Origin of the sequence: Rhodanobacter denitrificans (assembly GCF_003335105.1) — a bacterium.
Taxonomy (GTDB): Bacteria; Pseudomonadota; Gammaproteobacteria; order Xanthomonadales; family Rhodanobacteraceae; genus Rhodanobacter; species Rhodanobacter denitrificans_A.
In genome coordinates, this window is sequence record NZ_QFWQ01000005.1 from 109,181 (window position 1) to 219,991 (window position 110,811).

The window sequence follows — 110,811 nt, forward strand, 5'->3', positions numbered from 1 at the left end:
CGGTCGCGCCCGCCCGCTGGTGATCCGCGGCCTTTGCCGCGACTGGCCGATGGTGGCCTGGGCGCGGCAGTCGGACGACGCCTTCGCCCGCGAGCTGGCGCGGCTGGACAACGGCAGCGAGGTCGATGCGCTGCTGTTGCCGCCGGGCGAGGGCGGGGTGGTCGGCTACAACGCGGCGTTCGACGGCTTCAACTACGAGCACCACCGCGTCTCGATCGGCCAGGGCCTGCAACGGCTGGCGCAGTACAGCCGCCAGCCGGAGGCGCCGGGGCTGGCGATGCAGAGCGCGCTGATCGCCGACTGCCTGCCGGGATTGCTGGACGATCACGCCATTCCCTTCCTCGACCGCAGCATCGAGCCCCGCATCTGGATCGGCAACCGGGTCACCACGCCGGCGCATTTCGACGAGTACCACAATGTCGCTTGCGTGGTGTGCGGGGTCAGGAGGTTCACCCTGTTCGCGCCGGAGCAGGCGCGCAACCTCTACGTCGGACCGCTGGATTTCGCGCCTACCGGCGCGGCGATCGGCATCGCCCGGCTCGACCACCCCGACGATCCGCGCTTTCCCCGGCTGAAGCTGGCGCTGGCCGAGGCGCAGGCAGCCGAGCTGCGGCCCGGCGACGCGATCTACATTCCGCCGATGTGGTGGCACCACGTGGAATCCTTGCAGCGGATCAACGCGCTGGTGAACTACTGGTGGCGGCCGGTGACCGCGGCCGGTCATGCGCCGGACACGGCGCTGGGCTGCCTGATGCACTGCATCCTCGCCTTCCGCTCGCTGCCGCCGGCGGAACGGACGGCGTGGAGGGAACTGCTGGACTACTACGTGTTCGGCGACGAGGATCCCGCCGCACACTTGCCCGCCGGCCGGCGCGGCATCCTCGGCCCGCTCACACCCGGGCAACTGGCCGAGGTCAGCGCCTCCATCCGCCGTTACCTGTGACCCCGTTCGGCCGGGCTTGCCGCTAAGATGACTGCTTGCCGCACTGCGGCATATCCTTCCCCGAGTGACGAGATGAGCAAGATCGTGGACTACAACGCTTACCCCGACGCGCACGGTCGCTTCGGCAACTACGGCGGCAGCTACGTCGCCGAGACCCTGATGGCGCCGCTGGCCGAACTTACCGAAGCCTACCTGCGCCTGCGCGAGGATCCAGCCTTCATCGCCGAACTCGACCGCGACCTGAAGCACTACGTTGGCCGTCCCAGCCCGATCTACCACGCCGAGCGGCTGTCGAAGCACGTCGGTGGCGCGCGCATCCTGTTCAAGCGCGAGGACCTCAACCATACCGGCGCGCACAAGATCAACAACACCGTGGGCCAGGCGCTGGTCGCACGCAACATGGGCAAGACCCGCATCATCGCCGAGACCGGCGCCGGCCAGCACGGCGTGGCCAGCGCCACGGTGGCCGCGCGGCTGGGCCTGAAGTGCGTGGTCTACATGGGCGCGGTGGACATCGAGCGGCAGAAGATCAACGTCTACCGCATGAAGCTGCTGGGCGCCGAGGTGGTGCCGGTGACCTCCGGCTCGAAGACCTTGAAGGATGCGTTGAACGAGGCGATGCGCGACTGGGTCACCAACGTGGCCGACACCTTCTACATCATCGGCACCGTCGCCGGGCCGCATCCGTATCCACTGATGGTGCGCGACTTCAACGCGATCGTCGGCCGCGAGGCGCGCGCGCAGATGCTCGAAGAGTATGGCCGCCTGCCCGACGTGCTGACCGCCTGCGTCGGCGGCGGCTCCAACGCGATCGGCCTGTTCCATGCCTTCCTCAACGACGCCGGCGTGCGCATCGTGGGCGCCGAGGCGGCGGGCGATGGCATCGCGACGGGCCATCACGCCGCCTCGCTGGCTGCCGGCCGTCCCGGCGTGCTGCACGGCAACCGCACCTACGTGCTGTGCGACGACAACGGCCAGATCACCGAGACGCACTCGGTCTCGGCCGGCCTCGATTACCCTGGCGTCGGCCCCGAGCATGCGTTCCTGAAGGACGCCGGCCGCGCCGACTACGTCGGCGTCACCGACAACGAGGCGCTGGAGGCATTCCACCTGCTGGCGCGCACCGAAGGCATCCTGGCCGCGCTGGAATCCAGCCACGCGGTGGCGCAGGCGATCAAGCTGGCGCGCGAGTATCCGCAGGACGGCATCGTGCTGTGCAATCTCTCCGGCCGCGGCGACAAGGACGTGCACACGATCGCCGCGCGCGAAGGAGTCGAGGTATGAGCCGCATCGACCGTCGCTTCGCCGCACTGAAGGCTGCCAATCGCACCGGCCTGATCCCGTTCGTCACCGCCGGCGACCCGTCGCCGCAGCACATGGTGGCGTTGATGCATGCATTGGTCGACGCCGGCGCCGACCTGATCGAGCTGGGCGTGCCGTTCTCCGATCCGATGGCGGACGGCCCGGTGATCCAGCACGCCAGTGAGCGGGCGATCGCGAAGGGCGTGGGCCTGGCCGATGTGCTGGGCTGGGTCGCCGCGTTCCGCCAGCGCGATGCGGATACGCCGATCGTGCTGATGGGTTATCTGAATCCGGTCGAGATCCACGGCTACGCGCGCTTCGCGCAGGAGGCCGTGCAGGCCGGCGTCGACGGCGTGCTGCTGGTCGATTGCCCGCTGGAGGAATCCGCCGTGCTGCAGCCGCTGCGCGACGCCGGGCTGCAGCAGATCCTGCTCGCCGCGCCCACCACCGAACCCTCGCGTATGGCGCAGCTGTGCGGTTCGGCCGAGGGTTTCCTGTACTATGTCTCGTTCGCCGGCATCACCGGTGCGGCACACTTGAGCACCGGCGACATCGCAGTGCGCGTGGCCGATATCCGCGCCCGTGCGAAGGCGCCGGTGGCGGTGGGCTTCGGCATCCGCGATGCAGCGAGCGCAAAGGCGATCGCCGGTTTTGCCGATGCGGTGGTGATCGGCAGCGCGCTGGTGGACAAGCTGGCCGGCGCGACGGGTGCCGATGAAATTGCTGGGCGGGTGCGCGCATTTCTCGCACCGATCCGCAGCGCGCTCGACGCGCACTGAACAACACGCTGCCCAGGGTGGCGCGTACGAACGGTAGGGTGATGCAATGAACTGGCTGCAGAAAATCATGAACCCGCGCACCCGCCCGCAGGCCTCGAATGGCGGTAAGGGTTCGGTGCCCGAAGGCGTGTGGGAGAAGTGCGGCGGTTGCGGCACCGTGCTGTACCGGCCGGAGCTGGAACGCAACCTGATGGTATGCCCCAAGTGCGGTCACCATCACTACATCAGCGCCCGGGTGCGACTCGGCGCGCTGCTCGACGAGGGTTCGGCGCAGGAACTGTGGGCGAGCCTGGAGCCCACCGATCCGCTGAAATTCCGCGACACCAAGAAATACCGCGACCGCATCGTCGCCACCCAGAAGAAGCTCGGCGAGAAGGATGCGATGGTCGCCATGAGTGGCCGGCTCAAGGGTCGTCCGTTGATGGCGGTGGCGTTCGAGTTCGCCTACATGGGCGGCTCGATGGGTTCGGTGGTCGGCGAGAAATTCGCCCGCGCCGCCGAGCGTGCGCTGGCCGACAGGAGCGCGCTGGTGTGCTTCTCCGCCACCGGCGGCGCACGCATGCAGGAGGCGCTGTTCTCGCTGATGCAGATGGCCAAGACTTCCGCCGCGCTGGCCCGCCTGCGCGACGCCGGCGTGCCGTACATCAGCGTGCTGACCAACCCGACCACCGGCGGCGTCTCGGCCAGCCTGGCGATGCTGGGCGACATCAACATCGGCGAGCCGAAGGCGCTGATCGGCTTCGCCGGCCCGCGCGTGATCGAGCAGACCGTGCGCGAGACCTTGCCGGAAGGCTTCCAGCGTTCGGAGTTCCTGCTCGAGCACGGCGCGATCGACCTGATCGTCGACCGCCGCGAGATGCGCGACAAGCTGGCCGACCTGCTCGGCATCCTGATGAAGGCGCCGCGCGCAGCCTGATCGGTCATGCTTGCCAGGTGCAATCCGATGCCGCCCGCGGGCGGCATCGTCGTTTGCGCGACCGGGTTTTCCACAGCCGCTGTGGAAGCGCGTTGGCAAAGCCTGTGGACAAGCGTCGCCCGGCGCTTTTCCATCAGACACTTGCTGCATCTTGCACAGGGATTGCGCAGCGCCGCCCGTCGCGTCGATTGTCGGCATGCGTGTTTTCCACAGCGATGGTGGGTGTCTTCTGTACAAGCCTGTGGACAAGCGGGGCGTGCGCCATTGTCGACAGGCACTTGGCACGCATTGCGGTTTTTTTGCGCAGCGGCGCGAAGTTCTCCACAGCGATTGTGGAACGCGCGTGGCAAAGCCTGTGGACAAGTAGGCTATCTGGCTGAGCGCAAAGGGAACGCCGACGGCATGCGCAGAAGCTGCGCAGCGGTGGGCTCAGAGCGGCGCCGCGATCAACCAGATCGAGGCGCCGCCGAGGCCGCTGCCGATCATGATGGCGGCCAGCACGTCGCTGGGGTAGTGCAGGCCGAGGATCACCCGCGACGCGGCGACCAGCGCGGTGAAGCCCAGCAGCAGCGGCGCCAGCGACGGATACCAGGCCAGCGCCACGATGCTGAAGCCCACCGCCTGCAGGGTGTGCCCGGACGGGAAGCTGAACTCGTCCAGCGGCGGCACGTGCGCGATCACGCCGGGGCAGGCGCGGTACGGGCGAGGACGGCGCGTCCAGCGCTTGAGCAGGCGGTACAGCAGCAGCGCGGCGAGTCCGGTGACCGCCATGTGCGCGGCAGCACTCAGTCCGCGTCGGCCGCCGAACGCGGCCAGCGCCGCCATCAGCGCATACCAGAACACGCCATCGCCGAGCCGGCTGATCATGCCGAAGAATGCTCCCACCACGCGGCGGGCGCCCCAGTGGTTGGCGATCACGCAGACACGTCGGTCCAGCGCGAAGCGCGGCCCGGGCAGCAGCTCAGATGTGGGCAGCGACGGAGGCGTGTTCATGCAGGTTCTCCTCGGCCATGTCGCGCAGCAGGTTTTCGAAATCGCGGATCACCGCTTCCGGCGAGAGTCCCGCCACGCCGGTATGCGCCGCGCGACCCATGTGCCGGATCAGCGCCGGGTTGCTGGCCAGCCTCACCGTGGCGTCGATGAAGGCCGCCTGGTCGCCCGAGGCGATGCAGCAGCCGTTGACGCCATCGACGAGATGCTCGCGCGCGGCGCCTTCGGCGTACGCCACTACCGGCAGGCCGGCGGCCAGGGCCTCGATGATCACGTTGCCGAAGGTCTCGCTGAGGCTGGGGAACGGGAACAGGTCGGCGCTGGCGACGTGCCGTGCCAGCGCCTCGTCGCGCTGCATCCCGGCGAAGATGAAATCCGGATGTGCTTCCTGCAGCGCGGCGCGGGCGGGGCCGTCGCCGACCCATACATAGCGCGCCTGCGGCACCTGCTGCCGTACCGCCTGGAACGCCTGCACCGCGAGTTCGAGGTTCTTTTCCGCGGCGATGCGACCCACGTAGAGCACCACCGGCGTGGCAGCGTCGACGCCCCAGCTCGCGCGCAGCGCCTCGTCGCGCCGTTCCGGATGGAACAGCTGCGTGTCGACCGCCCGACGCAGCAGGCGTGCGTTGGAAATGCCCATGGCATGCAACTCCAGTGCGAGTGCGCTGGTCGGTACCAGTGTGGCAACGGCGCGCATGTGGAAGCGGCGTAGATAGCCGCGCACCAGCGGCGTGAGCATGCCCACGCCGTAATGGCTGGCGTACTGGTCGAAACGGGTGTGGAAACCGCTGCTGATCGGAATGCCCATCCGCCTGGCGGTGCGTACGGCCGACCAGCCCAATGGGCCTTCGGTGGCGACGTAGACCGCGTCGGGGCGTTGCCGCGACCAGTGTTCGCGCAGCGTGCGCCCGGCGGGCAGGCCGAAGCGCAGCCCCGGGTAGCGGGGCAGGGCGCCACCGCGCACGTCGAGCGCGTTGATGCCGGGTTCGTCGCGATACGCAGGCGACTGGCGCGGGCGGATCAGGTCGATGCTGTGGCCACGGGCGGCGAGTCCGGCGGCGAGGCTGTGGACGGTCAGCGCGACGCCGTTGATTTCCGGTGGATAGGTTTCGCTGACGATGCCGATGCGCATGCGGATACCCGTGCTGGCTGGGCGCAGCTTCGCGAAATGGCGTTGCGCTGGCGTGGCGGGCGCATGACGCTGCGCTTACACTGGATCATGCTTCCCGCACCGGAGAACGAGATGAAACGCAGCCTGTTCGCCCTGGCCCTGACCGGACTGACCGCTGTCGCGATCGCCGCCGAGGCTCCCGCCGGCTTGCCGGTCACGCCGGCCCCCGCCGGTGCCGAGGTCTACCTCATCGCGCCCCTCGACGGCGCCACCGTGGGCCGGGAGTTCACCGTGCGTTTCGGCCTCAAGGGCATGGGCGTGGCGCCGGCGGGCGTGGCCAGGGAGCACACCGGCCACCATCACCTGCTGGTCGACGTGAAGGAGCTGCCGCCCGCCGGCCAGCCGATCCCGAAGGACGACCGGCACATCCACTTCGGCGGCGGCCAGACCGAGACCACGCTGAAGCTGAAGCCCGGTACGCACACCTTGCAACTGGAGCTGGGCGACGAGAATCACGTGCCGTTCGAGCCGGCCGTGGTGTCGAAGAAGATCACCATCCACGTGAAGTAGACGGGGAAACCGCTGGCGCCGGATCCTCCCGGGAGCGTTGCCATGAAGCTGCAGGCCCTCGTGTTCGCCCTGTCCATGTCGCTGGTCGCGGTGGCGCCCGCGACGCCCATGCTGCAGGAGCCACCGCCGCGCGAACCCGGCGTTGCGGTTGCTCCGGCCAGGCCCCACCAGCCGCTGTTCATCGTCAAGTATGTGCTGGTGGACGCGCCGCCTGAGGCGAAGGACATTCCCCGGCTCGATCCGGGCGACGGCCGGGCAGCGATCCATGCCGTGCCGCTTTCGGGCGGACCGTGGCCGACTGTGCCGCTGGGCAACGTTTTTCGCGATCCCAACATGTACGTATGCAGTGGCTGGGGATGCAGGGGCACCCACTGAGCCTGCCCGCCCGTGCCGCGGGCCCGGGCGGGTTCGGCTAAAATGCCGGGTTTGACGCCCGTCCGAAGAATCCCATGACTGTCCGCACCCGCTTCGCCCCCAGCCCTACCGGTTTCCTGCACATCGGTGGCGCGCGTACCGCGCTGTACTGCTGGCTGGAATCGCGCCGTCGCAGCGGCCAGTTCATCCTGCGCATCGAGGATACCGACCGGGAGCGCTCCACCGACGCGGCGGTGCAGGCGATCCTCGACGCGATGCACTGGCTCGACCTCGACGCCGATGAGGGCCCGTTCTACCAGACCCGGCGGCTTGAGCGGTACCGGCAGGTCGCCGCCGAACTGGTCGCCGCCGGCAACGCTTACTACGCCTACGAGAGCAAGGAGGAGATCGAGGCGATGCGCGAGGCTGCGATGGCAAAGGGCGAGAAGCCCCGCTACAACGGCCACTACCGCGACCGCAACGAACCGTACCGCGAGGACCCGAACCGGGTGATCCGCTTCAGGAATCCGACCGAAGGCTCGGTGGTGTTCGACGACAAGGTGAAAGGTCGCATCGAGTGGGCCAACAGCGAGCTGGACGACCTGGTGATCTTCCGCTCCGACGGCTGGCCGACCTACAATTTCGCCGTGGTGGTCGACGACATCGACATGGGCATCACCGAGGTGATCCGCGGCGACGACCACGTCAACAACACGCCGCGGCAGATCAACATCTACCACGCGCTCGGCGCCGCGGTGCCGGAGTTCGCGCACCTGCCGATGATCCTGGACAAGGAAGGCAAGAAGCTGTCCAAGCGCACCAACTCGGTCAGCGTGATGGAGTATCGCGCCGACGGCTTCCTGCCGCACGCGATCCTGAACTACCTGGTGCGGCTGGGCTGGTCGCATGGCGACCAGGAGATCTTCTCGCGTGAGGAGATGATCGCGCTGTTCGACATCGCCGACGTCAACAAGGCTGCCTCGCGCTTCGACACCGAGAAGCTGGCCTGGCTCAACCAGCACTACCTGAAGACCGACGATCCGCAGTCGCTGGCCGCCGAGTTCGAGTGGCACCTGCAACGCGCCGGCATCGACACGTCGCACGGCCCGGCGCCGGTCGACGTGATCGTGGCGCTGCGCGACCGCGTACACACGCTGAAGGAAATGGCCGAGCGCGCGAAGATCTGGTACGGCCCCATCGTCGAGTGGGACGACAAGGCGGTGGCCAAGCACCTGGGGAACGACAGCGCGCCGGCCGTGCTCGATGCGGCGAAGGCCCTGCTCGCCGAGGTCGAGTGGCAACCCGCTCCGATCCACCGGGTGATCGAGCAGGTCGCCGCGCAGCTGGCGCTCGGCATGGGCAAGGTCGCCCAGCCGCTGCGCGTGGCGATGACCGGCACCCAGGTCTCACCCTCGATCGAGCACACCATCTACCTGGCCGGCCGCGCCGAGGCGCTGCGGCGCCTCGACCACGCGAAGGCCCTGGCGCAGGGCTGAGCCCCCCGCGGCTCATCGCTTCGACGCGTCGTCCTGCCAGTCGCCGCCGAGGGCGAGGTATAGCGCCGCGGTGTCGGCGTAGCGTGCTGCCTGCATCTGCACCGCGGCGACCCGCGCCTGCCGCCAGGCCTGTTCCGCCGCGAGTACGGCCAGTCCGCCCACCTGACCCGCCTGCTGCTGCCGGCGGGTGAGTTCCAGCGTGCGCCGCGCCGCGGACTCCGCGCTGGCGGCGGCCTCGGCCGCGCGGGCGTCGGCTTCCAGTGCGTAGAGTGCGTCGGCGACGTTCTGGAATGCGACCAGCACGACGCCGCGATACTGCGCCACGGCCTGCTGCAGGGCAGCTTCGGCGGCGCGCTGGCGATGCTTCAATGCGCCGAGGTCGAGCACGGTCTGCGCCACGCTGCCGGTCAGGCTCCAGAACGTGTTGCCCGCGGCGAACATCCGGTCGAAGGCGGTGGCGCTGCCGCCGTACTGCGCGGACAGCGAGAACTGCGGGAAGCGGCTGGCCACGGCCACGCCGACCTGGGCGCTGGCGGCATGCACCTGGGCCTCGGCCGCGCGCACGTCAGGGCGCCGCTCGACCAAGGTGGCCGGCAGCGCCACCGGCAGCTCGCGCGGCAGCTGCAGCCCATCCAGCGCGAACGGCCGATCGTTGGCCTGCGTGGGCGGCTCCCCGGCCAGCACCGCGAGCAGGTCGCGGTTCTGCTCCCGCTGCTTCTGCAGCAGCGGCAGAGTAGCGCGGGCCTGCGCCAAGGCGGTTTCCTGCGCCGCCACGTCGAGGCCAGAGACATCGCCCAGTTCGGCCTGCCGGCGCACCATGGCGAGCGCGCGGGTGGCGTCCGCGACGATGCCCTCGGTGGCCTCGATCTGCGCGCGCAGCGAGGCTTCCTGCACCGCCGCCGCCACCACGTTCGCGGCCAGTGCCTGCCGCACGGCTTCCAGCTGCAAGCGCTGCGCCTGCGCCTGCGCCGCCAGCGACTCGACCGCGCGCCGGTTCAGCCCGAACACGTCCACTGCGTAGCCCACGGTGAGCTGCGCCGTATGCAGCGTGTAGATCGGCTGGCCGGAAGTCAGCGTGGGCGAGATGGTGCCGACGGCGTTCTGCTGGCGGCTGGCCGAGTAGCCGAGTTGCACGTTCGGCAGGAACGCCGCCCGCTGCGCGGCGAGGTTCTCCTGGGCTTCGCGCAGCGCGGCCTGGGCACCGTCGATCGACGGGTTGTGCGCCAGCGCGCGTGCCACCAGCTCATCGAGCTGCGGCGAGCCGAAGGCCTGCCACCATGCCGCGCTGGCTTGCGCTCCCGGCAGCAGGCGCTGGCTGTCGCCCGTCCCGCCCACCGTCGCCGGCAGCGGCCCGCGCAGGTAGGCATCCGTCGTCGGCAACGCCGGGCGCTGGTAGTCGGGGCCGACCGCGCAGCCGGCGATGAGCGGGATGGCGACGAAGCAGGCGAGCAGACGGATCCTGCGTGCGTTCATGGCGAAGCCTCCGCCGCGGCGCGGCGCCGGCTCCGTCGCTGCGACCACTCCACCACCAGCACCTGCAGCGCCGGCGCCACCACCAGCAGCATCACCGGACCGAGCAGCATGCCGCCCACCACCACGGTGGCCAGCGGACGCTGCACCTGGCTGCCGATGCCGCTGGAGAGCGCGGCGGGCAGCAGGCCGATGCAGGCCGAGAGCGCGGTCATCAGCATCGGGCGCATGCGCTGCTCGGCCGCCAGGCGCATCGCCTCCAGTGGCGGATGGCCCTCGAACAACAGGTGGTTGAAGTGGGTGATGACCAGGATCCCGTTCATGACCGACACACCGAACAGCGAGATGAAGCCGATCGCCGCCGACACGCTCAGGTTGAGTCCCGACAGGTACAGCGCGATCAGGCCGCCGGCGATCGAGAAGGGGATCGCGGCGAGCGTGAGCAGGCTGTCACGCAATGAGTTGAACAGCGTGTAGAGCAGGGCGAGGATCAGCCCGACGGCGATCGGCAGGACCACCGCCAGGCGCGCCTTGGCCTGCTGCATGTCCTCGAACTCGCCGGCCCATGCCAGGTGGTAGCCGGGCGGCAGTTCGACGTGCTCGGCGATGCGCCGCTGCGCCTCGGCCACGGTGCCGCCGAGGTCGCGGCCGCGCACGCTGAACTTCACCGGGATGAAGCGCTCGTTGCGCTCGTGGTAGATATAGGAGGCACCGGTATCGAGGGAGATGTCCGCCACGTCGCGCAGCGGCACGTAGGCCGTGGCGCCGTTCGGTCCGGCGTAGCCGACCTGGATGTCGCCGATCGCGCGCATGTCGGAACGGTACTGCGGCGCAAGCCGCACGGTCAGCGGGAACTGGCGATCGCCTTCCATCACCGTGGTGGCCTGCGTGCCGCCGGCAGCCGCCTGGATCACGCCGTTGATGTCGCCGGTGTTGAGGCCGTAGCGTGCGGCCCTGGCGCGGTCGACGGTGATGTCGAGGTTGGGCTGGCCGAGCACGTGGAACACGCCGAGGTCTTCCACGCCGCGCACCCGGCGCATCTGCTCCATCACCTGGTCGGCCAGTTTCTCGAGCACCGGCAGTTCCGGGCCGACGATCTTCACCGAGTTGGCGCCCTTCACGCCGGAGAGGCCTTCCTCGATGTTGTCCTGGATGTATTGCGAGAAGTTGACCTCCACCCCGGGAAACGCCTGCTCGAACTCGCGCTGCAGCGAGTCCACCAGCTTCTCCTTGGTGTGGCCCGCGGGCCACTCGTCCTGTGGTTTCAGCGGCACGAACAGCTCCACGTTGTAGAAGCCCGAGGCGTCGCTGCCGTCGTCCGGGCGGCCGTGCTGGGAGACCACGGTGACCACCTCCGGATGCGCCTTGATCAGGCGCCGCATGCGGCCCACCTGGGCCTCGCCGGCCTCCAGCGAGATGGTGGTGGGCATGGTGGCGCGGATCCACAGGTTGCCTTCCTCCAGCGTCGGCATGAACTCGGTGCCGATGCGGGTGACCAGCAGCGCGGCGACCAGCAGGAAGGCCATGCCGATCAGCACCGTCAGCCGGCGGCGGCGCAGCGCCCAGCACAGCACCGGCGTGTAGAGCCGGCGGATCGCGCGCACGAACCAGGTCTCCGTTTCCGCGACGTGGCGCGGCAGCAGCAGCGAGGCCAACACCGGCGTCACCGTGAAGGTGGCGATCAGCGCGCCGGACAGCGCATAGGCATAGGTGCGCGCCATCGGGTTGAAGATCTGGCCTTCCACGCCCTGCATGGTGAACAGCGGGATGAAGGCGGCCACCGTGATCGCGGAGGAGAACAGCACCGCGCGGTCGACCTGGATCGCGCTGATGAACAACAGGCGAAGCCGCTCCTTCCAGCTGTGCGCTGCGCCGCCGCGGGCGTACATGGCGAACTCGTTCTGCGCGTGCTCGTGCAGCAGTTCCTGCCGCTCGTCGGCGCTCTTCTGGAAGTTGCGGAAGATGTTCTCGATCAGGATCACCGCCGAATCGACGATGATGCCGAAGTCCACCGCGCCCACCGAGAGCAGGTTGGCCGACTCGCCCAGCGCCACCATCAGGATGATGCTGAAGAACAGCGCCACCGGAATATTGGCGCTGACGATCACCGCGCTGCGCAGGTCGCCGAGGAAGATCCACTGGATCAGGAACACCAGCAGGCAGCCGAACACCAGGTTGTGCAGCACCGTGTGGGTGGTGACCGCGACCAGGGTGGAGCGGTCGTAGATCGGCGCCAGGCGCACGCCGGCGGGCAGGGTGCCGTCGCCGTTGAGCTTGCTGACCTCGGCCTTGACGCGCGCCACCACGTCGCTGGTCTTCTCGGTGCGGTTCATCACCACGATGCCGGTCACCACGTCGTCCTGGTCGTCGCGGCCGGCCTGGCCCAGGCGCGGCACATGGCCGATCGAGACGCGGGCGACGTCCTTCACCAGCACCGGCATGCCGTGCGACTGCGCCAGCACGATGTCACCGATGTCCCTGGTGTCGCGGATCAGGCCGATGCCGCGGATGTTCACCGACTGCTGGCCGATGTTGATCGTGCGGCCGCCGACGTTGGTGTTGGCATTGCCGATCGCCGCGATCAGCTGGGGCAGGGTGATGCCGTAGCCCTGCAACCGGCGCAGGTCGGCATCCACGTCGTAGGCCTTGGTGGTGCCGCCCCAGGTGACCACCTGGGCCACGCCGGGCACCGACAGCAGGCGGTGGCTCACTACCCAGTCCTGCAGCGTGCGCAGCTGGGTCAGGCCGAAGTGCGGCGGCCCGACCAGCTGATAGCGGTAAATCTCGCCGACCAGGCTGGAGGCCTGGATCTGCGGCTGCACGCCGTTGGGCAGGCTCACGTTCTGTTGCAGGTTGAGCGCGGCCTGCGTGTATGCCTGGTAGTAGTCGATGCCGTACTTGAAGGTGACGCGCACGAAGGACAGGCCGTAGAACGAGGTCGAGCGGATCGTGTCCACCCCTGGCGTGGTCGCCAGGCCGAGTTCCATCGGGCGGGTGTAGGAACGCTCCATCTCCTCCGCCGACAGGCCTGGTGCCTGTGCGGTGATTTCCAGGATCACCGGGGCCGGGTTCGGATAGGCCTCGATGTTGAGCTTGGAATACGCCACCAGGCCGGCGATCAGGAACGCCAGCAGCGCCATCAGCACGATGGAGCGGCGGTTGAGCGCGAATGCGACGATGCCTCTGAGCACGATCCGTTTCCTTGCGGGTTGGCTGCCGGCGGTTACTGCGACTGCAGCGCCAGCGCATTGCTCAGGAACAGCGCGCCGGTACCGGCCACGCGCTCGCCGGCGGCGAGGCCGGCGACGATCTCGTCATGGCCGTCCTGCTGCCGGCCCAGTTCCACCGGGCGCCGCGTGAAGCGGCGCCCGTCGGTGGTGACGTACACCGTCATGGTGCCGTCGCCCTCGCGGACCACCGCGTCCGCCGGCACTGCGACGGCGCGCGCCGGCGGCGCGGTGCGCACCTCCATGCTGGCCAGCATTTGCGGGCGCAGCCGCGCATCGGCGCCGTGCAGCACCGTGCGCACCTGCACGCGGTGGGTGGACGGATCGACGCTGCTGCCGACCAGGTCGACCCGACCCTGCAGCACCAGCCCCGGCAGCGCATCCACCCGCACGCTGGCCGGATCGCCGGGATGGATATCGACGATCTCGTCCTCCGCTACGCCAGCCACCATCCACAAGGCATCGTCAGACGCCACGCTGACGGGCGCGGCGCCGCCCTGTTGCAGCCAGTCGCCCGGCGCCACCGCGCGTGCCGCCACCCGCCCGGCGATCGGGCTGGTCACGCGCAGTTCGCCGTCGATGGCGCGGTGGGCGGCGACGCGGTCGACCTGCGTGTCGGTCAGGCCGAGCAGGCGCAGAGCCGTGCGCGCCGAGCGGTAGTTGGCCTCGGCGGTCTGCCGGTCCGCGGTGGCCTGCTCCAGGTCCTTGCGGGCACTGGCCTGGATGTCGAGCAGCTGGCGCGCGCGTTCGAGGGTGTGGCCGGCCAGGGCACGCACGCCGGCGGCGGCCACCAGGTTCGACTCCGCTTGCACAAGGTCGGCGCTGTCGACGGTGAACAGCACCTGCCCCTTGGCCACGCGGTCGCCGACCTGCACCAGCACCTGTCGCACGCGGCCCTGGTAGGGCGAAGACACCTGGGCCAGGCGGTCCTGGTCGAAGTCGATGTAGCCGACGGCATCGAGGCGGCGGTCGAATGCGCGCCATTGGGACGGCAGCACCGCCACCTGCTGCGCCTGGCGTTCGGTCAGCGTGACGCTGTCGCCGGGCCGGGCCGCGGCCGCAGGCGGATCGGCCTGGCGGCCACAGGCGGCAAGCACGGCCAGCAGCGCCGCGAGCAGGCACGGTTGCAGCGCAAAGCGCACCGTTCGGATGAGGTCGTACATCACGCATTCCTTGGGGGCAGGTCATGCGCAGGTCGCGCGGCAAAGGGCGGCGTGCGGGGCGAGGCCGCCCGCCTCGGCGTGGATCGCCGGGGGCGGCCGCGTGCCAGGCGGCGCTAAGTTAATCGCGCGATCCGGGTGGGAACAGTTACCGTCCGGAAAGGTTGCCGTCGCTCCCGCGCGGCAGCCGGATGACCACGCGCAGGCCGGGGGCCGCATCCTCCAGCCGAAGCTGCCCGCGATGCAGGGCGACCACGGCCGCCGCGATGGACAGGCCAAGGCCGTTGCCGCGTTGATAGCGACTGGCATCGGCGCGGAAGAACGGCTCGGTCGCCCGGCCCAGCAACCCGGGCGGGATGCCGGGCCCGTTGTCGGCCACCTCGATGCGCACGTCTTCCGCCGTGGTGCGCACCTCGACCCGCACCGCGGCGCCGTGGCCGGCGTACTTGAGCGCGTTGTCAAGCAGATTGGCGAGCACGCCCGCCAGCAGGTCGCGGTCGGCCTCCACTTGCGGCTCGTCCTCGACCGCCAGCGCGAGCGACATGCCCTCGCTTTCGGCCGCCGGCTGGTACAGCTCGACGATGTCGCCGACCAGTGCGCGCAAGGCGACCGACTCGAAGTTCTGGCGGCGTACGCCGGCCTCGGCCTCGGCGATCTGCAGCAGCTTGTCCACCAGCTGGGTGACCGCGTCGATTTCGTCGATCGCGCTCGCCGCACCTTCGCGCAGGGCCTGTGGCGGCTGCTGCGGATGCAGCGCGTCTTCCAGCATGGCGCGGATGCGGCCCAGCGGCGTGCGCAGGTCGTGCGCGATCGCGTTGGAGACGTCGCGGGCGTTGTTCATCAACTGCTCGATCTGGTCGAGCATGCGGTTGACGTCGCGCGCCACCATCGCGAACTCGTCGCGCGAACGGCCCACCGTGATGCGCCGGTCCAGCCGCCCTGCGGCGACCTCCGCGGTGGTGCGGTGGATCGCCTTGAGCTGGCGTTGCAGCTGCAGCCACACCAGCAGCGCGCCGCCCGCCGCCAGCGCGAAGGCAATCAGGCCGCCCATGGCCAGCGCGGACAGCACCCTGTGTTCGAGGTCGCGCTGATCCTGCAGGTCGCGTCCGACCACCAGCACCGCGCCGTCCGGGAAGCGATGCACGAGCAGGCGCCCCACGGTGTCCTGGCCGCGCCGTCGCACCTTCTGTTCCAGCAATTCCCCGGTGGCGGTGCCGGTGGCGCGCCAGCGGTCGAGGTTGCCGACCAGCACGCTGCCGTCGGCGGCATCGAGCTGGTAGATCTCGGTGTTGACGTCCTGGTCGTCGGTGAGCAGGTCGAAGATCTCCCGGCGCAGCGCGGGCAGTCCCTGGCGGTCGTGCAGCTGCACCAGCCGGCGCGCGCCCAGCTCGAGCTGCATGTCGATGTTGCGCGCGAGCAGGCCGGCGGTGCCGATGTAGAAGATCGCCGAAACCACCGCGACCGAGACCAGCAGCAGCAGTCCGTAGCCCAGCGCCATGCGCAACACGACGGAATGGCGCAGGCTGCCGCCCATGGCACTCATTCGGCGCGCAGGGTATAGCCGACCCCGCGTGCGGTGTGGATCAGCGGTGTCGGAAAGTCGCGGTCCAGCTTGTTGCGCAACCGGCTTATCTGCACGTCGATGACGTTGGTCTCGGGGTCGAAGTGATAGCCCCACACCGCAGTGAGCAGCATCCGGCGGGTGACCACCATGCCCTGGTGGCGTGCGAGGTATTCGAGCAGCTGGTATTCGCGCGGCTGCAGCGCGATGGCCTGGGTGCCGCGGTGCACGCGCCGGTTGCGGGTGTCCACGCGCAGGTCGCCGATCTCGATCACGTCCGGTTCGCCGCGCTGCACCGCGCGCCGCGCCAGCGCCTCGATCCGCGCCAGCAATTCGTCGAACGCGAACGGCTTGCCCAGGTAATCGTCGCCGCCGCTGCGCAGGCCGCGCACGCGCTCGTCCAGGCTGGACAGCGCGCTCAGCACGATCACCGGCGTGGCGATGCCGTGGCCGCGCAACGCGGCAAGCACGCCGAGGCCGTCCACACCGCCAGGCAGCATGCGGTCCAGCACCACCACGTCCCAGCTGCCGTCCAGCGCCAGGCGCAGCCCGGTATCGCCTTCGTGGCATGTCTGTACTACGTGGCCGGCCCGTTCCAGCCCATGGCGGACCAACTCGGCGGTCGCCAGGTCGTCCTCGATCAGCAGGCAGCGCATGGGCGTCGGTTCCTCGTGGGCTCGGCGGCGGCGCCCGCTTGCGCGCGGGCCCCGTCTGCGGACAGCATCGCGCCTATCCTAACGGCAGGTGCGAAATCGCATGAACGAATGGCTGGACAGGGCGACCGCGGGAGTCGATCCCGCCGCACCGGATGCTTTCTGGCGGATCTTCTTCAACCTGATGCGGCTGGTGCCGTGGGCGGCACTGTTCTGGTGGAGCCTGCTGTTCGTCCTGGTCGGTGCCCTGCTCGGCTGGTGGCGGGGACGGCTGCTCGAGGGCATCGTGTGGGCCGCGCTGCTGGGGCCGATCGGCTGGTTCCTGGTGCTGGCCAGGCCTCGTCGCGTGCCGCCGCCGCTGCCCGGAAGGGGTCGTGGCACGGGTGTATGATCAGCATTGAGGTGACCCCATTGACGACTGCCATCTCCGCCAAGCCACACCCGCATCATCACCACCATCACGACGACCCAAGGGGTTTCGTGGCTGCGGTGGAGCTCGCCAGCGAGAAGCGCGGCCTGCGCCTGACCACGCTGCGCCGCGAGGTGCTGGAGCTGGTTGCCGCCGCGGAGAAGCCGATCAAGGCCTACGACCTGCTCGACCAGTTGCGCGAACGGCACGGCAACGCGGCGCCGCCCACGGTCTACCGTGCGCTCGATTTCCTGCTCGAGAACGGCTTCATCCACAAGCTGGAATCGATCAACGCCTTCGTCTCCTGCCACCACCCGGCCGAGGCGCACCAGGTGCCGTTCCTGATCTGCGATACCTGTTCCAGCGCGGAAGAGGTCTGCGACGAACGGGTGGCCGAACTCATCGAGGCGCAGGCCAGGGCGCTCGGCTTCCGGCCACAGGCGCAGACGCTGGAGGTGCACGGCACCTGCCGGCATTGCCGCAGGGGCTGAGCGGCGGCGCCGGGATCTGGCGTTTTGTGATGTTATAAAGTAACATTGTGCCGACCGGGTACAAAGTCGCCACGTCTGGCGATGCCGGCACGGGCCGATGGATTCCGAGCAGACAGGCAAAACGCGCTGGTGGCATGCGGCCGATCGCATAGGTGCGACGGCATCGTTCCTGTGCGCGATCCACTGCGCGCTGCTGCCGTTCGTGCTGGCGCTGCTGCCGCTGGTGGGCCTGGAATTCCTGGCCGACCATCGTTTCGAGCGGGGCTTCGTGATGTTTGCCTGTGCATTGGCCCTGGTGGCGCTGGTCCGCGGATTTCGCCGCCACGAGCAACCGTTGCCGCTCATGCTGGCGGTTCCCGGGCTGGCCCTGCTGCTGCTCGGGGTTACCTACGCCGAGGGGTATGCAACCGTCCTGCACAGCGTGCTGGTGACTTCCGGCGGCCTGCTGCTGGCCAGCGCGCATTTCGTCAACCTGCGCCGCGACCGGCTCCATGCCCGAGACCACGTGCACGGCCCGCAGTGCGCGCATTGAGCCGTGCCGCGGCAGTCCGTGATTGTGTAACGGCGACCGTCGTTCCTAGCATGCACGCGTGAACACCACGCACGCCCACCATCACGATCATGCGCATCCGCATGCAGCCACCGCAGCGGGAGGCGGGCGCACGCGCAAGCTGCTGTTCGCGTTCGTGCTGACCGTCCTGATGATGGTCGCCGAGGTGCTCGGCGGCATGTGGTCCGGCTCGCTGGCCCTGCTCGCCGATGCCGGCCACATGATGGTCGACGCGCTGGCCCTGCTGCTGGCGGTGGTCGGCGCCTGGATGGCGACCAGGCCGGCCGATGCGCGGCGCAGCTATGGCTACGGCCGGATCGAGGTCCTGGCGGGCTTCGTCAATGCGCTTAGCCAGTTCGTGCTGGTCGGCTGGATCATCTATGAAGCGGTTACGCGCCTGCTGCATCCCGGGGAAATCCTGTCAGGGGTGATGCTGGCGGTGGCGATCGTGGGCCTGGTGGTGAATATGCTGGTGCTGCGCATCCTGCACGGGCATGCGCATGACGACGTCAACCTGGCCAGCGCCAGCCTGCACGTGCTGGGTGACCTGCTCGGCTCGCTGGCGGCGGTGCTGGCGGCGCTGGCGATCCGCTGGTTCGGCTGGCTATGGGCCGATCCGCTGCTGTCGATGCTGGTATCGCTGCTGATCCTGGGCAGCGCATGGCGATTGCTGCGGGTGTCCGCACACATCCTGCTGGAAGGTGTGCCAGATGGCATGGACAGCGCCCAGGTGGAGGCCGCGCTGCATACCGCCGATCCGGGCATCCGCGACATCCACCACCTGCATGTGTGGCAGCTGGCGTCCGGTTCGCGCATGGCGACCCTGCATGCCGAACTGGACGAGCATGCCGATGGCGCGAGCGCCCTGCAGGCGATCAACCGGCTGCTGGCGGAGCGTTTCGGGATCCAGCACGTGACCGTGCAGATCGATCCGGGCAAGTGCCTGGACGCCAGCGGGGACTGCACCGGACACGCGCATCGCTGACATGACGTGCCGGTCCGACGCTGTTATGATGACCGGCCGTTCATCCAATAAATCAAGGAGTTCCCATGGGTAAGGGCGATCGCAAGACCCGCCGCGGCAAGACCTATCGCGGCAGCTACGGCAATACCCGTGCGCACGGCGTGCTGCCGGCCGTGGTGGGCGCCAAGCCGACCGTGACCAAACCGGCCGCCGCCAAGAAAGCCGCGCCGAAGAAGAAGTCGGCCTGAGCCAGTTTGCATTGAACAGAAGAACCCCGCCGCGGCGGGGTTTTTTTGTGGCGGATCGCCGGGTGCCGACCGGTGTCCGGCGGCTTTTGCGGCGGGTCAGAGGCGATACCGCACGCCCAGCGACCACAGTCGGCGTGGCTCCAGCTGCAGGCCGTTGACGCGTTGCCAGACCGGCAGCTGGACGAACGCGAAGGCATCCAGTCGCGACGTGAGTTTCGCGCTGACGCCCGGACTAAGGTAGGCGTAGGTGGCGCCACTGTTGGGGCGGTCGGATTGCCTGCCGCTTTCGCGCTGCTCGCCGTGGATGTTGAGCTGCAGCTGCGGGGTGACGCGCCTCATGCCGAGATAGCGCACGCCGAAGTCGACGTTGAGCGAATTGCCGGGGCGGAAGCCGTCGCGCGCGTCCAGCGCGATCTGCGCCATGGCCTGGCTGAAGTAGGCCAATGAGTCGGTGAGGTAGCCGAACTTGTAGACGCCGAGCAGGGCATCGGTGGTGCCGGTGCCGAGTTGCAGGCCGCGGTCGAGCGGTTGGCCAGCCTGCGGACCCGCCGCGAAGCCTTGGGTGAAGCGGCCGGTGGGCCATTTCACGCCGAACTGCAGGCCGAGGCCGGCGTCATCGCTGAAACCCTGGTAATGCGCGAGCAGGCGCAGGTCGCCGATGCCCCGTGCATCGGAGGTGGAGACGCCGGTGTCGCCGCTGGCGATGGTCTGGTGATGGCGGTCGGTGTACGGCAACTGGGCCGAGAGACCCCAGTAGCGCGAGAAGTTGTAGTCCGCGCCCAGCAGGGTGGTGTGGTTGATGGTCTTGCGCTGCACTTCCTGGTCGGTGGGGTAGGTGAACGTTCCGGCGCCGACCGTGCCGGTGCCGTGCATCAGTCGTGACTGGTCGAAATAGTCCTCGCGCACGCTGAGATGCAGGCCGGTGCTGACGGCGTAGCCCTGGCTGGACCAATCCGAATTGAGCGAACAGCCGCAGGTGGAGCAGGCACTGGCCAGTGCGGGCGCCAGCATGCCCGCGAGCAGTGCCGCGATGGCCGCGCGCCGGTGGTACTGGCGCGGGCGCGGCTGGCGGGAATGCAAGGGATGCTGGTCCGGACGTCTCATTGGGATTCCCCGATGACGGGTTTCTTTGACCTGGCCATTGTCCCATCGACGGCGTCGTCGGGATTGTGGCGCGATGTCGCGACGAGGCATGCGGCATGTCCGGTCGCGAGGTTGGATGATCCGCGGCGTCGAAGGGTTCCCGATCGACCGCGTTGCGTCGGCCATGGCATGTCCGGTCCGGAATTGGCGGAGCGTCGGCGCGGATCGGCGGGTGCGGACGTGGCTGCGGGATCGTACGCCGGAGCCTGAACGGTAGCCCGATGCGCACCGAACGTCCTGTTTGCTGCCATGCCGCATGCCATGTATGATGCGCACCATTGTATTAATGCGTTATTACATCATGAAGCGTCGATCACGTAACCCCGAGACCCCGGCGGAGTCCGCCGAACAGAGCCTGTGCGAGGCGCTGCTGTCGTTGAAGAACGTCGAGGAGATGGCCGCCTTCCTGGGTGACCTGTGCACACCGGCCGAGCTGGAGGTGCTGGTGGACCGCTGGCGGGTGGTGCCCTTCCTGCTCGAAGGCGTGCCGTACCGCGAGATCCACGAGCACACTGCGGTCAGCATCACCACCATCGGCCGGGTCGCCCGTTATCTCAACCAGGGCAACGGCGGCTACCTGGCCGCCGCTGCCCGCGCAGCGCGGCGGCAGGCCCAGACCATGAGGAAGAAGGCATGAAGCCGCGCGACCGTTTGCGCATCGCGATGCAAAAATCCGGCCGGCTCACCGAGCCGGCGCTGGATCTGCTGACCCGTTGCGGGCTCACTTTCCGGCAGAGCCGCGACAAGCTGTTCTGCTTCGGCGAGGGCGAGCCGGTCGACCTGCTGCTGGTGCGCGACGACGACATCCCCGGCCTGATTGCCCAGGGCGTGTGCGACCTCGGCATCGTAGGGCGCAACGTGCTGAGCGAGTTTCAGCTGACCGCGGGGCGCGAGGCCGAACCGCTGGCCGAGTTGCGCCCGCTCGGCTTCGGCCGCTGCCGGCTGTCGATCGCGGTGCCGCAGGAGCTGGATTACCGCGAGCCCCGGCAGCTGCAGGGGCGGCGCATCGCCACCTCGTATCCCGGCCTGCTCGGTGAATGGCTGCGCACGCAGGGCGTCGATGCCGGCGTGGTGACCCTGGCCGGTTCAGTCGAGATCGCGCCGAAGCTGGGCACCGCCGACGCGATCTGCGACCTGGTGCAGAGCGGCGGCACGCTGGTGGCGAACCAGTTGCGCGAGGCCGACGTGCTGCTGCACAGCGAAGCCGTGCTGGCCGGGTCGCAGGCGCTGCCGGTGGATGAGCGCGGCGACCTGCTGGAACTGCTGCTGAAGCGGCTGGACGGGGTGATCCAGGTGCGCGAGTCGCGCCTGCTGCTGCTGCAGACCTCGCGCCATACGCTGGAGGCGGTGACCCGGCTGCTGCCGGGCGGCCCGCAGCCCACCCTGCTGCCAGTGGCCGGCCAGCCGGACCAATTGATGTTGCAGGCGCTGTGTGCCGGCGAAGTGAGCTGGCGGCAGCTTGAAGAGATCAAGAAGGCCGGGGCGCGCGAGATGTTCGTGCTGCCGGTGGAGAAAATGCTGGCATGAGGCAGGTTGGCATGAATCAGGTTGGCATGAAGAGCAGGCTCACATGAAACGTCTGGACTGGAACGCCCTGGATGAAACGGCGCGCCGCGAGGCGCTGGCGCGCCCTGCACAGTCGCGGGCCGACGAACTGCGCCGCGGCGTCGAGCAGATCATCGCCAACGTGCGCGAGGGCGGCGACGCGGCGCTGCGCGAACTGAGCGCGAAATACGACCGCTGCGCACTGCAGGCGATCGCGGTGGACGAGGCCGAATTCGCCGCGGCCGAGGCTTCCCTCGATCCGGCCCTGAAAGCCGCGATCCGCGAAGCGGCAGCGCGCATCGAGGCGTTCCATCGCGCGGCGGCGCTGCAGCCGGTGGCGGTGGATACCGCGCCCGGCGTACGGGTGGAGCGCATGCTTCGGCCGATCGGCCGGGTCGGCCTGTACGTGCCGGCGGGCAGCGCGCCGTTGCCGTCGACCGCCCTGATGCTGGGCGTGCCGGCGCACATCGCCGGTTGCCGCGAAGTGGTGCTGTGCTCGCCGGCGCGCGCCGACGGCCGCTGCGACGAGGCGGTGCTGTACGCCGCGCGCCTTACCGGCGTGCACAAGGTGTTCAAACTGGGTGGCGCGCAGGCGATCGCCGCGATGGCCTATGGCACTGCCAGCGTGCCGAAGTGCGACAAGCTGTTCGGCCCCGGCAATGCCTGGGTCACCGAAGCGAAATTGCAGGTGTCGTCCGATCCGGACGGCGCCGCGATCGACATGCCGGCCGGCCCGTCCGAAGTGCTGGTGATCGCCGATGCCGGGGCGAATCCGGTCTTCGTCGCCGCCGACCTGCTGTCGCAGGCCGAGCACGGGCCGGATTCGCAGGTGATCCTGCTGAGTCCGTCCGCCGACCTGCTGGATCAGGCGGCAGCCGAGGTCGAGCGCCAGTGCGCCGAATTGCCGCGCGGCGCGATCGCCGGCCGGGCGCTGGCGCAGAGCCGGCTGATCGCGGTCGACTCGCTGGCGCAGGCGGTGGAGGTGAGCAACCGTTACGCACCCGAGCACCTGATCCTGCAGGTCGCCGCGCCGCGTGCGTTGCTCGACGGCGTCGAGAGCGCGGGCTCGGTTTTCCTCGGCCAGTGGGCGCCCGAATCGGTGGGCGACTACTGCAGCGGCAGCAATCACGTGCTGCCGACCTATGGCTACGCGCGCAGCTACAGCGGCGTGTCGGTGGCCAGCTACCAGAAGCAGATCAGCGTGCAGGAAGTCAGCGCAGACGGCTTGCGCAACATCGGCCCGTGCACCGCCACGCTGGCGGCGGCGGAACAACTGGAAGCGCACCGCCGCGCGGTGACGCTGCGCCTGGAGGCTCTGGCATGAGCGTGCTCGATCTGGCGCGGCCGGAGATCCGCGCGATGCAGCCGTACTCCTCGGCACGGATGGAGGCCAGCGGCGGCGAGGTCCTGCTCAACGCGAACGAATCGGCGTGGGCGCCGGTGGGCGACGACGGCCTTGGCTGCAACCGCTACCCCGAGCCGCAGCCCGCCGCCCTGGTCGATGCATTGGCCGCGCTCTACGGCGTGCGGCGCGAACAGTTGCTGGTCGGCCGCGGCAGCGACGAGGCGATCGACCTGCTGGTGCGCGCGTTCTGTCGCGCCGGCCGCGACGCGATCCTGATCCAGCCGCCCACGTTCGGCATGTATGCGGTGTGCGCGCGGGTGCAGGACGCGGGCATCGTCGAGGTGCCGCTGGCGGCAGACGCCACCCTGGATGTGGATGCGGTGCTGGCCGCGCTGACTCCGGCAGTGAAGCTGATCTTCATCTGCACGCCGAACAATCCCACCGGCCAGCCGGTGCCGCGTGCCGACGTGGAGCGGCTGGCGCGTGCGCTGGCCGGCCGCGCGCTGCTGGTGGTGGACGAGGCCTACGTGGAGTTCGCCGACGAAGGCAGCGTGGCCGACCTGATCGACCGCTACGACAACCTCGCCGTGCTGCGCACCTTGTCCAAGGCCTGGGCGCTGGCCGGCGTGCGCATCGGCAGCCTGCTGGCGAACGCCGAGGTGATCGCACTGCTGCGCCGGATCATGGCGCCGTACCCGCTGCCGTTGCCGAGCGTGGACGCGGCGCTGCTGGCGCTGTCCGGCTGGGGGCAGGCGAACGCGCGCGAACATCTCGCCGTCGTGCGTGCGGAGCGTACGCGGATGCGCGAGGCGTTGCGCCGGTTGCCCGGCGTGCGCGACGTGCTGCCGTCGCAGGCGAACTTCCTCGCCGTGCGCTTCGACGATGCCGGCGCGGCCTACCGGCGCCTGCTCGCCGCCGGCATCGTGGTGCGCGACGTGCGCCGCTACCCCAGCCTCGGCGACGCGCTGCGCATCACCATCGGCACGCCGGCGGAGAACGAGCGCGTGCTGGCCGTCCTGCAGGAAACCAACCCGTGAGCCGCAAGATTCTTTTTATCGATCGCGATGGCTGCCTCATCGAGGAGCCGGCCGACGAGCAGATCGACAGCTACGAAAAGCTGGCCCTGCTGCCCGGCGTGATCGCCGCGTTGCAGCGCTTCGTCGCCGCCGGCTACGAGCTGGTGATGGTGAGCAACCAGGACGGCCTGGGCACCGACAGTTTCCCGGAGCCGCATTTCACCGGGCCGCACGAGCTGCTGCTGCGCATCCTCGCCTCGCAGGGCATCCGCTTCCGCGAGGTGCTGATCGACCGCAGCTTTCCGCACGAGGGCCTCGATACGCGCAAGCCCGGCGTCGGCATGCTGCGGCACTACCTCGCCGACGACGGCTGGATCCGGGCGACGTCGGCGATGGTGGGCGATCGCGAAACCGACCTGCAGTTCGCCGCGAATCTCGGCGTGCGCGGTTTCCGCGTCGGCCCGCTCGGCACGAGCTGGGATGCGCTGGCGCATCAGCTGCTGGATGCACCGCGCACCGCCACGGTGGTGCGCAATACGAAGGAAACCCGCATCACGGTCAGCGTCGACCTGGATCGGGTGGCCGAGCCGCAGGCGTACACCGGCCTGGGTTTCTTCGACCACATGCTGGAGCAGATTGGCAAGCACGGCGGCTTCGCGCTGGAACTGGCTTGCGACGGCGACACCCACATCGACGAACACCACACCATCGAGGACTGCGCGCTGGCGCTGGGCCAGGCGCTGAAGCAGGCGCTCGGCGACAAGCGCGGCATCGGCCGCTATGGCTTCACCCTGCCGATGGACGAGGCGCAGGCCAGTGCTGCGCTGGATCTGTCCGGTCGGCCCTACTTCGTGTTCGAGGGCAGCTTCCCGCGCGAGCGCGTGGGCGAGGTGCCGACCGAACTGGTGCCGCATTTCTTCCGCTCGCTGTGCGAGACGCTGGGCGCGAACCTGCACCTGAGCGTACGCGGCGACAACGCGCACCACATGGTCGAGGCCTGCTTCAAGGCGGTGGCACGCACGCTGCGCCAGGCGATCCGCCGCGAGGGCAGCGAACTGCCCAGCACCAAGGGCGCGCTGTGATGGACGTGGTGCTGGTGGACGCGGGCGGCACCAACATCGGCTCGGTGCGCTACGCGCTGCAGCGGCTGGGCGTGGACGCTGCGCTGACGTCGGACGCGGCGGCGATCCGTGGCGCCGACAAGGTGATCCTGCCCGGCGTGGGCGCCGCCGGTCCTGGAATGGCGCGGCTGCGCGAGCTGGGTCTGGTCGACGTGCTGCGTTCGCTGGAACAACCCGTGCTCGGCGTATGCCTCGGCATGCAGCTGCTGTGCGCGCGTTCGGAAGAGGGTGATACGGAGTGCCTCGGATTGATCCCGGCGCCGGTACGTCGTTTCACCGAAGCGCCCGGGCTGCGCGTGCCGCACATGGGCTGGAACCGACTGTCCGTGCAGCGGCCGCACCCGCTGCTGGCCGGCCTGGGCGACGACGACCAGGCCTATTTCGTGCACAGCTACGCGGTACCGGTCGGCGACTGGACCCTGGCCACGGCCGACTACGGCGGCGCGTTCTCGGCGGTGATCGCGCACGGCAACTTCCATGGCATGCAGTTCCATCCCGAGCGCTCCGCCGCCGTCGGCGCCCGATTGCTGAAGAACTTCCTCGAACTATGAACTTCGACGTGATTCCCGCGATCGACCTGCGTGGCGGCCAGGTGGTGCGCCTGAAGCAGGGCGACTACGCGCAGCAGACCACCTATGCCGCCGATCCGCGCGCGTTGGCGCGGCGCTATGCCGAGGCCGGCGCGCGCTGGTTGCACCTGGTCGACCTGGACGGTGCGCGCTCGGGCAGCCTGGCCAATCTCGCTGTGATCCAGGCCATCGCCACCGATGGCATGCAGATCCAGGCCGGCGGCGGCGTACGTAGCGAAGACGACCTGCGCCGGCTGTTCGACGCCGGCGTGCAGCGCGTGGTGCTGGGCAGCGTGGCGATCCGCGAGCCCGAACTCGTGGCCGGCTGGCTGGACAGCCACGGCGCCGAAAGGCTGACCCTCGCGCTCGATACGCGCCGCCTCGATGGCCGCTGGAGCCTGCCCAGCGCGGGCTGGACCGAAGTCGAAGCGCGCACGCTGGATGAGCTGGCGCCGTGGTACGCCGCGCGCGGCGCGCGCCACCTGCTGTGCACCGACATCGACCGCGACGGCATGCTCGCCGGCTTCAACCTCGATCTCTACCGCCATCTCGCCGCAACGGTGCCGTCGCTGGCCGTGCAGGCCTCCGGCGGCGTGCGCTCGCTGGATGACATCCGCGCCGCGCGCGAAGCCGGCGCGCGCGGCGTGATCCTCGGTCGTGCGCTGCTGGAAGGTCGCTTCACCGTCGGGGAGGCCCTGGCATGCTGAGCCGCCGCATCATTCCCTGCCTCGACGTGCGCGACGGCCAGGTGGTCAAGGGCGTGCGCTTCCGCGACCACGTGGTGATGGGCGAAATCGTCGACCTCGCGCTGCGCTACCGCGACGAAGGCGCCGACGAGCTGGTGTTCTACGACATCACGGCCAGCCCCGAAGGGCGCAGTGTGGATCGCGGCTGGGTCGAGAAGGTCGCACGGGCGATCGACATTCCGTTCTGCGTGGCCGGCGGCATCCGTTCGGTGGACGAGGCACGCGCGGTGCTGCATGCGGGCGCCGACAAGATCTCGGTGAACTCGCCGGCGCTGGAGCGTCCCGCACTGATCGACGAACTGGCTGCCGCGTTCGGCGTGCAGTGCGTGGTGGTCGGTATCGATTCGCTGCGCGACGCCGACGGCGAGTGGCGTGTGCGCCAGTACACCGGCGACCCCGCGAAGACCCAGGCGCTGTCGCGCCGAACGCTGGACTGGCTGGTCGAGGCGCAACAGCGCGGCGCCGGCGAGATCGTATTGAACTGCATGGGCAGCGACGGCGTGCGCCGGGGGTACGATCTGGAGCAGCTTTCCGTGGCCCGCGCGCTCTGCCGCGTGCCGCTGGTCGCCTCCGGCGGTGCCGGCGAGCCGGAACACTTCCGCGATGCCTTCCTCGAGGCCGACGTGGATGGCGCGCTGGCTGCCAGCGTGTTCCACTCCGGTGCAATTGCGATACCCGAGCTCAAGCGTTACTTGCGCGGACGGGATGTGACCGTGCGCATTGCCTAACTCGTCATTCCATGCCGGAATGACGGAAAACCGCACTTCCTTGCATGCCACGGCGCATACCGACAGCAGGTGTCCGATGACCGGCACGAACCTTCAATCCGATTTTTCCCGCCTCGACTGGGCCAAGGGCGACGGCCTGCTGCCGGCTATCGTGCAGCACTGGCTCAGCGGCGAAGTGCTGATGCTCGGCTACATGAACGCCGAGGCGCTGGCGCAGACGCAAGCCAGCGGCCACGTCACCTTCTACAGCCGCAGCAAGCAACGCCTGTGGACCAAGGGCGAAAGCTCCGGCCACGTGCTCGCGCTGAAGTCGATCCGCATCGACTGCGACGCCGACACCCTGCTGATCCAGGCCGCCCCGCATGGGCCGACCTGCCACCTCGGCACCTCCAGCTGCTTCGGTGACAGCGCCGACGTACGTCCGCCGCTCGGTTTCCTCGCCGAACTGGATGCCCTGGTCGAGCAGCGCCACGTTGAACGTCCGGCTGGCAGCTACACCACCCGGCTGTTCGACGGAGGCATTCGTCGCATAGCGCAGAAGGTGGGCGAGGAAGGCGTGGAGACCGCGCTGGCCGCGGTGGCGCAGGATGACGCCGAGCTGCTGGGCGAGGCGGCCGACCTGGTGTTCCATCTCGCCGTGGCGCTGCGCGCGCGTGGGCTTGGCCTGGCCGACGTGGTCCGCGTGCTGGACGACCGGCATGCGGCACGCGGCTGAATCGAGTTATCGGGGCGTGGCGGCGGATGCGCTGGCCGCCGGCAGCGCCGGCTTGAACGGCACCGCCGGTCCGGGCGTGATGCCCTTGCGCCACAATGCCAGCTGCGTGGTGATGCCGCTGCCGACGTCGATCTGCGGTTCGGAAGGAGTGAGCTTGTCCTGCCGCTCCCACTGGCTGATCTCGCCGCTGGCCCGCTTGAACGCGTCCGCGAAATTGTCGGTGTGGTTCAGCGCATCGACCAGCCAGGCCCTGCCGAAGTAGGTGATGTCGGAGTCGCTGCCGCAGCCGAACGAGCTGCGGTCGGCGCGGGCGGCAGTGAGCACCAGGGTGCCGGGGCCGCGCAGCGGCGGCACGAAGCCGCCCGAATAGCAGGCGTTGACCACCAGTACCTTCCACTTGAACGGGTGCATCGCCAGGATGCCGGCCAGGTCGCTGGCGCCGAGCTGGTCCAGCGGCAGCGGGTCCATGTCCAGCAGCAGGTTGTGCTCCTCGTCGCCGTGGCTGGTGAGGTACAGCAGCAGGATGTCCTGCTCCGGCTGCATCGTCTTGCCCAGCCCTTCCAGCGCGGTTTCCAGGTTGCTCCAGCTGGCCAGCGGCCGGGTGGTGAGCGTGGCCGGGTTGTTCTCCAGCACCAGGCTGTGGGCACTGGCGCCGAAGCGCTGCGCGAACAGTTGCGCGGCGTACTCGGCCTCGTTGCGGAATACGTCCTCACCGCCGTCGCCGGCGAAAGCAAGCAGATAGAGATTCGGCTTGCCGGGCACGCGTGGACCAAGCCCGGACAACGCTTCGCGCATCATCCGGGGCTGCGCGTACAGGATCTGTTCCGGGGTCGGCCCCTGCGTGGGCCAGTTGTCGAGCGCGACGCCGGCACTCGAATCCGCAGGCTCCACGCTGGCGGGTGTCGCCAGTGCGGGATGGTCGCCGACCACCGGCGTCGGTCGATGAACGGGCCACCAGAGGGCCAGCAGCACGCCGGCGGCGAACGCGAGCAGGATGGTCAGGGCATGGCGCATGGCGGATCCGCGTGTGAACTTACGGAGCGATCGCGCCGAAGTCGCGGTAGACGGCATGGCGTGGCGAAGCGGGCAGGGCCTGCGGTTCGCGCACCAGCCAGCCGGTATGGAAGCCGGCTGCCTGTGCGGCGTCGAGTTCCTCCACGATGTCGGACAGGAACAACAGATGTCGTGGCTGCTCGCCGATCGCTTCGGCGATGCGCCGGTAGGATTCGGATTCGCGCTTCGGCCCGGTTTCGGTGTCGAAGTAGCCGGCGAACAGCGCGCCCAGGTCGCCGGCTTCGCTGTGCTGGAAAAACAGTTTCTGCGCCGGCACCGAGCCGGAGGAATAGACGTACAGCCGCAGCCCGTCGGCGCGCCAGTCGCGCAGTCGCGCTGCCACTTCCGGGTAGACGTGGGCACGGTAGTCGCCGGCCTCGTAGCCGTCCTTCCAGATCATGCCCTGCAGCGCCTTCAGCGCGGTGGATTTGCGGTCCTGGTCGATCCACTGCAGCAGCAGCTCGATGATGTCCTGGCGGCTGGCCTCGACCAGCCCGGCCTCGCGGGCCGCCTCGTGCAGCCAGTGCTGCACCTCGGGCTTGGTGCCGTGGGTTTCGACGAAGGCGGGCAGCCGCTTGCGCGCGTATGGGAACAGCACGTCGCGGACGAAGTCGATCGAGCTGGTGGTGCCCTCGATGTCGGTGACGATGGCGCGGATTTCGATCATGGCTTCGGGATCCGGGGTCCGAGGTTCGGGAAGAGCATCGCCCGCGAGCGGGCTCCTACACGGCAGGCGCCATGCGCGGGAAGCGCGAGGCGATGTCGTCGCCGGTGAAGTTGGCCACCCAGCCTTCCTTGTTGGTGAACAGCCGGATCGCCACGAAGTAGGGCGCCTCGCTCATGTCGAACCAGTGGCGGGTGCCGTCGGGTACGCCGATCAGGTCGCCCTGTTCGCACAGGATGTCGTAGACCTTGCCGCCGAGGTGCAGAGTGAACTGGCCGGCCCCGGCGACGAAGAAGCGCACCTCGTCCTCGCTGTGGGTATGCTCGCTGAGGAACTTCTGGCGCAGCGTCGCGCGGTCGGGGTGATCGGGAGCGAGGCTGATCACGTCCACGGCCTGGTAGCCTTCCTCGCGCATCAGCCGGTCGATGTCGCCGCGATAGGCGGCGATCACCTCGTCCTGGCTGGCGCCCGGCGCGATCTGCTGGCTTGCCTCCCACTGCTCGAAGCGGACGCCCGCATTGCCGAGTTCCGCGGCGATCGCGGCGTGTTCGTCGATCACCGCCAGCGGCGATTGCGGTCGGGTTTCGTCGAAGATGCGCAGGCGGCTCATGATGCCCTCAGTCTTTTCAGGTCAAGTTCGCAGCCGAGCAGGAACTCCAGCGCCTCCAGGTGGCGCTGCGTCTCGGCCATGTCGCGGCCCCAGGTGTAGATGCCGTGACCGTCGATCAGGTAGGCATGCAGCGGCTTGCCTGCATCCAGCCAGGCATCGACCCTGGCCACCAGTTCGGGCATATGCTGGGTGTTCGGGAACACCGGGATCTCCAGCACGCTTTCGTGGGTGTGGTAACCGCTGATCGCCTTCTGCAGCTCCCAGCCCTGCAGCCGGATCACACCCTCGCCGGCGAACAGCCGCGATGCCACGCTCTGCGTGCGCGAGTGGGTGTGCAGCACCGCATTCATCTCCGGCCAGCGCCGGTAGATCTGGGTGTGCAACGCCGTTTCGGCGCTGGGCCTGGCATCGGTACCGACGGCATGGCCCTGCAGGTCGATCAGCATGATGTCGTCGCGGCCGAGCCTGCCCTTGTGCCGGCCGGAGACGGTGATCGCCGCGTGGCCGGCATCGACCCGCATCGAGAAGTTGCTGCTGGTCGCCGGCGTCCAGCCCAGCATGGACAGCTCGCGCGCGGCGTCGGCGATGGCGTCGGCGCACTGTTCGAACGCTCTGGCGGGGATCGCGGCTGGGAGGATCTGGCTCATGCGGTTTGGACGTCCAAATGAGCTTGAACTATAACATGTGCGCGCTCGCCGCCCAGCTGGAATGAGAGCCATTCTCGCAAGTCAGGAAATATTTGGATGGTGGGCGTAACATCGAACCGGATCCGGCGCAGGGTGTGCCGGACAGATTCCGACGGAGGCTTGCCCATGTCGAAAGAACAAGATATCGAATCGCGTCGCCGGTTCCTCAAGGTGGCTGCCGGCACGACGGCGGCAGCGGTGGTCATCGGCAGCCTGCCACGCTTTGCGCGGGCGGCGGAATTGCCGCCGGTGAGCGAGTCGGACCCGACCGCGAAGGCATTGGGCTATGTGGAAGACGCCAAAAAGACCACCAACGCGAAGTACAAGGCCGGCGACGACTGCACCAACTGCCAGTTCTACAGCGGCGGCCCCACCGGCCGCGGCCCATGCCAGTTGTTCCCGGGCAAGTCGGTGAATGCGAAGGGCTGGTGCGTGTCGCACACGCCGAAGAAAGCCTGACCACAACCTTCCCCACGAATCGCATGAAGAGGCCGGCTCATCGCCGGCCTTTTTGTTGCCGTACCGGAGGAGCTGCCCGGAACTGCATGATGCGGTTCGATACGCAGGCAAAAGTGCGGCCCGGACACATCAGGTCGAGGAGCTACCCACCTGACGCGCCGAGCCGCGATCCGGGGCCCACTGCCAAGTGATCAACCCGCGGACTGAGGATGATACTCCCGAGTCTGCCAAATGGGCGACCGGTCGCGCGATTTCTCTTGGAAAATTCTCGTTAATACATTGAAAAATAAAGAAATATTCTAGTGATTCCGAGATTTGTCGAGAATCCCCGCGATGCCTGCGGATAAACATCATTCCAGGCGTTTCGCCGGATATGGCACTTTTTCGACGATATGTGACGATATTCGACGAAATTATGCATCAGGGCGGGGTGGCATCCGTCGCCGGGCTGCGCAGGTGGCTGTGCCGGTTGCTGTAGCCGAAATAGATGAGCAGGCCGATGAACGTCCAGACGATCATCAGCGTCCAGTTGTACCAGGCCATGGTGGACAGCAGGGCCAGGCAGCTAAGGATGCCGAGCGTGCAGATCACCGGCGCGAACGGCACGCGGAAGGTGCGCGGCAGCTCCGGCCGGGTGTGTCGCAGGATCCACACGCCGGCGCAGACCGCGATGAACGCGATCAGCGTGCCCATCGACACCAGGTCGCCCAGCACGTCCAGCGGAAAGACCGCCGCGAGCAGGGAGATCCCGGCGCCGGTGATCAGCGTGTTGAGGTGCGGCGTGCGATAGCGCGGGTGGATCCGGGTGAACACCTTCGGCAGCATGCCGTCGCGGCCCATGATCATGAAGATGCGCGGCTGCGCGATGATCATCACCAGCACCACCGACGACAGCCCGAGCAGCGCACCGACCTCTACCAGCCAGCGCAGCCATTCCAGTTGCGGGTGTCCATGCAGGGCGGTGACCACCGGCTCGTCGGTGCCGAGCAGGGTGTACGAGGTCAGGCCGGTCATCACCGCGGCCATCGCGATGTACAGCACGGTACAGATCGCCAGCGAGGCGAGGATGCCGATCGGCAGGTCACGCTGCGGGTTGCGCGACTCCTGCGCGGCCACCGAGGTGGCCTCGAAGCCGATGTAGGCGAAGAACACCATCGCCGCGCCGCGCAGCACGCCATCCCAGCCGTACTTGTAGTGGCCCTGCGACTCGGGCACGAACGGGTGCCAGTTGGACGGGTCGACATAGCGCCAGCCGACCACGATCACCAGGGTGATGAGGCCAACCTTGAGCGCCACCATCGCCGCATTCGCCAGGCTCGACTCCCGGATGCCGACGTAGCAGATCCAGGTCAGCAGCAGGATAAGCACCACCGCCGGCAGGTTGAGCAGCGCCCCGGTGGCCACCAGGTGGTGGTCGGCGGTGAACGCGAGCGGCGCCTGGGTCAACGACGAGGGCAGGCTCAGGTCCATGTTGAAGGCATGCCCGATGTGGTCGAGCAGGCTGAGGAAGTAGCCGGTCCAGCTCACCGCCACGGCGGAGGCGGACACGCCGTACTCCAGCACCAGGTTCCAGCCGATGAACCAGGCCATCAGCTCGCCCAGGGTGGCATAGGCGTAGGAGTAGGCGCTGCCGGAAACCGGGATCAGCGTGGCGAACTCGGCGTAGCACAGCGCGGTGAACGTGCTGCAGATCGCCGCCAGGATGAAGGACAGGATCACCGCCGGCCCGGCATGGTCAGCCGCTGCCTGGCCGGTGATCACGAAGATGCCGCCGCCGATCACCGCGCCGATGCCCAGCGCGGTCAGGCCCCAGGGCCCGAGGGTGCGGCGCAGTGTGGGGCCGTGCGTGTCGTCGGGTTCGTTGAAATCGGTCTTGCGGGCGATCAGTTGCTTGAGCATGGGGTCAGAGCCTGTTCAATGTCTCTACATGGCCCGCGCCGGGAGCGGTTTGCGCGCAGGCCAAGGAAGAACGAGGGCACGCGGGGAGAGTCCATGGATGGACTCGGCTTTGAGGAGCGAGGAGTGGACGTCCGTCCACGACCGAGTGATGACGTAGGCATGCGCGCAAACCGCCCCGGCCCTTCAGGTTGCCTTGCCGTGGCCGCCATGCGGCAGCGCACGGCTTGACCTGCCAGCCAGGCAGGCGCTGCGCCACGCGCCACCACCTGACGGCCACGGCAAGACAACGCGGGCTATGTAGAGACATTGAACAGGCTCTTGTGGACGTGAAACCGGCACGATACGCGTCGTGCCGGCGGCGTGGCGAACGATGCGCGCGGGTGCGGAATCAGTCCGGTTCGACGCCACAAGCCAGGTGGCTCTTGCGGTAACCGTACAGGTAGTACACCACCAGGCCGATTGCGCCCCACACGAAGAACGTGATCTTCGCTTCCTTCGACAGGTTGAGGAACAGCAGCAGGCAGCCGATCACGGCCAGCGGGCAAACCACCCATGGCAGCGGGGTGCGGAACGGGCGGGGACGCTCGGGCTGGGTGCGGCGCAGGATCAGCACGCCCACCGCGACCATGATGAACGCGAACAGCGTGCCTGAGTTGGTGATGTCGGCGAGGATGCCGACCGGGAACAGCGCGCCGAACAGCGAGACGAAGCTGCCGGTGATCAGGGTGATTATGTGGGGCGTGTGGAAGCGCGGGTGGATCTTGGCCAGCGAGTTCGGCAGCAGCCCGTCGCGCGACATGGTGAAGAAGATGCGGGTCTGGCCGTAGGTCATGGTCAGGATCACCGACGGCAGCGCGATGCCGGCGGCGAAGGCGATGAAGGCGGCGATGTTGTTGTGGCCGAGCAGGCGCACCACGTGGGCCAGCGCCTCCTTGCTGCACACCAGCGCATCCGAGCCCTGACACGCCGCCGCGAATGCCGGCGTGCCCGGTTCCAGTGCCACGCCGTTGGGGCCCAGCATGGGCTGCGAGCCCACCGAGCCTACCGCGGCGTAGCTCACCAGCAGGTAGTAGATGGTGCACACGCTCAGCGAGGCGATCAGCGCGATCGGGATATTGCGGTTCGGGTTCCTGGTTTCCTCGGCCGCCGTGGAAATGGCGTCGAAGCCGATGTAGGCGAACACGATGGAAGCTGCCGCGCCGAGCACGCCGATGCCGCCCATCGGACTGCCCCAGCCATTGGGCACGAAGGGCGTGAAGTTCTGATCCTTCACCGCCGGCAGCGCGACAATGATGAAGGCGGTGAGGGCGATGATCTTGACCAGCACCAGGACGGTGTTGACCTTGGCCGACTTCGACGTGCCGATCACCAGCAGGCCGGTGACCGCAAGGCCGATCAGGCAGGCCAGCAGGTTGAAGCTGCCGCCATCCATCGGGCCCACCTGCAGGAAGTGCGGCAGGCCGAATCCGGCATGCGTCAGCAGGCCGTTGACGTAACCGGCCCAGCCCACGCATACCGTGCTGGCGGCGATGGTGTATTCCAGCACCAGCGCCCAGCCCACCACCCAGGCGGTGCCCTCGCCGAGCACGCCGTAGGTGTAGGTGTAGGCCGAGCCGGCCACCGGGACCATCGAGGCAAGTTCCGCGTAGGCGAGAGCGGCGAATGCGCAGACCACCGCGGCGATCACGAACGCGATCATCATGCCCGGGCCGGCTTTCTGGCCCGCTTCGGCGGTGAGCACAAAGATGCCGGTGCCGATGATCGCGCCGATGCCGAGCATGGTGAGCTGGAAGGCGCCGAGCTGGCGTGTAAGGCCCTTTTTCTCGGCCGTGGCGATGATCTGATCGATCGGCTTGATGCGCTTGAACAGCATGCAGTGGCTCCCCGGAAAACAACGACGTCGCGCTCGAACGAAAACGCGACGAAGATGGACGCGAGAGCCGACGGACGGCCAACCATAGCGGAGCGTCCGGAGGGGTACAAGGTGCGATGCAGCTAGAATGGGCGGCGGTTCCCCGCATCCCCGGCCACAAGTCATGCCGCCCTTTCTTCAGCAACTTGCCGCCGCACTGGGCGACTATCTCGCGCGCCATCCGGAGGAAGGCGAGGGGGTCGCCCTGTTCGAGGCTTTCCTCGCTTCGCACGCGGCAGTGTTCGAGCGCGGCCATGCAGTGGGCCACTTCACCGGCTCGGCGTGGCTGGTGAGCGGGGACGGCGAGCGCGTGTTGCTGATGCATCACCGCAAACTGGACCGATGGTTGCAGCCGGGCGGCCATGCCGACGGCGATGCGGACCTCATGCGGGTAGCGCTGCGCGAGGCGCAGGAGGAGACCGGCGTGGCCGGCCTGCACGCCGAAGGCGGCATCTTCGACCTCGACCGGCATCGCATCCCGGCGCGCGGCGATGAAGCGGAGCACTGGCATTACGACGTGCGTTATGTGGTGCGAGCCGGTACGAACGAGCGCTTCACCATCAACCAGGAATCCCGCGCGTTGACCTGGCGATCGGTCGCCGAGGTGGCGAAGGATCAAAGCCTCGATATTTCGTTGCGGCGCATGGCGCGCAAGTGGCTGGGGGGCACGGCGTAGGGCGGACACCATCCGCCGGCTCTGTTCGGCATGTTGCCGTGGAAGCGTGGCGGGCGTTGCCCGCCCTACGCGTATTTCGCCGGTGCCGGGTTGAGATGGTTGCAGGCGGTGCAGGTGCGCGCCTCGCGCGAGCCGTAGAAACGATCGAACACCGGCGGGAAATCGTGCTCGATGTCGTCGAGCACGAAATATTCCTCGTACAGCTTGTGGTTGCAGCGTTCGCAGAACCACAACAGGCCGTCCTTCTCGCCGGCGATCCGGCGGCGCTCGATCACCAGTCCGATCGACGCCGGCATGCGCTGCGGCGAATGCGGCACGCGCGGCGGCAGGTAGAACATCTCGCCGGCGCGGATCGGGATGTCGCGCGCGTGGCCCTCGTCCTGCACCTTCAGCACCATCTCGCCTTCGAGCTGATAGAAGAACTCGGGGCCTTCGTCGTGGTGGTAGTCGGTGCGCGCGTTGGGGCCCCCCACGATCATGATGATGAAGTCGCCGTCGACGATGCACTTGTTGCCGACTGGCGGCTTCAGCAGGTGACGGTGTTCGTCGATCCAGCGCTGCAGGTCGAGCGGTGGAAGCAAGGCCATGTCTGGTGGTTCCTCGAGGACGGACAAGCACCTTAGCGCCGTCGCCGGCACAAAAAAAGCCGCCCCGACGAGAGGATCGGGGCGGCGCTGGTGGTGCAGGTCGCGGCTTACGGCATCAGCACCTTGTCGATCACGTGGATCACGCCATTGGACTGGATCACATCGCCGATGGTGACGTGTGCCACGTTGCCCTTGTCGTCGGTGATTGCCCAGCGGCCATCGTCCTTGCTCACGGTGAGCGAATCACCCTCGACAGTCTTGAGCATTGCCTTCCCGCCACCAGCTGCGACCTTTGCAGCGAGGTCGTGCGCAGTCAGGCGACCGGCCACGACGTGGTAGGTCAGGATCTTGGTCAGGGTGGCCTTGTTCTCCGGCTTCAGCAGGTTGTCGACGGTGCCGGGCGGCAGCGCCGCAAACGCATCGTTGGTCGGCGCGAACACCGTGAACGGACCGGGGCCTGACAATGTATCGACCAGGCCGGCGGCTTTCACCGCGGCGACCAGAGTGGTGTGATCCTTCGAGTTCGCCGCGTTCTGGATGATGTTCTTCGACGGATACATGGCCGCGCCACCGACCATCACGGTCTTTTCGGTGCTCATCGAGCCGGCCATCGCCATGGGCACAACGGCCACAGTGGCAAGGGCCAGCGAAAGGCCGATGGCGAGGGTGCGCATGTGCTGATTGATCGTCATGGATGTTCTCCGGTGTTGTCCGCTTCGCGGAGTGGAAGCGTGTGGAGATACGCCGCAGACGCGGTGCCGGATGCAGCCACAACCCGGGACGGTTCAGACGGTCAGGGATCCATTCATGTGGCAAATGCTTCGGAAGATCCCGGAACACTTCCCGGCGACGTCGTTCCGGCGGCACTCGGACAACCGAGTTCCTGCCGGCTAGTAGTCGGCAGCGTCCATTGCCGCTCAGACTTCCAGCGTGGCCAGGTCGCCTTTCTCTTCCAGCCATGCCTTGCGATCACCGGCACGCTTCTTCGCCAGCAGCATGTCCATCAGCTTGGCGGTGCCGTCGTCGTCGCCGACGGTCAGCTGCACCAGCCGGCGCGTGTCCGGGTGGATGGTCGATTCGCGCAGCTGCGGCGGGTTCATCTCGCCCAGGCCCTTGAAGCGGGTGGTGCTGACTGCGCCCTTCATCTTTTCGCGCTCGACCCGCTGCAGCATCGCCTCCTTCTCCGCCTCGTCGAGGCAGTAGAACACCTGCTTGCCCACGTCGACGCGGAACAGCGGCGGCATCGCCACGAACACATGGCCTTCGCTGACCAGTTTCGGGAAGTGCCTGAGGAACAGCGCGGACAGCAGGGTGGCGATGTGCAGGCCGTCGGAATCGGCATCGGCGAGGATGACCACCTTGCCGTAGCGCAGGCCGGAAAGATCGTCCTTGCCAGGGTCGCAGCCGATCGCCACGGCGAGGTTGTGCACTTCCTCCGAGGCCAGCACCGAGGTGGACTCCACCTCCCAGGTGTTGAGGATCTTGCCGCGCAGCGGCAGGATCGCCTGGAACTCCTTGTCGCGCGCCTGCTTGGCGCTGCCGCCGGCGGAGTCGCCCTCGACCAGGAACAGCTCGGTGCGGGTGAGATCGGTGGCGGTGCAGTCGGCCAGCTTGCCGGGCAACTGCGGGCCCTGGGTGATCTTCTTGCGGACGATCTGCTTGGCGGCCTTCAGGCGCGCGCTCGCGCGCTCGATCGCCAGCTGCGCGATGCGCTCGCCCATCTCCACATGCTGGTTCAGCCACAGGCTGAAAGCGTCGTGGATGACGTTCTCGACCAGGCCGGCGGCGTTGCGCGAGGAGAGCCGCTCCTTGGTCTGGCCGGCGAACTGCGGGTCCTGCAGCCGCGTGGACAGCACGAACGACAGCCGCTCCCACACGTCCTCCGGCGCCAGCTTGACGCCGCGCGGCAGCAGGTTGCGAATGTCGCAGAACTCGCGGATCGCGGTGGTCAGCCCGCTGCGCAGGCCGTTGACGTGGGTGCCGCCCTGGGCGGTGGGGATCAGGTTGACGTAGCTCTCCTGCACCAGCTCGCCTTCCGGCAGCCAGGCCAGCGCCACTTCCAGGCCTTCGACGTCGCGCGCCATGTGATGCACGAACAACTCGTTCGGCAGCGCTTCGATGCCGTCGAGTTCGCTGCGCAGGTAGTCGCGCAGGCCATCCTCGTAATGCCACTCGACGACCTCGCCGCTGGCTTCGTCGGTGAGCTTCACGTTGAGGCCGGCGCACAGCACCGCCTTGGCGCGCAGCAGGTGCTTGAGCTTGCCCAGCGAGATCTTCGGCGAATCGAAGTATTTCGCCTCGGGCCAGAACCGCAGGGTGGTGCCGCTGCGCTTCTTCGGCACCGTGCCGATCACTTCGAGCGGGCTGACCTTGTCGCCATGCGCGAACACCATGCGGTATTCCGAACCGTCGCGACGGATCGTCACTTCCACCCGGTCGGACAGTGCGTTGACTACCGACACGCCCACGCCGTGCAGACCGCCCGAGAAGCTGTAGTTCTTGCCGCTGAATTTTCCGCCTGCGTGCAGCCGGGTCATGATCAGCTCGACGCCGGAGACGCCTTCCTCGGGATGGATATCCACCGGCATGCCGCGACCGTCGTCGCTCACCTCCACCGAGCCGTCGCCGTGCAGCACCACCTCGATGCTCTTCGCATGGCCGGCCAGCGCCTCGTCCACCGAATTGTCCACCACCTCCTGCACCAGGTGGTTCGGGCGGGTAGTGTCGGTATACATGCCCGGCCGGCGTTTGACCGGATCCAGGCCGGAGAGGACTTCGATGTCGGCGGCGTTGTAGCGACTGCTCATGCGTGTGTTTCGATCCAGACAAGACGACAAAGCATGGGGCGCGCGGGCGGCGATGGTCAAGCCGACTGCCCGGATCAGCGGTAGCCCTGTGCCTGCAACGAGAACAGCTGCGCATAGTGCCCGTCCAGCGCCATCAGCTGCTCGTGGCTGCCGTGCTCGACGATGCGGCCATCCTGGATCACGATGATCTGGTCGGCCATGCGCACCGTGGAGAAGCGGTGCGAGATCAGGATCGCGATGCGGCCGCCGGCCAGTTCGCGGAAGTGCTCGAAGATGGTGGCCTCGGCGGCGGCATCCATTGCGGCGGTGGGTTCGTCCAGCACCAGGATGTCGGCGCGCGAGCGCATGAAGGCGCGGGCCAGGGCGATCTTCTGCCACTGGCCGCCGGACAGTTCGCGACCGTCGTTGAACCATTTGCCGAGCGGGGTCTGGAAACCGGCAGGCAGCGTGTCGATGAAGTCGCTGGCCATGCCCTTGTTGCTGGCTTCGCGCCAGCGCGCTTCGTCTTCGAAGTGGCTGACGTCGCCGGCGCCGACGTTCTCGCCCACGCGCATCTGGTAGCGGGCGAAATCCTGGAAGATCACGCCGATCCGCTGCAGCAGGGTGGCCTCGTCCCATTCGCGCAGGTCGGTGCCGTCGAGCAGGATGCGGCCGCTGTCCGGCGTGTAGAGGCGCGTCAGCAGCTTGATCAGGGTGGTCTTGCCCGAGCCGTTCTGGCCGACCAGGGCCAGCGACTCGCCGGGACGGATGTGCAGGTTGATGTCGTGCAGCGCCGGTTCGCCGGCGCCGGGGTAGGTGAAGCCGACGTGCTCGAAGCGGATGCCGTCGTCGGGTTTCGCACCGCGTTGTGCGGCGCCCAGCGAAGGCGGCACCGGCGTTTCGAGGTACTCGTACAGGGTCGACAGGTACAGGTTGTCCTCGTACATACCGCCGATCGCCGACAGCATCGCCGACACCGCCGCCTGGCCCTGGCGGAACAGCATCAGGTACATCGTCATCTGGCCCAGCGTGATGCGTGCGACTACGGTGCTTGCCGCAATCCACGCGTAGGCGCCGTACAGCGTGAGCGTGCCGAGCAGGCCCAGGCCGAAGCCCCAGCTTTCGCGGCGCACGGTGAGGTCGCGGTCGTCGCGGTAGAGCTTGTCGAAGATGTCGCGGTAACGGCCCAGCAGCAGCGGGCCGAGGCCGAACAGCTTCACTTCCTTGGCGTGGTCCTCGCGCGCCAGCACGGTTTCCAGGTACAGCTGCATGCGCGTTTCCGGCGAGCGCCAGCGGAACAGCCGGAACGCGTCGCCGGAGAACTTTGTCTCGGCGAAGAACGACGGCAGCCCGGCCAGCAACAGCACGGCCACCGCCCATGGCGAGAACTGGAACAGCAAGGTGCCGTAACTGAGCAGCGAAACCGCGTTCTGTGCCAGCCCGAACGTGCGCGTGACCAGCGACAGCGGCCGGCTCGACGCCTCGCGGCGGGCGCGGGTGAGCTTGTCGTAGAACTCCGAGTCCTCGAAGTGCGCCAGCTCCAGCGTCAGCGCCTTCTCCAGGATCATCACGTTGACGCGCTGCCCCAATTGCGCGCGCAGCAGCGACTGGCACATCGACAGCCCGCGTTGCGCGCCGGCCAGCGCCGCCACCAGTACGCCTTCCAGCGCCACCCATTCGAAGACCGGTCGCAAACCCGCCTCGCCGCTGGCGGACCACGCACGGCTGGCGTTCACCACCGCGTCGACGATATGCGCGCCGACATACGCCACGCCGGCCGGCAGCAGGCCGGCGACCAGGGTCAGCAGGGCCAGCGCGACCGTCAGCGCGTGGCTGGTACTCCACACCAGTTCGATCGCGCGCCCGCTGTAGCGGAACACGCCGAGGAAGCTGCGCGTGAGTTCGGTCGATTCGGCAGGCGGTGGAGAGGCGTGGGGCGGCACGTGGGGAGATCGTCAGGCCGGCGGCGCACATGCGCGGAAGTCCCGAGATGGGGGCCGCTCCGCTTCACTCAAGCCAGCGCAGGCAGGCCACTGCCGGCACGTCAGTGCAGCTGCACCTCGACGACCTGCCGGTCCGGCTGGTAGAGCGCAGGGAACAGCCGCTTCAGTTGCGCCACCTTCGGCGCATCGTTGTAGACGATGTACGGATTGTTCGGATGCAGCTGGAAGTAATGCTGGTGGTACGCCTCGGCCGGGTAGAATGCCTGCAGCGGCACCAGCTGCGTCACGATCGGCGCGGGGAAGGCTTTCGCCGCGGCCAGCTGCGCGAGATAGGCACCGGCGATCCGTTGCTGCCCGGGATCGGCGTAGAAGATCACCGATCGGTACTGGTTGCCCACGTCCGGACCCTGCCGGTTCCGTTCGGTGGGATCGAGCGCGACCGAGAAGAACACCTGCAGCAGCGTGCCGTAGCTGACCTCGGCCGGGTCGAAATGCACCTGCACCGATTCGGCGTGGCCGGTATCGCCCGCGCCGACCTCGTCGTAATGCGCGGTATCGGCGTTGCCGCCGGAGTAGCCGGCCACCACCTTGCGTACCCCTCTGACGTGCTCGAACACCGCCTCGACGCCCCAGAAGCAGCCGCCTGCCAGCACCGCGACCTGCTCGCCGTGGGCGGCGGTTTTCGGCGCGTCGAGCGTCGGCGCCGGGAGCGCGCCGCTGGCGGCGGACACCGGCTGGCACGCGCTCACGCCCAGCATCAGCAGGGCGACCAGGGGCATGACGTGGAGTGTGCTGCGACGGATCATGCTGCGCCTCGCCGGAATGGCCATCGGGTGGCCGATACCTGTTCTTCGCCGGGCCTATGCCATCGGTTACCTGTGCGGCGACGGTCGGCCGGGTACCATCATTATCTGTCGGCTTCGTGGAGTTGAGGGATGCAAGGTTCCATCGATCTGGGCGCCTACCTGCGGCGCGTCGGCTGGCACGGCAGCGTCGCCGCCGACCTGGCCACCTTGCACGGCCTGGCCGTGGCACACGTGGCGGCGATCCCGTTCGAGAACCTCAACCCGCTGCTGGGCCTGCCGGTCGAACTGGATACGCCGGCGCTGGAGCGGAAACTGGTGCACGACGGCCGCGGCGGCTACTGCTTCGAGCAGAACCTGCTGTTCGCCGCGGTGCTGCGCACGATCGGCTTCGAGGTGTCGGGTCTGATCGCGCGGGTGCTGTGGCAGCACCCGGAGGATGCGGTCACCGCGCAGACCCACATGTTGCTGCGTGTCGAGCTGGAGGGCGCGAGCTGGCTGGCGGACGTGGGTTTCGGCGGTCAGGTGCTGACCGGTGCGCTGCGGCTGCAGGCCGGCATCGAACAGCCGACCGGCCATGAGCCATTCCGGCTGCTCGAGCGTGACGGCGAGTGGCGCATGCAGTCGCAGGTGCGCGGGCAGTGGTTCACGTTGTACCGCTTCGACCTGCGGCGTTGCGAGATGATCGACTACGTGGTGGCCAACCACTACGTTTCCACGCATCCGGCGTCGCGCTTCCCGAGCAACCTGATCGCGGCGCGCACCACCGCCGACCGGCGCATGAGCCTGCTCAACCATGAGTACACCGTGCGCCGGCTGGGCCAGGAGCCCGAGCGGCACAGCCTGCGCGACAGCGCCGAGATACGGCGCGTGCTGGAAGAGGCGTTCCTGTTGCGTCTGCCCGTGCACGCCGGTCTGGATCGGCGGCTGGACAGCCTGCCTGGCTAGGCCTCGGGGTCGGCTAGCACGTGGATCTCCACGTCGTCGATGCCGACCACCTGGCCTGCGCGGATCTTGCAGGTCTTGCGCAGTTCCACGGTGCCGTCCACGCGCACCGCGCCGCTGGCCACGATCGCCTTGCCCGCGCCACCGCTGTCGCACAGGCCGACCAGCTTGATCAGCATGTTGAGCTCGACGTAGTCGCCTTCCAGTTCAAAATCGATGGTTTGCATGGGTGTCCGGGGTGCGGGAATCAGGCGGCGGGATGTTCGTCGAAGGCGCCGTCGGGCAGCGCCAGGCACGCGAACCACGGCATGTCGTGTTCGCCGCCGAAAGTGGCGGCGTCGTCGAGGATGCCGAGCAGGATGTTGTAGTCCGCCTCCGCGGCTTGCAACAGCTGGTCGGCGTGGTCGAACAACAGCACGTAGCCCCAGGCCGGCATCCAGCCGAGATCGCGCAGGCAGTCGGCCAGCGCGTCCCAGTTGTGGCCGAACGTGGCCGGCAGCTGCAGCGAGGCGGCGAGCCGGCGCAGCAATTCGTCCTTGCCGTGGCAGCCTGCCAGGTCGGTGCGGCATACCTGCAGTTGCTCGCGCGCGGCGGCACGGGCCAGCCGGTCCAGGTCGCCGGCACTGACGAAGTACACCCCGTTCATGGCGGGGCGGGTCAGGTCCAGGTCGAAGCCGTGCGGACTCATCGGCCCGTCTCGAGGCGGCGGAAACTGCGGTAATGGTCGTCGGTGTAGTACCACATCACCGGCGGCGTGCCGCCGGTGATGATGCGCCGTGCGCCGCGATTGCGCGCGCCCGGCGTCTCCACCGTGTACTCGTGGTAGTAGCCGCGCGGCTGATTCGGCAACAGGCCTTCGTAGTTGCCGAACACGGCGCCGTCCTGGTCGTGCTCGAACGGGCCGCCGCGGGCGATCCGCTCCAGCGTGTCGTGCGCCTCGGGCGGCAGCATGTCCGCCGGTGGGTTCGCGATCGCCGTCTGGCCGGGTGCGCTGGGAGTGGGTGCGACCCGGGGTTGCGGCGTCTCGCCATGGCGATTCCAGAGCGCCAACGCGGTGAGGATGATTACCAGCAGGATCAGTGACTTGAGTGGACGCATGCAGACTCGTGGGCGGATGGAAGCGGCGCGAGCTTAGCAGGGCGGCGGCGGCCGGCGATGCGAACGGAGCGAGGTTTCGGGGTTCCGCGATCGCAAGAAATTGCGCACACTGCGGGATCGCACGGCGCCGACACCGCGTCGCCCCGATCCCGGAGTGGAGCATGAACATCACCCCCGAACGCGCCGAGGGCCGCCTGCCGCGGCAGATCGCCTACATCATCGGCAACGAAGGCTGCGAGCGCTTTTCCTTCTACGGGATGCGCAACATCCTCACGCCGTTCCTGATCACCACGCTGTTGCTGTACATGCCGGAAGGGCAGCGCACGCTCGCGGCGAAGGACGTGTTCCATACCTTCGTGATTGGCGTGTACTTCTTTCCGCTGCTGGGCGGCTGGCTGGCGGACCGCTTCTTCGGCAAGTACCACACCGTGCTGTGGATGAGCCTGGTGTATTGCGCAGGCCATGCCTGCCTGGCGGTCTTCGAGCACAGCCGCCTCGGCTTCTTCACCGGCCTGGGCCTGATCGCGCTGGGCGCGGGCGGCATCAAGCCGCTGGTGGCCTCGTTCGTGGGCGACCAGTTCGACCAGTCGAACAAGCACCTGGCGAAGATGGTGTTCGACGCGTTCTACTGGATCATCAACTTCGGTTCGTTCTTCGCATCCTTGCTGATGCCGCTGTTCCTGCACCACTTCGGCGCGGCGGTGGCGTTCGGCATCCCCGGCGCCCTGATGTTCGTCGCCACCGTGGTGTTCTGGCTGGGCCGCCGGCAGTACGTGATGCTGCCGCCGACACCGCCGGACCCTAATGCGTTCTCGCGGATATTGCGCACGGCCTTGGTGACCCGTCGGCCGGGGCAGGCGCGGCCCGGCTTGTGGATTGCGGCCGCCGGCGTGCTGATGGCACTGGGCGCCTTCGCTTTCGCCGGCACGCTGGGTTTCGTGATCGTGGCCTGCCTGGCGCTGGTGGCGCTGATCGGCGGCGTCGGCGGCGGCGCCTGGCTGCAGATGGAGCGCGCCCGCGGTCGTCACCCGGACGCGGCAGTGGATGGCGCGCGCAACGTGTTGCGCGTGCTGGTGATCTTCGCGCTGACCACGCCGTTCTTCTCGCTGTTCGACCAGAAGGCCTCGACCTGGGTGGTGCAGGGCCACGAAATGACCATGCCGTCGTGGTTCCAGCCGGCGCAGATGCAGGCGCTGAACCCGCTGCTGGTGATGTTGCTGATCCCGTTCAACAACCTGGTGCTGTACCCGTTGCTGCGCCGCCTCGGCTACGAGCCCACCGCGCTGCGCCGGATGACCGCCGGCATCGCGTTCAGCGGTCTGGCCTGGATCGTGGTGGGTGGCCTGCAGGTCGTCATCGATGGCGGCGACCCGCTGTCGATCGTATGGCAGGTGCTGCCGTACGCGCTGCTGACGTTCGGAGAGGTGCTGGTCTCGGCTACCGGGCTGGAGTTTGCCTACAGTCAGGCGCCGACGTCGATGAAGGGCGTGGTGATGAGTTTCTGGAACCTCACCACCACGGTCGGCAACCTGTGGGTGCTGCTGGCCAACGCGGCGGTGCGCAACGAAACCGTCACGGGTTCCATTGCCGGCACGGGGCTCAGCGTCACCGCGTTCCAGATGTTCTTCTTCGCCGCGTTCGCCTTGCTCGCCGCGCTGGCGTTCGGGTTGTATGCGCGACGCTATCGCGAGGTGGACAATTATCGCGCCGTTTGAGTTGTGGCCGATGTAGGGCGGGCACCGCCCGCCACTCCTGGCGATACATCGAAAAACCGGCGGGCGGTGCCCGCCCTACGACATCAGGTCCACGCGTGACTGCAGCGCCATCGCCGCGGCGGGGTTGCGGTGCTTGGCGGCGCTGATGAAGAACACGAACACGTCGCGGGGTGGCCCTTGCGGTTGCCGTGCGGCGGCGTGCGGCAATTCGGCGATGTCGTTGCCCGCGGCCCAGGCGCACGCGTGGCCGGCCCAGCGATCCAGCTCGGCTGGCGCGTAGCCGGCGGAGAACTCGTCGGCGCTGCGCATCAGCCGCGCATAGGCGAAGTTGCCGGTGAGGTCGGCCAGCGAAGGGTAGTCGGGCGAGTCGGTGAAGACGGTGGGCACGCGATGTGCGCGCGCCAGTTCCACGTAGCGCGGGTCGAGGAAGCTGGGGTGCCGCACTTCCAGCACGTGGCGCAGCGGCTGGCCGTCCAGTGCGCGCGGCAGCGCATCGAGGAAGGCGCCGAGGTCGTCGGCATCGAATCGCAGTGAGGGCGGCAACTGCCACAGGATCGGTCCCAGCCGGTCACCCATTTCCGCCAGCCCGCCGTGCACGAAGCCGCTGACGCCCTTGCCGGTGTCGGCCAGCCGCCTGCCTTCGGTGATGTAGCGCGGCGCCTTCAGCGAAAACACGAAACCGGCCGGCGTCTCGGCCGCCCACTTCGCGTAGGTCGCCGGCTTCTGCGCGCCGTAGTAGGTGCCGTTGATCTCGATCGCGCGCAGCTGGCGGCTGGCGTATTCCAGCTCGCGCCGCTGCACCAGTTTCGCGGGGTAGAAGTTGTCGCGCCACGGCGCGTAGTTCCAGCCGCCGATGCCGACGCGGATGCGCGGGCCGTCGTGGCTGGCGGGGGCGAACAGGTCGTTCATGGCAATGTCCTCGTTGCCGTCATGCGCAGGTGTTCGGCGGCGCCGATGCACAGCACCAGCCACGCCGCGCCCGCGGCATAGCCGGCCATCACGTCGCTGAAGTAGTGCACCTGCAGCAGGATGCGGCTGATCCCGACCATGCCGACCAGCAGTACCGTGGCGGCGATCACCGCGCGATGGAAGCGCGGCGGCAGCAGGCGCAGCAGCACGTAGGCGAGCATGCCGTAGAACACGATGGCACCGAACGCGTGACCGCTGGGGAAGCTCCAGCCGGATTCGACGATGAAGCCGTGGTCGTGCAGCGGCCGCACCCGCCGGAAGATCGCCTTGAGGCCGCCATTGATCGGCAGGATGCCGAGCAGGGCCACCACCCAGATACCCGCCAGCCGCCAGCGCCGGCGCAGCAACAGCAGCAGGGCCACCACGGCGGCCGTGGGCGCCACCCACCACAGGTCGCCGAGATGGGTGACCACGGCGATGCCGCGCAACACCGGCAGCGGCAACTGCGCATGCAGGTGCTCGGCCAGGTCGGCGTCGAAGCGTGCCAGCTCGCCGACCGGCTGCCCGGCGACGGCAGCGGCGATGGCGAGGAACAGCAGGGCCAGCACCAGCAGCAGGATCAGCCCGGCCTGCCAGCGCAGCACGATCGGCGCACGGCTGCCGGCAAGCGCACGGCGTTGCCAGTGCGCGTTGCGCTGCCAGGCCAGATCGCCCGCCAGCAGCACCAGCAACAGCAGGAGTGCCCACAGCCGCAGGGCGTGGGCGGCGATCCATTCCACCATGGGGTCCATCGCGTTCCTCGGTCGGACGTGGCCGCGCGGCGCGGCATGCTGGCGCCATGATCGGTGCAGCGGCATGCGGCGTCGAGTCGTGACTTCCAGCGCTGGCCTTGCCCCCCGGTTTGCCGCGATAGTGGCGGCCTTGCCAACCGCGGAGCCTTCGATGTCCCAGCGACCCCTTTCCCTGCGCCTGGCGCTGTGCTGCGCGCTGCTCGTTTTCGCCACCGCCGTTTCCGCGCAGGCACCGGCCGCTAAGTCGCCGCCGCCGGTCTCCACCGGCGACACCGCGCGGCCGATGCTGCCGGCCCAGCTGCAGGAGTTCTCCGCCTACGTCGACAGCGCACGCAAGACCTTCGACGTGCCGGGCATCGCCGTGGCGATCGTCAAGGACGGCAAGGTGGTGCTGGAGCAGGGCTTCGGCCTGCGCGAGATCGGCAAGCCGGGCCAGGTCGACGCGAACACGCTGTTCGCGATCGCCTCCAACACCAAGGCGTTCACCGCCGCAGCGCTGCAGCAGTTGGCCGAAGCCGGCAAGCTGAAGATGGACGATCGGGTGATCGACCACCTGCCGTGGTTCCGCATGTCCGATCCGTACGTCACCCACGAGATGCGCATCCGCGACCTGCTGGCGCACCGCAGTGGCCTCAGTCTCGGCGCCGGTGATCTCCTGTACTGGCCGCCGACCTCGTACAGCACGAAGGAAGTGGTCGAACGCCTCGCCAACGTGCCGATCAGGAACGGCTTCCGCAGCGGCTACGCCTACGACAACATCCTGTTCGCGGTGGCCACCCTGGTGATCGAGCAGGCCTCCGGCCAGAGCTACGCCGACTACCTGCGCGAGCACCTGTTCAAGCCGGTCGGCATGGACGAGTCGCTGGTCGACATGACGTATCTGAAGCCCGGCATGGACGTGGCCATCGGCCACGCCAAGGCCGACTTCAAGGATCTCAAGCCGGTGCCGCCGATGGCCTGGCTCAACGACCCCGGCGCCGGCGGCATCTACTCCAGCGTGCACGACCTGGCGAAGTGGATGAACGTGCAGCTGGCCGGTGGCGTTTTGCCCACGATGGGCACCGACGGCAAGCCGGCGCGGCTGTTCTCCGAGGACAGCCAGCGCGAGATGTGGAGCGTGCTGACCCCGATCAGGGTCGGCAAGCCGCCGGTTCCGGAACTGGCGCCGCTGGTGCCGAACTTCTCCGGCTACGGCGAAAGCTGGTTCCTGTCCGACTACCGCAGTCAGAAGCTGGTCTGGCATACCGGCGGCTGGCCCGGCATGGTTTCGCGGGTGACCCTGGTGCCGGGGCAGAAGCTCGGCGTGGTGGTGCTGACCAACGCCGAATCCGGCGCTGCGTTCAATGCGGTCACCTTCCGCGTGCTCGATGCCTATCTGAACCCGGAGCACAAGACCGACTGGGTGGCCGCCTACGACAAGGCGGTGAAGAAATTCGAAGCCAAGGCCGACGACAGCCTGACCAAGCACGAGGCGGCGCGCGACAAGCACAGCAAGCCGTCGATGGCGCTGGCGAAGTACGCCGGCACCTATCGCGATCCGTGGTATGGCGATGTGATCGTCAGCCACGAGGGTGGCAAGCTGCGCCTGCGTTTCTCCAAGACCGCGCAACTGGTCGGCACGATGACGCCGTGGCAGCACGACACCTTCACCGTGCGCTGGGACGACCGTACACTCAACGCCGACGCCTTCATCACTTTCAGCCTGGACGTGGACGGCCATGTCAGCGAGGTGCGCATGCAGCCGATCTCGCCGCTGACCGATTTCAGCTTCGACTTCCAGGACCTGCGTATGGTGCCGGTCGCGGACAAGCCGGATACCGGCAAGCATTGAACAGGCGCCGGGGTCGGTCGCGGCCCCGGCCTTTCCACTGCCGTGATACGGGGGATCGACATGCGTGACATGCATCGTGCAGTAGCGATCGTGCTGGGCTGCGGGCTGTTCGCCGGCGTGGCGCTGGCCCGTACCGACGCGCCGGCGGCGCACAGCCCGTTCCGGGTCGAACTGGGCAGTGCGCAGCACGAACCGGTTTCCGGCCGCCTGTTGTTGTTCGCCGTCGATGCCAAGGCAGCCACCGCCGCGGCGAAGGACGGCAAGGTCGACGAGGTGGATGCGAATCCGTTCGGCGCCGTGCAGGCTTCGGTGGCCGCGCGCGAGGTGGGCCGGCTGGTGCCGGGGCAGGGCGTGGAGATCGACGCCGATGCGCTGGCGTACCCGGCCCGCTGGTCGCAGCTGCCGCCCGGAGACTACTTCGTGCAGGCGGTGCTCGACACCCATCATGACTACAGCTACGGCGGCCGCGGCGCGGGCGACCTGGTCAGCCCGGTGGTGAAGGTGCATCTGCCGGCCGCGACGCCGCCCAGACTGAGCCTGGATCGCGTGCTGCCTGCACGCGATCCGTGGAACCTGCCGGCGCGCTACTTCAGCGACACCACCCGCAAGCACCTCGACGAGGCGCGCCGGGCCGCCCAACCGCTCGACTTCGTCAGCCCGGCGCTGAGCGCGTTCTGGGGACGGCCCATCCACATGCGCGGCTGGGTGCTGTTGCCGCCGGGCTACGACCCTGGCGCGAAGCAGACCTGGCCGGTGGTGTATTCCACCCATGGCTACGGCGGCAGCGCGGCCTCGCTCGCCGGCAGCGCCGCGATGGTCTATGGCGCGATGGCCGAGCGCCAGATGCCGGCGATGATCTGGGTGTTCCTGGACCAGTCCAGCCCCACCGGCACGCACGAATTCGCCGATTCGGTGAACAACGGGCCATGGGGCACGGCGCTCACCACCGAGCTGATCCCGCAGCTGGAATCCCGTTACCGCATGGATGCGCGATCGTCCGGCCGCTTCCTCACCGGGCACTCCTCCGGCGGCTTGGCCACGCTGTGGCTGCAGACGCGCTATCCGAAGATCTTCGGTGGCACCTGGTCGACCTCGCCCGACCCCAGCGACTTCCACGACTTCACCGGGGTGGACCTGTACGCGCCGAACGCGAACGTCTATCGCCGGGCGGACGGTTCGGCCTACCCGCTGGTGCGCGACAAGGGCAAGGTGATCGCCAGCTTCGAGGCGTTCGCGAAGCTCGAGCGCGTGCTGGGCGAGTACGGCGGCCAGATGGCCTCGTTCGAATGGGTGTTCTCGCCGCGCGGCGCGGATGGCCGGCCATTGCCGATGTTCGACCGCGACACCGGTGCGGTCGATCCGGCGGTGGTGGATTACTGGCGCGAGCACTACGACATCGCCCACCTCGTGCACACGAACTGGCCGCGGCTGAAGCGCGACCTCGACGGCAAGATCCACCTGATCGTAGGCACCGCCGACACGTTCTACCTCGACGGCGCCGCGCACAAGCTCAAGGCGGTGCTGGACGGACTGGGTGCGAAGTCGGACTTCCGTTTCCTGCCGGACCGCACCCATTTCGACCTGTTCGTGCAGGGCGACGACCGCACGGCCCTGCTCAAGCAGATCAGCTGGGAGATGTATGCCATCGCGCGGCCGGGCGCGAAGCTGAAGCACGTCGCCGCCGCCACGCCGTAGCGGCTTGCGCGAGGGCGCGGGAGACGGGTCGCGGGCCGGGGCATGCCCGCCTCGTATCCCGCCGGTGCCGTTGCCATCCCGCAAATTCATTCGAAGCGGCCAACGCCGAATGAATACCCTGCCGCCTTCACGTTCTGCGGTAACGATTTTGCGGCATAGTCGTTGCCGCAAGCGCCGCGGTTGGGGGGTGCTTGGGAGTGTCACCGCGAATCCACGTTGGAGGGAATCTGCATGAAATCTTCAAGTCTTGTCGCCATCGCACTGGCCTGTCTGCTGGCGATGCCGGCTGTCTATGCGCAACAGGCGTCCGCCCCGTCCGGTTCGACCGGCCAGTGCAAGGACGGCAGCTACACCAGCACCGCCACCAAGCGCGGCGCCTGCAAGGGCCACAAGGGCGTAAAGGAGTGGTATTCGGCTGCCAGTGCTCCGGCGGCCAAGGCTGCGCCGGCTGCTGCTGCACCGGCGCCGGCTGCCGCGCCTGCCGCACCGGCTCCGGCCCCCGCTGCCGCGCCGGCCGCCAAGCAGCATCGCGCGATGCCGACGCCGGCCGCCAACGCGGCAGCGGGCGGTGGCCCGGGCATGGTATGGGTCAACGACAGCAGCAAGGTCTACCACTGCCCCAGCGACAAGTGGTACGGCAAGACCAAGCACGGCGAGTACATGAGCGAGGCCGACGCCAAGGCCAAGGGCAACCATCCCGAGCATGGCAAGGTCTGCACGCCGTAACGGCGCTGCCGCAATCCGCGTGACCAGGAGGCCGGCGCAAGCCGGCTTCTTTTTTTGTCAGGCCGGCCCGGGCTGCCACGGGTCGTAGCTGCCGAAGTACCACAGATGGCCCTCCGGGTCGTGGCAGCTGTAGCCGGCGCCGCCGTACTCCTTCTCGGCGTACTCGTCGACGATCACCGCGCCGGCGGCCTTGGCCTGCCGGTAGTGCGACTTGCAGTCGCCGACGGTCACGCAGGCGCACTGCGTCTCGCGGCCGCCGATCTCGTCGGGTTGCGCAATGTGCTGGCCGAATTCGTTGTCGCGCACCTCGCCGAGCATGACCATGCCGTGGCCGTAGGTGAGCTGGGCGTGTTCCACGCCGCCACTTTCATTTTCGTGGACGGCCTGCTTCTCGAAGCCGAACGCCTTGCACAGCCAGTCGATCGCGGCGTGAGCGTCGCGGTAGCGCAGGCAGGGGATGATGGTGCTGCCATGGGGATGGGGTACCGGCATGACGGAGCTCTCCTCGGGCGGAAACCGCATGCAGGCTAGCGCGCCGGGCGTTTCCCGTCTGTCAGGCCACCATAGCGGCGGGGGATTCTCGCGATGGACGCCACCTCAGCCGGTGTGTTCGTCCTCTTCCGGCAGGGGCGGCAGCGTGCGCACCAGCATGCTCTGCGGGCTGGTCATCGGCAGCCCTTCGCTGCGCAGGGATTCGAGGATCTCGAACAGCAGCTCGCTCTTCACGCCGCTGACTTCGCGCGGGCTGCCGACGTAGGCGACGCAATTGAACGTCATCACGCCGGTGGCGACATTTTCCAGCTGCACGTACGGCCCCGGCGCGGCCAGCGTGTCGCGGTGCGAGCGCAGGATTCCCAGCACCAGTCCGCGAACCTTGCCGGCAGGGGTATCCAGCGGCATCGGCAGCTTGATCTGCACACGCCCCTGCGCATTGGCCAGGGTCACGTTGCGCACGTTCTGGGTGATCAGCTGCGAGTTCGGCACGATCACGGTGGAGCGGTCCCACATCTGGATCTCGGTGGCGCGCACGTTGATCCGGCGGATGTCGCCCTCGACGTCGCTGCTCAGGCTGACCCAGTCGCCCACCTTCACCGGCCGCTCGACCAGCAGGATCAGGCCAGAGATGAAGTTCTGCACGATCGCCTGCAGGCCGAAGCCGATGCCCACCGACAGCGCGCTGACGATCCACGCGATGCTCTTCAGGTCCACGTGCAGCGCGGCCAGCGTCAGCACGAACACCAGCATGCCGCCGAGATAGCCCAGCAGGGTCACGATGGACTCCTGCATGCCTTTTTCCATGGCGGATTTCGGCAGCAGCTGCTCGCGCAGCCAGCGCTTGAGCGTGCGCAGCACGAACAGTCCCGCGACCAGCACCAGTGCGGCGCCGAAGATGCTGCCCGGGTCGATGGCCAGTTCGCCGAGCTTGAAGCTGCCCAGGGTCTGTTCGGCGCTGGCCAGCAGGTCCTTGGGGCCGGCGCCGAAGGGCGTCAGCACGGTCGCCATCGCCAGCAGCACCAGCCCGACGCGGCAGATGCCGGCGAGCAGGATGGCGGTCTGCTCCAGCGCATGCGGCGCCAGATCGAAGCCGGCCTGCAGCCGCTGGCCGCTGCGCCCGTGCGGCGACAGCAGGGTGTTGATCAGGTCGGTGAGCAGTTGGATCAGCAGGTACACCGTGGCCACGATCACGCCGATCCAGAGCATCTGCACGGCGACGAAGAACGCCAGAGCGATGAAGCCGGTGGCCACGCCCAGCCAGCTGATCGCCACGCCGAGGGCGGCGGCGGCGGCGAGCAGGCCGATCCATACCGGCCGCTGCTCCCGCTCGGCGTCGCCGGTGGCCAGCTCGCGGCGACTGCGCCGCATGCGCAGCAGGGCCGCGCCGATCAGTCCGCTGATGACCAGGGCGAACAGGCCGCGCGTGGTCACGGTGGCCGGCAGGCTGCTGCCGATCACGCGGCTGATGCGGTCGAGCAGGCCGAACAGCAGCGCCGCCGCGGCCAGCAGCCAGGGGATCGGCCGTAGCCGCTGCGCCGCCAGGTCCGACAGCGCCGGCAGGCGCCAGGACGGTCGCTGCACGGAAAGGAGTGCCCGCCCGAGTCCGGTCACGTAGGCAGCGAAGCACACCAGCCTGACCACGTTGGCGGCCAGCGCGGCGAGATCGTCGTCGAGGATGTCGTTCCAGTTCAGCCCAAGATAGGCCAGTTGCGCGGCCAGCCCGGTGGTGAGGACGGCGGTCAGTGCCACCGCGGTGGCCATCGCACTGCGCCGCAGATGGCCGTCCGGTACGCAGCGTGTGGCCAGCATCAGCAACAGCCGTTCCAGTACCCAGCGACCGCCGCCCAGCAGCAGCGCGGCAGCGATCAGGCACCACACCAGGGGCTGCCGGTTCGGCGGCTGCCATGCCTGCGCCATGGCAGCGGCGAAACGCGAGCCGAGGCGATTGATTCGCACCGTGTCATCCGGAAACGCCCGTACCGGATCGGCCCAGAACGTGCGGCTGAACGGCGTCGCCGTGCGCGAGGCCAGCCGTGCCTGGAACTCGTCGTTGCGCAGGCCGCTGATCTGAGCCGCCAGCTGCGTCGCGCCCTGGCCGAGCAGTTGCGCCTGCTTGATCTGCGCATCGAGATCGGTCTGCGCCTTGTCCAGCTTGCGGCGCTGCACGGCGACCTCCGGCGCCTCTGCCGGTGCGCCCTTGGCGGGGGGTGGACCCAGCACGGCAAGCTGCGCCTGCAGGGCGGTCATTTGCGGCGCAAGGCTGGCGGCCAGCTGACGCGCCTGGTCCTGCACGCCAAGCGCGGTGCTCCGCAGGTCGGCCAGCGGCGTCCCGGACTTGTTGTCCTTCAGTGCGGCCTTGACGGTGTCGAGCTGGCCGCCCAGCTGGTCCAGCGTCTGCGCCGGGGTCGCCGCCGACGCGGCAGCCGGGGGTTGATCGTTGTTCTGGGCAAGCGATGCGGTGCTGCCGAGGGCCAGCAGCAGGAACAGGAGGCAGCGGAACAGGGTAGGCATCCGCCCATGATCGGAGCGCCGCTGCGAGTGGTCAATCGCGCCGGGCGGATCAGCGGTTGTCTTCGCGGCTGGCGTTCAGACTAGGCGAAATGCGCCGACGCGGCTCAGGGCGAGGGCCTCGCTGCCCGCAATGCGGCACGCCGTTCCAGGCTGGCCGCCGGCCATGCCTGCTCGATCTCGTAGAACTCCGCCACCGCAGGCACTCCCGGCGGCAACACCACCCACGGCTGCCTGGTCGAGGTGTAGATATGGATGTCCGGCGGCAACCGCCACGGTTCGGCCAGCGTGCCCACTCGCACGAAGGCCACCGCCTTGCCGCCGCCGGGGTAGTGGCTCCACAGCGCCACGTGGCAGTTTGCGCAGCGCGCGATCCGCTGGCCCTTGCCGCTCGCCGATGGGGTGTCGACCATCACCGGCTCGCCCTGCAGCAACTCCACGCGATCGGTCTCGATCATCGCGTTCAGCGCGAATGCACTGCCGGTCTCGCGCTGGCACCAGCTGCAGTGGCAGCAGTGCACGAACAGCGGCGCGCTGGCGAGGCGATAGCGGATCGCGCCGCAGGTGCAACTTCCCTCAAGGGTCTCAATGGTCATATTGCTGGTCCCGCGTGGTCACGACGGAGAGAGGCCGCATCGTCACACCGCATCGTTCGGGCTTCAAGCACAATGGCCGTCCCCGCAAGTCCGGAATGCCCCATGCTTTTCCGCTGGTTCGAAGCCCTGATCGACGCATTCAAGGACCCGGTCGATGGCATGCCGCCGACGTCGGTATGGCGCTTCTACGCGTTCTACCTGCGCCAGGTGTGGCCGGTGTTCGCGGTGGCGATCGCGGTGGGTTTCATGGTGGCGATCGTCGAGGTGTCGCTGTTCGGCTTCATCGGCCGCATCGTGGACATGGCCAGGGGCGCGCCGGCGGCGGATTTCTTCCGGCAGCATGGCAATGAATTGTTGTGGATGGGTTTCGTCGCGCTGATCGTGCGGCCGCTGGCGATCGGCGTGCACGACCTGCTGGTGAACCAGGCCATCGTGCCCAGCCTGACCAACCGCATCCGCTGGCAGAACCACCGCTACGTGATCCGCCAGAGCCTGGGTTTCTTCCAGAACGACTACGCCGGCCGCATCGCCAACCGCATCATGCAGACCGGTGGCGCGCTGCGCGAGTCGGCGGTGCAGATCGTCGATGCGATCTGGTACGTCACCATCTACACCGGCAGCGCGATCGTGCTGTTCGCGCAGGCGGACCTGTGGCTGGCGGTACCGCTGGTCGCATGGGTGTTCGCCTATGTCGGACTGCTGGCGTTCTTCATCCCGCGCATCAAGCAGCGCTCGTGGCTGGCTTCGGAGGCGCGCTCCAAGCTGATGGGGCGCATCGTCGACGGCTACGGCAACGTGCTCACGCTGAAGCTGTTCGCGCACACCCGGCGCGAGGAAGCGTATGTGGCCGACGCGATGGCCGAGCAGACCGACAAGCTGCGCCGCATGACCCGTGTCACTACCGCGCTGGATGCCAGCATCACCACGCTCAACGGTTTCCTGATCGTCGGCACCTCGGCGTTGGCGCTGTGGCTGTGGAGCGAGGGCCGGGTGACGGTGGGCGCAATCGCGCTGTCGACCGGGCTGGTGATCCGCATCAACAACATGTCTGGCTGGATCATGTGGGTGGTCAACGGCATCTTCGAGAACGTGGGCACGGTGCAGGACGGCATCACCACGATCTCGCGGCCGCGCGCGGTACAGGACCGCAAGGGCGCGATGCCGCTGGAGGTGACCAGCGGCGCGGTGCATTTCCACGACATCCATTTCCATTACGGCAAGCAGGGCGGGGTGATCGCGGGACTGGAACTGGCGGTGCGCGCGGGCGAGAAGATCGGCCTGGTCGGCCCGTCCGGCGCGGGCAAGTCCACCCTGGTCAACGTGCTGCTGCGGCTGTACGACCTGGAGGCGGGGCGCATCCTGATCGACGGACAGGACATCGCCGGTGTCACCCAGGAAAGTCTGCGTTCGCAAATCGGCGTGGTGACCCAGGACACCTCGCTGCTGCACCGCTCGATCCGCGACAACATCCTCTACGGCCGCCCCGACGCCAGCGAGGCGCAGATCGCGGAGGCCGTGCGCAAGGCGCGCGCCGACGAGTTCATTCCCGCCCTGGTGGACGGCGAGGGGCGCACCGGTTACGAGGCGCTGGTGGGCGAGCGTGGCGTGAAGCTGTCCGGCGGCCAGCGCCAGCGCATCGCGATCGCCCGCGTGCTGCTGAAGGATGCGCCGATCCTGGTGCTGGACGAGGCCACCAGCGCGCTGGATTCCGAGGCCGAGGCGGCGATCCAGGACAGCCTCGACCTGCTGATGCAGGGCAAGACGGTGATCGCCATCGCGCATCGCCTGTCCACCATCGCGCGCATGGACCGGCTGGTGGTGCTGGACAAGGGCCGCATCGTGGAAACCGGCACGCACGCCGGGCTGGTGGCCCGCGACGGGCTGTATGCGCGGCTGTGGAAGCGGCAGACCGGGGGCTTCGTGGCGGTGGAGGATGAGTCGGCTTGACCATCGCGTTCGCGTGTCTTGTCTACCGCGACCAGGTGCGAACATCGTGTCTCGTGGTTTTGGGGCACGAGCACGCGGCAGGCACATCCGGTTCAGGCGATCAATTCGCGGTGCGGGTTGCGGCCGAACGGGGCCGATCTGTCCACGCGCAGGGCTGCGGCGACGTAGGCCCAAAGGCCTTCCGGCGGTGAAGCGTGTTCGGATGGCGAGCCGCCCGGACCCTGTCGTCCGGCGGTGCCGGTCTTGACGTACTTGCCGATGACCGTCGCCGTGCCGCCCGGCACATGGTCCGAGCCCGGCAGTGTCCGGCTGAATTCGCCGGTCAGCAGTACCACGACATTGCGACGCGGCAGGGTCATCACGCGTTCGAGGAAAGTGATCAGGGACGGCGTGATGGGGGCCATGATGTCGCGCGCCAGTGTTCCGGCGTCGTCGTGGTGCGTGTCGAACTGCCGGTCAGGGCGTCCCGTGTAGGCGGGTTGCGCGAAGATCACGCCAGGACCGGCGTGGATCATGGATTCGATGCCGGCGAAGGTCGCCCGCTGGCTGTCGATGGCAGTGCTTCCGGCAGACACGCCGTAGGCGCTGCGGATGGCATCGAGTTGCGCGATCGGCAAAGGCCCGCGTGCATCGTCGAGACTGAGACAGTGCTCCAGCGTGACACGACCTTCCGCCGGGGGCATCGCGGCGACGCCGGCCGGCAGGCCAAGGCTGTTCACGACGACGCAACGGGGCGCGGGGTCCGGCATGGCTGCGGCCATGCGCAGCAGCCGGCTGCGTGATGCACTTTCCAGCATCGCTGCGCGCGCGTCCGCATGCGGGTAGAGGCCGTGACGGAAATCGATCGACGCCATGTGCGCCAGGGCTGCCTCGGGCAGGGCGCCAAGCGAACCCGCATCGACGCCAAGGCCATTGCCGAGGTGGCGGACGTTGTCGGCGGTCACCCCGAAAGCACCGCCGGGAAGAAACGAGTCCGCACTGTTGAACAGGCCCGCCGGGCCCCCGTTGAGCCAGAGCACGACGAGGGTCGGCCGTTCGGGCGCGTCGCGGGTTTCCGCCAGGAGGGGTTGCCTGCCCAGCGCGAGCGCCCCGGCGATGGCCGCACCTGCCTTGAGTACCGTGCGTCGCGAGATGGGGTGGTCGTTCATCGGATGGCCTCCAGTTGCGCCTGTCTCATGGGCGGTGCCGCGGGTGTGTCGGTGAAACCCGGGCGTGGCGTTGCGGCGGAACAGCCCTGCGCCCAGAATCAGCGTAGTCGTGTCCGTATATCGACAGGAAGCCATGCTGTGTCGCATTCCAGACAATCCATCGGTGCGTCTCGGGCGTGGCCGGCAACCGCGCTGGCCAAGGATTACCCGAAGGGGTGCCTGATCCCGCGGCATCGGCACCGGCGTGGGCAACTCATCTACGCCGCGTCGGGCGTGATGCAGGTAACCACCCGCGAAGGCATCTGGATCGTTCCGCCGCAGCGTTCGCTGTGGGTGCCCGCCGCAATGCCGCACGAGATCCGCATGGAAGGCCATGTCGCCATACGCACGTTGTATCTGGACCGGGACGTGGGGGCGCTACTCGGCGACCATTGCAGGATCCTGGCGATCACGGATCTGCTCCGCGAACTCATCCTGGCGATGGTAGGCGCGCACGAAGCCAGGGATGCGCAACGCATGCGTATGATGTTGCCGCTGCTGCTGCACGAGTTGCATGGCGCCGACGAGGCGGCCATCCACATCCCCGTGCCGTCGGATCCGCGATTGAAGAAGGTATGCGCCCGTCTGCTGGCCGACCCGACCCGGGCCGATACGCTGGACCAGCTGGCGCGACAGGTCGGCGCAAGCAGTCGGACCCTGGCGCGCCTCTTCGAGAGCGAGTTGAAGATGAACTTCGTGCGCTGGCGGCAGCACGTCCGGTTGGCCCGTGCGTTGAGCCGACTGAATGCGGGCGCGTCGATCAAGAGCGTGGCGCGTGATGCTGGCTATGCCAGTTGCAGCGCCTTTTGCGTGATGTTTCGGCGGATGATGGGCAGCACGCCCACCGGTTACGGCGGCGGATGATCGCCTGAGCCAGCGGGCCGGCCGTAGGCCCCGGTGGACTCGTGCGCCAGCGCCACTTCCAAGTCGCCGGCACCACCGACTACATGCTGCGCGTGGCCGGGGCAGACTCCGCGGATTCCGGGCGCAGCCACACCAAACATCCCGTCCAGCTGCCGGTATGGCGCGGGTGCCCGGGTGGCGCTGCGTAGGGGGCTTGACTCTTGACCTTGATCAAGGGTCTAGACTTGTTCCATGAACACGCAAACTCCCTCCCTGACTATCGGTGCCGTCGCCAAGCGCGTCGGCGTGGCGATCGACACGATCCGTTACTACGAGCGCGAGGGCCTGCTGCCCGAGCCGCAGCGGCGCGCCTCGGGCTACCGCAGTTACGGCGTCGGCACCATCGCGCAACTGCGCTTCATCCGGCGCGCCAAGGAGCTCGGCTTCACGCTGGAGGAGATCCGCGAGCTACTGGCGCTGTCGGCGGATCGCCAGCGCGGGGTGAAGGCGGTGAAGCAGCGCGCGGAGAAGCGGCTGGCGGCGATCGAGCAACGCATCGCCGAGTTGCAGCGGGTGCGTGATGGTTTGGCGGAGCTGGTCGCGTCGTGTCCGGGCCATGGTGCGCCGGAGCATTGTCCGATCCTGCGTGCATTGGGCAACGAGGAGGTGAAGGAATGAGCGGGCAAGATTCCTGCTGCGCGGGCGGCGACAAGCCGGCGGCCGACGCGGCGATCGATCCGGTGTGCGGGATGACGGTGGATCCGGCGACGGCGAAGCATCTGGGCATGCACGATGGGCAGACGTTTTATTTCTGCAGCGCGGGTTGCAAGGCGAAGTTCGATGCGTCGCCGGCGGCCTATGCAGAGGAAAACGCGGCAGCAGGCTGCTGTGGCGGCAAGCCGGGGACACACGATCACGCGCACCAAGACCACGCGCATCACGAGCATGTCCATCACGAGCATGCGCCTGCCGTGAAGGATCCGGTGTGCGGCATGACGGTGGATCCGCAGGCGGCGAAATACCACGCCGGGCATGACGGCCAGACCTACCATTTCTGTTCCGCGCGCTGCCACGAGAAATTCACCGCCGATCCGTCGGCGTATCTGCAGAATCGTCCATTGGTGTCCCCGCCGGCTCCGCCCGGCACGATCTACACATGTCCGATGCATCCGCAGATCCAGCAGGTCGGTCCCGGCCATTGCCCGATCTGCGGCATGGCGCTGGAACCGATGGTGCCGACTTTGGACGAGGATGACGGCGGCGAACTGCCGTCGATGACACGCCGCTTCTGGTGGCTGGTGGCGCTGACCGTGCCGGTGTTCGCGCTGGCGATGGGGCCGCATCTGCTCGGCTGGCACCTGTCCGCGTCGTGGGATGGCGTGGCCGGCTGGGTCGAGGCGTTGCTGGCCAGCGTGGTGGTGCTGTGGGGCGGCGCGCCGTTCTTTGCGCGCGGCTGGCGTTCGCTGAAGCCGTGGCGGCCGAACATGTACACGCTGATCGCGCTGGGCACCGGCGTGGCGTGGCTTTACAGCGCGGTGGCGTTCCTGTTGCCGGGGATCTTCCCGGACGGCTTCCGCGACGCGCAGGGCCGCGTTGCGGTGTACTTCGAGTCGGCAGCGGTGATCGTCACCCTGGTCACCCTGGGCGATTTCCTGGAATTGCGTGCGCGCCGGCGTACCGGCGCGGCGCTGAAGGCGCTGCTGGGGCTGGCGCCGAAGACGGCGCGGCGCATCGCCGCCGACGGCAGCGAGCGCGACGTGGCGCTGGACGAGGTGCATGCCGGCGACGTGTTGAGGGTGCGCCCCGGCGAGAAGGTGCCGGTGGACGGCGTGGTGCTGGAAGGCGAGAGCCACGTCGACGAGTCGATGCTTACCGGCGAGCCGATGCCGGTGGCCAAGGTCTCGGGCGATCCGGTGACCGGCGGCACGGTGAACCAGGACGGCGCGCTGACCATGCGCGCGCAGAGGGTCGGCGCCGAGACGATGCTGGCGCAGATCGTGGCGCTGGTGGCGCAGGCGCAGCGCAGCCGGGCGCCGCTGCAGCGCGTGGCCGACCAGGTCGCGGCGTGGTTCGTGCCTGCGGTGGTGGTGGTGGCGCTGCTGGCGTTCGCGGCCTGGGCCATCGTCGGTCCGCAGCCGCGGCTGGCGCACGCGCTGATCGCGGCCGTGTCGGTGCTGATCATCGCCTGTCCGTGCGCGCTGGGCCTGGCCACGCCGATCTCGATCATGGTCGCCAGTGGCCGCGGCGCGCAGCATGGCGTGCTGTTCAAGGACGCTGGCGCGATCGAGGGCCTGCGCGACATCGATACCCTGGTGGTCGACAAGACCGGCACGCTGACCATGGGCAAGCCGGCGCTGACCGAACTGGCGATTCTGGGCGGCCAGCCGCGCGAACGGCTGCTGGCGCTGGCTGCCTCGCTGGAGCGGCCGAGCGAACACCCGCTGGCGCGGGCGATCGTGGCTGCCGCCGATGCCGAGGGTGTGGCGACACTGGCGGCGACGGACTTCCGTTCGCTGACCGGTCGCGGCGTCAGCGCGAAGGTGGGCGGCAGCGAGGCGGCACTGGGCAACGCGAAGCTGATGGCCGAGTCGCATGTCGCGATCGGTGACGAGGCCGGCGCCCGCGCCGAACAGCTGCGCGGGCAGGGCGCCACGGTGATGTTCCTGGCCGTCGACGGCGTACTCGCCGCCTTGCTGGCCGTGGCCGACCGGATCAAGCCCGATACGCCGGCGGCGATCGCGGCGCTGCACGAGGCCGGCCTGCGCATCGTGATGCTCACCGGCGACAACGCCACCACCGCGCAGTCGGTGGCGCGCACGCTCGGCATCGACGAAGTGCATGCCGACGTCTCGCCGGCCGACAAGGCGGCGGTGGTGAATCAGCTCAGGGCTGCCGGTCGTCGCGTGGCGATGGCCGGCGACGGCATCAACGACGCGCCGGCGCTGGCCGCCGCCGACATCGGCATCGCCATGGGCAGCGGCGCCGACGTGGCGATGGAGAGCGCGTCGGTGACCCTGGTGAAGGGCGAGCTCGGCGCGATCGTGCGCGCGCGCAAGCTGTCGCAGGCGACCGTGCGCAACATTCACCAGAACCTGTTCTTCGCCTTCATCTACAACGCAGTCGGTGTGCCGCTGGCGGCCGGCGTGCTGTACCCGTGGTTCGGCATCACGCTGTCGCCGATGATCGCCGCGCTGGCGATGAGCCTGAGTTCGGTGTCGGTGGTGAGCAATGCGCTGCGGTTGCGCCATGTGTCGCTGTGAGGCGGGCGTCATGGTGACGATTGTCAGCAGCGATGATTGACGCCTGCCCCTGGGGCTGGCGCTGCCTGCGGAAGATCATTCTCCTGCACCATGGGGGTGCCGGAGAATGCATATGCACGTCATCGACGACACACGCAGCACGCTGGAAAAACACATGCCGCTGCTGCTCGGCCTGCTGGTGGCCCTGCTCGCCGGCAAGGCGCTGAAGAAAATGTTCTGGACCATGTTCGGCATGTACATGGCGCTGCATTACAGCGGCATCCATCCGTTCGGTTGAGGCAATGCTTTAGACTTTGTGCCTGTTCATCCGTGCCAGTGCCGTATCGCCGGATGCCGTTCCACCCACTGCACAAAGTCACCGCATGCCCCGCACCCTCGCCGAATGGCTGGCGTATCAGGAACGCGTCAACGTGCACAGCATCGAGCTGGGACTCGATCGCGTGCGCGAGGTATGGCGGCGGATGGGCGCGCCGGCGCCGGCGAAGCGGGTGATCACGGTCGGCGGCACCAACGGCAAGGGCTCCACGGTCGCCTTGCTGGAGGCGATGTTGCGTGCCGCCGGCCTGCGCGTCGGCGCGTTCACCTCGCCGCACCTGCTGGCCTACAACGAGCGCGTGCGCATCGACGGCGCGGACGCCGATGACGCCACGCTGGTTGCCTCGTTCGAACGTATCGAGGCGGCGCGAGGGGAGATTCCGCTGACTTATTTCGAGTTCGGCGCGCTGGCCGCCATCGACCTGTTCGCCCGCGCCGGCGTCGACGTGGCGGTGCTGGAGGTGGGGCTGGGCGGGCGACTGGATGCGGTGAACATCATCGACGCCGACGTGGCGGTCATCACCACCGTGGATCTGGACCACATGGACTGGCTCGGCCCGGATCGCGACAGCATCGGCCGCGAGAAAGCCGGCATCGCGCGGGCCGGCCGGCCGGCGATCGTGGGCGAGGCGGCCCCGCCGGCCGGCCTGCTCGATGCGCTGGCCGAACGCGGCGCGCGGATCGAGCGGGCGGGTCTCGACTTCGGCGTCGAGCGGCACGCGGACGGCTGGCGCTGGCGGCATCGCGACGGCATCGCGATGGAACTGCCCGATCCCGCGCTGGCCGCGCCGGTGCAGTTTGCCAACGCGGCGGCCGCGGTTGCCGCGCTGCATGCGCTGGATGGTGACCTGTTCATGCCCAGCACGCTTTTCGCGGCAGCATGTGCCGGCCTGCACGAGGTGCGGGTGGAGGCGCGGCTGCAGTCGCTCGGCGGCGATCCCGCGCTGATCGTGGACGTGGGCCACAACCCGCAGGCCGCGCGCGCGCTGGCCGAGTGGCTGGACGCCCAGCCGCCGCTGCGGACGCACGCGGTATACGGTGCGCTGGCGGACAAGGACGTAGCCGGGGTGATCGGCGCGCTCGGCGCACGCATCGGCCACTGGCACCTGGCCGGGCTGGATCGGGCGACGCCACGGGGCCTGCCCGTGGGCGCGCTGGCTGCGATCCTGCGGCAGGTCCTGCCGCAGGCATCGTTCGACGCCCACGCCGATGTGGCCGCGGCGCTGGCGGCGGCTCGCGCAACTGCGCAACCGGGTGAGCGCATCCTGGCATTCGGCTCGTTTTTCGTGGCCGCTGCCGTGCTGGCTGAACGCAACGGCTGAACGGCCACGCATGGCATCCGGCGCCGGCAGGTATAATCGCGCCGTTGTGCATCGCGTTTGCCGCCGTGGAGCGAAAACTTGAAAACACGCCTGCTGGGAGCCGCCGTCCTGATCGCGCTGGCGGTCCTGTTCGTGCCGATGTTCTTTTCCAGCACCCCGCCGGCACCCGGCGGCGACCAGGCGGTCAGCCTGGCAATTCCGCCGGCGCCTGATCGCGACCTGCAGACCCGCACCATGAGCCTGGCTCCGGACGCCGCGAAAAGCGCATCCAGCGCCGGCAGCCCACCGGTGCAGGCAGTTGCGCCGGCGCAGGGCGAGCGGCTGGCCACGGTGGAGATCGGTTCCAGCCGCCCGCGCGACGTGGAGACCGACCCCGAAGCCGGCAAGCCGCCGCAGCCGACCCGGATCATCCCCGGCTCGGGCGCTTCGCCTGGCCAGCCGGTAATCCCTCAGCAGACCAGGGCGGGCACCAGCGCCACGGTGGCCACGCCGCTGCCGGTGGCGACCGTCACGCCGCCCAGGCCGGTGCCGGCGGCCGTGACCGTGCCGGGTGCGCCTGCTGTGGGGCGCGGCAGCTATACGCTCAACCTCAGTGCCTACGCCAGCGCCGAGGGGGCCGCGAACCTGGAGCGCCGCGTGCGTGCGCTGGGCTATCCGGTGACCGGACGCGCGATCACCCAGGCCGGCAAGCCGCGCACACTGGTACTGGCCGGGCCGTTCGAGACGCGGACCGCCGCCGAGGCGGCGCGGCTGAAGATCACCGGGTCGATCCCGGGCGTGCCGGCCCGGCTGGAACAGGATGCCAGCCAGGACAACGCGGCGGCGACGCCCGCCGCTGCGACGACCACCAGGGCGGGCGGCTGGGCGGTGCAGCTGGCGGCGGTGAGCGGCCAGGGCGACGCCAATGCACTGCGCGACAAGCTGCGCGCGAACGGCTTCGACGGCTTCGTCGACTCGGTGCAGTCCGGCGGCAAGCAGCTGTGGCGCGTGCGGGCCGGTCCGCAGACCCAGCGCAGCGATGCGCAGCGTCTGCACGACCAGATCAAGGCAAAGCTCGGCATCGACGGCAACATCGTCGCGGTGCCCTGAACGTGCCGGCGCCAGCGATGACCGGCCAGGTGGACCGATGAACGGGACCGACTACATCATCCTCGGCGTGCTGACCCTGTCGGTGCTGGTCGGATTGTGGCGCGGCCTCATTTCCGAGGTGCTGGCGCTGGCGATCTGGATCGGCGCGTTCTGGGTGGCGTGGATGCTCGGTCCGGCGGCGGCGGCACGCCTCGAGCACGTGATCGCGTTGCCGTCCGCGCGCTACATCGTCGGCTACGGGTTGTGCTTCGTGATCGTGCTGATCGTCGGTGCGCTGGTGCGTTTCGCGATCCGCAAGCTGGTCGAGGGCACCGGCCTGTCCGGCACCGACCGCCTGCTCGGCATGTTGTTCGGTTTCGCCCGCGGCGTGCTGCTGGTGAGCCTGCTGGTGTTCCTGGTCGGGTTCACCGCGTTCACGCGGGACCCCTGGTGGCGGCAGTCGGTGCTGCTGCCGCGGTTCCAGCACATCGCGGCATGGCTGGGCCAGCAGGTACCGCCCGGCGTGCGCGAGTACATTCATGCGCCGGTCGCGCTGGGGCACCTGCCCAGCTTGCCGTTGGCGCTTTCGAACCCCATATCGGGCACGATGCCCGGCCCGGCGGCCAGTTCGGCTCGTCCGGCCTCGCCGGCGGCTGCGGCCAGCGCGCTCCACCCGCCCCGGACCCACTGAATACCTCTCCCGAAGCAGGCAACAAACCATGTGCGGAATCATCGGCATCGTCGGTACCACCGAAGTGGCATCGGCGCTTTATGACGGACTGACGGTGCTGCAGCATCGCGGCCAGGACGCGGCCGGGATCGCCACGGTGGACGGCGCGCGGCTGCGCCTGCACAAGGGCAACGGACTGGTGCGCGACGTGTTCGGGCAAACCGCGATGAGCGGCCTGCGCGGGCGCATCGGCATCGGCCACTGCCGCTACCCCACCGCCGGCTCGGAAGGCTCCGCCGAGGCGCAGCCGTTCTACGTCAACTCGCCCTACGGCATCGCGTTCGCGCACAACGGCAACCTGGTCAACACCGACGCGCTGCGCCGCGAGATGTTCCAGGACGACCGCCGCCACATCAACACCGATTCCGATTCCGAGGTGCTGCTGAACGTGCTGGCGCACGAGCTGCAGATCCAGGACCGGATGGAGCTGACACCGGACCACATCTTCAAGGCGGTGGCCGGCGTGCACGCGCGCGCCCGCGGCGGCTACGCCTGCATCGCCCTGCTGCTCGGCTACGGGCTGATCGCGTTCCGCGACCCGCACGGCATCCGCCCGCTGGTGCTGGGTGAGCGGGTCAGCGCGGAAGGTCGCGAGTACGCGGTGGCGTCCGAGTCGGTGGCGCTGGACATCCTCGGCTTCAAGCGGATCCGCGACGTGGCGCCGGGCGAGGCGGTGATCATCACCGACGACGGCCAGCTGCACAGCCGCCGCTGCGCCGAGGGCGTGCCGCATACGCCGTGCATCTTCGAGTACGTGTATCTGGCGCGCCCCGACTCGATGATCGAGGACGTCTCGGTGTACAAGGCGCGCCTGCGCATGGGCGAGAAGCTGGCCGAGAAGATCCTGCGCGAGCGGCCCAACCACGGTATCGACGCGGTGATCCCGATTCCCGACACCGCGCGCACCGCGGCCAGCGCGCTGGCCGGTGCGCTCGGCGTGCCGTTCCGCGAGGGCTTCGTGAAGAATCGCTACATCGGTCGCACCTTCATCATGCCGGGGCAGGGCGAGCGGGTGAAATCGGTGCGCCGCAAGCTCAACGCGATCGACCTGGAATTCCGCAAGAAGAACGTGCTGCTGGTGGACGACTCGATCGTGCGCGGCACCACCTCGAAACAGATCATCCAGATGGCCCGCGATGCTGGCGCGAAGAACGTGTACTTCGCCTCAGCCGCCCCGCCGGTGCGCTATCCGAACGTCTACGGCATCGACATGCCGTCGGCCACGGAACTGGTCGCCGCCGGGCGCACGGAGAAGGAGATCGAGCAGACGCTGGGTGCCGACTGGCTGATCTACCAGGATCTCAAGGACCTGGTCTGGGCGGTGCAGGACGGCAACGAGGAGTTGAAGCAGTTCGACACTTCCTGCTTCTCCGGCGAATACGTCACCGGGCTGGACCAGCACTACCTGGAGCAGATCCAGATGCTGCGTTCGGACGACGCCAAGGCCGCGCGGCGCAGCGCGTAACGAAAGGCAGCTGAGTGCAGAGGAGCGGGAAACGAGAGGGGGCCATCTCCGCTCGTCTTGACTCGTAACCCGCTGCTGCGCATTCACATCCCGCCGTATGGATCTTCACGCTGCCGCCAAGGCCTGCCTCGACGCCACCGAGCCGGCCGAGAAACTGCGCCTCACGCATGCGACCTGGCTGGCCTTCCTGGCGGGCGAACTGCATGCCGATCCGGCGTCGCCGCCGCCTGGGCCGATCGGGGCCCCCGGCCGTCCCGCGAAGCCGCGGCTGGTCAACGCCCGCCAGTTGCCGCAGCGCGGGCTGGGCAGCGACGAGGGCCGCGCCGCGCTGGTGCATGCGGTGGCGCATATCGAATTCAACGCGATCAACCTGGCCTGGGACGCGGTCTACCGCTACCGCGGCAAGCCGGCGGCGTACTACCGCGACTGGGCCAGCTGCGCCCACGACGAGGCACGCCATTTCACGCTGCTGTCCGAGCGGCTGGCCGAACTGGGTCATGCCTACGGCGACTTCGACGCGCACAACGGCCTGTGGGAGATGGCCGAGAAGACCGCCGACAGCGACACGGCTAGGATGGCGCTGGTGCCGCGCGTGCTGGAGGCGCGCGGGCTGGACGTGACCCCCGGCATGATCGAACGGCTGCGCGGACTCGGCGACGAACGTACGGTAGCGATCCTGGACGTGATCCTGCGCGAGGAAGTGGCCCACGTCGCCGCCGGCACCCGCTGGTACCGCCACTGCTGCGAACGCGACGGCATCGAGCCGATCGAGACGTTCTTCACCCTTCTGCGCGACTACATGGGCGTAGGCCTGCGCGGGCCGTTCAACCGCCCGGCGCGGCTGGACGCCGGTTTCGTCGAGGAGGAACTCGACCGGCTGGCCGCGCTGGCCCTGGCTCACTGACGACCCGTTCCCGACGCACAAAAAAGCCGGCTCCAGGCCGGCTTTTTTGTCGAATTTGGTCGGGGTGACAGGATTCGAACCTGCGACTTCTACGTCCCGAACGTAGCGCTCTACCAGGCTGAGCTACACCCCGTGGGAAGCCGCGTATCTTAATGGCCGTTGGGGGAGTTGGCAACAGGTTCGATGCAACCGCCCGGGGATTTTTCTGCGGAAGGCCGACGGCGTTCTGTTAATCTTCACGGCTGCCGTCGCGCGCTTCGTTGCCGGGCGGAATGTTCCCATCGTCAGTAGAGGATTCCATGGCGCTTACCCCGGCCCGCACCATGCCCGGCGTGCTCGAGCTGCTGCCGCTAGACCAGATCGCGTTCCAGCGCATGCTCGACGTGATCCGCCGCAATTACGAGCGATTCGGTTTCCTCCCGGTCGAGACGCCGGTGATCGAATACTCCGACGTGTTGCTGACCAAGACCGGCGGCGAGACCGAACGGCAGGTGTACTTCGTGCAGTCCACCGGCGCACTGGACAAGGCCGACGAGGGCACGCCCGAGCTGGCGCTGCGCTTCGACCTCACCGTGCCGCTGGCGCGCTACGTGGCCGAGCACGAGCGCGACCTGAGCTTCCCGTTCCGCCGTTACCAGATGCAGAAGGTATACCGCGGCGAGCGCGCCCAGCGCGGGCGCTTCCGCGAGTTCTACCAGTGCGACATCGACGTGATCGGCAAGGACGCGCTGTCGGTGCGTTACGACGCCGAGATCCCGGCAGTGATCTACAGCGTGTTCCGCGAACTCGACATCGGCCCGTTCATCATCCAGCTCAACAACCGCAAGCTGATGCGCGGCTACTTCGAGAGCCTCGGCATCGTCGACGGCGATCAGCAGATGCTGGTGCTGCGCGAGGTGGACAAGCTGGACAAGCGCGGCGCCGACTACGTGCGCGACACGCTGACCGGAGCGGCGTTCGGCCTGAGCGCCGAGGTGGCGCAAAAGATCCTCGCCTTCGTGCAGGTGCGCTCTACCTCGCTGCAGGATGCGTTCGACAAGCTCGATGCGCTGGGCGCCGGCCCGGAAGCGATGGAGCAGGGCCGCGCCGAACTGAAGGAGGTGCTGGGGCTGATCCACGCATTCGGCGTGCCGCAGACGCACTATGCGCTGAACCTCTCGATCGCCCGCGGCCTCGACTACTACACCGGCATGGTCTACGAGACCACGCTGAACGACCACCCGCAGATCGGTTCGATCTGCTCCGGCGGCCGCTACGAGAACCTGGCCGGCCAGTACACCAAGTCGCACCTGCCCGGCGTCGGCATCTCGATCGGCCTGACCCGGCTGTACTGGCAGCTGCACGATGCCGGCCTGATCGATACGGCGAAGAGCACGGTCGACGTGCTGGTGACCCAGATGGACGAGGCGCAGCTCCCCGCCTATCTCGCCCTGGCCAGCGAGCTCCGCGGCGCCGGCATCGCCACCGAGGTGGTGCTCGAAGGCGGTAAGCTGGGCAGGCAGTTCAAGTACGCCGACCGTGCCGGCATCCGCTTCGTGGTGGTGCTGGGCGAGGACGAACTAACCCGCGGCGTCGTGACGGTGAAGGACCTGCGCCGCGAGGACCAGTTCGAGGTGGCGCGCAGCGAACTGGTCAAGACGCTGCGGGTGGAACTGGAGCAGGCCGCGGCGATGGGGTGAGACAAAGCATCGTCCCCCACACAGCCGTCATTCCCGCGAAAGCGGGAATCCATCTTCAGCTTGCGACGAAGTCAAAATGGATTCCCGCTTTCGCGGGAATGACGGCCTGAAGAAAGATACGGAGGCAGGGAGGGCTTCGAAACAGCCGGCTGTTTACATAATGGCCAGCGGTGAACGCGGCACGTTGTATGTGGGTGTGACTGGAAACCTCAAGCTGCGTGCATGGGAACACCGCGATGGAGTGGTTGAAGGCTTTACAAAGCATTACGGCGTGAAGCACCTGGTGTGGTTCGAGTTCCACCCGGACTTCCCGTCAGCCATCGCACGCGAGAAGCAGCTGAAGAAGTGGAACCGAGCTTGGAAGCTGGAACTGATCGAAGGCAGCAACCCCCGATGGCGGGATCTTTTGGAAGACTTGCCGTAGTACAAGCGGTCATCACGGTAGGTGCCTGGCAACGGCAAAAAATGGATTCCCGCTTGCGCGGGAATGACGGCAACAAGGTGCGGAGCATTCGTTAAGTGAGCGAAACCATTCTTCTCGACGGCAGCAGCCTGACGCGTGCGCAACTGGTGGCGGTGGCACGGCAAGGCGCATCGGTGGCGCTGGATCAGGCGCAGCTCAGGCGCGTGCAGCGCGCCGCCGATTTTCTCGCCGAGAAGGTCAGCTGCGGCGAGCCGACCTACGGCGTCACCACCGGTTTCGGCAGCAACGCCGACAAGCTGCTCGGTGCGCATCGTGTACGTGACGAACTGCCGGGCGGCAATCCGCACGCGCCCGAAGGCACGCTGCTGGAGGAATTGCAGCACAACCTGATCATCACCCACGCGGTGTGCGTGGGCAAACCGTTCGGCGAGGATGTGGTGCGGGCGATGCTGCTGATCCGCATCAACACGCTGATGCGCGGACACTCCGGCATTCGGGTGGGCACGCTGGAGGCGCTGGCCGCGATGCTCAACGCGGGTGTGGTGCCGGTGGTGCCGGAGAAGGGCTCGGTCGGCGCCAGCGGCGACCTGGCACCGCTGTCGCACCTGGCCATCGTGCTGCTCGGCGGCGGCGAGGCGTTCTGGCAGGGCGAGCGGTTGAGCGGCGCCGAAGCGCTGAAGCGCGCCGGACTCGCACCGATCCGGTTGTCGTTCAAGGAAGGCCTGGCGCTCAACAACGGCACTGCGCAGATGCTGGCCACCGCCGCGCTGGCGCTGGATGCGCTGGAGCATCTGCTGGATACCGCCGACCTCGCCGCGGCGATGACGCTGGACGCCTTCGCCGGCCGCAGCGGCGCCCTGCGTGCGGATGTCCATGCGCTGCGTCCGCATCCGGGGCAGGTGGAAACCGCCGCGCACGTGCGCGAACTGCTGGCCGATTCCACCCTGCTCGACATTCCGTATCACCTGGTGCCGCGTTTCAAGCCGTGGAGCGCCGAGGCATGGAGCGAAGCGGACGACCAGGCGCTCAGCTTCGACATCGGCTGGGACTGGGTGCCGGCCAACCAGCGCCACGGCCGCGAAGCGTTCTACGCGCGCTTCCTGCCGTTCAAGGGCGGCAAGAAGCACCAGCCGCAGGACGCCTACAGCCTCCGCTGCATGCCGCAGGTGCATGGCGCGGTCCGCGATGCCTGGGCGCAGGCCTGCCGGGTGATCGACGTCGAGTTGAATTCGGTCACCGACAATCCGCTGATCTTCCCGGACAACGACGACGCGCCGTTCATCGAGGAGCAGGTGATCTCGGCCGGCCACTTCCACGGCATGCCGCTGGCGCTGGCGATGAGCTACGTGAAGGCAGCCATCCCGGTGCTTGCCTCGATCTCCGAGCGCCGCCTCAACAAGCTGGTCGACCCGGCCACCAACGACGGCCTGCCGGCCTTCCTCACCGGCAACGAGGACGGCACCGATTCCGGTTTCATGATCGTGCAGTACACCGCCGCGGCACTGGTCAACGACCTGGCGACGCGGGCGCATCCGGCCAGCGTGTATTCGGTGCCGACCAGCGCGAATGCCGAGGACCACGTCTCGATGGGTGCCAACGAAGCGCGCCACGTACTGGAAATGATGGAAGACCTCGGTCACGTGCTGGCGCTGGAGCTGTATACCGCCGCGCAGGCGCTGGACTACCGCCAGGAGATGCTGAACGCGGCTCGCCGGCTGGCCAATCGCGGTGGCTGGCAGGCGCTGGCGGCGAAGATCGCCAACGCGCCGCGCGAGGGCCAGCCGCACTACGAACAGTTCGTCGCCGAAGTGCAGCAGCTCGTCGCGGCTTTGGCCGGTGCTGGCGATTTCCATGCCGGCGCCGGCGTGCGCGACGCGCATGCGATCCTGCGCCGGCACATCGGCTTCATGCACCGCGACCGAGCGATGGACGGCGATGTACGCACGGTCTGCGCGCTGGTGCAGCAGGGCGCGCTTTGCCCGGCGGCATGATTCATCCTTTCTGACGGAAGCCAAGACCATGAGCCTGATCCAGACCCCGGTGTCCTACGGCGAGTTGATCGACAAGATCACCATCCTGGAGATCAAGTCGCGCCGCATCGCCGATGCGGCCAAGCTGGCCAACGTGCGCAACGAACTGGACCTGCTCAACGCGACCTGGGCCAACGACGCGGCCTCGCGGACCGACATCGGCGACGAACGTGCGCGCCTGCTGGCGGTGAACGAGCTGCTGTGGGACATCGAGGACCGCATCCGCCTGAAGGAGAGGGCGCAGGCCTTCGATCAGGAGTTCATCGAGCTGGCGCGTGCGGTGTATTTCCGCAACGACGAGCGCGCCGCGTTCAAGCGCGAGATCAACCTGAAGCTCGGCTCGCAGCTGGTCGAGGAAAAGTCGTACCAGGATTACCGCGCGGTCTAAAACAGCCGCATGTCGCGCGCGGCGGCTTCGTAGCGCTCGATCACCTCGTCCACGCCGATCAGGTCCATCACGCCGGGCTTCTCGATCTTGCTGCCCCACGGTATCTCGCTGGCCGGCTTGCCCAGAAATTTGCGCGCGGCCTCGTCGTACTTGTCCACGCACCAGCGGCGGTCGGAATAGGGGCCGGAACGGTCGGGGTTGCTCGCCGCGTGCAGGCCGAGCACGCGGGTGCCGACCGCGTTGGCCATGTGCATTGGGCCGGAGTCGGGTGTCAGCAGCAGCTGGGTGCGGCAGAGCAGGGCCAGCAGTTTCTTCAGCGTGTCCTTACCGGTAAGGTCGAGCGGCGGCGACTTGCATGCCGCCAGCACGGCATCGGCCATCCCGCGCTCGAAGGCTGACGGGCCGCCGACCATCGCCACGCGCCAGCCGCGTGCGGTGGCATGGTCCATCACCGCGGCATAACGCTCCGGCCGCCAGTTGCGCAGCGCATGGCTGGAAGTGGGGCTGACCAGCAGGGTCGGCGCGTCGCCGGGCAGCTGTTCGGCGGCCCAGGTATGCGCCTCATCGGGGACCGGTATATCCCAACGCACCTGGGTCTGCTTCAGTCCGAGCGGTTCGCAGAAGCTGCCGATCGCGTCCAGCACGTGCTCGCCGCTGCGCGCGGGGATGCGTTCGTTGATCACCAGGCCGTGCAGGTCCTTCGCGCGCGCGCGGTCGTAGCCGATGCGCCGGTCGGCTTTGATGCCCAGGCTGAGCAGGTTCGAGCGCAGCGCCACCTGCATCTGCAACAGTGCGTCGAAACGCCGGCCACGCAACGCCGCGTGCACCGAGCGCATGCCGGTCCAGCCGGCGGCCTTGTCGAAGGTGACGAACTCCACGCCGGGCAGGTCGCCAACCAGCCTGCGTTCCAGCTTGCCGACGATCCAGGTCAGCGAAGTTTGCGGCCACGCCTGCTGCAGGGTGCGCACCAGCGGTACCACATGGGTGACGTCGCCGATGGCGGAGGTGCGGAGCAGACAGATCGAGGAGGGGGCAGTGATCGGGTTCGGGGTCATGGGGCTGGGTTAGAATCCGGGGCAGTCACCGGGCATGATGATGCAGGAACAAACCCACAAGGATGCCGAAGGCGCGATTCTGTTCGACGTCGAGGCATCGCCACAAGTCGGGCACGACTGGTTCGCGCCGGATTACTGGCGCGAGCGCGGTGCGCTGCACACGCAGGCCGGCGGTCGCGGCGGTGTCGCGATCGTGGCCACGCCGGTGGGCGAATGCGTGCTGCGGCATTATCGTCGTGGCGGCCTGGTCGCCGCGCTGATGGGCGATCGGTATCTGTGGACCGGCGCCGACCGCACACGCCCGTTCGCGGAATTCCGCCTGCTCGCCGAGATCGCCCGGCTGGAGCTGCCCGGTCCGGCGGTGGTGGCCGCGCGGTATTGCCGGCACGGCATGTTCTACAGCGCCGACCTGATCACCCGCCGCATCGCCGACGCGCGCACGCTGGCTGAATGCCTGGCGGCGGGGAGGCTGGATGGCGAACTGGCGGAGGAGGTCGGCGCGCTGGTGGCGCGTTTCCATCGTGCCGGCGTCTGGCATGCCGACCTGAACGCACACAATGTGCTGGTGGCACCGGATGAGCTGTACCTGATCGATTTCGACCGCGGCCGCATGCGCATCCCTTCCGTGGCCTGGCAACAGGCGAACCTGCAGCGTCTGCGTCGGTCGCTGCTCAAGCTCGGCGCGGCCGCCGACGGCGAGGCGGCGTTCGAGAAGCGCATCTGGCAGCCGCTGCTCTACCGTTATGGGCGTACGCTGAACCCATGAACTGGCATCTGCATTTTCTTGGCGTGGGCGCCGCCCACGCGGTGGAATTGGGCTCGTCGGCCGTGGTGCTGGAACGGGCCGGCGTACCGCTGCTGCTGGTCGACTGCGGCCCCGATACGCTCGACCGCTACCTGGCGGCGTACGACGCGCTGCCGCCGGCCATCTTCATCACGCATACCCACATGGACCACGTGGCCGGGCTGGAGCAGCTGTTCATCCGCCTGTGGTTCGACCCGCACCTGCGCGGCACCACCCGGGTGTTTGTCCACGCGGCACTGATGCCGTGGCTGCAGGCGCGCGTCGCCGACTACCCCGGTGCGCTGGCCGAGGGCGGCGTCAACTTCTGGGAGGCGTTCCGTCTGGTGCCGTGCACTCGCGGTTTCTGGCTGGACGGCCTGTGGTTCGACGTGTTCGCCACCCGCCACCATGTGCCGGGCACCTCGTACGGCCTGGCGCTGGATGGCAGCTTCGTCTACACCGGCGACACCCGGCCGATCCCCGAAGTGCTGGCCAGCCGTGCCGGCACCGGCGAAATCATCGCCCACGACTGCGGCCTGGTCGGCAACCCCTCGCACACCGGCATCGACGACATCGATCGTGAGTATCCCGAAGCGTTGCGTACCCGGCTGCTGCTTTACCACTACGGCAGCGAAGCCGATGGCACCGCGCTGGCTTCACTCGGCTATCGCATCGCCAGCCCCGACGAGCGGGTCGCCTTGCCCGCTCCGATGGAACCCAGGGCCGATGCTGGCTGAATCCGTGCCCGCTCGCTTGCCTGCATGGCCCTGCTGCCGGTATTCTTACTGACTCTTTGAAGGGCTGGATTGCCGCAAAGAGGGTCAAGTATGCGGAGAGGTGTCCGAGTGGTTGAAGGAGCACGCCTGGAAAGTGTGTATACGGTAAAACGTATCGCGGGTTCGAATCCCGCTCTCTCCGCCAGTTTCTGAACAAGCGCGACAGCCTGAAGCTGGCGCAGCCGCAAAACCAGCAAGCGTGCATCGCTTGACGTCCATGGTGGCCCCGTCGGTCCCCCCGCGACGATAGTTCGCAAACTCCGCCAGGTCCGGAAGGAAGCAACGGTAGCGAATGATTCGGGTGCCGGGGTGTGGCTGGCGGGGCCGCCGCCATTTTGAGACCAGTCATTACTGACTTACCCCGCCCGACTTGGCACAATCCCAGTTCGCCCCGAGGTAATCAGGCATGTCCTATCAGGTACTCGCCCGCAAATGGCGCCCGCGCAAGTTCGCCGAACTGGTCGGGCAGGAACACGTGGTGCGTGCGCTGACCAATGCGCTCGACACCGGGCGCATGCACCACGCCTACCTGTTCACCGGCACCCGCGGCGTGGGCAAGACCACCATCGCGCGCATCTTCGCCAAGTCGCTGAACTGCGAGCGCGGTCAGTCGGCTGATCCGTGCGGCGAGTGCGCGGTGTGCACGGCGGTGGACGAGGGCCGCTTCGTCGACCTGCTGGAGATCGACGCGGCCAGCAACACCGGCGTGGACGACGTGCGCGAGGTGATCGAGAACGCGCAGTACGCGCCGTCGCGCGGCCGCTTCAAGGTGTACCTGGTGGACGAGGTGCACATGCTGTCGAAGAACGCGTTCAACGCGTTGCTGAAGACGCTGGAGGAGCCGCCGCCGCACGTGAAGTTCCTGCTCGCCACCACCGACCCGCAGAAGCTGCCGGTGACGGTACTGTCGCGCTGCCTGAAGTTCAACCTGAAACGGCTGCTGCCGGAACAGATCTCCGGCCAGATGCGGCACATCCTGGGTGCCGAGAACATTGCCTACGAGGACGGAGCGATCGGCGAACTGGCCCGCGCCGCGGATGGTTCGCTGCGCGACGGCCTGTCGCTGCTGGACCAGGCGATCGCCTACGGCGGCGGCGCGCTGCATGCCGACGACGTGCGCAACATGCTCGGCAGTGTGGCGCGCGGGCAGGTGATCGGCGTGCTCGATGCGCTGGCCGCCGGTGACGGCGGGCGGCTGCTCGCCGAGTGCACGCAGATCGCCTCGTACTCGCCCGACTTCGGCGGTGTGCTGGACGACATCGCCAGCGTGCTGCACCGGCTGCAGCTGATCCAGCTGATCCCCGGTTACCGGCCGGAAGAGGATGGCCCCGACGACAACGCGCTGGCGGCGCTGGCCGGGCGGATCGCGCCGGAAGACGTGCAGCTGTACTACCAGATCGCCACCGCCGGTCGCCGCGACCTGGCGCTGGCGCCGGATGCACGCACCGGTTTCGAGATGGCATTGCTGCGCATGCTGGCGTTCCGTCCCGGCGACGGTGAGCCGGCTGCGCATGCCGAACGGCCGGCCGTGGTCAGTCCGGCGGTGGCACGTCCCGCGCCCGCGGCACCCGCCCGGTCGGCCGCTGGGGAAGAGCACCGGCACGAATCCCCGCCGCCGCGCGCGCCGGCGGTGCCGGCACCGCCGCCAGCCGCCCCGGTGGCGCGTGATGCCCACGGACTGCCGGACTGGGAGGCGCTGATCGAGCGCGCCGGCCTGCGCGGACCGTTCGGCCTGCTGGCGCAGAATGCGGTATTGCGCGAGCGCGACGGGCAGACCCTGGTGCTGGCGCTGCAGCCTGCGCACATGAGCCTGGCGGTCGAGCCGATGGTGAGCCAGATGGAGGAGCGCATCGGCCACGCGCTGGGCGAGCGCATCCGCCTGCGCTTCGTCAACAGCAGCCAGACCGCCGCCGCGCAGACACCGGCGGCGCGCGCCGCGCAGGCGCGCGATGCAGCCCAGGCCGCGGCCGAGCAGGCGATCGAAGGCGATCCGCTGGTGCAGTCGCTGAAGCGCGAATTCGGCGCGCGCGTGGTGCCGCAATCCATCAGACCCTATGACAACGAATCCGGAGCCGTGTGATGAGAGGACAGATCGGTCAGCTGATGCAGCAGGCGCAGCGCATGCAGGAAGACATGAAGCGCGCGCAGGAGGAAATCGCGAAACTCGAAGTCACCGGCAGCGCCGGCGGCGGCCTGGTCAGCGTGGTGATGACCGGTGCGCACGAGGTGCGTCGCGTGCAGATCGACCGGCAGGCGTTTGCCGACGATCCCGAGATGGCCGAGGACCTGGTCGCCGCCGCGATCAACGACGCGGTGAACAAGGTGGCCCAGGTCAGCAAGGACAAGCTTGGCGGGGTCACCGCCGGGATGAACCTGCCGGCCGGCTTCAAGATGCCGTTCTGAAGGCAGGAGTGAGTGAAGAGGAGTGAGGCTGCCTCAGCCTGCCGCTTCCCGCTTTTCTCTCACTCATCACTCCTCTTCACTCGCTACTTGGCTCATCCATGTCCTCCGGTTCCCCCCTCCTCGCCGAACTGATCGAAGCGCTGCGCTGCCTGCCTGGCGTGGGCGGCAAGAGCGCGCAGCGGATGGCCTTCCATCTGCTGGAGCGCGAGCGCGAGCGCGGACTGAAGCTGGCGGCGTTGATGGAGCAGGCGATGCGGCGCATCGGCCATTGCGAGCGCTGCCGCAACTTCAGCGAGGAACCTCTGTGTGCGCTGTGCGCCAGCGCCAGCCGCGACCGCCAGGTGCTGTGCGTGGTGGAGTCGCCCACCGACCTGGCGGCGATCGAGCAGGCCACCGGCTACCGCGGCCAGTACTTCGTGCTGATGGGTCGGCTGTCGCCGCTGGACGGGCTGGGCCCGGAGGAACTCGGGCTGGCGCAACTGGCCCAGCGTCTGGGCGAGGGCGAGATCGAGGAGCTGATCATCGCCACCAATCCCACCGTGGAAGGCGAGGCCACCGCGCACTACCTGGCGCAGCTGGCGCGTGCCGGTGGCGTGCGGCCGACCCGGCTGGCGCACGGCGTGCCGCTGGGCGGCGAGCTGGAGTACGTCGATCGCAGCACGCTGGCGCATGCGTTCGGCGGGCGGCAACTGCTCGATTGAGCGATTACCTTCAGGAAACCGACATGAGCGACACGATTTTCAGCAAGATTATCCGCCGCGAGATTCCGGCCGACATCGTCTACGAGGACGACGAGGTGCTGGCGTTCCGCGACCTGAATCCGCAGGCACCGGTGCACGTGCTGTTCATTCCGAAGCGGCCGCTGGCCACGCTCAACGATGCGGCGGCAGGCGACGCCGCCTTGCTCGGCAAACTGCTGCTGGCCACGGCGGCATACGCGAAACAGGAGGGTTTTGCCGAGCAGGGTTATCGCACGGTGCTCAATTGCAACGAGGACGGCGGGCAGACCGTGTACCACCTGCACGTGCACCTGCTGGCCGGTCGACGCATGCACTGGCCGCCGGGCTGAGCGCAGTGTCCGCGCCCCCATGCAAGAACGCCGGCGCGAAGCCGGCGTTCTTGCAGGCGCTTATTTCTTCGGCGGGGGCGGCGGAGGCGGCTGCACCACGATCACACGGTGCGGGTAATAGCCGTAGTACGGATAGCCGCCCCAGTACGGGCCGAAGCCCGGTCCCCAGAATGGGTCGTAGAAGCCCGGCGGGTAATTGACGTAGACCGGGCGCTTCGGCCACAGGTAGACCACGTCGGCCTCCACCCGCGGGTAGGCGTAGTCGAAGTCGCCCACTTTCTGCGACACCGTGCCATGCAGCGTGCCGGTGACGGTCAGCTCGCGGCCGCGGACGAACACTTCCGGATCGTAGAAGCCCTCGCGGCAGGCGACGAAGCGGCCCTGGTTCTCGCCGGCGTTGCCGGCCTTCGGGCGTGCCTGGCTGTCCAGCGGGCGCGACAGCAGGTAGAAACAGGTCTGCTGGGGACCCGGTTCGGTCTTGATGATCTCACCGCCCCAGCGCACGCGGGTGCCGCCCGCGCCGCCTTGTTGGGCGCTGGCGGTGGAGACGTCGGCATAGGTGCCTTCCAGCGGCTTGGGCACCGTCGCGCATCCGGCCAGCAGGGCGAGGGCGGCGGCGAGGGTCAGTGGGCGGTACAGGGACATGGGGATCTCTCCATACATGGGCGACGGCCTGTGCCGTCGTGTCGGCTCTTATTTGACCACGTTGACGATGCGGAAATCCCGCACGGCGCGGCGGAATGCGCGCAATGGTTCAGTGGGCGGTTCGTCGTGGGCATAACGCAGTTCCAGGTAACTCCTCATCAGGCTTGCCAGTTCGTCGCGCTGCCCGGGCAGTGCCCGGGCGGCGCGGCTCAGGTAGTGCTGCGGGCCTTCCGCCGGGCGGCGCACGATGCCCTTGCGCGCCAGCTTCCGCTCCAGCTCGCGCAGCGCATCGCGCAACGGGGCGCGTGGCTGCCGCCGCCACAGGGCCCACGCCAGTCCGATCGCGATGAACAGCACCCCGCTGATCGCCAGCAGTACGCCGAGCGTCGCGGTGTCGGCATCGCGGATGCCGAACGGGGTCAGCAGGCCGCGCTGGCGCAACGCGTCGAAACCGATAACGCCTTTGTCCCACCAGCGGTTGACGACGTCCCAGCGATTGCGCAGGCCCTGCAGCCAGTCGTTGCGGTACCAGGCCAGCTGGTTGCCGGCGGCGGCCGCAGCGCCCAGCGTAACCCGTTCCGGACGGACTGCACCGGTGGGGTCGACACGCACCCAGCCGCGCCCGGCCAGCCATACCTCGCTCCAGGCATGGGCGTCGGAATAGCGCACCAGCAGGTAGCTGCCCAGCTTGTTCCAGTAGCCGCCCTGGTAGCCGGTGACCACCCGCGCCGGGATGCCGGCGGCGCGCATCAGCACGGTGAACGCCGACGAGTAGTGCTCGCAGAAACCCTCGCGGGTGTCGAACAGGAAGTCGTCCACCGAGTCGCGGCCCAGCGGCGCCGGCGCCAGCGTGTAGCGGAAGCCGCCGTTGTGGAACAGGGCCAGCGCCGCTTGCACGATCGCCGCGTCGTCGCTGCCGTAGCGCTGCCGCCATTGCGCGGCGAGGGCGTGCGCGCGCGGATTGAAACCCTCCGGCAGGCGCAGGCCGAGGCGGCGCGAGCGTTCGTCGAGCGAGGGCTGCAACCGGTAGCGCAGGGCCGAACGCACGGAGTAGCTGAGCGGATCGTTCACCGGCTTGTCGGCCATCACCTCGCGGTCGGTCTGCAGGGTGGCCCGGGGCGGCGCCTGCAAGGGCACGTCCAGCACCGGCAGCACGCGCTGGTGGGTAGGCTGCAGGCTGATCTGGTACTGGATTGCGCCGGCGGCCTCGACCGGCACCGGTTCCTGCGGGCTGGCGTGGCGGGGATCGAAGTAGCGCCAGGCACGGCCGTCGAAGTTCCACATCACGTAGGCGCGGAAATAGCGCTGCTCGGCCGGCGGTGGCGCACCATCGAAGCTGACCCGCATGGCGGGGTGGTCGTCGGTGAGCAGGTCGGTGAAGTTGCCCGGCGTCATGCTGTCGCTGAGGCCGGTGCGGGCCTGGTTCGGCGAGGGCGCGCCCCACAGTGGCGAACTCAGCCGCGGCACCAGCAGGAAGGCCAGCAGTGCCAGCGGCAGGGCCGCCGCGGCCAGCGCCAGCGCCGGCAGCAACGTGCGCGGCAGGCTGGCAGCCGGCAGCTGCCCCGGTTCCAGTGCGCGCAAGGTGGCCAGCGCGGGCAGCAGGCCCAGTGCGACCACCACGCTGGCGACCAGGCCCTGGTCGAACAGCAACGCCGCCATCAGGGCGAAGCAGGCGAAGCTGATGCCGACGCGGACATCGCGCGAAGTCTCGGTTTCCAGCAGTTTCAGCACCAGCAGGCCGACCGCCAGCGCCGCGCCCGGTTCGCGGCCGAAGATGCTGCCGTATTGCACGATCACCGCCAGCGTCAGCAGGGCGAGCAGCGGCAGCTTCAACCAGCCCGGTACGCGGCCAGCGCGGTGCCGGCGCTGCCACCAGCGCCAGCCGAGGATCAGCGCAAGGGCCACGACCAGCCACCACGGCATGTGCGGCGCATGCAGGCCCAGCACCAATGCCATGGTCAGGCCGAGCAGGTCGAACGTGCGGGCGTCGATCGGCCGCTCCGGCGATTTTCCGCGCGGCGCCGGCGTCATGGCAGTTGCGCCAGCGCGTTCATGCAGCGCGCATGGTGCAGCGGGCCGCTGCCGCTGGCGATCTCGTTGCCGGGCAGCCACAGGCTGTACTGGCTGCGTCGGGCCTGTGCCTCGTTCACCCAGCGCGCCAGGCGGGCGATGCGCGCCTCGTGGTCCAGTCCGCCGAGCAGGCGCCAGTCCAGCTGCCATTGCGGCCGGCTTTGTGGCTGCTCGAAATCCTTCACCAGCAGGTTGGTGTGGCGGGCGCTGGCTTTCCAGGCAATATGCCGCTGCGGGTCGCCGGAGCGGTAATCGCGCAGCGCGGCCAGCTCATCGCCACGGTGCAGGCGCATGTGGCTGGCGTCTTCGGCCGGCGCGCGGGGCGGCGGCCCGGCGGTTTCCGGCCGCGGCCATACCAGCACCGACTGCTCCGGATGCAGCCAGCTCCATGCACGGAACAGCCCCAGTGGCCAGTTGCTCCACACGCGCAGCCGCGGCAGCGGCTGCCAGCCGCGCTGTGTGGTGAGCAGCGCCAGTTTCACCTCGGTGGTGGCATGGCCATCGAGCGCGAAGGCCGTCGTGCTGCAGCCCAGGTCGACGCGGATGGCGTTGCGCGGGCGGCTGGAATCGAACGCCAGGGCGAGTTCGAGCGGCTGACCGGCGATCGCGTGGCCGGCGCGGATATGGGCAAGGCGCAGGCCGTCGAGGCTGCGGAAGGCCACCAGCATGCTGGCCGCGCTGGCCGCGCCGAGCAGGCAGGTGAGCAGCAGGCCGGCGTTGTTCGCGTAGTTCAGCGCACCGACCAGCATCACCAGCAGCAGCACGGAAAAGCCGAGGCCGAAGCCGGTGGGCACGATATAGATGCGGCGCCGATGCAGTTCGATCGGCAGGCTCTCCGGGCGACGGTAGCGGGTGAGCGCGGGCAGCCGGCGCTCGGCCCGTCGCAACAGCCGCTGCAGCAGGCCGCGCATCAATCCACCGCCACCTCGGCCAGCAGCTGCCGCGCCAGCGTGTCGCCGTTGGCGCCGCGCACCGGCAGCAGACGATGCGCGGCCAGCGGCACGAACAGCGCCTGGAGGTCCTCCGGCAACACGTGGCCGCGGCCGCTGAGCAGGGCCCAGGCGCGCGCGGCGCCGAGCAGGGCCAGGCCGGCACGCGGCGACAGGCCCACGCGGATGTCGGCATGCCGGCGGCTGGCGGCGAGCAGCGCCTGCAGGTAGTCGAGCAGGGCGGTGCTGGCGGTGATTGCCTGCGCCTGCCGCTGCAACGCAAGCAGGGCGCTGCCGTCGAGTTGCGGGACGAGTTGGGCCAGCAGGTCGCGCCGGTCCGAGCCGGTGAGCAGGGCGCGTTCGGCGGTGGCATCCGGATAGTCCAGCGACAGCCGCAGCATGAAGCGGTCGAGCTGCGAGTCGGGCAGCGGGAAGGTGCCGTTGAGGTCCAGCGGGTTCTGCGTGGCGACCACAAAGAACGGCTGCGCCAGCGCATGGGTCTGGCCGTCCACGGTGACCTGGCTCTCCGCCATCGCCTCCAGCAGCGCGCTCTGCGTCTTCGGGCTGGCGCGGTTGATCTCGTCGGCCAGCAGCAGGCCGGTGAAGATCGGGCCTGGGTGGAAGCGGAACTGGCCGGTCTCGCGCTCGTACACGCTGACCCCGATGATGTCCGACGGCAGCAGGTCGCTGGTGAACTGCACGCGCTGGAACTCCAGCGCGAAGGTGGCCGCCAGCGCATGCGCCAGGGTGGTCTTGCCCACGCCGGGCACGTCTTCCAGCAGCAGGTGGCCGCCGGCGATCAGGCAGGCGAAGGCGAGCTTTACCTGGCGCGGCTTGCCCAGCAGCACGCGGTTGACCTGGGCCATCGCGGCGTCCAGTCGCTGCTGCAGGGGTTCGTCGTGGGGCTGGGTCAACGCTGACATGGGCATCCGGGCGTTCGTGTGGCAATGGGTGAAACGCAGTGTAGCCGCGGCTCAGGGCAGCTCGATGCCTGCTCCGCGCAGCATTCGCGCCAACGCGATCAGCGGCAGGCCGATCAGCGCGCTGGGGTCGTGGTTGTCGATCGCCTCGAACAGGCTGATGCCGAGGCCCTCGCACTTGAAGCTGCCGGCGCAGTCCAGTGGCTGTTCGCGTTCGACGTAGCGGGCGATTTCCGCGGGATCCAGCTCGCGGAAGCGGACCCGGGTGTGATCGATATGGGTGTACCGGCGGCCGTCGCGGCTGTCGAGCAGGCACAGCGCAGTATGGAAATGCACGTCGCGGCCGGAACTGGCGGCGAGCTGGCTGCGGGCGCGCTCGGCGCTGCCGGGCTTGTCGAGGACCAGCCCGTCGATCTCGGCGACCTGGTCGGAGCCGATCACCAGCGCATTCCGGTATTCCCGCGCAGCCGCTTCCGCCTTGGCGATCGCCAGGCGCAGGGCGCGTGCCACGGGCGCCTCGCCCGGCCATGGGGTTTCGTCGGTGCCGGGCGCGATCTGTTCGAAATCGGGGAGCAGCCGGCGCAGCAGTTCGGCTCGGTAGCGCGAAGTCGACCCCAGCACGACGCGGGGCACGGGAAGGTTTGCCGTCATGTGTCCGAGTCGCGCCGGATGTGTTCGCGCATCGCGCTGTTCAGGTCGGTCTGGGCCTGGCTGAGCGCCTGCAGCAACGGTTGCAGGCGATCGCGGGTACCGCGCATCGAGGCGGCGGCCTCGTCCAGCTCGTGCTGGCTGGCGCGCGGCGAGCGGTCGCGGATCCACAATCGCTGCTGCAGCAGGGCGCGCAGGCCGGCGTCGATCGCGTGCCGTGCATCCTGTTCGCTGGCGGCGGGCAGGTCGGGATTGAGCGACATCACTGCATGCGCCTGCTGCAGGCCGCTGCGGCAGGTCTTCAGGTCGGTTTCGAGCCGGTCGGCCAGGTCGAGCAGGGTTTGGAGGCTGCTGCTGCGCCGGGCCTGGCGTCGACGCCAGACCAGGCTGCCGCCGGCCAGGGCAACCAGCAGCACCAGCAACACGGCGGTGCCGAGCGTCAGGTAAAGGTCCAAGGGCGGTGGCTCGGGCGGAAAGGAAATCCAGTCTGCCGCATCGGGGGCGGATCAGGCAAAATCGGGCGTCCCGCAGGGCGGGCTCCCGGCTGGCGGCCATCGTGCCAGTTGACTTCGGGTGAAGTCGAACCTAACATTTCGCGATTATGTCCGTGACACTGCCAGAGTCCGTGGACGCTTGGCGCATGGTCTCGGCGCGGCGTTCGTTCGAGGGAACGCTACCCATCGCGGCCATGCCCCGGCTGAGCAAGCTGCTGGCGAGCACCGATGGCGAGCTGCGGTTCGAACTGGATTTCGGGCGCGACGAGCTGGGAATCAGCTACGTCGACGTGCGGGTCCGGGCGCCGTTGTCGCTGGTTTGCCAGCGTACGCTGGAGCCGTTCGTGCTGCCGATGGCGGTCGATACCCGGCTTGGCCTGATCCGGCAGGAGCGCGACGAGGCCGGCCTGCCGTCGGATTGCGAGCCGCTGCTGGTGGCAGAGGACGGCCGGTTGAATCCGGCGGATGTGATAGAAGACGAATTGCTGTTGGCGCTGCCGCTGGTTCCGGTCAATCCGGACAGCAGCCTGCCCGACGAAGTGACAGGCCAAGACCCGGATCCTGCCGGCGAGGGGCATTCCGAGAATCCGTTCGCGGTGTTGCGCGAACTGAAGAAGTAACCACCGACCCGGGTCGTCCGATCCGGGTCATGTCGCAACAGATCATCCCGGTTTCAATCATCAAGTTTCAGCTGGAGAACTACCATGGCCGTTGCCAAGAGCCGCCGTACCCCGTCCACCCGCGGCATGCGTCGTGCGCATGACGCGCTGAAGACCGTGCAGCTGTCCACCGATCCGACCAGTGGCGAAGTGCACCTGCGCCACCATGTCACCAAGGACGGCTACTATCGCGGCAAGAAAGTGGTCGAGACCAAGGGTGCGGTGTCGGTCGAGGACTGATCGTCCTCGCGGAACCCCTGGTTCCCCGACGCGATCATGCGAGACGGCGCGGCGACGCGCCGTTTTGCGTTGATGGACACCGCAAATGCCGCATCCGGCGGTTGCGCTGGCGCCGCTTGCGGCGTTCAATCCCAGTTTACGTTCGATGGACAGCTGAATGGCCCAGATCTACTCCCGCATCATCGCCACCGGTAGCGCGCTGCCGGAGCGCGTGGTAACCAACGCCGACCTGGAAAAGATCGTCGACACCAGCGACGAGTGGATCCATAGCCGTACCGGCATCCGCCAGAGACACATCGCGGCTCCCGGCGAGACCACCGGCGACCTGGCCTTCCGCGCCGCGCAACAGGCGCTGGAGGCGGCGGGCGTCAAGGCTTCCGAACTCGACCTGATCGTGCTGGGCACGACCACGCCGGACATCATCTTCCCGTCCACCGCCTGCCTGGTGCAGCACCGCCTCGGCGCGAACGGCTGCGCCGCGTTCGACGTCAACGCGGCCTGCTCGGGCTTCGTCTACGCGCTGGGCGTGGCTGACAAGTTCATCCGCAGCGGGCAGTCGAAGAAGGTACTGGTGATCGGCGCCGAGACCTTGACCCGGATGGTCGACTGGAACGAGCGCGAGACCTGCGTGCTGTTCGGCGACGGCGCTGGTGCGGTGGTGCTGGAGGCGTCCAGCGAGCCCGGCATCTACGCCACCTGCCTGCATGCCGACGGCGGCTACAAGGAATTGCTGTACAACCCGGTCGGCGTCTCGGTCGGCTTCAAGGACGAGCCGGGCCACGGTGTGCGCATCCGCATGGCCGGCCGCGAGGTGTTCAAGGTTGCGGTGAAGACGCTCGACTCGCTGGTCGGCGAGACCCTGCAGGCCGCCGGCATGGACGAATCGCAGGTGGACTGGCTGATCCCGCACCAGGCCAACCTGCGCATCATCGAGGCCACCGCGAAGCGGCTGAACATGTCGATGGAGCGCGTCGTCGTGACGGTCGACAAGCATGCCAACACCTCGTCCGGTTCGGTGCCGCTGGCGCTGGACTATGCGGTGCGCTCGGGCAAGGTGCAGCGTGGCCAGAACCTGCTGCTGGAGGCATTCGGCGGCGGTTTCACCTGGGCTTCGGCGCTGCTGCGCTACTGAGTCGCCGATCGTTCGATCGTTCGCCACGATGCCGCCCATCCGGGCGGCATCGTGTTTGGTGTCCCGGAAAATACTGAATACAGCTGCGTATGGGCGGCGATGCTGGCACCATGGCGGTTTTCGTCGACCGGGATCCGCGTATCCATGAGTTCCGCTTCTGCTCCGCTCGCTTTCGTTTTTCCCGGCCAGGGCTCGCAGTCGGTCGGCATGCTGGCGGACCTGGCCGCGGCGCACGCCGAGGTGCGGGCCGCGTTCGACGAGGCTTCGCAAGGCGCCGGAGTCGACCTGTGGGCGTTGAGCCAGCAGGGACCGGAGGAGCAGCTCAACCGCACCGAGAACACCCAGCCGGCCCTGCTGGCCGCCAGCGTGGCGGCGTGGCGCGTGTGGAACAAGCTCGGCGGCGCGCGTCCGGCGCAGTTGTCGGGCCATAGCCTCGGCGAATACAGCGCGCTGGTCTGCGCCGGCGCGCTGTCGCTGCACGACGCGGCGGCGCTGGTGGCCGAGCGCGGCCGGCTGATGCAGGCGGCGGTGCCGGCCGGCGTGGGCGCGATGGCGGCGATCCTCGGTGGCGACGATGCGCAGATCGCGCAGGTATGCGAGGAAGTGGCACAGGGACAGGTGGTGGCGCCGGCCAACTACAACTCGCCGGGACAACTGGTGATTGCCGGCAACACCGAGGCGGTCGATCGCGCACTGGCCCGGCTGGCCGAGCTGGGCGTGAAGAAGGCGATCAAGCTGGCCGTGTCGGTGCCCTCGCACTGCATGCTGATGCGCGGGGCCGCCGACCGGCTGGGCGAGCGCATGGCCAGGTTGAACTGGCAGTTGCCGTCGACCCCGGTGATCCAGAATGCCGAGGCGAAAAGCTACGCCACGCTCGAGGAGATCCGCGGCGCGCTGCAGCGCCAGCTGTACCTGCCGGTGCGCTGGACCGAATGCGTGCAGGAGCTCGCCGCCGGCGGCGCCACGCGCATCGCCGAATGCGGTCCGGGCAAGGTGCTTGCTGGCCTGATCAAGCGCATCGACAAGAACATCGAGGCGCGCGCGATCGGCACCCCGCTCGAACTCGATGCCGCCCGCGCCGAATGGGCGTGAGCACAGATTTCCCGATTCCCGAAGGAACGATTCCCATGAGCAAACCACTGCAAGGTGAAATCGCGCTGGTCACCGGCGCCAGCCGCGGCATCGGCGCGGCGATCGCGGACGAGCTGGCGGCGATGGGCGCCACCGTGATCGGCACCGCCACCAGCGAAGGCGGTGCGTCCGCGATCGGCGAGCGGCTGGCCGCGCACGGCGGCCACGGCCGCGTGCTGAACGTCACCGACGGTGCTGCGGTCGAGGGCCTGGTCGACGCGATCGCGAAGGAGTTCGGCGCGGTCTCGATCCTGGTCAACAACGCCGGCATCACCCGCGACCAGTTGCTGCTGCGCATGAAGGACGAGGACTGGCAGGCGATCCTCGACACCAACCTAACCTCGGTCTACCGCACGTCCAAGGCGGTGATGCGCGGCATGATGAAGGCGCGCAAGGGCCGCATCATCTCGATCGCCTCGGTGATCGGCCTCACCGGCAACCCCGGCCAGTCCAACTACGCCGCGGCGAAGGCCGGCATCATCGCGTTCTCCAAGTCGCTGGCGCGCGAGATCGGCAGCCGCGGCATCACTGTCAACGTGGTGGCGCCGGGCTTCATCGACACCGACATGACCCGCGCGCTGCCGGAAGAATCGAAGCAGGCGCTGCTCGGCCAGATCGCGCTGGGCCGGCTGGGCGAGGCAACGGACATCGCCAGGGCGGTGGGCTTCCTGGCCTCGCCGGCGGCGGCCTACATTACCGGGGAAACCCTGCACGTCAATGGCGGTATGTACATGCCGTAAGACAGGTGGACGCAGTTGTCGCCAGCGGACCCGTTTTAGGCGACAATTGCGCTTTCGCGCCGATCATGGGGGGCGGCATGCCTTCGTCATCGGCCAATCGTGGCGGCCTCGCGGTTTAGCCACTACAATGCGCCGGCCTTTTGCGGGCCTCGCGCCGGCACAGACAAATCAATTACTCCTTGAGAGGTATGGGCAACATGAGCACCATCGAAGAGCGCGTCAAGAAAATCGTCGTCGAGCAGTTGGGCGTGAAGGAAGATGAAGTCACGGCGAACGCTTCGTTCGTGGACGATCTGGGCGCAGATTCGCTGGACACGGTGGAACTGGTGATGGCACTCGAGGAAGAGTTCGAGACCGAGATTCCCGATGAGGACGCCGAGAAGATCACCACCGTGCAGCAGGCCGTCGATTATATCAAGGCCCACTCCAAGGATTGATCGCTACGGAATCGATCGCCGCCGACCGGGCAGGCCTGCTTCGTGCGGGTCGATCGGTTCACGCGGGGACACCGAACGCTGCGCCATCTTGGCGCAGTTTTCGTTTCTGCAATTTGTAACGTCCGATCCCGTATGGTGGGCGGCCCGCCCGCCGGACACGCGCGGGCTGCGTTCCCCGCTCCCTGCGCGGGACGGCTGCCGGCAACGGCAGAACCACGCAATCACGTAAGGAACATCAGCATGAGCAAGCGACGTGTGGTAGTGACCGGCATGGGCATCATCTCGCCGGTCGGCAACGACATCGCCAGCGCCTGGGAACGTGTCCTCAAGGGCGTCAGCGGGATCGGTCCGGTCACCCATTTCGACACTTCCGCTTATTCCACGCGCATCGCCGGCCAGGTCAGCGGCTTCGATCCGGCCGAATGGATGCCGGCGAAGGACGTCAAGAAGATGGACCCGTTCATCCACTACGGCGTGGCGGCGGGCACCCAGGCCCTGCGCGATTCCGGGCTGGAAGTGACCGAGGCGAATGCGCCGCGCATCGGCGTGGCGGTCGGCGCCGGCATCGGCGGCCTGTACACGATCGAAGCCACCACGCTGGAACTGGCCGCGAAGGGGCCGCGCCGGGTGTCGCCGTTCTACGTGCCGAGTTCGATCATCAACATGGTCTCGGGCCAGCTGTCGATCATGTTCGGGCTCAAGGGGCCGAACATCGCCTGCGTCACGGCGTGCACCACCGGCGCGCACAACATCGGCTTGGCCGCGCGGATGATCCAGTACGGCGACGCCGACGCGATGATCGCCGGCGGCGCCGAGTTCGCCACTACCGGCACCGCGATGGCCGGCTTCTGCTCGGCCAAGGCGATGTCCACCCGCAACGACGAGCCGACCAGGGCCAGCCGTCCGTGGGACAAGGACCGCGACGGCTTCGTGCTGTCCGACGGCGCCGGCGTGCTGATGCTGGAGGAATACGAATTCGCCAAGGCCCGCGGAGCGCGCATCTACGCCGAGTTGGTCGGCTTCGGCATGAGCGGCGATGCGTTCCACATGACCGCACCGAGCGAGGGCGGCGAAGGCGCGGCGCGCTGCATGCAGATCGCGCTGGACGACGCCGGCCTCAATCCCGCCGAGGTGCAGTACGTCAACGCGCACGGCACCTCCACGCCGCTGGGTGACCTGGGCGAGGTGATGGCGGCGAAGCGGGTGTTCGGCGACCACGCCTACAAGCTGGCGATGAGTTCGACCAAGTCCACCACCGGCCATCTGCTCGGCGCGGCCGGCGGCGTCGAGGCGATCTTCAGCATCCTGGCGCTGCGCGACCAGGTGATGCCGCCGACGATCAACCTGGACGAACCGGGCGAAGGCTGCGACCTCGATTTCGTGGCGCACACCGCGCGCGAGGCGAAGCTCGACGTGGCGATCTCCAACTCGTTCGGCTTCGGCGGCACCAACGGTACGCTGGCTTTCCGCCGCGTCTGAGCGTGACCTGCCATCGCCGTACCCTGGACGGCCGGCGCGACCTGCTCGCGCCGGCCGCTTCATTTCCCGGCCGCTATCCCTGCCTGCTGGAAAGCGTGGTGCATGGCACGGCGCAGTCGCGCTACGACATCCTGTTCGCGTTTCCGGGCCAGCGGCTGACCCTGCACACCGACGGCAGCCTGCGCGACGGCACGGGTGCCGCGTGCGGAGGGCGTTTCGTCGATGCGCTGGATGCCGCCTGGCAGGCCGAGCGCCTGCCAGCGGAGCACGACGAACTGCCGTTCCATGGCGGCTGGGTGCTGCTGCTGGCCTACGAGCTGGCCGGCGAGATCGAGCCGACGTTGCGGCTGCATGCGCCCCGCGCCATCCCCTTGGCGCTGGCCGTGCGTTGCCCGGTGGCGGCCATCGTCGACCATCGACGCGCCTGCACGATCCTGGTCGCCGAGGCCGGCCACGAGCACCTGCTCGATGTGCTGGAAGCCGATCTCGCCGCCGCGTCGCCGATTCCGCCGCTGCCCGCCCCGATCGCCTGGGAGGAGGATGCGCCGCAGCGGTTCCTCGACGGCGTGGCGCGTATCCACGAGCATCTGCACGCCGGTGACATCTTCCAGGTGAACCTGTCGCGTGCCTGGCGGGCGCGCTATGCGCCGCCGCCCGCGCCGTCGGCGCTCTATGCAGCGCTGCGCCGGGCCAATCCGGCACCGTTCGCCGGCTTGTTGCAGCAGCCGGGGTGGGCGGTGGCGAGCTCATCGCCGGAGCGGCTGGTCGAGGTGCGCGGCGGCGTGGCGCAGACCCGGCCGATCGCCGGTACGCGCCCGCGGCTGCCCGGCGACGACGAGCTGGCGCGCATCCGCGAACTGAGTGCGCACCCGAAGGAGCGCGCCGAGCACGTGATGCTGATCGACCTGGAGCGCAACGACCTCGGCCGCGTCTGCGTGCCGGGCACGGTCGAGGTGGACGAGTTGATGGTGGTGGAGAGTTACGCCCACGTTCACCACATCGTTTCCAATGTACGCGGGCGCCTGCGCGCCGACGTGACACCGGGCCAGGTGATCGCCGCCACCTTTCCTGGCGGGACCATCACCGGTTGCCCCAAGGTGCGCTGCATGGAAATCATTGCCGCGCTGGAAGACGCGCCGCGCGGCGCCTACACCGGCGCGCTGGGCTATCTCGATCGCAACGGTGAGCTCGACTTGAACATCCTGATCCGCACCCTGACCCTGGCCGGCGACGAAGTCAGCCTGCGTGCGGGTGCCGGCATCGTGGCCGATTCGGTGGCGGCGAGCGAGCTGGACGAGACCCGCGCCAAGGCGCGTGGCCTGCTGCGCGCGCTGGGAGTGCCGGGTTGAAGACGGCACGCATGCTGGTCGACGGCGTCGCGGCGGAGCGGATATCCGCGCTGGATCGCGGGCTGGCCTATGGCGACGGCCTGTTCGAAAGCATCCGCCTGGTCGGCACGGCGGCGCCGCTGTGGACGCGCCACATGCAGCGGTTGCTGGAGGGTTGCTCGCGACTGCGCATTCCGTCGCCCGATCCGGCGCTGCTGTGGCGCGAGGCGCTGCAGGTCAGCCGCGACATGCCGCAGTCGGTCGTGCGCTTCACGATCACCCGCGGCGCCGGGGAGCGCGGTTACGCCCTGCCGGTATCGCCGCGGCCGACCCGGGTGGTGGCTGCGTTCGTGCCGCCGCCGGTCACCGCCGCGGCCTACGCGCAAGGCGTGCGCCTGCGCGTGTGCAACATCCGTCTGGCGGAACAGCCGCTGCTGGCTGGCATCAAGCACCTGAACCGGCTGGAGCAGGTGCTGGCACGTGCGGAATGGGACGATCCGGCGATCGTCGAAGGCGTACTGCTCGATACCTGCGAGCGGGTGATTTCGGCAACCATGGCCAACCTGTTCGCGGTGGTCGACGGCGAACTGCTGACACCGGCGCTGGATCGTTGTGGCGTGGCCGGCGTGGCTCGTGCAGAAGTGCTGGCGGTGTGCCCGCAGGCGCGGACCGGCGAGCTGACGTTGGCTATGCTGCGTGGCGCCAGCGAGGTTTTCCTCAGCTCGAGCGTGCGCGGCATCGTGCCGGTACATTCGCTGGGTGACTGCAGCTATGCGCCGGGCGCGACGACCCGCCAGCTGCAGCAACACTGGTGCAACCTGGGATTTTCGATGGAGCAGGGCGGATGAGTGACAAACCGACGCGCAGGCACGCATGGTCGCGGCTGCTGCTGATCGTGCTGCTGGTGGCTGCCGGCGCGCTGGCCTATGGCTGGAACGACTACGCCCGCTTCGGGACCGCGCCGCTGAACGTGACGGCGCAGGGCGAGAGTATCGACGTCGGCCGTGGCAGCAGCTTCAAGGCGATCGTGGGCGAGTTGCACCAGCGCGGGTTCAGCACCGCCAACCCGTGGTACTGGCGGCTGCTGGCCTGGCAGATGCACGTGGCCGGCCGGCTGCATGCCGGCGAATACGCGCTGGAGCCCGGCATCACCCCGCGCCAGCTGCTCGCGAACATGGCGGGCGGCAAGGTGCTGCAGCGCAACTTCACCATCGTCGACGGCTGGACCTTCGCCGAGCTGCGCCAGGCGCTGGCCAGGGCCGAGAAGTTGAACCACGACAGCGCCGGGCTGGAGGATGCCGCGATCATGCAGAAGATCGGCGCCGGCGGCGAAATGCCGGAAGGCCGTTTCCTGCCCGAGACCTACGCTTACGTGAAGGGCGACGGCGACCTGGACATCCTCCGCCGCGCGCATGCCGCGATGGTGAAGACGCTCGATGAACTGTGGGCAGGACGCGCGCACGATCTGCCGCTGGCCACGCCGTACGAGGCGCTGATCCTGGCTTCGATCGTGGAGAAGGAGACCGGCCGCCCGGACGAGCGCGCACAGATCGCCGGCGTGTTCGTGCGGCGCCTGCAGAACCACATGCTGCTGCAGACCGACCCCAGCGTGATCTACGGCATGGGCGCGAACTATGCGGGCAACATCCACAAGAGCGATCTCACCACCGACACGCCGTACAACACCTATACCCGTGCCGGCCTGCCGCCGACGCCGATCGCCCTGCCGGGCAAGCCGGCGCTGGTGGCGGCGCTACATCCGGCCGATGGCGACACGCTGTATTTCGTGGCCCGGGGCGACGGCGGCCACGTGTTCTCGCGCACGCTGGAGGAACACAATCGCAACGTCGACTGCTACCAGCGGAAGCGCTGCCGATGACCACTGCGCGCGGAACATTCATCAGCCTGGAAGGCGGCGAGGGTGCCGGCAAGAGCACCTTGCTGGCCGGCCTGCGCGAGTACATCGAACGGCATGGCCTCGCGCTGGTGCAGACGCGCGAGCCCGGCGGCACCGCCGTGGGCGAGGCGGTGCGCGCGATCGTGCTCGACCCGACCCAGCACGGGCTGGCTGCCGAGACCGAACTGCTGCTGATGTTCGCCTCGCGTGCTCAGCTGGTGCGTGAGGTGATCGAACCGGCGCTGGCGGCCGGGCAATGGGTGTTGTGCGACCGCTTTGCCGACGCCAGCTACGCCTACCAGGGCGGCGGCCGCGGGCAGCCGGTGGAGCGCATCGCGGAACTGGAGCGCTGGGCCTGCGCCGGCGTGAAACCCGACCTGACCCTGCTGCTCGATCTGCCGGTGGCGACCGGCCGCGCCCGTGCCGCCGGCCGCGGCGACGCCGACCGCATCGAGATCGAGGCGGATGCGTTCTTCGAGCGGGTGCGCGCCAGCTATCGCGAGCGCGCCACGGCCGAGCCGGCGCGTTTCCGGGTGATCGACGCCAGCCAGTCGCCGGCTGCCGTGTTGCAGGCCGCCATCCGGGCGCTGGCGCCGTGGCTGGGAGAGGCGCAGGCATGAACGGGCAGCCCTGGCACGCCGAACACTGGGCGCGATTGCAGGCCCGACGGCGGCGCGAGGCGCTGCCGCATGCCCTGCTGCTGTGCGGTGCCGCGGGCCTGGGCAAGCGCGCGTTCGCGCAGCGCTTCGTGCAGGGCCTGCTGTGCAGCGAGTCGGCGGTCGGCGATGCCTGTGGGCATTGCCGCAGCTGCCTGCTGCTCGCCGCCGGGTCGCATCCGGACGTGGTCACGCTGAGTTTCGGTTTGCGCAAGGACGGCGTGCAGCGCAGCGAGATCGTGGTCGACCAGATCCGCGAACTGTCGGCACGGCTGGCCATGAGCAGCCAGTTCGGCGGCTGGCAGGTGGCGCTGATCGACCCGGCCGACGCGATGAACCCGGCCGCTGCCAACGCGTTGCTGAAGACCCTCGAGGAACCAGCCGCGCAGACCATGCTGATCCTGCTGGCCGATGCGCCGTGGCGTTTGCCGCAGACCATCCGCAGCCGCTGCCAGCGGATCGAATTCCAGTTGCCCGCCACGGCGGACGCGCTGGCCTGGCTGCAGGCCGAAGGTGTGCGCGATGCGCCGGCCGCACTCGCCGCCGCCAGCGGCAATCCCGGCCTGGCCAGGGCCTGGGCCGGGGAGGGCGCGCTCGAACGACGCCAGGAGGTGCGCCGGGACCTGGCCGCGCTGGCCGCGGGTCGCGGCCAGCCGACCGAGGTGGTCAAGCGCTGGCTGGACAGCGAGCCGGCGCAGCGGCTGTGGTTCGCCGCGCAGGCCGCTGCCGACGAGATCAGGGCGCGTTCGCTGCCGGGCAATGGGCCGCTGGCCAGTGCGCTGGATGTCGAGGCGCTGGGTCACTGGTACGACGCGGCCAACCGTACCCGCGAGGGCCTGCGCGGCCCGTTGCGCGCCGATCTGCTGCTGCTGGAACTGCTGGCGCAATGGCGGTGAGCGGAGCGCATGCCAGCGTGTCGCAAGCGACGGATCGGGCCGGCGGGCTGCCGCCTTTTTCCGCGGCTACCCGCCTGCTGGTGGTGGCGCCGCACCCGGACGACGAAACCATCGCGACGGGCCTGCTGATCCAGCAGGTGCGCGCGGCGGGCGGCGAAGTGCGGATCCTGCTGCTGACGGCGGGCGACAACAATCCATGGCCGCAGCGCTGGCTGGAGCGGCGCCTGCTGATCGGTGCGGCCGATCGCCGCCGCTGGGGTCGGCGGCGCCATGCGGAGGTGTTGCAGGCGCTGCAGAGTCTCGGCGTGCCGGAACCGGCGCTGCAGTCGCTGGGCTGGCCGGACATGGGCCTTACCGAGGTGCTGCTGCAGGCGGACGGCATGGCGATGGCGACGCTGGCCACGGCAATCGGCGAGTTCCGCCCCGACCTGGTGGCGGTTCCGGCGCTGTCGGATCGTCATCCCGACCATGGCACCGCCCACGTGCTGGTGCGCCTGGCGCTGGCCGGGCAGGTGCGCCCGCCGGCGCTGCTGGCGTACCTGGTCCACGGCCGCGAAGGCAATCACCGCCTGGTTGAAATCCGCGGCACGGCGGCGCAGTCGGCGAACAAGCGCGCGGCGTTGGCGGCGCACCACAGCCAGATGGCCCTGAGTGGCAAGCGCCTGGCCCGGCTTGCTACCCGTCCCGAGCGCTATGCAGACGTGGCGGCAACGCCGTCCGGCGCCGCCACGGCGTTGCCGTGGCAACCGCCGGCATGGTTGCGACCATGGTTGCGGCTCAGCGTGGCCAGTGTGGCGGGCGTGCACAGTTGGCGCTGGCGCGACGCTCCGCTGCAGCGTGATCAGGCCGGTTGTTTCCATCTGCCGCCGGCCGCAGCGGAACATCCCCGCTTCGTGCGGCTGGCGCTGACCCTGCGCTCGCCGTGGATCTTCGATCACTGGGGCTGGCGCGAGCTGCCGGGCCGATCAGTCGGTGCCGAGGCGGACTTCGTGCAGGCCGGTTGACCGAACTGCTCTCGCCGAAGCGCCGTGACGGTGGTGCCGGTGGGGCGCAGCGTCTAAGATCGGCCTCGTCGATCGGGCGGTTCCGGCGCCCGGCAGGAGCCCAGCATGAAACCCATGGCCGCCCGTCAGGGCATCATCTCGTTGAAAATCAAGGATGCGGCCTCGCTGTACAACGCCTATATGCCGTTCCTCAAGCATGGCGGCCTGTTCGCGGCGACGGCTCAATCCTATTCGCTGGGCGACGAGGTGGTGTTGCTGGTGACCCTGGCCGAGGAGACCGAGCGTCTGTCGGTGGTCGGCAAGGTGGTCTGGATCAGCCCGGTCGGCGCGCAGGGCAACCGCACCGCGGGCATCGGCATCCACTTCAACGAATCGGGCGATGCCGAAGCCGCCCGCAGCCGGATCGAGAACATCCTGGCCGGCACGCTGACCTCCGAGCGTCCCACCCACACCATGTGATGCCGTCGTCATTCCGTCTGCACGCAGTCGGGTGTTAATGCGCATCACATCGGCCGTCAAGGCTTGTTGTGCCCATGCGCACTGATACAATGGCGGGATTCGCGGATCCATTGCGCGAAACATCGGATGCCTGTGCGCGGCGGCAGAGCCTGCAGGCATGGCTGGAAAGCCCGAGGCCGCGTCGGCCTGCCGAATCGAAGTCGCCGGACCGTGCGTTGCTGGATGCAAATCCCCGCGGTCACTGATGCGCCACTGGCGCGGAGGTAAGTTGCATCGTGCTTGCCGAATACTGGCCTGTCCTGTTGTTCATCGGCGTTGCCGTCGGTCTTGGCGTGGCGTTGCTGGTCATCGGCCTGCTGGCCGGCCCGCGCCGCCCCGAATCCGAGAAGCTCTCGCCCTACGAGTGCGGTTTCGAGGCGTTCGAGGACGCCCGCATGCGCTTCGACGTGCGCTACTACCTGCTCGCCATCCTGTTCATCATCTTCGATCTGGAAATCGCCTTCCTGTTTCCGTGGGCGGTGGTGTTCAAGCAGATCGGCCTCGTCGCGTTGATCGAGATGGGCCTGTTCCTGCTGCTGCTGGTGGTCGGTTTCGCCTACGTGTGGAAGAAGGGAGCCCTCGAATGGGAGTGATGGATTCCATCAGCCGGGTGATGCACAACCCGGAGCCGCTGAACCTGGTCGACGACATCCTGCGGCCGGCGGGCGACAACCCCGTAGTGCAGCGTGGCTTCGCCACCACCAGCATCGATGCGCTGATGAACTGGGCGCGCACCGGCTCGATGTGGCCGATGACCTTCGGCCTGGCATGCTGCGCGGTGGAGATGATGCACGCCGGCATGTCGCGGCTGGACCTGGACCGCTACGGCGTGATCTTCCGCCCCAGCCCGCGCCAGTCCGACGTGATGATCGTGGCCGGCACCCTGGTCAACAAGATGGCCCCGGCGCTGCGCAAGGTCTACGACCAGATGCCCGAGCCGAAGTGGGTGATCTCGATGGGCAGCTGCGCCAACGGCGGCGGCTACTACCACTATTCCTATTCCGTGGTGCGCGGCTGCGACCGCATCGTGCCGGTGGACATCTACGTGCCGGGCTGTCCGCCCACGGCCGAGGCGTTGATCCACGGCATCCTGCAATTGCAGAAGAAGATCCGCCGCACCAGCACCATCGCGCGCTCTTGAATGGCACGTTTCCGAAGGCGCAGTCCATGACCAACACCCCAAAGACCTCGCTGGCCGAGCAGCTCGCCGCGCGATTCGGCGATACGCTGGCCATCACCACCGTGCGCAACGAGACCGTCGCCGAACTGGCCGCCGCCGACCTGCTCGCGGTGGCCACCGCGTTGCGCGACGAGCCGGCGTTCCGCTTCAGCGAGCTGATCGACCTGTGCGGCATCGACTACCTCGGCTATGGCCAGGTCGAGTGGGATACCGAAACGATTTCCGGCACCGGTTTCTCGCGCGGCGTGGAAGGCGAGGCACAGGGGCGTTTCGACTGGGCCGGACGTCCGCGCGGCAACGGCGGGAACGAGCCGCGCCGGTTCGCCGCGGTGATCCAGCTGCTCTCGATCGAACACAACCGCCGCCTGCGCCTGCGCGTGTTCTGCGAAGACGACAGCCTGCCGCTGGTGCCGTCGCTGACCCTGGTGTGGCCGGGCGTGAACTGGTTCGAGCGCGAGGCGTTCGACCTGTACGGCATCATCTTCGATGGCCACCCCGACCTGCGCCGCATCCTCACCGACTACGGTTTCGTCGGCCATCCGTTCCGCAAGGACTTCCCGCTGGTCGGCAACGTCGAGGTGCGCTACGACCCCGTGCAGCAGCGGGTGATCTACGAGCCGGTGTCGATCGAGCCGCGCGTGCTGGTACCGCGCACCATCCGTGACGATGCCGACCTGATGCAGGCCCGGGCCGAATCCGCCGACAACTGGCGGGAGAATTGAGCATGCAGGAAATCCGCAACTACACGATGAACTTCGGCCCGCAGCACCCGGCCGCGCATGGCGTGCTGCGCCTGATCATGGAGATGGACGGCGAGACCATCGTCCGCGTCGATCCGCACGTGGGCCTGCTCCATCGCGGTACCGAGAAGCTGGCCGAGTCCAAGCCGTTCAACCAGTCGATCGGCTACATGGACCGGCTCGACTACGTGTCGATGATGTGCAACGAGCACGCCTACGTGCGCGCGATCGAGACCCTGCTGGGGATCGAGGCGCCGGAGCGGGCGCAGTACATCCGCACCATGTTCGACGAGATCACCCGCATCCTGAACCACCTGATGTGGATCGGCTCGAACGCGCTCGACCTGGGTGCGATGGCGGTGATCCTGTACGCGTTCCGCGAACGCGAGGAACTGATGGACGTCTACGAGGCGGTGTCGGGCGCGCGCATGCACGCCACGTACTACCGTCCGGGCGGCGTCTACCGCGACCTGCCCGAACAGATGTCGAAGTACCGCGAGTCGCCGTGGCACAAGGGCGCCGACCTCAAGCGCATCAACAGCTGGCGCGAAGGCTCGATGCTCGACTTCCTGGATGCGTTCACCGCCGACTTCCCGTCGAAGGTGGACGAGTACGAGGAGCTGCTCACCACCAACCGCATCTGGAAGCAGCGCACCGTCGGCATCGGCGTGGTCAGCCCGGAGCTGGCCCAGCAGTGGGGCATGACCGGCGCGATGCTGCGTGGTTCGGGCGTCGAGTGGGACCTGCGCAAGAAGCAGCCCTACGCGAAGTACGCCGAGATGGATTTCGACATCCCGGTGGGCGTCAACGGCGACTGCTACGACCGCTACCTGGTGCGCGTGGAAGAGATGCGCCAGTCCAACCGCATCATCCGGCAGTGCGTGGAGTGGCTGCGCGCCAACCCGGGCCCGGTGATGGTGAAGAACTTCAAGGTGGCGCCGCCGTCGCGGGTCGAGATGAAGCAGGACATGGAAGCGCTCATCCACCACTTCAAGCTGTTCACCGAAGGCTACTGCGTGCCGGCCGGAGAAACCTATTGCGCGGTCGAGGCGCCCAAGGGCGAGTTCGGCTGCTACCTGGTTTCCGACGGCGCCAACAAGCCGTTCCGCGTGCACCTGCGCGCGCCGGGCTTTGCCCACCTGTCATCCATGGACACCATCGTGCGCGGCCACATGCTCGCCGACGTGGTGGCCATGATCGGTACCTACGACCTCGTGTTCGGCGAAGTGGACCGCTGAGCCGGCACGACGGAGAAACGCATGAAAGCCACCGGACATTACGAGCAGGTCAGGAACGTCGACCCCCTCGTCGTACTCACCGAGCACACCCGCCAGCACATCGATGCATGGGTCGCCAAGTTTCCGCCGGACCGCAAGCGTTCGGCGCTGATCCAGGCGCTGTTCGGCGCCCAGGAACAGAACCAGGGCTTCCTCACCGACGAGCTGATCGCCGCGGTCGCGAAGTACCTGGACCTGCCGGCGATCTGGGCCTACGAGGTGGCCAGCTTCTATTCAATGCTGGAGACCAAGCCGGTCGGCCGCAACAACGTGGCGATCTGCACCAACATCTCGTGCTGGCTCAACGGCGCCGACGGCCTGGTGCGCCACTGCGAGAAGAAGCTGGGCATCAAGCTGGGCGAGAGCACGCCGGATGGGCGCGTCTACCTGAAGAAGGAAGAGGAGTGCATCGCGGCCTGCGTGTATGCGCCGGCGATGACGGTGAACGGCCATTACCACGAACACCTGACCATCGAGAAACTCGATGCGATCCTTGACGGCCTGAGCATCGACGGCCCTGCACACGCCCACGACGCCGAGGGGAAGCACTGATGGCCGTCGGACCCGCGCCCCAGGACCACCAGGTCGTATACACGACGCTGCATTTCGACACGCCGTGGTCGATGGAAAGCTACGAGAAGGTCGACGGCTACAAGGCATGGAGGAAGATCCTCGCCGAGAAGCCCGATCCGGCGTCGCTGGTCGAGGAAATCAAGAAGAGCAGCCTGCGCGGTCGTGGCGGCGCGGGCTTCCCCACCGGCCTGAAGTGGTCCTTCATGCCGAAGGGCGACATGCAGAAATACATCCTGTGCAACTCGGACGAATCCGAGCCGGGCACGGCGAAAGACCGCGACATCCTGCGCTACAACCCGCACGCGGTGATCGAAGGCCTGGCGATCGCGTGCTACTGCACCGGCTCCACCGTGGCCTACAACTACCTGCGCGGCGAATTCCATCATGAGCCGTACGAGCACTTCGAGGCGGCGTTGAAGGAAGCCTACGCGGCCGGCCTGCTCGGCAGGAACCTGCAAGGCACCGGGCTGGACGTGGACATCTATGCGGCGCTGGGCGCCGGCGCCTACATCTGCGGCGAGGAAACCGCGCTGATGGAATCGCTGGAAGGCAAGAAGGGCTGGCCACGCTTCAAACCGCCGTTCCCGGCCAACTTCGGCCTGTACGGCAAGCCGACCACGATCAACAACACCGAGACCTATGCTTCGGTGCCGGCGATCCTGCGCAACGGCGCCGACTGGTTCCTCAACCTGGGCAAGCCGAACAACGGAGGCCCGAAGATCTTCTCGGTGTCCGGCCATGTCAACCGTCCCGGCAACTACGAGATCCGCCTGGGCACGTCGTTCGCCGAGCTGCTGGAGATGGCCGGCGGGGTGCGCAACGGGCACAAGATCAAGGCGGTGATCCCGGGCGGCTCCTCGATGCCGGTGCTGCCGGGCGAGACGATGATGGGCCTCACCATGGATTACGACGCGATCCAGAAGGCCGGTTCGGGTCTCGGCTCGGGCGCGGTGATCGTGATGGACGAGACCACCTGCATGGTGCGGGCGTGCGAGCGCATCAGCCAGTTCTACCACATGGAATCCTGCGGCCAGTGCACGCCGTGCCGCGAAGGCACCGGCTGGATGCATCGCGTGCTGACGCGCATCGTCGCCGGCAAGGGCACTGCCGACGACCTGCATCGCCTGAAGACGGTGGCGGGCCAGATCGAGGGCCACACCATCTGCGCATTCGGCGAGGCGGCAGCGTGGCCGGTACAGGGTTTCCTGCGCCACTACTGGCACGAATTCGAATACTACGTCGAGCATGGTCGCTCGATGGTCGATGACAAGTTTGGAGCCGCCGCATGAGCGCGCAGCCGACCCAGAACACCGCGCCGAACCTCGTCAACATCGAGGTCGACGGCAAGCCGATCCAGGTACCCAAGGGCTCGATGATCATCGAAGCCACCGACCGGGCCGGCGTCCCGATTCCGCGATTCTGCTATCACCGCAAGCTGCCGATCGCAGCGAGCTGCCGGCAGTGCCTGGTCGAGGTGGAGATGGGCGGCCGCCCGATGCCGAAGCCGCAACCGGCCTGTGCCACGCCAGTGGCCGAAGGCATGAAGGTACTGACCCGTTCGGACAAGGCGCTGCACGCGCAGCGCAACGTGATGGAATTCCTGCTGATCAACCATCCGCTGGACTGTCCGATCTGCGACCAGGGCGGCGAGTGCGAACTGCAGGACATGGCGCTGGGCTACGGTCGCAGCGTGTCGCGCTTCACCGAGCGCAAGCGCACCGTCGCCGACGAGAACATCGGCCCGCTGGTCGCCACCGAGATGACGCGTTGCATCCATTGCACGCGCTGCGTCCGTTTCATCAGCGAGATCGCCGGCACCTACGAGCTGGGCGACATGGATCGCGGCGACCGGCATGTAATCGGCACGTATATCGGCAAGAACATCGAGAGCGAGCTCTCGGGCAACATCATCGACGTCTGTCCGGTCGGGGCGCTCACCGACAAGCCGTTCCAGTTCAAGGCGCGCGCGTGGGAACTGGTCGCCAAGCCGTCGATCGGCTATCACGACGCGCTGGGTTCCAACTTGTGGCTGCACACCCGCCGTGGCGAGGTGCTGCGCACGGTGCCGCGCGACAACGAGGCCGTCAACGAGTGCTGGTTGTCCGACCGCGATCGCTACAGCCATCAGGGCATGTACGCCGCCGACCGCATCGGCGCGCCGGAGGTGAAGCGCAACGGCCAGTGGCAGGCGACCACCTGGGAAGACGCGCTGCAGGTCGCGGGCGACGCGCTGAAGAAGGCGCCGGGCAGCGAGCTGGGCATCCTGCTGCACCCGGCCACCTCGAACGAGGAGGGCGACCTGCTGATGCGGCTGGCCCGCGGTCTGGGCAGCGCACACGTCGATCATCGTCTGCGCCAGCTCGACTTTGCCGACAACGCCGTGGCGCGGCCGTTCGCGCTGCCAGTGGCGGAGATCGAGCAGATCCGGACTGCCTTGCTGATCGGTTCCGACCTGCGTCATGAAATGCCGCTGCTGAACCACCGCCTGCACCAGGCGACCAAGAAGGGCGCGAAGGTTTACGCGGTCAACCCGGCGCGCTTCGATTTCAACCACAAGCTGGCTGGCGAGTCGATCGTGGCGCCGCAGGCGCTGGTCGACGCACTGCTGGCGCTGGCCAGCGCCGCCGTGGCCGTTGGCGTGACCGCACCGGCGGCACTGGCCGAGGCGATCGCGTCGGCACAGAGCGACCAGGGCGACCGCGACACGATCGCCGCACTGAAGTCGGGCAAGGCTGTGGTGATCCTCGGCGAGGCCGCGGTGACCCACCCGCAGGCATCATGGCTGCGTGCGATTGCCCGGTTCATCGCCGATGCCACGGGCGCCGGCTACGACGAACTGCCGGTCGGCGCGAATGCCGTCGGCCTGGCGCGGCTCGGCGTGGTGCCGGGCAACGGCGGGTTGGATGCGCAGGCGATGCTGGCGCAGCCGCGCAAGAGCTACCTGCTGTACGGTGTCGAGCCGCCGCACGATTTTGCCGATGGCGGCGCGGCCTTGAAAGCGCTGCGTGGCGCGGATCAGGTGGTGGCGTTCAGCGCCTATTCCAGTGCCGCGCTTCGCGAGGTGGCTGACGTGATCCTGCCGATTGCACTCTTGCCGGAGATCGACGCGACCCTGGTCAACGTCGATGGACTGGCCCAGGGCGTGGGGGCCGGCGCGAAGGCGCCGGGCGAGGCCCGGCAGGGCTGGAAGGTGTTGCGTGCGCTGGGTGGCGCCCTGCAACTGACCGGCTTCGAGTTCGACGATCTCGCTGGTCTGCGCGACGGCATCACCGAACGTGCCGCCGCGCCGCGCAGTGGCCTGGCCATACGCACGGCCGTCACCGGTCTGACGCGCCTGGCCACCTGGCCGATCTACCGCAGCGACGCGGTATTGCGCCGCGCGACGGCGTTGAATGCGCACCCGTTGAACCGTGCGCCCGCGGTGCGCCTGAATGCCGCGGAAGCCGGCCGGCATGGCCTCGCCGTCGGCGACCGGGTGCGTGCCGCCGACGCGCTGCTGCCGCTGGTGATCGATGCCGCCGTGCCCGATGGCGCGGTGTGGATCGAGGCGGCCCAGGACCTCATCGTCACGCTGCCGCCCTACGGCGCGGCCATCACCTTGGGCAAGGCATAAGCATCATGGCTGATCAACTCATCAACCAGCTCGTGTGGCCGATCATCTACATCCTGTGCATCGTGCTGCCACTGGTGCTGGCGGTGGCGATGTTCGTCTACTGGGAGCGCAAGGTTCTCGGCTGGATGCACGTGCGCATGGGGCCGAACAAGGTCGGCCCGTTCGGCCTGCTGCAGGCCTTTGCCGACGTGGTCAAGCTGCTGATCAAGGAAGTGATCCTGCCGACCAAGGCGAACCGCTTCCTGTACTACATGGCGCCGATGATCGCGCTGGTTCCCGCGCTGGCGGTATGGGCGGTGGTTCCATTCAGCAGCACGATGGTGCTGTCCAACGCCAACGCCGGCGTGTTGTACCTGCTGGCGATGACCTCGATGGGCGTGTACGGCATCATCATCGCCGGCTGGGCGTCCAACTCGCGCTATGCGCTGCTCGGCGCGATGCGTTCGGCGGCGCAGGTGATTTCCTACGAACTGGCGATGGGCCTGTGCCTGGTCTGCGTGCTGGTGCTGGCCGGCTCGCTGAACCTCAGTGCGATCGTCAACGCGCAGGCCGGCAACAAGGGCATCTTCGACTGGTTCTGGCTGCCGCTGCTGCCGGTGTTCGTGGTGTACTTCATCTCCGGTGTGGCCGAGACCAACCGCGCGCCGTTCGACGTGGCCGAGGGCGAGTCGGAGATCGTCGCCGGCTTCCACGTGGAATATTCCGGCTCGGCATTCGCGCTGTTCTTCCTGGCCGAATACGCCAACATGATTCTCGTCAGCTTCCTTGCAGCGGTGCTGTTCATGGGCGGCTGGCTGTCGCCGTTCCCGGTCTCGTGGGGCTTCATCGGCCATGGCGGCTTCCCCTGGCTGCTGATCAAGGCGTTCCTGTTCTCCTTCATGTTCCTGTGGTTCCGCGCCACCTTCCCGCGCTATCGCTATGACCAGATCATGCGGCTGGGCTGGAAGGTGTTCATTCCCATCGCCATCGCGTGGGTCTTCGTGGCCGGTTGCCTGAAGTACTGGGGCCTGGTCAGCATCGGCACGGGGGCATAAGCCATGAGTCGCGTTACCGGTTATTTCAAGAGTCTGCTGCTGGTCGAGCTGGTCCAGGGCATGGGCGTGACCCTGCGCTACCTGTTCAAGCCGAAGTACACGATGCGCTACCCGATGGAGCACATCCCCAAGTCGAACCGCTTCCGCGGCCTGCACGCACTGCGCCGTTACGCGAATGGCGAGGAGCGCTGCATCGCCTGCAAGCTGTGCGAGGCGGTGTGCCCCGCGCTGGCGATCACCATCGACTCGGCGCCGCGCGAGAGCGACGGCCAGCGCCGCACTACCCGCTACGAGATCGACCTGTTCAAGTGCATCTATTGCGGCTTCTGCGAGGAGAGCTGCCCGGTCGATTCGATCGTCGAGACGTCGATCCACGAGTATCACTTCGAGAATCGCGGCGAGAACGTGGTGGACAAGCAGAAACTGCTCGCCATCGGTGACCGCTTCGAACAGCAGATCGCCGCCGACCGCGCGCAAGACGCGGCGTACCGCTGAGGCCAACGATGAATCCCCAACTGTTGCAACTCATCTGTTTCTACGCCTTCGGTTTCGTCACCGTCGCCGCGGCATTGTCGGTGATCACGCTGAAGAACAGCGTGCACGCGGTGCTGGCGCTGGTGCTCACATTCTTCAGTGCGGCCTGCCTGTGGCTACTGCTCGAGGCCGAGTTCCTGGCCTTGGCGCTGATCGTGGTCTACGTGGGCGCGGTGATGGTGCTGTTCCTGTTCGTGGTGATGATGCTCGACATCGACCAGGAGAAGCTGCGCGAGGGCTTCGTGAAATTCCTGCCGGTAGGCTTGATCGTGGCCGCGGTGATGCTGGTGGAGATGCTCGGCCTGATCGGCGTGCGCGCGATGCAGACAAAGATAATGGGTGCCGACCCTGCGCTGGCCGCGGGCATGACCAACAATACCGAATGGCTTGGTCATGCGCTGTACACGAAGTTCCTGCTGCCGTTCGAGATCGCCGCGCTGATCCTCACCGTGGGCATCGTGGCGGCCGTGGCGCTGACCCTGCGCGAGCGCCGTGACGCGCGCCACGAATCGGCCAGCCAGCAGGTCAAGGTCAATCCGCGCGACCGGGTGCGCATCGTGAAGATGGCCCCCGTCCGCCCCGACGAATCGACCGCATCACAGGAGCCGCAGCCATGATCTCGCTCGCGCACTACATCGTGCTCGGCGCGGTGCTGTTCTGCATCGCCGTCGCCGGCATGTTCATCAACCGCAAGAACGTGATCGTGCTGCTGATGTCGATCGAGCTGATGCTGCTCGCCGTGAACATGAACTTCGTGGCGTTCTCGCGTTTCCTCGGGGATGTGGCGGGGCAGGTGTTCGTGTTCTTCATCCTTACCGTGGCCGCGGCGGAAGCCGCCATCGGCCTGGCGATCCTGGTGCTGCTGTTCCGTACGCGCAGCACGATCAATATCGCCGACATCGACAGCATGAAGGGCTGATCACATGGGTCTTTCCACTTCCATCCTGCTGACGATCGCACTGGCGCCGCTGGTGGGCTGCGTGCTGGCCGGTTTCCTGGGCAAGTTCCTGGGTCGTGCCGGTTCGCATACCGTCACCATCCTCGGCGTGGCGGTGTCGTGCGCGCTGTCGTTCTACGTGTTGTACCAGCTCACCGTGGGCGGCGCGCCCGAATACAACCAGAACATCTACACCTGGTTCCAGATCGGCCCGTTCAACGCCAGCGTCGGCTTCATGGTGGACCGCCTGACCGCGCTGATGCTGGTGGTGGTGAGCTTCGTGTCGCTGCTGGTGCACGTCTACACCATCGGCTACATGGCCGACGACGACGGCTACACCCGCTTCTTCAGCTACATCTCGCTGTTCACCTTCTCGATGTTCATGCTGGTGATGAGCAACAACTTCATGCAGCTGTTCTTCGGCTGGGAAGCGGTGGGTCTGGTGTCGTACCTGCTGATCGGCTTCTGGTACAAGCGGCCGACCGCGATCTTCGCCAACCTCAAGGCGTTCCTGGTCAACCGCGTGGGCGACTTCGGCTTCCTGCTCGGCATCGCGGCGGTGCTGTATTTCCTCGGCACGCTGGACTACGCCACCGCGTTCGCCGCGGCCCCCGGCCTGGCCGGCAAGACCCTGCAGATCACCGCGCACACGCAGTGGGACGCGGCCACGGTGATCTGCATCTGCCTGTTCGTCGGCGCGATGGGCAAGTCGGCGCAGGTGCCGCTGCACGTGTGGCTGCCCGACTCGATGGAGGGCCCGACCCCGATCTCCGCGCTGATCCATGCGGCGACGATGGTCACCGCCGGCATCTTCATGGTGGCGCGCATGTCGCCGCTGTTCGAGATGTCGTCGACCGCGCTGAGCTTCGTGCTGGTGATCGGCGCCACCACCGCGCTGTTCACCGGCCTGATTGGCATCGTCCAGAATGACATCAAGCGGGTGATCGCGTACTCCACGCTGTCGCAGCTGGGCTACATGACGGTGGCGCTGGGCGTGTCGATGTACTCGGGCGCGGTGTTCCACCTGATGACCCATGCGTTCTTCAAGGCACTGCTGTTCCTCGGTGCCGGCTCGGTGATCATCGCGATGCATCACGAGCAGGACATGCGCTACATGGGCGGCCTGCGCAAGTACATGCCGATTACCTGGATCACCATGTGGATCGGTTCGCTGGCGCTGGTGGCGGTGCCGTTCACCTCCGGCTTCTATTCGAAGGATGCGATCATCGAGGCGGTCGGCCTCTCGCACCGCTGGGGCGCGCACTATGCCTACTTCTGCGTGATGGCCGGTGCGCTGGTGACGGGGCTGTACACGTTCCGCCAGATGTACCTCACGTTCCACGGCAAGGAGCGCTTCACCGTGGTGGCTGCCCATGGTGACGAGCACGAGCCGGCGCCCAGCGATCTCGTCTACGACGTGCATGTTTCGGCCGATTCGCACGAGGACGAGCACCACAGCGGCGGCCAGCCCGGCGTGCTGCATCATCCGCCGAAGGAGTCGCCATGGGTGGTGACGCTGCCGCTGGTGCTGCTGGCGATCCCGTCGCTGCTGGTGGGCTTCTTCACGGTCGGTCCCACCTTGTTCGGCAACTGGTTCCGTGGCGCGATCCATGTGGACGAGGCGAACAACGTGCTGGCCGAGCTGGGCCACGAATTCCACGGCGCGGCGGCGATGGCGCTGCATGGGTTCACCCAGCTGCCTTTCCTGCTGGTGCTCGTCGCCTTCGTGACCACCACCTACATCTACCTTTTCAACCCGGCGCTGGCGGACCGGATCAAGTCCGCGCTGAAGCCGCTGTGGACGGTGCTCGATCGCAAGTACTGGGTCGACGACGTGTACTTCGCGGTGTTTGCCCGCGGCGGCGTGCTGCTTGGCCGCGGGTTCTGGAAGGCCAGCGAGACGGCGCTGATCGACGGCGCGATGGTCAACGGCTCGGTGAGCCTGGTGCACCGTATCGCCGCCACGATGCGCCGCCTGCAGTCGGGCTACCTCTATCACTACGCCTTCGCGATGATCCTCGGCCTGATCCTGCTGCTTGGCGGGTATTGGCTGGTCGGATCCGGGCTGACCGGGCAATAAGGGAAACGGGATCCATGTTCAATCACTTGCTCAGCCTGCTGATCTGGCTACCCGTCGTCGGAGCCATCCCGGTGCTGCTTGCCGGCTCGGCCCGGCCCAACCTGGCGCGTTGGCTGTCGCTGCTGGTGGCGGTGCTGACCTTCGTGGTCAGCCTGTTCCTGCTGGTGCAGTACAACCCTGGCGGCGCCGCGATGCAGCTGGTCGAGAGCCACCTGTGGATTGCCTCCTGGGGCGTCCACTACGGCCTGGCGGTCGACGGCATCTCGGTGGCGCTGATCGTGATGACCACCTTCGTCGGCATCCTGGTGATCGCCGGCGCGTGGGAGGTCATCCAGGACAAGCCGCACCAGTACATGGCCGCGATGCTTATCCTCGAGGGCCTGCTGATCGGCGTGTTCTGCGCCACCGACGCGCTGCTGTTCTATGCGCTGTTCGAGGCCATCCTGATCCCGATGTTCATCCTGATCGGCATCTGGGGCGGCCCGCGCCGCGTGTACGCGACGCTGAAGTTCTTCATCTACACGTTCTTCGGCTCGGTCTTCATGCTGATCGCGCTGCTTTACCTGTACCAGAAGGCGCATACGTTCGACCTGGCCACGCTGGCCGCGCTGCCGCTGACGTTCACCGAGCAGGCCTGGATCTTCTTCGCGTTCCTGATCGCCTTCGCGATCAAGGTGCCGATGGTGCCGGTGCACACCTGGCTGCCGGACGCCCACGTCGAGGCGCCGACCGGCGGTTCGGTGGTGCTGGCGGCGGTGATGCTGAAGGTCGGCACCTACGGCATGCTGCGTTTCATCCTGCCGATCGTGCCCGATGCCGGTGCGCATTTCGCCTGGCTGGTGATCGTGCTCAGCCTGGTCGCGATCGTCTACATCGGTTACGTCGCGCTGGTGCAGGAGGACATGAAGAAGCTGGTGGCGTACTCGTCCGTGGCGCACATGGGCTTCGTCACGCTGGGCATCTTCATCGCCTTCATGCTGGTGCGCGATCAAGGCCACACCGACATGGCGATGCTCGGCATGCAGGGCGCGATGATCCAGATGATCTCGCACGGCTTCGTCTCCGGCGCGATGTTCACCTGCATCGGCGTGATGTACGACCGCCTGCACACGCGCCTGATCAAGGATTACGGCGGCGTGATCAATGCGATGCCGTGGTTCGGCTTCTTCTACGTGCTGTTCGCGATGGCCAACTGCGGCCTGCCGGGCACCAGCGGTTTCGTGGGCGAGTTCATGGTGATCCTGGCCAGCTTCACCGCCAATCCGTGGATCGCGCTGTTCGCCGCGTTCACCCTGGTCATCGGCGCGGGCTACACGCTGTGGCTGGTCAAGCGCGTGCTGTGGGGCGCGATCACCAACCCGCACGTGGCGGAGATGAAGGAGATCAACGGACGCGAGACATTCGTGCTGGCCGCCTTCGCCGCCGCCGTGCTGGCGCTGGGCATCTGGCCGCAGCCGCTGGTCCACCTGATGGACAGCTCGGTGTCGCAACTGGTGCAGCAGCTGGCCATTCACAAGATCTGATCGGGACCCGACATGCCGACTTTCAATGACATCCTGATCCTGCTGCCGGAGTTCTACCTGGTGGCGGCGGCGTGCCTGCTGCTGCTGCTGGACGCCTTCATGAAGCCCGCGCAGCGGCCGCTGCTGCACTGGATCTCGATCGCCGTGCTGCTGGTGGCGATCTACCTGGTGGTCGCCGGGCAGCCGCCGCAGGCAGTCACCGCGTTCGGCGGCATGTTCGTACGCGACGACGTGGCCGAGATCCTCAAGGTGTTCGCGCTGGGCACCACCGCGATGGTATTCGTCTACGCCCGTCCGTACCTGACCGACCGCAAGCTGGTCAGCGGCGAGTTCTACACGCTGATGATCTTCGCGGTGCT

Annotated in this window: 111 protein-coding genes, 2 tRNA genes and 1 other RNA gene (2 of these 114 only partly in view); 78 read left to right on the forward strand and 36 right to left on the reverse strand. The window is 68.2% G+C overall.

Annotation, left to right across the window (positions count from 1 at the left end):
• From DEO45_RS07795 to accD, 4 genes are all read left to right on the forward strand, one after another.
• Positions 1-943, forward strand: the 3' portion of a protein-coding gene (locus tag DEO45_RS07795; protein WP_114342214.1) for a cupin-like domain-containing protein. 71 nt of this gene lie to the left of the window's left edge; the window shows 943 of its 1,014 coding nt (coding positions 72-1,014); its start codon lies off the left edge, out of view; it ends in the stop codon at positions 941-943.
• Positions 944-1,015: 72 nt separating this feature from the next.
• Complete coding sequence (trpB, locus tag DEO45_RS07800; RefSeq protein WP_114342216.1) at positions 1,016-2,227, forward strand: tryptophan synthase subunit beta; 1,212 nt, start codon at positions 1,016-1,018, stop codon at positions 2,225-2,227.
• A complete protein-coding gene (trpA, locus tag DEO45_RS07805; protein ID WP_114342225.1) occupies positions 2,224-3,024 on the forward strand; it encodes a tryptophan synthase subunit alpha in 801 nt (266 codons plus the stop codon). The genes trpB and trpA overlap by 4 nt, the downstream gene beginning before the upstream one ends.
• A 46-nt stretch (positions 3,025-3,070) precedes the next feature.
• The gene (accD, locus tag DEO45_RS07810) at positions 3,071-3,940 is read left to right on the forward strand and encodes an acetyl-CoA carboxylase, carboxyltransferase subunit beta (protein WP_114342227.1); all 870 of its coding nucleotides are present in this window, start codon (positions 3,071-3,073) and stop codon (positions 3,938-3,940) included.
• Positions 3,941-4,369: 429 nt separating this feature from the next.
• On the opposite strand, the gene DEO45_RS07815 is transcribed toward accD, so the two are convergent.
• Together DEO45_RS07815 and DEO45_RS07820 are read right to left on the reverse strand one after the other, a co-directional pair.
• Positions 4,370-4,933: a phosphatase PAP2 family protein gene (locus DEO45_RS07815; RefSeq protein ID WP_114342230.1), complete on the reverse strand. Its 564-nt coding sequence runs from the start codon at positions 4,931-4,933 to the stop codon at positions 4,370-4,372.
• Entirely contained in the window at positions 4,902-6,062 is a 1,161-nt protein-coding gene (locus tag DEO45_RS07820; protein WP_114342234.1) for a glycosyltransferase family 4 protein, read from the reverse strand. Before DEO45_RS07820 ends, DEO45_RS07815 begins: the two co-directional genes overlap by 32 nt.
• Positions 6,063-6,173: 111 nt before the next feature.
• On the opposite strand from DEO45_RS07820, the gene DEO45_RS07825 reads away from it, so the two are divergent.
• The 3 genes from DEO45_RS07825 (at position 6,174) to gltX (ending at position 8,461) form a co-directional block, all read left to right on the forward strand.
• Positions 6,174-6,611: a DUF4399 domain-containing protein gene (locus tag DEO45_RS07825; protein ID WP_114342893.1), complete on the forward strand. Its 438-nt coding sequence runs from the start codon at positions 6,174-6,176 to the stop codon at positions 6,609-6,611.
• Positions 6,612-6,653: 42 nt separating this feature from the next.
• Entirely contained in the window at positions 6,654-6,986 is a 333-nt protein-coding gene (locus DEO45_RS07830) for a hypothetical protein (protein WP_114342238.1), read from the forward strand.
• A 74-nt stretch (positions 6,987-7,060) separates the two neighbouring features.
• A complete protein-coding gene (gene gltX, locus DEO45_RS07835; RefSeq protein WP_114342241.1) occupies positions 7,061-8,461 on the forward strand; it encodes a glutamate--tRNA ligase in 1,401 nt (466 codons plus the stop codon).
• Positions 8,462-8,473: 12 nt separating this feature from the next.
• Here gltX and DEO45_RS07840 read toward each other — a convergent pair whose 3' ends face one another.
• The 5 genes from DEO45_RS07840 to DEO45_RS07860 form a co-directional block, all read right to left on the reverse strand.
• On the reverse strand, positions 8,474-9,934 hold the full coding sequence (locus DEO45_RS07840; protein ID WP_114342895.1) for an efflux transporter outer membrane subunit: 1,461 nt from the start codon (positions 9,932-9,934) through the stop codon (positions 8,474-8,476).
• Complete coding sequence (locus DEO45_RS07845; RefSeq protein WP_114342245.1) at positions 9,931-13,122, reverse strand: efflux RND transporter permease subunit; 3,192 nt, start codon at positions 13,120-13,122, stop codon at positions 9,931-9,933. The genes DEO45_RS07840 and DEO45_RS07845 overlap by 4 nt, the downstream gene beginning before the upstream one ends.
• A 32-nt stretch (positions 13,123-13,154) precedes the next feature.
• Positions 13,155-14,321: an efflux RND transporter periplasmic adaptor subunit gene (locus tag DEO45_RS07850; protein ID WP_114342248.1), complete on the reverse strand. Its 1,167-nt coding sequence runs from the start codon at positions 14,319-14,321 to the stop codon at positions 13,155-13,157.
• Between the two features lie 145 nt (positions 14,322-14,466).
• The gene (locus DEO45_RS07855; protein ID WP_114342252.1) at positions 14,467-15,852 is read right to left on the reverse strand and encodes a sensor histidine kinase; all 1,386 of its coding nucleotides are present in this window, start codon (positions 15,850-15,852) and stop codon (positions 14,467-14,469) included.
• A 5-nt stretch (positions 15,853-15,857) separates the two neighbouring features.
• Positions 15,858-16,535, reverse strand: coding sequence for a response regulator transcription factor (locus DEO45_RS07860; protein WP_114342256.1), 678 nt, complete (start codon positions 16,533-16,535; stop codon positions 15,858-15,860).
• Between the two features lie 100 nt (positions 16,536-16,635).
• Here DEO45_RS07860 and DEO45_RS07865 point away from each other — a divergent pair, with 100 nt between their 5' ends.
• The 5 genes from DEO45_RS07865 (at position 16,636) to DEO45_RS07885 (ending at position 19,194) form a co-directional block, all read left to right on the forward strand.
• Positions 16,636-16,923 (forward strand): hypothetical protein, encoded by a 288-nt coding sequence (locus tag DEO45_RS07865; protein WP_114342259.1) that lies wholly within the window; start codon positions 16,636-16,638, stop codon positions 16,921-16,923.
• Complete coding sequence (locus DEO45_RS07870; RefSeq protein ID WP_114342262.1) at positions 16,920-17,432, forward strand: transcriptional repressor; 513 nt, start codon at positions 16,920-16,922, stop codon at positions 17,430-17,432. Before DEO45_RS07865 ends, DEO45_RS07870 begins: the two co-directional genes overlap by 4 nt.
• Before the next feature lie 97 nt (positions 17,433-17,529).
• Positions 17,530-17,964, forward strand: coding sequence for a MerC domain-containing protein (locus DEO45_RS07875; protein WP_114342265.1), 435 nt, complete (start codon positions 17,530-17,532; stop codon positions 17,962-17,964).
• Between the two features lie 58 nt (positions 17,965-18,022).
• The gene (locus tag DEO45_RS07880; RefSeq protein ID WP_114342267.1) at positions 18,023-18,967 is read left to right on the forward strand and encodes a cation diffusion facilitator family transporter; all 945 of its coding nucleotides are present in this window, start codon (positions 18,023-18,025) and stop codon (positions 18,965-18,967) included.
• Positions 18,968-19,032: 65 nt separating this feature from the next.
• Positions 19,033-19,194 carry a 30S ribosomal protein THX gene (locus DEO45_RS07885; RefSeq protein WP_015447337.1) on the forward strand — a complete coding sequence of 54 codons (162 nt, stop codon included), beginning with the start codon at positions 19,033-19,035 and terminating at the stop codon, positions 19,192-19,194.
• A 96-nt stretch (positions 19,195-19,290) separates the two neighbouring features.
• Here the strand turns inward: DEO45_RS07885 and DEO45_RS07890 are convergent, their stop codons facing one another.
• Complete coding sequence (locus DEO45_RS07890) at positions 19,291-20,298, reverse strand: hypothetical protein (RefSeq protein ID WP_114342270.1); 1,008 nt, start codon at positions 20,296-20,298, stop codon at positions 19,291-19,293.
• Between the two features lie 340 nt (positions 20,299-20,638).
• On the opposite strand from DEO45_RS07890, the gene DEO45_RS07895 reads away from it, so the two are divergent.
• The 9 genes from DEO45_RS07895 (at position 20,639) to hisIE (ending at position 28,122) form a co-directional block, all read left to right on the forward strand.
• Positions 20,639-20,974 carry a YerC/YecD family TrpR-related protein gene (locus DEO45_RS07895; protein WP_114342898.1) on the forward strand — a complete coding sequence of 112 codons (336 nt, stop codon included), beginning with the start codon at positions 20,639-20,641 and terminating at the stop codon, positions 20,972-20,974.
• Entirely contained in the window at positions 20,971-21,864 is an 894-nt protein-coding gene (gene hisG / locus DEO45_RS07900; RefSeq protein WP_114342272.1) for an ATP phosphoribosyltransferase, read from the forward strand. The genes DEO45_RS07895 and hisG overlap by 4 nt, the downstream gene beginning before the upstream one ends.
• Before the next feature lie 43 nt (positions 21,865-21,907).
• Positions 21,908-23,206 (forward strand): histidinol dehydrogenase, encoded by a 1,299-nt coding sequence (gene hisD, locus DEO45_RS07905; RefSeq protein WP_114342275.1) that lies wholly within the window; start codon positions 21,908-21,910, stop codon positions 23,204-23,206.
• Positions 23,203-24,264 carry a histidinol-phosphate transaminase gene (hisC, locus tag DEO45_RS07910; RefSeq protein ID WP_114342278.1) on the forward strand — a complete coding sequence of 354 codons (1,062 nt, stop codon included), beginning with the start codon at positions 23,203-23,205 and terminating at the stop codon, positions 24,262-24,264. The genes hisD and hisC overlap by 4 nt, the downstream gene beginning before the upstream one ends.
• On the forward strand, positions 24,261-25,325 hold the full coding sequence (hisB, locus tag DEO45_RS07915) for a bifunctional histidinol-phosphatase/imidazoleglycerol-phosphate dehydratase HisB (RefSeq protein WP_114342281.1): 1,065 nt from the start codon (positions 24,261-24,263) through the stop codon (positions 25,323-25,325). Before hisC ends, hisB begins: the two co-directional genes overlap by 4 nt.
• Positions 25,325-25,915, forward strand: coding sequence for an imidazole glycerol phosphate synthase subunit HisH (gene hisH, locus DEO45_RS07920; protein ID WP_114342284.1), 591 nt, complete (start codon positions 25,325-25,327; stop codon positions 25,913-25,915). Before hisB ends, hisH begins: the two co-directional genes overlap by 1 nt.
• Positions 25,912-26,640: a 1-(5-phosphoribosyl)-5-[(5-phosphoribosylamino)methylideneamino]imidazole-4-carboxamide isomerase gene (gene hisA / locus DEO45_RS07925; RefSeq protein WP_114342287.1), complete on the forward strand. Its 729-nt coding sequence runs from the start codon at positions 25,912-25,914 to the stop codon at positions 26,638-26,640. Before hisH ends, hisA begins: the two co-directional genes overlap by 4 nt.
• Entirely contained in the window at positions 26,634-27,407 is a 774-nt protein-coding gene (hisF, locus tag DEO45_RS07930; protein WP_114342289.1) for an imidazole glycerol phosphate synthase subunit HisF, read from the forward strand. Before hisA ends, hisF begins: the two co-directional genes overlap by 7 nt.
• Before the next feature lie 76 nt (positions 27,408-27,483).
• Positions 27,484-28,122: a bifunctional phosphoribosyl-AMP cyclohydrolase/phosphoribosyl-ATP diphosphatase HisIE gene (gene hisIE / locus DEO45_RS07935; protein ID WP_114342291.1), complete on the forward strand. Its 639-nt coding sequence runs from the start codon at positions 27,484-27,486 to the stop codon at positions 28,120-28,122.
• 6 nt (positions 28,123-28,128) lie between these two features.
• Here hisIE and DEO45_RS07940 read toward each other — a convergent pair whose 3' ends face one another.
• Genes DEO45_RS07940 through DEO45_RS07955 form a run of 4 tightly spaced genes read right to left on the reverse strand, consistent with a single transcriptional unit; the run spans position 28,129 to position 31,096 of the window.
• A complete protein-coding gene (locus DEO45_RS07940) occupies positions 28,129-29,136 on the reverse strand; it encodes a C13 family peptidase (protein WP_114342293.1) in 1,008 nt (335 codons plus the stop codon).
• Positions 29,137-29,155: 19 nt separating this feature from the next.
• Positions 29,156-29,842: an acireductone synthase gene (gene mtnC, locus DEO45_RS07945; RefSeq protein WP_114342296.1), complete on the reverse strand. Its 687-nt coding sequence runs from the start codon at positions 29,840-29,842 to the stop codon at positions 29,156-29,158.
• A 55-nt stretch (positions 29,843-29,897) separates the two neighbouring features.
• Positions 29,898-30,449, reverse strand: coding sequence for a 1,2-dihydroxy-3-keto-5-methylthiopentene dioxygenase (locus DEO45_RS07950; RefSeq protein ID WP_114342298.1), 552 nt, complete (start codon positions 30,447-30,449; stop codon positions 29,898-29,900).
• A complete protein-coding gene (locus tag DEO45_RS07955) occupies positions 30,446-31,096 on the reverse strand; it encodes a methylthioribulose 1-phosphate dehydratase (protein WP_114342301.1) in 651 nt (216 codons plus the stop codon). The genes DEO45_RS07950 and DEO45_RS07955 overlap by 4 nt, the downstream gene beginning before the upstream one ends.
• A gap of 165 nt (positions 31,097-31,261) precedes the next feature.
• On the opposite strand from DEO45_RS07955, the gene DEO45_RS07960 reads away from it, so the two are divergent.
• Positions 31,262-31,594 (forward strand): high-potential iron-sulfur protein, encoded by a 333-nt coding sequence (locus tag DEO45_RS07960; protein WP_114342303.1) that lies wholly within the window; start codon positions 31,262-31,264, stop codon positions 31,592-31,594.
• A gap of 420 nt (positions 31,595-32,014) precedes the next feature.
• Here DEO45_RS07960 and DEO45_RS07965 read toward each other — a convergent pair whose 3' ends face one another.
• Both DEO45_RS07965 and DEO45_RS07970 read right to left on the reverse strand, forming a co-directional pair.
• Complete coding sequence (locus DEO45_RS07965) at positions 32,015-33,493, reverse strand: amino acid permease (protein ID WP_114342305.1); 1,479 nt, start codon at positions 33,491-33,493, stop codon at positions 32,015-32,017.
• A 388-nt stretch (positions 33,494-33,881) separates the two neighbouring features.
• The gene (locus DEO45_RS07970; RefSeq protein WP_114342307.1) at positions 33,882-35,366 is read right to left on the reverse strand and encodes an amino acid permease; all 1,485 of its coding nucleotides are present in this window, start codon (positions 35,364-35,366) and stop codon (positions 33,882-33,884) included.
• Between the two features lie 163 nt (positions 35,367-35,529).
• On the opposite strand from DEO45_RS07970, the gene DEO45_RS07975 reads away from it, so the two are divergent.
• Positions 35,530-36,081, forward strand: a complete 552-nt coding sequence (locus DEO45_RS07975) for an NUDIX hydrolase (protein WP_114342309.1) — start codon at positions 35,530-35,532, stop codon at positions 36,079-36,081.
• A 65-nt stretch (positions 36,082-36,146) separates the two neighbouring features.
• Here DEO45_RS07975 and DEO45_RS07980 read toward each other — a convergent pair whose 3' ends face one another.
• The 5 genes from DEO45_RS07980 to msrA form a co-directional block, all read right to left on the reverse strand.
• On the reverse strand, positions 36,147-36,668 hold the full coding sequence (locus DEO45_RS07980) for a 3-hydroxyanthranilate 3,4-dioxygenase (RefSeq protein ID WP_114342312.1): 522 nt from the start codon (positions 36,666-36,668) through the stop codon (positions 36,147-36,149).
• A 107-nt stretch (positions 36,669-36,775) separates the two neighbouring features.
• Positions 36,776-37,360: a fasciclin domain-containing protein gene (locus tag DEO45_RS07985; protein ID WP_114342314.1), complete on the reverse strand. Its 585-nt coding sequence runs from the start codon at positions 37,358-37,360 to the stop codon at positions 36,776-36,778.
• A gap of 225 nt (positions 37,361-37,585) precedes the next feature.
• Complete coding sequence (gene parE / locus DEO45_RS07990) at positions 37,586-39,475, reverse strand: DNA topoisomerase IV subunit B (protein WP_114342316.1); 1,890 nt, start codon at positions 39,473-39,475, stop codon at positions 37,586-37,588.
• Between the two features lie 74 nt (positions 39,476-39,549).
• Complete coding sequence (locus DEO45_RS07995) at positions 39,550-41,397, reverse strand: ABC transporter ATP-binding protein (RefSeq protein ID WP_189339699.1); 1,848 nt, start codon at positions 41,395-41,397, stop codon at positions 39,550-39,552.
• A gap of 101 nt (positions 41,398-41,498) precedes the next feature.
• Positions 41,499-42,203 carry a peptide-methionine (S)-S-oxide reductase MsrA gene (gene msrA, locus DEO45_RS08000; RefSeq protein ID WP_114342320.1) on the reverse strand — a complete coding sequence of 235 codons (705 nt, stop codon included), beginning with the start codon at positions 42,201-42,203 and terminating at the stop codon, positions 41,499-41,501.
• Between the two features lie 129 nt (positions 42,204-42,332).
• On the opposite strand from msrA, the gene DEO45_RS08005 reads away from it, so the two are divergent.
• Entirely contained in the window at positions 42,333-43,148 is an 816-nt protein-coding gene (locus DEO45_RS08005; RefSeq protein ID WP_114342322.1) for an arylamine N-acetyltransferase family protein, read from the forward strand.
• Here the strand turns inward: DEO45_RS08005 and DEO45_RS08010 are convergent.
• The 3 genes from DEO45_RS08010 to DEO45_RS08020 are packed head-to-tail and all read right to left on the reverse strand — an operon-like array spanning position 43,145 to position 44,243.
• On the reverse strand, positions 43,145-43,372 hold the full coding sequence (locus DEO45_RS08010) for an RNA-binding S4 domain-containing protein (RefSeq protein ID WP_114342324.1): 228 nt from the start codon (positions 43,370-43,372) through the stop codon (positions 43,145-43,147). The genes DEO45_RS08005 and DEO45_RS08010 overlap by 4 nt on opposite strands.
• Before the next feature lie 20 nt (positions 43,373-43,392).
• Positions 43,393-43,833, reverse strand: a complete 441-nt coding sequence (locus tag DEO45_RS08015; RefSeq protein WP_114342327.1) for a barstar family protein — start codon at positions 43,831-43,833, stop codon at positions 43,393-43,395.
• On the reverse strand, positions 43,830-44,243 hold the full coding sequence (locus DEO45_RS08020; protein ID WP_114342329.1) for a ribonuclease domain-containing protein: 414 nt from the start codon (positions 44,241-44,243) through the stop codon (positions 43,830-43,832). The genes DEO45_RS08015 and DEO45_RS08020 overlap by 4 nt, the downstream gene beginning before the upstream one ends.
• 161 nt (positions 44,244-44,404) lie before the next feature.
• Between DEO45_RS08020 and DEO45_RS08025 the strand changes: the two genes are divergently transcribed.
• Positions 44,405-45,958: an oligopeptide:H+ symporter gene (locus DEO45_RS08025; RefSeq protein WP_114342332.1), complete on the forward strand. Its 1,554-nt coding sequence runs from the start codon at positions 44,405-44,407 to the stop codon at positions 45,956-45,958.
• Between the two features lie 75 nt (positions 45,959-46,033).
• Here DEO45_RS08025 and DEO45_RS08030 read toward each other — a convergent pair whose 3' ends face one another.
• Together DEO45_RS08030 and DEO45_RS08035 are read right to left on the reverse strand one after the other, a co-directional pair.
• Positions 46,034-46,867: a DUF72 domain-containing protein gene (locus tag DEO45_RS08030; RefSeq protein WP_114342335.1), complete on the reverse strand. Its 834-nt coding sequence runs from the start codon at positions 46,865-46,867 to the stop codon at positions 46,034-46,036.
• Complete coding sequence (locus tag DEO45_RS08035) at positions 46,864-47,658, reverse strand: phosphatase PAP2 family protein (protein WP_114342338.1); 795 nt, start codon at positions 47,656-47,658, stop codon at positions 46,864-46,866. Before DEO45_RS08035 ends, DEO45_RS08030 begins: the two co-directional genes overlap by 4 nt.
• Positions 47,659-47,809: 151 nt before the next feature.
• Between DEO45_RS08035 and DEO45_RS08040 the strand changes: the two genes are divergently transcribed.
• The 3 genes from DEO45_RS08040 (at position 47,810) to DEO45_RS08050 (ending at position 51,910) form a co-directional block, all read left to right on the forward strand.
• Positions 47,810-49,489, forward strand: a complete 1,680-nt coding sequence (locus tag DEO45_RS08040; protein WP_114342340.1) for a serine hydrolase — start codon at positions 47,810-47,812, stop codon at positions 49,487-49,489.
• Positions 49,490-49,549: 60 nt separating this feature from the next.
• Positions 49,550-51,184, forward strand: a complete 1,635-nt coding sequence (locus DEO45_RS08045; RefSeq protein WP_114342343.1) for an alpha/beta hydrolase — start codon at positions 49,550-49,552, stop codon at positions 51,182-51,184.
• 231 nt (positions 51,185-51,415) lie between these two features.
• The gene (locus tag DEO45_RS08050) at positions 51,416-51,910 is read left to right on the forward strand and encodes a DUF3761 domain-containing protein (RefSeq protein WP_114342346.1); all 495 of its coding nucleotides are present in this window, start codon (positions 51,416-51,418) and stop codon (positions 51,908-51,910) included.
• A 57-nt stretch (positions 51,911-51,967) separates the two neighbouring features.
• Here DEO45_RS08050 and DEO45_RS08055 read toward each other — a convergent pair whose 3' ends face one another.
• From DEO45_RS08055 to DEO45_RS08065, 3 genes are all read right to left on the reverse strand, one after another.
• On the reverse strand, positions 51,968-52,402 hold the full coding sequence (locus DEO45_RS08055; RefSeq protein WP_114342349.1) for a VOC family protein: 435 nt from the start codon (positions 52,400-52,402) through the stop codon (positions 51,968-51,970).
• A gap of 105 nt (positions 52,403-52,507) precedes the next feature.
• Positions 52,508-54,916, reverse strand: coding sequence for a DUF3772 domain-containing protein (locus DEO45_RS08060; protein ID WP_114342351.1), 2,409 nt, complete (start codon positions 54,914-54,916; stop codon positions 52,508-52,510).
• A 104-nt stretch (positions 54,917-55,020) separates the two neighbouring features.
• Complete coding sequence (locus DEO45_RS08065; RefSeq protein ID WP_114342355.1) at positions 55,021-55,509, reverse strand: GFA family protein; 489 nt, start codon at positions 55,507-55,509, stop codon at positions 55,021-55,023.
• 102 nt (positions 55,510-55,611) lie between these two features.
• On the opposite strand from DEO45_RS08065, the gene DEO45_RS08070 reads away from it, so the two are divergent.
• Entirely contained in the window at positions 55,612-57,456 is a 1,845-nt protein-coding gene (locus tag DEO45_RS08070) for an ABC transporter ATP-binding protein (RefSeq protein WP_114342358.1), read from the forward strand.
• A gap of 92 nt (positions 57,457-57,548) precedes the next feature.
• Here the strand turns inward: DEO45_RS08070 and DEO45_RS08075 are convergent, their stop codons facing one another.
• Positions 57,549-58,604 (reverse strand): twin-arginine translocation signal domain-containing protein, encoded by a 1,056-nt coding sequence (locus DEO45_RS08075; RefSeq protein ID WP_189339700.1) that lies wholly within the window; start codon positions 58,602-58,604, stop codon positions 57,549-57,551.
• 138 nt (positions 58,605-58,742) lie between these two features.
• Between DEO45_RS08075 and DEO45_RS08080 the strand changes: the two genes are divergently transcribed.
• The 9 genes from DEO45_RS08080 (at position 58,743) to DEO45_RS08115 (ending at position 68,550) form a co-directional block, all read left to right on the forward strand.
• Positions 58,743-59,507 (forward strand): AraC family transcriptional regulator, encoded by a 765-nt coding sequence (locus DEO45_RS08080; protein WP_189339701.1) that lies wholly within the window; start codon positions 58,743-58,745, stop codon positions 59,505-59,507.
• A 231-nt stretch (positions 59,508-59,738) separates the two neighbouring features.
• Entirely contained in the window at positions 59,739-60,164 is a 426-nt protein-coding gene (locus tag DEO45_RS08085) for a heavy metal-responsive transcriptional regulator (protein WP_114342363.1), read from the forward strand.
• Positions 60,161-62,746: a heavy metal translocating P-type ATPase gene (locus DEO45_RS08090; protein ID WP_114342366.1), complete on the forward strand. Its 2,586-nt coding sequence runs from the start codon at positions 60,161-60,163 to the stop codon at positions 62,744-62,746. The genes DEO45_RS08085 and DEO45_RS08090 overlap by 4 nt, the downstream gene beginning before the upstream one ends.
• Before the next feature lie 112 nt (positions 62,747-62,858).
• Positions 62,859-63,023 (forward strand): hypothetical protein, encoded by a 165-nt coding sequence (locus DEO45_RS16590; protein ID WP_189339702.1) that lies wholly within the window; start codon positions 62,859-62,861, stop codon positions 63,021-63,023.
• Between the two features lie 85 nt (positions 63,024-63,108).
• Entirely contained in the window at positions 63,109-64,383 is a 1,275-nt protein-coding gene (gene folC / locus DEO45_RS08095) for a bifunctional tetrahydrofolate synthase/dihydrofolate synthase (protein ID WP_114342368.1), read from the forward strand.
• 78 nt (positions 64,384-64,461) lie between these two features.
• A complete protein-coding gene (locus DEO45_RS08100; protein ID WP_114342902.1) occupies positions 64,462-65,472 on the forward strand; it encodes an SPOR domain-containing protein in 1,011 nt (336 codons plus the stop codon).
• A 37-nt stretch (positions 65,473-65,509) separates the two neighbouring features.
• Positions 65,510-66,142 carry a CvpA family protein gene (locus DEO45_RS08105; RefSeq protein WP_114342370.1) on the forward strand — a complete coding sequence of 211 codons (633 nt, stop codon included), beginning with the start codon at positions 65,510-65,512 and terminating at the stop codon, positions 66,140-66,142.
• Positions 66,143-66,170: 28 nt separating this feature from the next.
• Positions 66,171-67,646, forward strand: a complete 1,476-nt coding sequence (gene purF, locus DEO45_RS08110) for an amidophosphoribosyltransferase (protein ID WP_114342372.1) — start codon at positions 66,171-66,173, stop codon at positions 67,644-67,646.
• 97 nt (positions 67,647-67,743) lie between these two features.
• Positions 67,744-68,550 carry a ferritin-like domain-containing protein gene (locus DEO45_RS08115; protein ID WP_114342374.1) on the forward strand — a complete coding sequence of 269 codons (807 nt, stop codon included), beginning with the start codon at positions 67,744-67,746 and terminating at the stop codon, positions 68,548-68,550.
• A gap of 56 nt (positions 68,551-68,606) precedes the next feature.
• Here DEO45_RS08115 and DEO45_RS08120 read toward each other — a convergent pair.
• A tRNA-Pro gene (locus DEO45_RS08120) sits at positions 68,607-68,683 on the reverse strand.
• Positions 68,684-68,849: 166 nt separating this feature from the next.
• Here DEO45_RS08120 and hisS point away from each other — a divergent pair.
• From hisS to DEO45_RS08140, 4 genes are all read left to right on the forward strand, one after another.
• Positions 68,850-70,229, forward strand: coding sequence for a histidine--tRNA ligase (gene hisS, locus DEO45_RS08125; protein ID WP_114342377.1), 1,380 nt, complete (start codon positions 68,850-68,852; stop codon positions 70,227-70,229).
• A gap of 76 nt (positions 70,230-70,305) precedes the next feature.
• On the forward strand, positions 70,306-70,653 hold the full coding sequence (locus DEO45_RS08130) for a GIY-YIG nuclease family protein (protein ID WP_114342379.1): 348 nt from the start codon (positions 70,306-70,308) through the stop codon (positions 70,651-70,653).
• 95 nt (positions 70,654-70,748) lie between these two features.
• Positions 70,749-72,644, forward strand: a complete 1,896-nt coding sequence (locus tag DEO45_RS08135) for an HAL/PAL/TAL family ammonia-lyase (RefSeq protein ID WP_114342381.1) — start codon at positions 70,749-70,751, stop codon at positions 72,642-72,644.
• Positions 72,645-72,672: 28 nt separating this feature from the next.
• A complete protein-coding gene (locus DEO45_RS08140; protein ID WP_114342384.1) occupies positions 72,673-73,071 on the forward strand; it encodes a DUF6165 family protein in 399 nt (132 codons plus the stop codon).
• Here the strand turns inward: DEO45_RS08140 and DEO45_RS08145 are convergent.
• The gene (locus DEO45_RS08145; protein ID WP_114342904.1) at positions 73,068-74,111 is read right to left on the reverse strand and encodes a glycosyltransferase family 9 protein; all 1,044 of its coding nucleotides are present in this window, start codon (positions 74,109-74,111) and stop codon (positions 73,068-73,070) included. The genes DEO45_RS08140 and DEO45_RS08145 overlap by 4 nt on opposite strands.
• Positions 74,112-74,160: 49 nt before the next feature.
• Here DEO45_RS08145 and DEO45_RS08150 point away from each other — a divergent pair, with 49 nt between their 5' ends.
• The 8 genes from DEO45_RS08150 (at position 74,161) to DEO45_RS08185 (ending at position 79,158) form a co-directional block, all read left to right on the forward strand.
• Positions 74,161-74,892 (forward strand): 3-deoxy-D-manno-octulosonic acid kinase, encoded by a 732-nt coding sequence (locus DEO45_RS08150; protein WP_114342386.1) that lies wholly within the window; start codon positions 74,161-74,163, stop codon positions 74,890-74,892.
• The gene (locus tag DEO45_RS08155; protein WP_114342389.1) at positions 74,889-75,647 is read left to right on the forward strand and encodes an MBL fold metallo-hydrolase; all 759 of its coding nucleotides are present in this window, start codon (positions 74,889-74,891) and stop codon (positions 75,645-75,647) included. The genes DEO45_RS08150 and DEO45_RS08155 overlap by 4 nt, the downstream gene beginning before the upstream one ends.
• Before the next feature lie 94 nt (positions 75,648-75,741).
• Positions 75,742-75,831: transfer RNA gene (locus tag DEO45_RS08160), tRNA-Ser, on the forward strand.
• An 82-nt stretch (positions 75,832-75,913) separates the two neighbouring features.
• An RNA gene (gene ffs / locus DEO45_RS08165) (signal recognition particle sRNA small type) lies at positions 75,914-76,010 on the forward strand.
• Positions 76,011-76,092: 82 nt separating this feature from the next.
• Entirely contained in the window at positions 76,093-77,766 is a 1,674-nt protein-coding gene (dnaX, locus tag DEO45_RS08170) for a DNA polymerase III subunit gamma/tau (protein ID WP_114342391.1), read from the forward strand.
• The gene (locus DEO45_RS08175) at positions 77,766-78,089 is read left to right on the forward strand and encodes a YbaB/EbfC family nucleoid-associated protein (RefSeq protein ID WP_114342394.1); all 324 of its coding nucleotides are present in this window, start codon (positions 77,766-77,768) and stop codon (positions 78,087-78,089) included. The genes dnaX and DEO45_RS08175 overlap by 1 nt, the downstream gene beginning before the upstream one ends.
• A gap of 98 nt (positions 78,090-78,187) precedes the next feature.
• On the forward strand, positions 78,188-78,790 hold the full coding sequence (gene recR, locus DEO45_RS08180) for a recombination mediator RecR (protein ID WP_114342397.1): 603 nt from the start codon (positions 78,188-78,190) through the stop codon (positions 78,788-78,790).
• A gap of 23 nt (positions 78,791-78,813) precedes the next feature.
• The gene (locus DEO45_RS08185; protein WP_114342907.1) at positions 78,814-79,158 is read left to right on the forward strand and encodes a histidine triad nucleotide-binding protein; all 345 of its coding nucleotides are present in this window, start codon (positions 78,814-78,816) and stop codon (positions 79,156-79,158) included.
• 60 nt (positions 79,159-79,218) lie between these two features.
• Here DEO45_RS08185 and DEO45_RS08190 read toward each other — a convergent pair whose 3' ends face one another.
• The 6 genes from DEO45_RS08190 to DEO45_RS08215 are packed head-to-tail and all read right to left on the reverse strand — an operon-like array spanning position 79,219 to position 84,825.
• Complete coding sequence (locus DEO45_RS08190; RefSeq protein WP_114342400.1) at positions 79,219-79,803, reverse strand: Slp family lipoprotein; 585 nt, start codon at positions 79,801-79,803, stop codon at positions 79,219-79,221.
• A 48-nt stretch (positions 79,804-79,851) separates the two neighbouring features.
• Positions 79,852-81,834: a transglutaminase TgpA family protein gene (locus tag DEO45_RS08195; protein ID WP_114342402.1), complete on the reverse strand. Its 1,983-nt coding sequence runs from the start codon at positions 81,832-81,834 to the stop codon at positions 79,852-79,854.
• Complete coding sequence (locus DEO45_RS08200) at positions 81,831-82,784, reverse strand: DUF58 domain-containing protein (RefSeq protein WP_114342404.1); 954 nt, start codon at positions 82,782-82,784, stop codon at positions 81,831-81,833. The genes DEO45_RS08195 and DEO45_RS08200 overlap by 4 nt, the downstream gene beginning before the upstream one ends.
• Positions 82,784-83,725: an AAA family ATPase gene (locus DEO45_RS08205; RefSeq protein WP_114342407.1), complete on the reverse strand. Its 942-nt coding sequence runs from the start codon at positions 83,723-83,725 to the stop codon at positions 82,784-82,786. The genes DEO45_RS08200 and DEO45_RS08205 overlap by 1 nt, the downstream gene beginning before the upstream one ends.
• A 51-nt stretch (positions 83,726-83,776) precedes the next feature.
• Positions 83,777-84,373, reverse strand: a complete 597-nt coding sequence (locus DEO45_RS08210) for a Maf family protein (protein WP_114342409.1) — start codon at positions 84,371-84,373, stop codon at positions 83,777-83,779.
• Positions 84,370-84,825, reverse strand: coding sequence for a hypothetical protein (locus DEO45_RS08215; RefSeq protein WP_114342411.1), 456 nt, complete (start codon positions 84,823-84,825; stop codon positions 84,370-84,372). Before DEO45_RS08215 ends, DEO45_RS08210 begins: the two co-directional genes overlap by 4 nt.
• A gap of 185 nt (positions 84,826-85,010) precedes the next feature.
• Here DEO45_RS08215 and DEO45_RS08220 point away from each other — a divergent pair, with 185 nt between their 5' ends.
• The 28 genes from DEO45_RS08220 to nuoN all read left to right on the forward strand — a co-directional run.
• Positions 85,011-85,484 (forward strand): YceD family protein, encoded by a 474-nt coding sequence (locus tag DEO45_RS08220; protein ID WP_114342413.1) that lies wholly within the window; start codon positions 85,011-85,013, stop codon positions 85,482-85,484.
• Between the two features lie 84 nt (positions 85,485-85,568).
• Entirely contained in the window at positions 85,569-85,763 is a 195-nt protein-coding gene (gene rpmF / locus DEO45_RS08225; RefSeq protein ID WP_068091089.1) for a 50S ribosomal protein L32, read from the forward strand.
• A gap of 157 nt (positions 85,764-85,920) precedes the next feature.
• Complete coding sequence (locus DEO45_RS08230) at positions 85,921-86,895, forward strand: beta-ketoacyl-ACP synthase III (RefSeq protein WP_114342415.1); 975 nt, start codon at positions 85,921-85,923, stop codon at positions 86,893-86,895.
• A gap of 144 nt (positions 86,896-87,039) precedes the next feature.
• Complete coding sequence (gene fabD, locus DEO45_RS08235; RefSeq protein WP_114342418.1) at positions 87,040-87,987, forward strand: ACP S-malonyltransferase; 948 nt, start codon at positions 87,040-87,042, stop codon at positions 87,985-87,987.
• 35 nt (positions 87,988-88,022) lie between these two features.
• Complete coding sequence (fabG, locus tag DEO45_RS08240; RefSeq protein ID WP_114342420.1) at positions 88,023-88,766, forward strand: 3-oxoacyl-ACP reductase FabG; 744 nt, start codon at positions 88,023-88,025, stop codon at positions 88,764-88,766.
• A 197-nt stretch (positions 88,767-88,963) separates the two neighbouring features.
• Positions 88,964-89,203 carry an acyl carrier protein gene (gene acpP, locus DEO45_RS08245; protein WP_007513179.1) on the forward strand — a complete coding sequence of 80 codons (240 nt, stop codon included), beginning with the start codon at positions 88,964-88,966 and terminating at the stop codon, positions 89,201-89,203.
• Between the two features lie 240 nt (positions 89,204-89,443).
• Entirely contained in the window at positions 89,444-90,682 is a 1,239-nt protein-coding gene (fabF, locus tag DEO45_RS08250; protein ID WP_114342422.1) for a beta-ketoacyl-ACP synthase II, read from the forward strand.
• A 2-nt stretch (positions 90,683-90,684) separates the two neighbouring features.
• Complete coding sequence (locus DEO45_RS08255) at positions 90,685-92,031, forward strand: aminodeoxychorismate synthase component I (protein ID WP_114342424.1); 1,347 nt, start codon at positions 90,685-90,687, stop codon at positions 92,029-92,031.
• 11 nt (positions 92,032-92,042) lie between these two features.
• Entirely contained in the window at positions 92,043-92,858 is an 816-nt protein-coding gene (pabC, locus tag DEO45_RS08260; protein WP_114342426.1) for an aminodeoxychorismate lyase, read from the forward strand.
• A complete protein-coding gene (mltG, locus tag DEO45_RS08265) occupies positions 92,855-93,889 on the forward strand; it encodes an endolytic transglycosylase MltG (protein WP_114342429.1) in 1,035 nt (344 codons plus the stop codon). The genes pabC and mltG overlap by 4 nt, the downstream gene beginning before the upstream one ends.
• Positions 93,886-94,527, forward strand: a complete 642-nt coding sequence (gene tmk, locus DEO45_RS08270; RefSeq protein WP_114342431.1) for a dTMP kinase — start codon at positions 93,886-93,888, stop codon at positions 94,525-94,527. Before mltG ends, tmk begins: the two co-directional genes overlap by 4 nt.
• On the forward strand, positions 94,524-95,459 hold the full coding sequence (holB, locus tag DEO45_RS08275; protein ID WP_114342433.1) for a DNA polymerase III subunit delta': 936 nt from the start codon (positions 94,524-94,526) through the stop codon (positions 95,457-95,459). The genes tmk and holB overlap by 4 nt, the downstream gene beginning before the upstream one ends.
• A 17-nt stretch (positions 95,460-95,476) precedes the next feature.
• Entirely contained in the window at positions 95,477-96,463 is a 987-nt protein-coding gene (locus DEO45_RS08280) for a PIG-L deacetylase family protein (protein ID WP_223250824.1), read from the forward strand.
• Positions 96,464-96,568: 105 nt separating this feature from the next.
• Positions 96,569-96,922 (forward strand): PilZ domain-containing protein, encoded by a 354-nt coding sequence (locus DEO45_RS08285; protein ID WP_068091064.1) that lies wholly within the window; start codon positions 96,569-96,571, stop codon positions 96,920-96,922.
• A gap of 275 nt (positions 96,923-97,197) precedes the next feature.
• Entirely contained in the window at positions 97,198-97,554 is a 357-nt protein-coding gene (locus tag DEO45_RS08290; RefSeq protein WP_114342439.1) for an NADH-quinone oxidoreductase subunit A, read from the forward strand.
• On the forward strand, positions 97,545-98,102 hold the full coding sequence (locus DEO45_RS08295) for a NuoB/complex I 20 kDa subunit family protein (RefSeq protein ID WP_114342441.1): 558 nt from the start codon (positions 97,545-97,547) through the stop codon (positions 98,100-98,102). Before DEO45_RS08290 ends, DEO45_RS08295 begins: the two co-directional genes overlap by 10 nt.
• Positions 98,103-98,128: 26 nt before the next feature.
• A complete protein-coding gene (locus DEO45_RS08300; RefSeq protein ID WP_114342909.1) occupies positions 98,129-98,863 on the forward strand; it encodes an NADH-quinone oxidoreductase subunit C in 735 nt (244 codons plus the stop codon).
• Between the two features lie 2 nt (positions 98,864-98,865).
• Positions 98,866-100,119: an NADH-quinone oxidoreductase subunit D gene (locus tag DEO45_RS08305; protein ID WP_114342443.1), complete on the forward strand. Its 1,254-nt coding sequence runs from the start codon at positions 98,866-98,868 to the stop codon at positions 100,117-100,119.
• A 21-nt stretch (positions 100,120-100,140) separates the two neighbouring features.
• Positions 100,141-100,710 (forward strand): NADH-quinone oxidoreductase subunit NuoE, encoded by a 570-nt coding sequence (nuoE, locus tag DEO45_RS08310; RefSeq protein ID WP_114342446.1) that lies wholly within the window; start codon positions 100,141-100,143, stop codon positions 100,708-100,710.
• Positions 100,710-102,020 carry an NADH-quinone oxidoreductase subunit NuoF gene (nuoF, locus tag DEO45_RS08315; RefSeq protein WP_114342448.1) on the forward strand — a complete coding sequence of 437 codons (1,311 nt, stop codon included), beginning with the start codon at positions 100,710-100,712 and terminating at the stop codon, positions 102,018-102,020. The genes nuoE and nuoF overlap by 1 nt, the downstream gene beginning before the upstream one ends.
• Positions 102,017-104,344: an NADH-quinone oxidoreductase subunit NuoG gene (nuoG, locus tag DEO45_RS08320; protein WP_114342450.1), complete on the forward strand. Its 2,328-nt coding sequence runs from the start codon at positions 102,017-102,019 to the stop codon at positions 104,342-104,344. The genes nuoF and nuoG overlap by 4 nt, the downstream gene beginning before the upstream one ends.
• Positions 104,345-104,349: 5 nt before the next feature.
• The gene (gene nuoH / locus DEO45_RS08325) at positions 104,350-105,378 is read left to right on the forward strand and encodes an NADH-quinone oxidoreductase subunit NuoH (protein ID WP_114342452.1); all 1,029 of its coding nucleotides are present in this window, start codon (positions 104,350-104,352) and stop codon (positions 105,376-105,378) included.
• Positions 105,379-105,381: 3 nt separating this feature from the next.
• Positions 105,382-105,873 (forward strand): NADH-quinone oxidoreductase subunit NuoI, encoded by a 492-nt coding sequence (nuoI, locus tag DEO45_RS08330; RefSeq protein WP_114342454.1) that lies wholly within the window; start codon positions 105,382-105,384, stop codon positions 105,871-105,873.
• An 8-nt stretch (positions 105,874-105,881) separates the two neighbouring features.
• A complete protein-coding gene (locus tag DEO45_RS08335; RefSeq protein WP_114342456.1) occupies positions 105,882-106,529 on the forward strand; it encodes an NADH-quinone oxidoreductase subunit J in 648 nt (215 codons plus the stop codon).
• Entirely contained in the window at positions 106,526-106,831 is a 306-nt protein-coding gene (nuoK, locus tag DEO45_RS08340) for an NADH-quinone oxidoreductase subunit NuoK (protein WP_068091045.1), read from the forward strand. The genes DEO45_RS08335 and nuoK overlap by 4 nt, the downstream gene beginning before the upstream one ends.
• A gap of 4 nt (positions 106,832-106,835) precedes the next feature.
• Positions 106,836-108,929 (forward strand): NADH-quinone oxidoreductase subunit L, encoded by a 2,094-nt coding sequence (gene nuoL / locus DEO45_RS08345; RefSeq protein ID WP_114342459.1) that lies wholly within the window; start codon positions 106,836-106,838, stop codon positions 108,927-108,929.
• Positions 108,930-108,943: 14 nt separating this feature from the next.
• Complete coding sequence (locus DEO45_RS08350) at positions 108,944-110,452, forward strand: NADH-quinone oxidoreductase subunit M (protein ID WP_114342461.1); 1,509 nt, start codon at positions 108,944-108,946, stop codon at positions 110,450-110,452.
• Positions 110,453-110,464: 12 nt separating this feature from the next.
• Positions 110,465-110,811, forward strand: partial view of an NADH-quinone oxidoreductase subunit NuoN gene (gene nuoN / locus DEO45_RS08355; RefSeq protein ID WP_114342464.1) — the 5' portion only. It continues 1,108 nt past the right edge of the window; only the first 347 of its 1,455 coding nucleotides appear in the window; the start codon lies at positions 110,465-110,467; its stop codon lies beyond the right edge, outside the window.

Excerpts from the sequence above, each read along its gene's own strand:
- trpB (WP_114342216.1), top strand. The coding sequence starts at position 1,016 with ATGAGCAAGATCGTGGACTACAACGCTTACCCCGACGCGCACGGTCGC.
- trpA (WP_114342225.1), top strand. The coding sequence starts at position 2,224 with ATGAGCCGCATCGACCGTCGCTTCGCCGCACTGAAGGCTGCCAATCGC.
- accD (WP_114342227.1), top strand. The coding sequence starts at position 3,071 with ATGAACTGGCTGCAGAAAATCATGAACCCGCGCACCCGCCCGCAGGCC.
- DEO45_RS07815 (WP_114342230.1), bottom strand. The coding sequence starts at position 4,933 with ATGAACACGCCTCCGTCGCTGCCCACATCTGAGCTGCTGCCCGGGCCG.
- DEO45_RS07820 (WP_114342234.1), bottom strand. The coding sequence starts at position 6,062 with ATGCGCATCGGCATCGTCAGCGAAACCTATCCACCGGAAATCAACGGC.
- DEO45_RS07825 (WP_114342893.1), top strand. The coding sequence starts at position 6,174 with ATGAAACGCAGCCTGTTCGCCCTGGCCCTGACCGGACTGACCGCTGTC.
- DEO45_RS07830 (WP_114342238.1), top strand. The coding sequence starts at position 6,654 with ATGAAGCTGCAGGCCCTCGTGTTCGCCCTGTCCATGTCGCTGGTCGCG.
- gltX (WP_114342241.1), top strand. The coding sequence starts at position 7,061 with ATGACTGTCCGCACCCGCTTCGCCCCCAGCCCTACCGGTTTCCTGCAC.
- DEO45_RS07840 (WP_114342895.1), bottom strand. The coding sequence starts at position 9,934 with ATGAACGCACGCAGGATCCGTCTGCTCGCCTGCTTCGTCGCCATCCCG.
- DEO45_RS07850 (WP_114342248.1), bottom strand. The coding sequence starts at position 14,321 with ATGTACGACCTCATCCGAACGGTGCGCTTTGCGCTGCAACCGTGCCTG.
- DEO45_RS07855 (WP_114342252.1), bottom strand. The coding sequence starts at position 15,852 with ATGGGCGGCAGCCTGCGCCATTCCGTCGTGTTGCGCATGGCGCTGGGC.
- DEO45_RS07860 (WP_114342256.1), bottom strand. The coding sequence starts at position 16,535 with ATGCGCTGCCTGCTGATCGAGGACGACCTGGCGACCGCCGAGTTGGTC.
- DEO45_RS07865 (WP_114342259.1), top strand. The coding sequence starts at position 16,636 with ATGAACGAATGGCTGGACAGGGCGACCGCGGGAGTCGATCCCGCCGCA.
- DEO45_RS07870 (WP_114342262.1), top strand. The coding sequence starts at position 16,920 with ATGATCAGCATTGAGGTGACCCCATTGACGACTGCCATCTCCGCCAAG.
- DEO45_RS07875 (WP_114342265.1), top strand. The coding sequence starts at position 17,530 with ATGGATTCCGAGCAGACAGGCAAAACGCGCTGGTGGCATGCGGCCGAT.
- DEO45_RS07885 (WP_015447337.1), top strand. The coding sequence starts at position 19,033 with ATGGGTAAGGGCGATCGCAAGACCCGCCGCGGCAAGACCTATCGCGGC.
- DEO45_RS07890 (WP_114342270.1), bottom strand. The coding sequence starts at position 20,298 with ATGAGACGTCCGGACCAGCATCCCTTGCATTCCCGCCAGCCGCGCCCG.
- DEO45_RS07895 (WP_114342898.1), top strand. The coding sequence starts at position 20,639 with ATGAAGCGTCGATCACGTAACCCCGAGACCCCGGCGGAGTCCGCCGAA.
- hisG (WP_114342272.1), top strand. The coding sequence starts at position 20,971 with ATGAAGCCGCGCGACCGTTTGCGCATCGCGATGCAAAAATCCGGCCGG.
- hisD (WP_114342275.1), top strand. The coding sequence starts at position 21,908 with ATGAAACGTCTGGACTGGAACGCCCTGGATGAAACGGCGCGCCGCGAG.
- hisC (WP_114342278.1), top strand. The coding sequence starts at position 23,203 with ATGAGCGTGCTCGATCTGGCGCGGCCGGAGATCCGCGCGATGCAGCCG.
- hisH (WP_114342284.1), top strand. The coding sequence starts at position 25,325 with ATGGACGTGGTGCTGGTGGACGCGGGCGGCACCAACATCGGCTCGGTG.
- hisA (WP_114342287.1), top strand. The coding sequence starts at position 25,912 with ATGAACTTCGACGTGATTCCCGCGATCGACCTGCGTGGCGGCCAGGTG.
- hisF (WP_114342289.1), top strand. The coding sequence starts at position 26,634 with ATGCTGAGCCGCCGCATCATTCCCTGCCTCGACGTGCGCGACGGCCAG.
- hisIE (WP_114342291.1), top strand. The coding sequence starts at position 27,484 with ATGACCGGCACGAACCTTCAATCCGATTTTTCCCGCCTCGACTGGGCC.
- DEO45_RS07940 (WP_114342293.1), bottom strand. The coding sequence starts at position 29,136 with ATGCGCCATGCCCTGACCATCCTGCTCGCGTTCGCCGCCGGCGTGCTG.
- mtnC (WP_114342296.1), bottom strand. The coding sequence starts at position 29,842 with ATGATCGAAATCCGCGCCATCGTCACCGACATCGAGGGCACCACCAGC.
- DEO45_RS07950 (WP_114342298.1), bottom strand. The coding sequence starts at position 30,449 with ATGAGCCGCCTGCGCATCTTCGACGAAACCCGACCGCAATCGCCGCTG.
- DEO45_RS07955 (WP_114342301.1), bottom strand. The coding sequence starts at position 31,096 with ATGAGCCAGATCCTCCCAGCCGCGATCCCCGCCAGAGCGTTCGAACAG.
- DEO45_RS07960 (WP_114342303.1), top strand. The coding sequence starts at position 31,262 with ATGTCGAAAGAACAAGATATCGAATCGCGTCGCCGGTTCCTCAAGGTG.
- DEO45_RS07965 (WP_114342305.1), bottom strand. The coding sequence starts at position 33,493 with ATGCTCAAGCAACTGATCGCCCGCAAGACCGATTTCAACGAACCCGAC.
- DEO45_RS07970 (WP_114342307.1), bottom strand. The coding sequence starts at position 35,366 with ATGCTGTTCAAGCGCATCAAGCCGATCGATCAGATCATCGCCACGGCC.
- DEO45_RS07975 (WP_114342309.1), top strand. The coding sequence starts at position 35,530 with ATGCCGCCCTTTCTTCAGCAACTTGCCGCCGCACTGGGCGACTATCTC.
- DEO45_RS07980 (WP_114342312.1), bottom strand. The coding sequence starts at position 36,668 with ATGGCCTTGCTTCCACCGCTCGACCTGCAGCGCTGGATCGACGAACAC.
- DEO45_RS07985 (WP_114342314.1), bottom strand. The coding sequence starts at position 37,360 with ATGACGATCAATCAGCACATGCGCACCCTCGCCATCGGCCTTTCGCTG.
- parE (WP_114342316.1), bottom strand. The coding sequence starts at position 39,475 with ATGAGCAGTCGCTACAACGCCGCCGACATCGAAGTCCTCTCCGGCCTG.
- msrA (WP_114342320.1), bottom strand. The coding sequence starts at position 42,203 with ATGATCCGTCGCAGCACACTCCACGTCATGCCCCTGGTCGCCCTGCTG.
- DEO45_RS08005 (WP_114342322.1), top strand. The coding sequence starts at position 42,333 with ATGCAAGGTTCCATCGATCTGGGCGCCTACCTGCGGCGCGTCGGCTGG.
- DEO45_RS08010 (WP_114342324.1), bottom strand. The coding sequence starts at position 43,372 with ATGCAAACCATCGATTTTGAACTGGAAGGCGACTACGTCGAGCTCAAC.
- DEO45_RS08015 (WP_114342327.1), bottom strand. The coding sequence starts at position 43,833 with ATGAGTCCGCACGGCTTCGACCTGGACCTGACCCGCCCCGCCATGAAC.
- DEO45_RS08020 (WP_114342329.1), bottom strand. The coding sequence starts at position 44,243 with ATGCGTCCACTCAAGTCACTGATCCTGCTGGTAATCATCCTCACCGCG.
- DEO45_RS08025 (WP_114342332.1), top strand. The coding sequence starts at position 44,405 with ATGAACATCACCCCCGAACGCGCCGAGGGCCGCCTGCCGCGGCAGATC.
- DEO45_RS08030 (WP_114342335.1), bottom strand. The coding sequence starts at position 46,867 with ATGAACGACCTGTTCGCCCCCGCCAGCCACGACGGCCCGCGCATCCGC.
- DEO45_RS08035 (WP_114342338.1), bottom strand. The coding sequence starts at position 47,658 with ATGGACCCCATGGTGGAATGGATCGCCGCCCACGCCCTGCGGCTGTGG.
- DEO45_RS08040 (WP_114342340.1), top strand. The coding sequence starts at position 47,810 with ATGTCCCAGCGACCCCTTTCCCTGCGCCTGGCGCTGTGCTGCGCGCTG.
- DEO45_RS08045 (WP_114342343.1), top strand. The coding sequence starts at position 49,550 with ATGCGTGACATGCATCGTGCAGTAGCGATCGTGCTGGGCTGCGGGCTG.
- DEO45_RS08050 (WP_114342346.1), top strand. The coding sequence starts at position 51,416 with ATGAAATCTTCAAGTCTTGTCGCCATCGCACTGGCCTGTCTGCTGGCG.
- DEO45_RS08055 (WP_114342349.1), bottom strand. The coding sequence starts at position 52,402 with ATGCCGGTACCCCATCCCCATGGCAGCACCATCATCCCCTGCCTGCGC.
- DEO45_RS08060 (WP_114342351.1), bottom strand. The coding sequence starts at position 54,916 with ATGCCTACCCTGTTCCGCTGCCTCCTGTTCCTGCTGCTGGCCCTCGGC.
- DEO45_RS08065 (WP_114342355.1), bottom strand. The coding sequence starts at position 55,509 with ATGACCATTGAGACCCTTGAGGGAAGTTGCACCTGCGGCGCGATCCGC.
- DEO45_RS08070 (WP_114342358.1), top strand. The coding sequence starts at position 55,612 with ATGCTTTTCCGCTGGTTCGAAGCCCTGATCGACGCATTCAAGGACCCG.
- DEO45_RS08075 (WP_189339700.1), bottom strand. The coding sequence starts at position 58,604 with ATGAACGACCACCCCATCTCGCGACGCACGGTACTCAAGGCAGGTGCG.
- DEO45_RS08085 (WP_114342363.1), top strand. The coding sequence starts at position 59,739 with ATGAACACGCAAACTCCCTCCCTGACTATCGGTGCCGTCGCCAAGCGC.
- DEO45_RS08090 (WP_114342366.1), top strand. The coding sequence starts at position 60,161 with ATGAGCGGGCAAGATTCCTGCTGCGCGGGCGGCGACAAGCCGGCGGCC.
- DEO45_RS16590 (WP_189339702.1), top strand. The coding sequence starts at position 62,859 with ATGCACGTCATCGACGACACACGCAGCACGCTGGAAAAACACATGCCG.
- folC (WP_114342368.1), top strand. The coding sequence starts at position 63,109 with ATGCCCCGCACCCTCGCCGAATGGCTGGCGTATCAGGAACGCGTCAAC.
- DEO45_RS08105 (WP_114342370.1), top strand. The coding sequence starts at position 65,510 with ATGAACGGGACCGACTACATCATCCTCGGCGTGCTGACCCTGTCGGTG.
- purF (WP_114342372.1), top strand. The coding sequence starts at position 66,171 with ATGTGCGGAATCATCGGCATCGTCGGTACCACCGAAGTGGCATCGGCG.
- DEO45_RS08115 (WP_114342374.1), top strand. The coding sequence starts at position 67,744 with ATGGATCTTCACGCTGCCGCCAAGGCCTGCCTCGACGCCACCGAGCCG.
- hisS (WP_114342377.1), top strand. The coding sequence starts at position 68,850 with ATGGCGCTTACCCCGGCCCGCACCATGCCCGGCGTGCTCGAGCTGCTG.
- DEO45_RS08130 (WP_114342379.1), top strand. The coding sequence starts at position 70,306 with ATGGATTCCCGCTTTCGCGGGAATGACGGCCTGAAGAAAGATACGGAG.
- DEO45_RS08140 (WP_114342384.1), top strand. The coding sequence starts at position 72,673 with ATGAGCCTGATCCAGACCCCGGTGTCCTACGGCGAGTTGATCGACAAG.
- DEO45_RS08150 (WP_114342386.1), top strand. The coding sequence starts at position 74,161 with ATGATGATGCAGGAACAAACCCACAAGGATGCCGAAGGCGCGATTCTG.
- DEO45_RS08155 (WP_114342389.1), top strand. The coding sequence starts at position 74,889 with ATGAACTGGCATCTGCATTTTCTTGGCGTGGGCGCCGCCCACGCGGTG.
- dnaX (WP_114342391.1), top strand. The coding sequence starts at position 76,093 with ATGTCCTATCAGGTACTCGCCCGCAAATGGCGCCCGCGCAAGTTCGCC.
- DEO45_RS08175 (WP_114342394.1), top strand. The coding sequence starts at position 77,766 with ATGAGAGGACAGATCGGTCAGCTGATGCAGCAGGCGCAGCGCATGCAG.
- recR (WP_114342397.1), top strand. The coding sequence starts at position 78,188 with ATGTCCTCCGGTTCCCCCCTCCTCGCCGAACTGATCGAAGCGCTGCGC.
- DEO45_RS08185 (WP_114342907.1), top strand. The coding sequence starts at position 78,814 with ATGAGCGACACGATTTTCAGCAAGATTATCCGCCGCGAGATTCCGGCC.
- DEO45_RS08190 (WP_114342400.1), bottom strand. The coding sequence starts at position 79,803 with ATGTCCCTGTACCGCCCACTGACCCTCGCCGCCGCCCTCGCCCTGCTG.
- DEO45_RS08195 (WP_114342402.1), bottom strand. The coding sequence starts at position 81,834 with ATGACGCCGGCGCCGCGCGGAAAATCGCCGGAGCGGCCGATCGACGCC.
- DEO45_RS08200 (WP_114342404.1), bottom strand. The coding sequence starts at position 82,784 with ATGCGCGGCCTGCTGCAGCGGCTGTTGCGACGGGCCGAGCGCCGGCTG.
- DEO45_RS08205 (WP_114342407.1), bottom strand. The coding sequence starts at position 83,725 with ATGTCAGCGTTGACCCAGCCCCACGACGAACCCCTGCAGCAGCGACTG.
- DEO45_RS08210 (WP_114342409.1), bottom strand. The coding sequence starts at position 84,373 with ATGACGGCAAACCTTCCCGTGCCCCGCGTCGTGCTGGGGTCGACTTCG.
- DEO45_RS08220 (WP_114342413.1), top strand. The coding sequence starts at position 85,011 with ATGGTCTCGGCGCGGCGTTCGTTCGAGGGAACGCTACCCATCGCGGCC.
- rpmF (WP_068091089.1), top strand. The coding sequence starts at position 85,569 with ATGGCCGTTGCCAAGAGCCGCCGTACCCCGTCCACCCGCGGCATGCGT.
- DEO45_RS08230 (WP_114342415.1), top strand. The coding sequence starts at position 85,921 with ATGGCCCAGATCTACTCCCGCATCATCGCCACCGGTAGCGCGCTGCCG.
- fabD (WP_114342418.1), top strand. The coding sequence starts at position 87,040 with ATGAGTTCCGCTTCTGCTCCGCTCGCTTTCGTTTTTCCCGGCCAGGGC.
- fabG (WP_114342420.1), top strand. The coding sequence starts at position 88,023 with ATGAGCAAACCACTGCAAGGTGAAATCGCGCTGGTCACCGGCGCCAGC.
- acpP (WP_007513179.1), top strand. The coding sequence starts at position 88,964 with ATGAGCACCATCGAAGAGCGCGTCAAGAAAATCGTCGTCGAGCAGTTG.
- fabF (WP_114342422.1), top strand. The coding sequence starts at position 89,444 with ATGAGCAAGCGACGTGTGGTAGTGACCGGCATGGGCATCATCTCGCCG.
- pabC (WP_114342426.1), top strand. The coding sequence starts at position 92,043 with ATGCTGGTCGACGGCGTCGCGGCGGAGCGGATATCCGCGCTGGATCGC.
- mltG (WP_114342429.1), top strand. The coding sequence starts at position 92,855 with ATGAGTGACAAACCGACGCGCAGGCACGCATGGTCGCGGCTGCTGCTG.
- tmk (WP_114342431.1), top strand. The coding sequence starts at position 93,886 with ATGACCACTGCGCGCGGAACATTCATCAGCCTGGAAGGCGGCGAGGGT.
- holB (WP_114342433.1), top strand. The coding sequence starts at position 94,524 with ATGAACGGGCAGCCCTGGCACGCCGAACACTGGGCGCGATTGCAGGCC.
- DEO45_RS08285 (WP_068091064.1), top strand. The coding sequence starts at position 96,569 with ATGAAACCCATGGCCGCCCGTCAGGGCATCATCTCGTTGAAAATCAAG.
- DEO45_RS08295 (WP_114342441.1), top strand. The coding sequence starts at position 97,545 with ATGGGAGTGATGGATTCCATCAGCCGGGTGATGCACAACCCGGAGCCG.
- DEO45_RS08300 (WP_114342909.1), top strand. The coding sequence starts at position 98,129 with ATGACCAACACCCCAAAGACCTCGCTGGCCGAGCAGCTCGCCGCGCGA.
- DEO45_RS08305 (WP_114342443.1), top strand. The coding sequence starts at position 98,866 with ATGCAGGAAATCCGCAACTACACGATGAACTTCGGCCCGCAGCACCCG.
- nuoE (WP_114342446.1), top strand. The coding sequence starts at position 100,141 with ATGAAAGCCACCGGACATTACGAGCAGGTCAGGAACGTCGACCCCCTC.
- nuoF (WP_114342448.1), top strand. The coding sequence starts at position 100,710 with ATGGCCGTCGGACCCGCGCCCCAGGACCACCAGGTCGTATACACGACG.
- nuoG (WP_114342450.1), top strand. The coding sequence starts at position 102,017 with ATGAGCGCGCAGCCGACCCAGAACACCGCGCCGAACCTCGTCAACATC.
- nuoH (WP_114342452.1), top strand. The coding sequence starts at position 104,350 with ATGGCTGATCAACTCATCAACCAGCTCGTGTGGCCGATCATCTACATC.
- nuoI (WP_114342454.1), top strand. The coding sequence starts at position 105,382 with ATGAGTCGCGTTACCGGTTATTTCAAGAGTCTGCTGCTGGTCGAGCTG.
- DEO45_RS08335 (WP_114342456.1), top strand. The coding sequence starts at position 105,882 with ATGAATCCCCAACTGTTGCAACTCATCTGTTTCTACGCCTTCGGTTTC.
- nuoK (WP_068091045.1), top strand. The coding sequence starts at position 106,526 with ATGATCTCGCTCGCGCACTACATCGTGCTCGGCGCGGTGCTGTTCTGC.
- nuoL (WP_114342459.1), top strand. The coding sequence starts at position 106,836 with ATGGGTCTTTCCACTTCCATCCTGCTGACGATCGCACTGGCGCCGCTG.
- DEO45_RS08350 (WP_114342461.1), top strand. The coding sequence starts at position 108,944 with ATGTTCAATCACTTGCTCAGCCTGCTGATCTGGCTACCCGTCGTCGGA.